The organism is Streptococcus sp. ST14, from assembly GCF_046098195.1.
GTDB lineage: Bacteria > Bacillota > Bacilli > Lactobacillales > Streptococcaceae > Streptococcus.
Genome location: NZ_JBJUSF010000006.1, coordinates 1 through 96,031, shown reverse-complemented (window position 1 = coordinate 96,031; position 96,031 = coordinate 1). Strand labels below are relative to the sequence as shown.

93 protein-coding genes, 18 tRNA genes, 1 rRNA gene, 5 pseudogenes, 1 riboswitch and 1 other annotated feature are annotated in these 96,031 nt (G+C 41.2%); of the genes and pseudogenes, 87 read left to right on the top strand and 30 right to left on the bottom strand.

Annotated elements, in window-relative coordinates:
* Positions 1 to 118: 118 nt before the first annotated feature.
* From rrf to ACIY19_RS03515, 18 genes are all read left to right on the top strand, one after another.
* Positions 119 to 234, top strand: a 5S ribosomal RNA gene (gene rrf, locus ACIY19_RS03600).
* A 105-nt stretch (positions 235 to 339) separates the two neighbouring features.
* Positions 340 to 412: transfer RNA gene (locus tag ACIY19_RS03595), tRNA-Val, on the top strand.
* Positions 413 to 414: 2 nt separating this feature from the next.
* Positions 415 to 487, top strand: a tRNA-Asp gene (locus tag ACIY19_RS03590).
* A 24-nt stretch (positions 488 to 511) separates the two neighbouring features.
* Positions 512 to 584: transfer RNA gene (locus tag ACIY19_RS03585), tRNA-Lys, on the top strand.
* Positions 585 to 589: 5 nt separating this feature from the next.
* Positions 590 to 671: transfer RNA gene (locus ACIY19_RS03580), tRNA-Leu, on the top strand.
* 12 nt (positions 672 to 683) lie between these two features.
* Positions 684 to 756 (top strand) — tRNA-Thr (locus tag ACIY19_RS03575).
* Between the two features lie 27 nt (positions 757 to 783).
* Positions 784 to 855: transfer RNA gene (locus ACIY19_RS03570), tRNA-Gly, on the top strand.
* A gap of 7 nt (positions 856 to 862) precedes the next feature.
* A tRNA-Leu gene (locus tag ACIY19_RS03565) sits at positions 863 to 948 on the top strand.
* Between the two features lie 11 nt (positions 949 to 959).
* Positions 960 to 1,033: transfer RNA gene (locus ACIY19_RS03560), tRNA-Arg, on the top strand.
* A gap of 15 nt (positions 1,034 to 1,048) precedes the next feature.
* Positions 1,049 to 1,122 (top strand) — tRNA-Pro (locus ACIY19_RS03555).
* Positions 1,123 to 1,127: 5 nt separating this feature from the next.
* A tRNA-Met gene (locus tag ACIY19_RS03550) sits at positions 1,128 to 1,201 on the top strand.
* Positions 1,202 to 1,214: 13 nt separating this feature from the next.
* A tRNA-Ile gene (locus ACIY19_RS03545) sits at positions 1,215 to 1,288 on the top strand.
* A gap of 11 nt (positions 1,289 to 1,299) precedes the next feature.
* Positions 1,300 to 1,389, top strand: a tRNA-Ser gene (locus ACIY19_RS03540).
* Between the two features lie 11 nt (positions 1,390 to 1,400).
* Positions 1,401 to 1,474 (top strand) — tRNA-Met (locus tag ACIY19_RS03535).
* Positions 1,475 to 1,477: 3 nt separating this feature from the next.
* Positions 1,478 to 1,550, top strand: a tRNA-Phe gene (locus ACIY19_RS03530).
* A gap of 16 nt (positions 1,551 to 1,566) precedes the next feature.
* A tRNA-Gly gene (locus ACIY19_RS03525) sits at positions 1,567 to 1,637 on the top strand.
* Between the two features lie 35 nt (positions 1,638 to 1,672).
* Positions 1,673 to 1,746: transfer RNA gene (locus ACIY19_RS03520), tRNA-Ile, on the top strand.
* 6 nt (positions 1,747 to 1,752) lie between these two features.
* Positions 1,753 to 1,840, top strand: a tRNA-Ser gene (locus ACIY19_RS03515).
* A 76-nt stretch (positions 1,841 to 1,916) separates the two neighbouring features.
* Here ACIY19_RS03515 and birA read toward each other — a convergent pair.
* On the bottom strand, positions 1,917 to 2,852 hold the full coding sequence (gene birA / locus ACIY19_RS03510; RefSeq protein WP_409002696.1) for a bifunctional biotin--[acetyl-CoA-carboxylase] ligase/biotin operon repressor BirA: 936 nt from the start codon (positions 2,850 to 2,852) through the stop codon (positions 1,917 to 1,919).
* Positions 2,852 to 3,709 carry an AraC family ligand binding domain-containing protein gene (locus ACIY19_RS03505; protein WP_409002695.1) on the bottom strand — a complete coding sequence of 286 codons (858 nt, stop codon included), beginning with the start codon at positions 3,707 to 3,709 and terminating at the stop codon, positions 2,852 to 2,854. The genes birA and ACIY19_RS03505 overlap by 1 nt, the downstream gene beginning before the upstream one ends.
* 107 nt (positions 3,710 to 3,816) lie before the next feature.
* Between ACIY19_RS03505 and ACIY19_RS03500 the strand changes: the two genes are divergently transcribed.
* The 14 genes from ACIY19_RS03500 (at position 3,817) to ACIY19_RS03435 (ending at position 19,063) form a co-directional block, all read left to right on the top strand.
* The gene (locus tag ACIY19_RS03500; RefSeq protein ID WP_409002700.1) at positions 3,817 to 5,979 is read left to right on the top strand and encodes an alpha-galactosidase; all 2,163 of its coding nucleotides are present in this window, start codon (positions 3,817 to 3,819) and stop codon (positions 5,977 to 5,979) included.
* 34 nt (positions 5,980 to 6,013) lie between these two features.
* Positions 6,014 to 7,264: an extracellular solute-binding protein gene (locus ACIY19_RS03495; RefSeq protein ID WP_409002694.1), complete on the top strand. Its 1,251-nt coding sequence runs from the start codon at positions 6,014 to 6,016 to the stop codon at positions 7,262 to 7,264.
* A gap of 132 nt (positions 7,265 to 7,396) precedes the next feature.
* On the top strand, positions 7,397 to 8,155 hold the full coding sequence (locus ACIY19_RS03490) for a carbohydrate ABC transporter permease (RefSeq protein WP_409002699.1): 759 nt from the start codon (positions 7,397 to 7,399) through the stop codon (positions 8,153 to 8,155).
* A gap of 16 nt (positions 8,156 to 8,171) precedes the next feature.
* Complete coding sequence (locus ACIY19_RS03485; protein ID WP_000711270.1) at positions 8,172 to 9,005, top strand: carbohydrate ABC transporter permease; 834 nt, start codon at positions 8,172 to 8,174, stop codon at positions 9,003 to 9,005.
* Positions 9,006 to 9,200: 195 nt separating this feature from the next.
* Positions 9,201 to 10,643, top strand: a complete 1,443-nt coding sequence (gtfA, locus tag ACIY19_RS03480) for a sucrose phosphorylase (protein ID WP_409002693.1) — start codon at positions 9,201 to 9,203, stop codon at positions 10,641 to 10,643.
* Between the two features lie 132 nt (positions 10,644 to 10,775).
* Positions 10,776 to 11,969 carry an O-antigen ligase family protein gene (locus tag ACIY19_RS03475; RefSeq protein WP_409002698.1) on the top strand — a complete coding sequence of 398 codons (1,194 nt, stop codon included), beginning with the start codon at positions 10,776 to 10,778 and terminating at the stop codon, positions 11,967 to 11,969.
* A gap of 144 nt (positions 11,970 to 12,113) precedes the next feature.
* Complete coding sequence (locus tag ACIY19_RS03470) at positions 12,114 to 12,557, top strand: MarR family winged helix-turn-helix transcriptional regulator (protein ID WP_000655221.1); 444 nt, start codon at positions 12,114 to 12,116, stop codon at positions 12,555 to 12,557.
* Between the two features lie 3 nt (positions 12,558 to 12,560).
* Complete coding sequence (locus tag ACIY19_RS03465; RefSeq protein ID WP_000043840.1) at positions 12,561 to 13,325, top strand: nuclear transport factor 2 family protein; 765 nt, start codon at positions 12,561 to 12,563, stop codon at positions 13,323 to 13,325.
* A gap of 14 nt (positions 13,326 to 13,339) precedes the next feature.
* Positions 13,340 to 14,068, top strand: coding sequence for an ABC transporter ATP-binding protein (locus ACIY19_RS03460; protein ID WP_000575221.1), 729 nt, complete (start codon positions 13,340 to 13,342; stop codon positions 14,066 to 14,068).
* On the top strand, positions 14,061 to 15,581 hold the full coding sequence (locus ACIY19_RS03455) for an ABC transporter permease/substrate-binding protein (RefSeq protein WP_000183014.1): 1,521 nt from the start codon (positions 14,061 to 14,063) through the stop codon (positions 15,579 to 15,581). The genes ACIY19_RS03460 and ACIY19_RS03455 overlap by 8 nt, the downstream gene beginning before the upstream one ends.
* Positions 15,582 to 16,070: 489 nt before the next feature.
* On the top strand, positions 16,071 to 16,673 hold the full coding sequence (locus ACIY19_RS03450; protein WP_000846131.1) for a hypothetical protein: 603 nt from the start codon (positions 16,071 to 16,073) through the stop codon (positions 16,671 to 16,673).
* Complete coding sequence (locus tag ACIY19_RS03445) at positions 16,673 to 17,464, top strand: energy-coupling factor transporter transmembrane component T (protein WP_000130448.1); 792 nt, start codon at positions 16,673 to 16,675, stop codon at positions 17,462 to 17,464. Before ACIY19_RS03450 ends, ACIY19_RS03445 begins: the two co-directional genes overlap by 1 nt.
* Positions 17,440 to 18,276, top strand: a complete 837-nt coding sequence (locus ACIY19_RS03440) for an ABC transporter ATP-binding protein (protein WP_000343048.1) — start codon at positions 17,440 to 17,442, stop codon at positions 18,274 to 18,276. Before ACIY19_RS03445 ends, ACIY19_RS03440 begins: the two co-directional genes overlap by 25 nt.
* Positions 18,263 to 19,063 (top strand): energy-coupling factor ABC transporter ATP-binding protein, encoded by an 801-nt coding sequence (locus tag ACIY19_RS03435; RefSeq protein WP_000103851.1) that lies wholly within the window; start codon positions 18,263 to 18,265, stop codon positions 19,061 to 19,063. Before ACIY19_RS03440 ends, ACIY19_RS03435 begins: the two co-directional genes overlap by 14 nt.
* Before the next feature lie 373 nt (positions 19,064 to 19,436).
* On the opposite strand, the gene ACIY19_RS03430 is transcribed toward ACIY19_RS03435, so the two are convergent.
* From ACIY19_RS03430 to ACIY19_RS03415, 4 genes and pseudogenes are all read right to left on the bottom strand, one after another.
* Complete coding sequence (locus tag ACIY19_RS03430) at positions 19,437 to 19,664, bottom strand: hypothetical protein (RefSeq protein ID WP_001152922.1); 228 nt, start codon at positions 19,662 to 19,664, stop codon at positions 19,437 to 19,439.
* Between the two features lie 12 nt (positions 19,665 to 19,676).
* Positions 19,677 to 19,934 carry a plasmid replication protein gene (locus ACIY19_RS03425; protein ID WP_001287840.1) on the bottom strand — a complete coding sequence of 86 codons (258 nt, stop codon included), beginning with the start codon at positions 19,932 to 19,934 and terminating at the stop codon, positions 19,677 to 19,679.
* Positions 19,927 to 20,247: pseudogene (locus ACIY19_RS03420) on the bottom strand (DNA replication protein); the annotation flags it as partial. The gene ACIY19_RS03425 and the pseudogene ACIY19_RS03420, both read right to left, overlap by 8 nt.
* Positions 20,248 to 20,271: 24 nt before the next feature.
* Positions 20,272 to 20,622, bottom strand: a pseudogene (locus ACIY19_RS03415) (IS6 family transposase); the annotation flags it as partial.
* A 39-nt stretch (positions 20,623 to 20,661) separates the two neighbouring features.
* Here ACIY19_RS03415 and pnuC point away from each other — a divergent pair.
* Positions 20,662 to 21,168, top strand: a pseudogene (gene pnuC, locus ACIY19_RS03410) (nicotinamide riboside transporter PnuC); the annotation flags it as partial.
* A 35-nt stretch (positions 21,169 to 21,203) separates the two neighbouring features.
* On the opposite strand, the gene ACIY19_RS03405 reads toward pnuC, so the two are convergent.
* Both ACIY19_RS03405 and ACIY19_RS03400 read right to left on the bottom strand, forming a co-directional pair.
* The gene (locus ACIY19_RS03405; protein WP_000958148.1) at positions 21,204 to 21,536 is read right to left on the bottom strand and encodes a hypothetical protein; all 333 of its coding nucleotides are present in this window, start codon (positions 21,534 to 21,536) and stop codon (positions 21,204 to 21,206) included.
* Positions 21,537 to 21,562: 26 nt separating this feature from the next.
* Entirely contained in the window at positions 21,563 to 22,117 is a 555-nt protein-coding gene (locus ACIY19_RS03400; protein ID WP_409002692.1) for a TetR/AcrR family transcriptional regulator, read from the bottom strand.
* Positions 22,118 to 22,249: 132 nt separating this feature from the next.
* Here ACIY19_RS03400 and ACIY19_RS03395 point away from each other — a divergent pair.
* Positions 22,250 to 23,136: pseudogene (locus tag ACIY19_RS03395) on the top strand (cation diffusion facilitator family transporter).
* A 34-nt stretch (positions 23,137 to 23,170) separates the two neighbouring features.
* Here the strand turns inward: ACIY19_RS03395 and galR are convergent.
* Complete coding sequence (gene galR, locus ACIY19_RS03390; RefSeq protein WP_409002691.1) at positions 23,171 to 24,175, bottom strand: DNA-binding transcriptional regulator GalR; 1,005 nt, start codon at positions 24,173 to 24,175, stop codon at positions 23,171 to 23,173.
* 270 nt (positions 24,176 to 24,445) lie between these two features.
* Between galR and ACIY19_RS03385 the strand changes: the two genes are divergently transcribed.
* From ACIY19_RS03385 to ACIY19_RS03375, 3 genes are all read left to right on the top strand, one after another.
* Positions 24,446 to 25,624, top strand: coding sequence for a galactokinase (locus ACIY19_RS03385; protein ID WP_409002690.1), 1,179 nt, complete (start codon positions 24,446 to 24,448; stop codon positions 25,622 to 25,624).
* Positions 25,625 to 25,642: 18 nt separating this feature from the next.
* Positions 25,643 to 27,124 (top strand): UDP-glucose--hexose-1-phosphate uridylyltransferase, encoded by a 1,482-nt coding sequence (locus ACIY19_RS03380; RefSeq protein ID WP_000177013.1) that lies wholly within the window; start codon positions 25,643 to 25,645, stop codon positions 27,122 to 27,124.
* 69 nt (positions 27,125 to 27,193) lie between these two features.
* On the top strand, positions 27,194 to 27,598 hold the full coding sequence (locus ACIY19_RS03375; protein WP_000651197.1) for a PaaI family thioesterase: 405 nt from the start codon (positions 27,194 to 27,196) through the stop codon (positions 27,596 to 27,598).
* A gap of 43 nt (positions 27,599 to 27,641) precedes the next feature.
* Here the strand turns inward: ACIY19_RS03375 and dcm are convergent, their stop codons facing one another.
* Positions 27,642 to 28,907 carry a DNA (cytosine-5-)-methyltransferase gene (gene dcm / locus ACIY19_RS03370; protein WP_000865857.1) on the bottom strand — a complete coding sequence of 422 codons (1,266 nt, stop codon included), beginning with the start codon at positions 28,905 to 28,907 and terminating at the stop codon, positions 27,642 to 27,644.
* Positions 28,908 to 29,022: 115 nt separating this feature from the next.
* On the opposite strand from dcm, the gene ACIY19_RS03365 reads away from it, so the two are divergent.
* The gene (locus ACIY19_RS03365) at positions 29,023 to 30,513 is read left to right on the top strand and encodes a Sau3AI family type II restriction endonuclease (protein ID WP_000372609.1); all 1,491 of its coding nucleotides are present in this window, start codon (positions 29,023 to 29,025) and stop codon (positions 30,511 to 30,513) included.
* Positions 30,514 to 30,567: 54 nt separating this feature from the next.
* Here ACIY19_RS03365 and ACIY19_RS03360 read toward each other — a convergent pair whose 3' ends face one another.
* The 4 genes from ACIY19_RS03360 to ACIY19_RS03345 form a co-directional block, all read right to left on the bottom strand.
* Positions 30,568 to 31,830, bottom strand: a complete 1,263-nt coding sequence (locus ACIY19_RS03360) for a nucleobase:cation symporter-2 family protein (RefSeq protein ID WP_001171645.1) — start codon at positions 31,828 to 31,830, stop codon at positions 30,568 to 30,570.
* Positions 31,830 to 32,411, bottom strand: coding sequence for a xanthine phosphoribosyltransferase (locus ACIY19_RS03355; RefSeq protein WP_000770381.1), 582 nt, complete (start codon positions 32,409 to 32,411; stop codon positions 31,830 to 31,832). The genes ACIY19_RS03360 and ACIY19_RS03355 overlap by 1 nt, the downstream gene beginning before the upstream one ends.
* A gap of 120 nt (positions 32,412 to 32,531) precedes the next feature.
* Positions 32,532 to 32,627, bottom strand: a riboswitch (purine riboswitch).
* A gap of 133 nt (positions 32,628 to 32,760) precedes the next feature.
* Positions 32,761 to 33,147: a VOC family protein gene (locus tag ACIY19_RS03350; RefSeq protein WP_000386235.1), complete on the bottom strand. Its 387-nt coding sequence runs from the start codon at positions 33,145 to 33,147 to the stop codon at positions 32,761 to 32,763.
* An 11-nt stretch (positions 33,148 to 33,158) separates the two neighbouring features.
* The gene (locus ACIY19_RS03345; RefSeq protein WP_000767450.1) at positions 33,159 to 33,986 is read right to left on the bottom strand and encodes an exodeoxyribonuclease III; all 828 of its coding nucleotides are present in this window, start codon (positions 33,984 to 33,986) and stop codon (positions 33,159 to 33,161) included.
* A gap of 133 nt (positions 33,987 to 34,119) precedes the next feature.
* Here ACIY19_RS03345 and ACIY19_RS03340 point away from each other — a divergent pair, with 133 nt between their 5' ends.
* The 14 genes from ACIY19_RS03340 to trpA all read left to right on the top strand — a co-directional run bounded on the left by ACIY19_RS03340 (position 34,120) and on the right by trpA (position 49,407).
* The gene (locus tag ACIY19_RS03340; RefSeq protein WP_000675318.1) at positions 34,120 to 34,575 is read left to right on the top strand and encodes a DUF3290 family protein; all 456 of its coding nucleotides are present in this window, start codon (positions 34,120 to 34,122) and stop codon (positions 34,573 to 34,575) included.
* Positions 34,572 to 35,207 (top strand): DUF421 domain-containing protein, encoded by a 636-nt coding sequence (locus tag ACIY19_RS03335; protein WP_000174433.1) that lies wholly within the window; start codon positions 34,572 to 34,574, stop codon positions 35,205 to 35,207. Before ACIY19_RS03340 ends, ACIY19_RS03335 begins: the two co-directional genes overlap by 4 nt.
* A gap of 206 nt (positions 35,208 to 35,413) precedes the next feature.
* Positions 35,414 to 37,159 carry an ABC transporter ATP-binding protein gene (locus ACIY19_RS03330; RefSeq protein WP_409002689.1) on the top strand — a complete coding sequence of 582 codons (1,746 nt, stop codon included), beginning with the start codon at positions 35,414 to 35,416 and terminating at the stop codon, positions 37,157 to 37,159.
* Positions 37,149 to 38,891 (top strand): ABC transporter ATP-binding protein, encoded by a 1,743-nt coding sequence (locus ACIY19_RS03325; RefSeq protein WP_001180033.1) that lies wholly within the window; start codon positions 37,149 to 37,151, stop codon positions 38,889 to 38,891. The genes ACIY19_RS03330 and ACIY19_RS03325 overlap by 11 nt, the downstream gene beginning before the upstream one ends.
* Before the next feature lie 183 nt (positions 38,892 to 39,074).
* A complete protein-coding gene (locus ACIY19_RS03320) occupies positions 39,075 to 39,767 on the top strand; it encodes a sugar transferase (RefSeq protein ID WP_409002688.1) in 693 nt (230 codons plus the stop codon).
* 42 nt (positions 39,768 to 39,809) lie between these two features.
* Complete coding sequence (locus ACIY19_RS03315) at positions 39,810 to 41,036, top strand: DegT/DnrJ/EryC1/StrS aminotransferase family protein (RefSeq protein ID WP_001134534.1); 1,227 nt, start codon at positions 39,810 to 39,812, stop codon at positions 41,034 to 41,036.
* Positions 41,037 to 41,369: 333 nt separating this feature from the next.
* Entirely contained in the window at positions 41,370 to 42,548 is a 1,179-nt protein-coding gene (gene trpB, locus ACIY19_RS03310; RefSeq protein WP_000208452.1) for a tryptophan synthase subunit beta, read from the top strand.
* Positions 42,539 to 42,770 (top strand) — a binding site (T-box leader). Its footprint overlaps the gene before it by 10 nt.
* A gap of 377 nt (positions 42,771 to 43,147) precedes the next feature.
* The gene (gene trpE / locus ACIY19_RS03305; RefSeq protein WP_409002687.1) at positions 43,148 to 44,509 is read left to right on the top strand and encodes an anthranilate synthase component I; all 1,362 of its coding nucleotides are present in this window, start codon (positions 43,148 to 43,150) and stop codon (positions 44,507 to 44,509) included.
* On the top strand, positions 44,506 to 45,072 hold the full coding sequence (locus ACIY19_RS03300; protein WP_000601931.1) for an aminodeoxychorismate/anthranilate synthase component II: 567 nt from the start codon (positions 44,506 to 44,508) through the stop codon (positions 45,070 to 45,072). The genes trpE and ACIY19_RS03300 overlap by 4 nt, the downstream gene beginning before the upstream one ends.
* A 10-nt stretch (positions 45,073 to 45,082) precedes the next feature.
* Positions 45,083 to 46,087, top strand: coding sequence for an anthranilate phosphoribosyltransferase (gene trpD, locus ACIY19_RS03295; protein ID WP_000658691.1), 1,005 nt, complete (start codon positions 45,083 to 45,085; stop codon positions 46,085 to 46,087).
* Positions 46,084 to 46,851: an indole-3-glycerol phosphate synthase TrpC gene (gene trpC, locus ACIY19_RS03290; RefSeq protein ID WP_000076524.1), complete on the top strand. Its 768-nt coding sequence runs from the start codon at positions 46,084 to 46,086 to the stop codon at positions 46,849 to 46,851. The genes trpD and trpC overlap by 4 nt, the downstream gene beginning before the upstream one ends.
* Positions 46,838 to 47,437, top strand: coding sequence for a phosphoribosylanthranilate isomerase (locus ACIY19_RS03285; RefSeq protein WP_409002686.1), 600 nt, complete (start codon positions 46,838 to 46,840; stop codon positions 47,435 to 47,437). Before trpC ends, ACIY19_RS03285 begins: the two co-directional genes overlap by 14 nt.
* The gene (gene trpB / locus ACIY19_RS03280; protein WP_409002685.1) at positions 47,415 to 48,638 is read left to right on the top strand and encodes a tryptophan synthase subunit beta; all 1,224 of its coding nucleotides are present in this window, start codon (positions 47,415 to 47,417) and stop codon (positions 48,636 to 48,638) included. The genes ACIY19_RS03285 and trpB (ACIY19_RS03280) overlap by 23 nt, the downstream gene beginning before the upstream one ends.
* Positions 48,631 to 49,407, top strand: coding sequence for a tryptophan synthase subunit alpha (trpA, locus tag ACIY19_RS03275; protein WP_409002684.1), 777 nt, complete (start codon positions 48,631 to 48,633; stop codon positions 49,405 to 49,407). The genes trpB (ACIY19_RS03280) and trpA overlap by 8 nt, the downstream gene beginning before the upstream one ends.
* Here the strand turns inward: trpA and ACIY19_RS03270 are convergent.
* Positions 49,379 to 50,038 (bottom strand): prepilin peptidase, encoded by a 660-nt coding sequence (locus tag ACIY19_RS03270; RefSeq protein ID WP_409002683.1) that lies wholly within the window; start codon positions 50,036 to 50,038, stop codon positions 49,379 to 49,381. The genes trpA and ACIY19_RS03270 overlap by 29 nt on opposite strands.
* 70 nt (positions 50,039 to 50,108) lie before the next feature.
* Between ACIY19_RS03270 and ACIY19_RS03265 the strand changes: the two genes are divergently transcribed.
* The 3 genes from ACIY19_RS03265 (at position 50,109) to ACIY19_RS03255 (ending at position 51,784) form a co-directional block, all read left to right on the top strand.
* Entirely contained in the window at positions 50,109 to 50,564 is a 456-nt protein-coding gene (locus ACIY19_RS03265; RefSeq protein WP_247930875.1) for an N-acetyltransferase, read from the top strand.
* A 103-nt stretch (positions 50,565 to 50,667) separates the two neighbouring features.
* Entirely contained in the window at positions 50,668 to 51,192 is a 525-nt protein-coding gene (locus ACIY19_RS03260) for a thiol-disulfide isomerase (RefSeq protein WP_409002682.1), read from the top strand.
* A 70-nt stretch (positions 51,193 to 51,262) separates the two neighbouring features.
* Positions 51,263 to 51,784: a hypothetical protein gene (locus ACIY19_RS03255; RefSeq protein ID WP_409002697.1), complete on the top strand. Its 522-nt coding sequence runs from the start codon at positions 51,263 to 51,265 to the stop codon at positions 51,782 to 51,784.
* 207 nt (positions 51,785 to 51,991) lie between these two features.
* Here ACIY19_RS03255 and ACIY19_RS03250 read toward each other — a convergent pair whose 3' ends face one another.
* The 5 genes from ACIY19_RS03250 to ACIY19_RS03230 form a co-directional block, all read right to left on the bottom strand.
* Positions 51,992 to 52,195, bottom strand: a complete 204-nt coding sequence (locus ACIY19_RS03250; protein WP_000102420.1) for a CsbD family protein — start codon at positions 52,193 to 52,195, stop codon at positions 51,992 to 51,994.
* Between the two features lie 41 nt (positions 52,196 to 52,236).
* Entirely contained in the window at positions 52,237 to 52,821 is a 585-nt protein-coding gene (locus tag ACIY19_RS03245; protein ID WP_000072932.1) for an Asp23/Gls24 family envelope stress response protein, read from the bottom strand.
* Between the two features lie 11 nt (positions 52,822 to 52,832).
* Complete coding sequence (locus ACIY19_RS03240) at positions 52,833 to 53,003, bottom strand: DUF2273 domain-containing protein (protein ID WP_000454669.1); 171 nt, start codon at positions 53,001 to 53,003, stop codon at positions 52,833 to 52,835.
* A gap of 10 nt (positions 53,004 to 53,013) precedes the next feature.
* Positions 53,014 to 53,577 carry an alkaline shock response membrane anchor protein AmaP gene (gene amaP, locus ACIY19_RS03235; RefSeq protein ID WP_409002681.1) on the bottom strand — a complete coding sequence of 188 codons (564 nt, stop codon included), beginning with the start codon at positions 53,575 to 53,577 and terminating at the stop codon, positions 53,014 to 53,016.
* Between the two features lie 99 nt (positions 53,578 to 53,676).
* Positions 53,677 to 53,913, bottom strand: coding sequence for a GlsB/YeaQ/YmgE family stress response membrane protein (locus ACIY19_RS03230; protein WP_033630119.1), 237 nt, complete (start codon positions 53,911 to 53,913; stop codon positions 53,677 to 53,679).
* A 296-nt stretch (positions 53,914 to 54,209) separates the two neighbouring features.
* On the opposite strand from ACIY19_RS03230, the pseudogene ACIY19_RS03225 reads away from it, so the two are divergent.
* The 3 genes and pseudogenes from ACIY19_RS03225 to ACIY19_RS03215 all read left to right on the top strand — a co-directional run bounded on the left by ACIY19_RS03225 (position 54,210) and on the right by ACIY19_RS03215 (position 56,990).
* Positions 54,210 to 55,690 (top strand): annotated as a pseudogene (locus ACIY19_RS03225) (M protein trans-acting positive regulator PRD domain-containing protein).
* A gap of 247 nt (positions 55,691 to 55,937) precedes the next feature.
* Positions 55,938 to 56,159 carry an immunity protein YezG family protein gene (locus tag ACIY19_RS03220; protein WP_002893437.1) on the top strand — a complete coding sequence of 74 codons (222 nt, stop codon included), beginning with the start codon at positions 55,938 to 55,940 and terminating at the stop codon, positions 56,157 to 56,159.
* Between the two features lie 120 nt (positions 56,160 to 56,279).
* Positions 56,280 to 56,990 (top strand): hypothetical protein, encoded by a 711-nt coding sequence (locus ACIY19_RS03215; RefSeq protein ID WP_000085250.1) that lies wholly within the window; start codon positions 56,280 to 56,282, stop codon positions 56,988 to 56,990.
* Positions 56,991 to 57,238: 248 nt separating this feature from the next.
* Here ACIY19_RS03215 and ACIY19_RS03210 read toward each other — a convergent pair whose 3' ends face one another.
* The 3 genes from ACIY19_RS03210 to ACIY19_RS03200 form a co-directional block, all read right to left on the bottom strand.
* Entirely contained in the window at positions 57,239 to 57,667 is a 429-nt protein-coding gene (locus ACIY19_RS03210) for an XRE family transcriptional regulator (RefSeq protein WP_329524706.1), read from the bottom strand.
* 80 nt (positions 57,668 to 57,747) lie between these two features.
* Positions 57,748 to 57,820, bottom strand: a tRNA-Lys gene (locus tag ACIY19_RS03205).
* 263 nt (positions 57,821 to 58,083) lie between these two features.
* Complete coding sequence (locus tag ACIY19_RS03200; RefSeq protein ID WP_001113201.1) at positions 58,084 to 59,355, bottom strand: replication-associated recombination protein A; 1,272 nt, start codon at positions 59,353 to 59,355, stop codon at positions 58,084 to 58,086.
* A 114-nt stretch (positions 59,356 to 59,469) separates the two neighbouring features.
* Between ACIY19_RS03200 and ACIY19_RS03195 the strand changes: the two genes are divergently transcribed.
* From ACIY19_RS03195 to pepF, 8 genes are all read left to right on the top strand, one after another.
* A complete protein-coding gene (locus ACIY19_RS03195) occupies positions 59,470 to 59,940 on the top strand; it encodes a DUF3013 family protein (protein WP_000257096.1) in 471 nt (156 codons plus the stop codon).
* A gap of 45 nt (positions 59,941 to 59,985) precedes the next feature.
* Positions 59,986 to 62,280 carry a hypothetical protein gene (locus ACIY19_RS03190; protein ID WP_000123176.1) on the top strand — a complete coding sequence of 765 codons (2,295 nt, stop codon included), beginning with the start codon at positions 59,986 to 59,988 and terminating at the stop codon, positions 62,278 to 62,280.
* A gap of 223 nt (positions 62,281 to 62,503) precedes the next feature.
* Positions 62,504 to 62,941 (top strand): NUDIX hydrolase, encoded by a 438-nt coding sequence (locus ACIY19_RS03185; protein ID WP_000403242.1) that lies wholly within the window; start codon positions 62,504 to 62,506, stop codon positions 62,939 to 62,941.
* Entirely contained in the window at positions 62,929 to 63,297 is a 369-nt protein-coding gene (locus tag ACIY19_RS03180) for a hypothetical protein (RefSeq protein WP_000262535.1), read from the top strand. Before ACIY19_RS03185 ends, ACIY19_RS03180 begins: the two co-directional genes overlap by 13 nt.
* A gap of 61 nt (positions 63,298 to 63,358) precedes the next feature.
* On the top strand, positions 63,359 to 63,832 hold the full coding sequence (locus ACIY19_RS03175; protein ID WP_000614497.1) for a GNAT family N-acetyltransferase: 474 nt from the start codon (positions 63,359 to 63,361) through the stop codon (positions 63,830 to 63,832).
* Positions 63,833 to 63,969: 137 nt separating this feature from the next.
* Positions 63,970 to 64,920 (top strand): 50S ribosomal protein L11 methyltransferase, encoded by a 951-nt coding sequence (gene prmA, locus ACIY19_RS03170; protein ID WP_025168851.1) that lies wholly within the window; start codon positions 63,970 to 63,972, stop codon positions 64,918 to 64,920.
* Between the two features lies 1 nt (position 64,921).
* The gene (locus tag ACIY19_RS03165) at positions 64,922 to 65,665 is read left to right on the top strand and encodes a 16S rRNA (uracil(1498)-N(3))-methyltransferase (protein ID WP_409002680.1); all 744 of its coding nucleotides are present in this window, start codon (positions 64,922 to 64,924) and stop codon (positions 65,663 to 65,665) included.
* Between the two features lie 10 nt (positions 65,666 to 65,675).
* Complete coding sequence (pepF, locus tag ACIY19_RS03160; RefSeq protein ID WP_409002679.1) at positions 65,676 to 67,472, top strand: oligoendopeptidase F; 1,797 nt, start codon at positions 65,676 to 65,678, stop codon at positions 67,470 to 67,472.
* A 91-nt stretch (positions 67,473 to 67,563) separates the two neighbouring features.
* Here pepF and ACIY19_RS03155 read toward each other — a convergent pair whose 3' ends face one another.
* A complete protein-coding gene (locus tag ACIY19_RS03155; RefSeq protein WP_409002678.1) occupies positions 67,564 to 68,544 on the bottom strand; it encodes a hypothetical protein in 981 nt (326 codons plus the stop codon).
* A gap of 297 nt (positions 68,545 to 68,841) precedes the next feature.
* On the opposite strand from ACIY19_RS03155, the gene ACIY19_RS03150 reads away from it, so the two are divergent.
* Entirely contained in the window at positions 68,842 to 69,510 is a 669-nt protein-coding gene (locus tag ACIY19_RS03150; protein ID WP_000714829.1) for an MIP/aquaporin family protein, read from the top strand.
* A 93-nt stretch (positions 69,511 to 69,603) separates the two neighbouring features.
* Here the strand turns inward: ACIY19_RS03150 and trxA are convergent, their stop codons facing one another.
* From trxA to ACIY19_RS03135, 3 genes are all read right to left on the bottom strand, one after another.
* On the bottom strand, positions 69,604 to 69,918 hold the full coding sequence (gene trxA, locus ACIY19_RS03145; RefSeq protein ID WP_001029581.1) for a thioredoxin: 315 nt from the start codon (positions 69,916 to 69,918) through the stop codon (positions 69,604 to 69,606).
* A 15-nt stretch (positions 69,919 to 69,933) separates the two neighbouring features.
* On the bottom strand, positions 69,934 to 70,155 hold the full coding sequence (locus ACIY19_RS03140) for a DUF4649 family protein (RefSeq protein WP_049520424.1): 222 nt from the start codon (positions 70,153 to 70,155) through the stop codon (positions 69,934 to 69,936).
* A 99-nt stretch (positions 70,156 to 70,254) separates the two neighbouring features.
* Entirely contained in the window at positions 70,255 to 70,635 is a 381-nt protein-coding gene (locus tag ACIY19_RS03135) for a MarR family transcriptional regulator (RefSeq protein ID WP_000120821.1), read from the bottom strand.
* 195 nt (positions 70,636 to 70,830) lie between these two features.
* On the opposite strand from ACIY19_RS03135, the gene ACIY19_RS03130 reads away from it, so the two are divergent.
* Both ACIY19_RS03130 and ACIY19_RS03125 read left to right on the top strand, forming a co-directional pair.
* A complete protein-coding gene (locus ACIY19_RS03130; RefSeq protein ID WP_038805625.1) occupies positions 70,831 to 71,205 on the top strand; it encodes a CidA/LrgA family protein in 375 nt (124 codons plus the stop codon).
* A complete protein-coding gene (locus ACIY19_RS03125) occupies positions 71,202 to 71,897 on the top strand; it encodes an LrgB family protein (RefSeq protein WP_409002677.1) in 696 nt (231 codons plus the stop codon). The genes ACIY19_RS03130 and ACIY19_RS03125 overlap by 4 nt, the downstream gene beginning before the upstream one ends.
* A 31-nt stretch (positions 71,898 to 71,928) precedes the next feature.
* Here the strand turns inward: ACIY19_RS03125 and ACIY19_RS03120 are convergent, their stop codons facing one another.
* Genes ACIY19_RS03120 through ACIY19_RS03110 form a run of 3 tightly spaced genes read right to left on the bottom strand, consistent with a single transcriptional unit; the run spans position 71,929 to position 73,738 of the window.
* Positions 71,929 to 72,657, bottom strand: coding sequence for a hypothetical protein (locus tag ACIY19_RS03120; protein ID WP_409002676.1), 729 nt, complete (start codon positions 72,655 to 72,657; stop codon positions 71,929 to 71,931).
* Positions 72,658 to 72,672: 15 nt separating this feature from the next.
* On the bottom strand, positions 72,673 to 73,368 hold the full coding sequence (locus ACIY19_RS03115) for an ABC transporter ATP-binding protein (RefSeq protein WP_409002675.1): 696 nt from the start codon (positions 73,366 to 73,368) through the stop codon (positions 72,673 to 72,675).
* A gap of 4 nt (positions 73,369 to 73,372) precedes the next feature.
* Positions 73,373 to 73,738, bottom strand: coding sequence for a GntR family transcriptional regulator (locus tag ACIY19_RS03110; protein ID WP_084873418.1), 366 nt, complete (start codon positions 73,736 to 73,738; stop codon positions 73,373 to 73,375).
* 140 nt (positions 73,739 to 73,878) lie between these two features.
* On the opposite strand from ACIY19_RS03110, the gene nrdR reads away from it, so the two are divergent.
* The 18 genes from nrdR (at position 73,879) to ACIY19_RS03020 (ending at position 95,790) form a co-directional block, all read left to right on the top strand.
* Positions 73,879 to 74,352, top strand: coding sequence for a transcriptional regulator NrdR (gene nrdR, locus ACIY19_RS03105; protein WP_001203678.1), 474 nt, complete (start codon positions 73,879 to 73,881; stop codon positions 74,350 to 74,352).
* Positions 74,353 to 75,516 (top strand): DnaD domain protein, encoded by a 1,164-nt coding sequence (locus ACIY19_RS03100; protein WP_409002674.1) that lies wholly within the window; start codon positions 74,353 to 74,355, stop codon positions 75,514 to 75,516.
* On the top strand, positions 75,517 to 76,413 hold the full coding sequence (dnaI, locus tag ACIY19_RS03095; RefSeq protein ID WP_125328218.1) for a primosomal protein DnaI: 897 nt from the start codon (positions 75,517 to 75,519) through the stop codon (positions 76,411 to 76,413).
* On the top strand, positions 76,410 to 77,123 hold the full coding sequence (locus tag ACIY19_RS03090; protein ID WP_409002673.1) for an NADPH-dependent oxidoreductase: 714 nt from the start codon (positions 76,410 to 76,412) through the stop codon (positions 77,121 to 77,123). Before dnaI ends, ACIY19_RS03090 begins: the two co-directional genes overlap by 4 nt.
* Before the next feature lie 13 nt (positions 77,124 to 77,136).
* Positions 77,137 to 78,447 (top strand): ribosome biogenesis GTPase Der, encoded by a 1,311-nt coding sequence (gene der / locus ACIY19_RS03085; RefSeq protein ID WP_009730455.1) that lies wholly within the window; start codon positions 77,137 to 77,139, stop codon positions 78,445 to 78,447.
* Between the two features lie 228 nt (positions 78,448 to 78,675).
* The gene (locus ACIY19_RS03080) at positions 78,676 to 79,527 is read left to right on the top strand and encodes a YgcG family protein (protein WP_095725858.1); all 852 of its coding nucleotides are present in this window, start codon (positions 78,676 to 78,678) and stop codon (positions 79,525 to 79,527) included.
* 160 nt (positions 79,528 to 79,687) lie between these two features.
* Positions 79,688 to 80,284 carry a LemA family protein gene (locus ACIY19_RS03075; protein WP_000812471.1) on the top strand — a complete coding sequence of 199 codons (597 nt, stop codon included), beginning with the start codon at positions 79,688 to 79,690 and terminating at the stop codon, positions 80,282 to 80,284.
* A 481-nt stretch (positions 80,285 to 80,765) separates the two neighbouring features.
* Positions 80,766 to 81,056 (top strand): hypothetical protein, encoded by a 291-nt coding sequence (locus tag ACIY19_RS03070; protein ID WP_409002672.1) that lies wholly within the window; start codon positions 80,766 to 80,768, stop codon positions 81,054 to 81,056.
* A 143-nt stretch (positions 81,057 to 81,199) separates the two neighbouring features.
* The gene (locus tag ACIY19_RS03065) at positions 81,200 to 81,970 is read left to right on the top strand and encodes a DNA alkylation repair protein (protein ID WP_409002671.1); all 771 of its coding nucleotides are present in this window, start codon (positions 81,200 to 81,202) and stop codon (positions 81,968 to 81,970) included.
* Between the two features lie 115 nt (positions 81,971 to 82,085).
* Positions 82,086 to 84,599: a preprotein translocase subunit SecA gene (secA, locus tag ACIY19_RS03060; protein ID WP_409002670.1), complete on the top strand. Its 2,514-nt coding sequence runs from the start codon at positions 82,086 to 82,088 to the stop codon at positions 84,597 to 84,599.
* A gap of 79 nt (positions 84,600 to 84,678) precedes the next feature.
* On the top strand, positions 84,679 to 85,710 hold the full coding sequence (locus tag ACIY19_RS03055) for a 3-deoxy-7-phosphoheptulonate synthase (RefSeq protein ID WP_409002669.1): 1,032 nt from the start codon (positions 84,679 to 84,681) through the stop codon (positions 85,708 to 85,710).
* A gap of 1 nt (position 85,711) precedes the next feature.
* Positions 85,712 to 86,743 (top strand): 3-deoxy-7-phosphoheptulonate synthase, encoded by a 1,032-nt coding sequence (locus tag ACIY19_RS03050; RefSeq protein WP_000864031.1) that lies wholly within the window; start codon positions 85,712 to 85,714, stop codon positions 86,741 to 86,743.
* Between the two features lie 44 nt (positions 86,744 to 86,787).
* Positions 86,788 to 87,150 (top strand): holo-ACP synthase, encoded by a 363-nt coding sequence (acpS, locus tag ACIY19_RS03045; RefSeq protein ID WP_008278293.1) that lies wholly within the window; start codon positions 86,788 to 86,790, stop codon positions 87,148 to 87,150.
* Positions 87,140 to 88,243 carry an alanine racemase gene (alr, locus tag ACIY19_RS03040; RefSeq protein ID WP_409002668.1) on the top strand — a complete coding sequence of 368 codons (1,104 nt, stop codon included), beginning with the start codon at positions 87,140 to 87,142 and terminating at the stop codon, positions 88,241 to 88,243. The genes acpS and alr overlap by 11 nt, the downstream gene beginning before the upstream one ends.
* Positions 88,244 to 88,260: 17 nt before the next feature.
* The gene (recG, locus tag ACIY19_RS03035) at positions 88,261 to 90,276 is read left to right on the top strand and encodes an ATP-dependent DNA helicase RecG (protein ID WP_409002667.1); all 2,016 of its coding nucleotides are present in this window, start codon (positions 88,261 to 88,263) and stop codon (positions 90,274 to 90,276) included.
* Between the two features lie 316 nt (positions 90,277 to 90,592).
* Entirely contained in the window at positions 90,593 to 91,573 is a 981-nt protein-coding gene (locus ACIY19_RS03030; RefSeq protein ID WP_050201339.1) for an acetylxylan esterase, read from the top strand.
* Positions 91,574 to 92,377: 804 nt separating this feature from the next.
* Positions 92,378 to 92,605, top strand: a complete 228-nt coding sequence (locus ACIY19_RS03025) for a hypothetical protein (protein WP_000576349.1) — start codon at positions 92,378 to 92,380, stop codon at positions 92,603 to 92,605.
* A 287-nt stretch (positions 92,606 to 92,892) separates the two neighbouring features.
* Positions 92,893 to 95,790 (top strand): SIALI-17 repeat-containing surface protein, encoded by a 2,898-nt coding sequence (locus tag ACIY19_RS03020; RefSeq protein WP_129558618.1) that lies wholly within the window; start codon positions 92,893 to 92,895, stop codon positions 95,788 to 95,790.
* Positions 95,791 to 96,031 lie beyond the last annotated feature (241 nt).

Here is a 96,031-nt window from a genome sequence, read left to right as displayed (position 1 = left end):
ACATGTAGCGGACTAATACTAATAGCTCGAGGACTTATCCAAAGTAACTGAGAATACGAAGTGTGAGGTTTTCTTGGTATTTGATAGATATTCAATTTTGAGTAGGTATTACTCAGAGTTAAGTGACGATAGCCTAGGAGATACACCTGTACCCATGCCGAACACAGCAGTTAAGCCCTAGAACGCCGGAAGTAGTTGGGGGTTGCCCCCTGTGAGATATGGAAGTCGCTTAGCTCGAGGGAGTTTAGCTTAGTTGTAATTGAGAGGAAATCGAAATTACAATCGGCGGATGAGAGAAACGAAGTTTCTTACCGTTGGCTGAGCTAGACTCCGCCCTTTGGGAGTTTAGCTCAGCTGGGAGAGCATCTGCCTTACAAGCAGAGGGTCAGCGGTTCGATCCCGTTAACTCCCATAGGTCCCGTAGTGTAGCGGTTATCACGTCGCCCTGTCACGGCGAAGATCGCGGGTTCGATTCCCGTCGGGACCGTTTAAGATAACGGAAGTTATTTTAGACTCGTTAGCTCAGTTGGTAGAGCAATTGACTTTTAATCAATGGGTCACTGGTTCGAGCCCAGTACGGGTCATATTTGCGGGTTTGGCGGAATTGGCAGACGCACCAGATTTAGGATCTGGCGCTTAACGGCGTGGGGGTTCAAGTCCCTTAACCCGCATAATAGAAATCAGCCGGCTTAGCTCAGTTGGTAGAGCATCTGATTTGTAATCAGAGGGTCGCGTGTTCAAGTCATGTAGCCGGCATTTTTTTATATAGAATAAGAGGTCGATGCGAACGTAGTTCAGTGGTAGAACACCACCTTGCCAAGGTGGGGGTCGCGGGTTCGAATCCCGTCGTTCGCTTAGAGAGGCCGGGGTGGCGGAACTGGCAGACGCACAGGACTTAAAATCCTGCGATTGGTAACGATCGTACCGGTTCGATTCCGGTCCTCGGCATATAATGATGAGCACCCTTAGCTCAACTGGATAGAGTACCTGACTACGAATCAGGCGGTTAGAGGTTCGACTCCTCTAGGGTGCATTTTTTTATTTAACGCGGGAAGTAGCTCAGCTTGGTAGAGTACTTGGTTTGGGACCAAGGTGTCGCAGGTTCGAATCCTGTCTTCCCGATTTATGGCGGTGTAGCTCAGCTGGCTAGAGCGTCCGGTTCATACCCGGGAGGTCGGGGGTTCGATCCCCTTCGCCGCTATATTGATCTTGTTGGACCTTTAGCTCAGCTGGTTAGAGCTCTCGGCTCATAACCGAGTGGTCGTAGGTTCAAGTCCTACAAGGTCCATTGTAAATAATGGAGGATTACCCAAGTCCGGCTGAAGGGAACGGTCTTGAAAACCGTCAGGCGTGTAAAAGCGTGCGTGGGTTCGAATCCCACATCCTCCTTTTTATATTAACGCGGGATGGAGCAGCTCGGTAGCTCGTCGGGCTCATAACCCGAAGGTCGTAGGTTCAAATCCTGCTCCCGCAATTTGGCTCGGTAGCTCAGTTGGTAGAGCAATGGATTGAAGCTCCATGTGTCGGCGGTTCGATTCCGTCTCGCGCCATATTTTGTTTTATTAAGCGGGTGTAGTTTAGTGGTAAAACTACAGCCTTCCAAGCTGTTGTCGCGAGTTCGATTCTCGTCACCCGCTTTGAACGAAGTTCAATTACCAAGTTTTTGAAACTTGGGCGCGTAGCTCAGGTGGTTAGAGCGCACGCCTGATAAGCGTGAGGTCGGTGGTTCGAGTCCACTCGTGCCCATTAATAGGAGAATTACTCAAGAGGCTGAAGAGGACGGTTTGCTAAATCGTTAGGTCGGGTAACCGGCGCGGGGGTTCGAATCCCCCATTCTCCGTGAGTTAAGAGGGCTGTTAGGCTCTTTTTTTGTAAGCAAATCCCCCTTCTAAATCGTTAAAAGGGGGATTTGTTTATTACCAATTTGTTAGTGATATTTCTCCGCTATTTAGCCAGATAGTTTGTTTATCTTCAAGTTCAACTTGAAGTTGACCAGATTCTGAGATTTCTTTTGCAAGACCTTTTTTCAATTTTTCATCTAGCTGGAAGGTAACTTCTTTTCCAAGAACGATTGATCTTTCTTTATAGATATAAAGTAGCTCATCTGAATCCGTATTGTAGAAACAATTCCATATTTCGCTGATGAGATCATTACGACTAATTGGTGCAGGTGCTGTAAATAGGCTACCTGCTTTTTCTTTGAGGTTATCTGGGAAGTCTGCTATAGAAAAATTTATACCAAGTCCGATAATGACGTCTGTAACCAAGTCTGTCTCAACTGATGTCATCGCTTCAGTGAGGATACCTGCTATTTTTTTATTTTTAAAGTAGATGTCATTTACCCATTTGATATCTACTTCTATCATAGTTAGATTTTTAATGGCTTTGTAGACTGCAGCAGCTACAAGGAGAGTATAGGATGGGAGTTTTTCATAGGGAAGATTGGGTTGAATATGCAGGGACATATAGATCCCACCCTGAGATGGAGAATAGTAGGGGCGCTGAAAGCGGCCACGACCTGCTGTTTGACAGGTTGAAAGATAGAGTGTATTTCCTTTGTTTCCAGCTTCAATCCCTTCTTTTGCATCTGTTTGAGTGGATTTTGTTTCTGGTTTGTAGAGAATGTTTAAGTTGGTTTTCTCCTGGATTATATCAGGCAATATCAAATCGCCTTGGATCAGCTTGTAACCTCTATTTTTAATACTGTCTATCATGAGTCCTTCTTGTTGGAGACGTTGGATTGCTTTCCATATGGATGTGCGGCTTAGATTCAGTTCTTGGCCAATTTTTTCTCCGCTGACATAGTCGTTTTCTCTGGCTAGTATTTGGTAGACTTGTTGGTGTGATTTCATTAATTTTCCTTTCTAACTAGGGAGAGGTGAGGGAGTTCTTTTCGAGTCTGGCTGGGTGTTTTATGAAAAAATTGCTTGTAAGCTTTCGAGAAATGGAGTGGGTCTGAAAATCCGACAGAGTACGCAATGACTTTAATTGATTCTTCAGTATGTTCCAGAAGTTGTTGCGCACGCTTCATTCGAACGAAAAGTAAATATTCTTTTGGAGAGAGTTGGTGAAATTCTTTAAACACACTAGTTAAGTAACTTCTATGAACCGATAGCTCTTTTGCTAAATCTTGAATGGTGAGCGATTGTGGATAGTGACTATCAATTAATCGTTTGCAGTCAAGATAGAGCTGGTGGGTTGATGAAATATTCTCTTTTTTCTGATTGGGAGCAATCGTTCCTAGATGAAACATTAGTTCATGGAGTTGTCCCATAATGTGGAGTTGAGCCAATTCATTTGATTTTGTTATTTGAGCGAAGCGGACAATATCTGAGATGAGTTTTGCAGTTGTTTGTGTATGACAGTTATTTGACTGGATGAGGTAGGATTGATCAGAAATTTGAGATAGAGCAAAGTAGTCAGGTGCCCTCCCTCCAGTGATCCCCAACCAGTAGTAAGCCCAAGGATCCTGGCTATCTGCTTGATAGAATGTTAATTCATCTGGTTTTAGTAAAAAGAAATCTCCTGCCTTTAAATCAACAATTTTCCCCTTATAATGGAATTGACCTTTTCCTTTAGTAATGTAATGGAGTACATAGGTATCTCGAATAGCTGGGCCAAAAGAGTAGTTAGGCGTGCATTCTTCATAACCGTAGAAGCTAAGAGAAAGATCAATTGTTCCAGTCTGGTATTCTGAAAAAACGAGCATGGGCCACCTCCTACCTAACATTTTACCATACTTTAGAGACATTTTTCTATTTTAGAAAGCGCTTTTATTTGCTAAAATTTTATCAGGAAATCGATGAGGTACAAGTTATGGGAATTCGGATAGAGAATAATCTATTTTACATTGAGAGTAAAGGTTTAAGTTTGATTATTGAAAATAGGGATGGGTTCTTATTATTAAAACATTTAGGAAAGACTATTAAGAACTATAGAGGCTCTAATAGTGTTTATGAATGCGATCATGCTTTTTCAGGTAATCCAACAGCTACTAATCGAACCTTTAGTTTGGATACGCAACGTCAAATTTTTGGGCAACATGGTTTGGGTGACTTTAGAAAACCAACTTTACAGGTTCAACATGATGCAACTGAAGTAACAGACTTTCGATTTGTAGAAGCAAAGATTTTAAAAGGTCAGAATGGTCCACAGGGCTTACCTTCTCCTCACAGCATGGATGGTACAGAGACTCTTGTCTTGATTTTAAAAGATCCTCAAGCTAAACTTAATCTGACTTTGTATTATACAGCTTTTGATAATGATGCGACAATTGCTAGTTACAGTAAATTGGAGAATAATAGCAATCAGGAAGTTGTCATTCATAAGGACTTTTCTTTCATGGCTGATTTTCCTGCTGCAGCTTACGAAATAGTGACTTTACAGGGAGCTTATGCTCGTGAAAAGACTGTCCGACGTCAACAGGTAGAACAAGGAATCTTTTCGATTAGTTCGAACCGTGGAGCTTCTGGGCATGCTCAAACACCAGCTCTTCTATTATGTGATCAAGGAGTTACAGAGGATGCTGGGAATGTGTTTGCTCTACAACTACTGTATAGTGGAAACTTCGAAGCTTTTGTCCAAAAGAATCAACTGAATGAAGTTCGGGTTGCTATTGGCATTAATCCAGAAAATTTTTCTTGGAAGTTAGATCCTGAGGAAAATTTTGAAACACCGGTAGCTTTAGTGACTTATTCAGATAAGGGATTAACTGGTATTAGTCATGAAAGTCAGAATTTTGTACTTAAGTACATTATGCCAAGTAAATTTTCTAAAAAAGAGCGTCCAATTCTAATTAATAACTGGGAAGCTACCTACTTTGACTTTCAGAGAGAAAAATTGTTAGAACTAGCTGATGAAGCTAAGAAAGTTGGTATTGAACTTTTTGTATTAGATGATGGGTGGTTTGGTAATCGCTTTGATGATAATCGTGCTTTAGGTGATTGGGTTGTGAATGAGGAAAAATTGGGTGGAAGTCTAGAAAGTCTGATTTCAGCGATCCATGAAAGAGGTTTGCAGTTTGGGCTTTGGTTAGAACTGGAGATGATTTCTGTTGATAGCGACTTGTATCGTAAACATCCTGACTGGGCCATTCAGGTTCCAGGTTATGAGCATACCTATTCTAGAAATCAATTAGTACTTAATCTTGCCAATCCCCAGGTAGTAGGATATTTGAAAAATGTCTTAGATGAACTCCTCTCTCATCATAAAATTGACTACATCAAATGGGATATGAACCGTAATATTACTAATCTGGGGAATGGTTCAGTTTATCTGGAAACCCAGATGCAATCTCATCAGTACATGCTGGGGCTTTACGAACTCGTTTCTTATCTGACAGAGAAACACAGTCATATTCTCTTTGAGTCCTGCTCTGGTGGCGGTGGCAGAAATGATCTTGGTATGATGCGTTATTTCCCACAAGTCTGGGCTAGTGATAATACTGATGCCATAGCACGTTTACCTATACAGTATGGATCATCCTATCTCTATCCAACCATTTCTATGGGAGCTCATGTGTCAGCAGTACCAAATCATCAGATGGGACGAATGACACCATTGGAAACTCGTAGTCATGTAGCAATGATGGGAAATCTGGGGTATGAGCTTGATTTGACAAGTTTATCAGATGAAGAGAAGGCTGAGATTGCTAATCAGGTGAACTTGTATAAAGAATTGCGACCAGTAGTCCAGTTGGGGAATCAGTATAGGTTAATTAATCCCGATGCTGAATCCAATGAAGCAGCTGTACAATTTAACTATGAAAATCAAACGATTGTGACCTACGTCCGAGTCCTGTCAGTTGTGGAAACAATGGAAACCACCTTGAAACTGAAAGACTTAGAAGTGGAAGGGCTTTATGAGCTGGAAGGGACAAACATTGTTTACTCGGGTGCAGAGCTCATGTATGCAGGTTTAACTGTTACCTTATCACCAGGAGATTTTTTGAGTAGACAGTATAAATTCAAAAGACTATAATAAAAGCGTATAAATTTATCAAGGAGGCATTCCAATGAAATGGTATAAGAAAGCAGGTTTTCTTTTAGTAGCTGGGGCAAGTTTACTAGGCCTCGTGGCTTGTGGTCAGAACAATCAATCAACTGATGGCAAGGTAACGATTGAGTTTTTTAACCAGAAGACCGAGATGGCAGATACCTTGCAAAAGATAGTGGATGATTTTGAGAAGGAACACCCTAATATTGATGTGAAGCTGACTACAGTACCTTCAGCTGGAATTGTTCTAAAGACTCGGATTTTATCAGGAGATGTTCCAGATATTATTAATATCTATCCTCAAAATATGGATTTTCAGGAGTGGGCGAAGGCAGGTTATTTTGCGGATATGACAGGAAAACCCTATCTTGAGAACATCAAGAATGACTATGCTGAAAAGTATGCAATCAATAACAAGATTTATAGTGTGCCTTTAACGGCCAACCTTTATGGAATCTATTACAATAAAACGAAGTTTAAAGAATTAGGACTTGAGGAACCGAAGACTTTTAAAGAATTTCAAGAGATTGTTAAAAAGATAAAAGATAGTGGGAATTCTCCATTTGCGGTTGCGGGCAATGAAGGCTGGACATTAAATGGTTACCACCAACTTTCTCTCATTACTATTACAGGTAGTGGAGATGCGGCTAATAACTACCTTCGCTTTTCAAAACCAAATGCTATCTCTGCAGATGATGCTGTTTTAAAAGCCGATGCAGAACGACTCGATTTATTGGCAGATAATGCTCAGGATGGTTGGCGTGGTGCTTCTTATAATGATGCGGTGGTAGCATTTTCGAGTGGAAAAGCCTGGATGATGCCACAAGGATCATGGGCATTAGCGGCAATTAATCAACAGGATCCAAAATTTGAGGTGGGGATGTTTGCCTTTCCTGGAGAAGAAGTAGGAAAAGAAGTCACTGTTGGTGCAGGGGACATGGCATTATCAACTTCAGCTACTACCAAACATCCGAAAGAAACCGAAGAATTTATCAGCTATATGACTAGTCCAAAAGCTATGCAGTCATACTATGATGTAGATGGATCACCAGTTGCGGTGAAAGGCATACAGGAAAAAGAAGATTCAGCGCTTGCAGCTATTTCTAAACTGGCATTTACGGACAAACATTATGTTTGGTTGGGCCAACGCTGGAACTCTGAAGAAGACTTTTTTAATCTAAGTGCAGGTTACCTGATGGATAAAAATCTGAAAAATATGGCAAACAATCTCAATGCTTTCTTTAATCCAATGAAGGCAGATTTGGACTAGAATAGGAGTTAAGATGATATGGCTATTCGAAAACTTTTAAATAAATACTGGAGTTGGACATTTTTGCTCATCCCGCTTGCTTTACAAGCTATCTTCTTTTACTTTCCAATGGTATAAGGTGCTTTCTATAGTCTGACTAACTGGACTGGATTGACCTATAATTATAAATTTGTTGGTTTGAATAACTACAAATTGTTGATGATTGATGGGAAATTCTTCACAGCCATAGCCTTTACTTTGATTTTAACTCTGGCATTGATTATTGGAGAGATTACGATTGGGGTGGTTGTGGCACGAGCCTTAAATTCTGAGATGAAGGGGCAGACCTTCTTTAGAGCTTGGTTCTTTTTCCCGGCTGTTTTGTCTGGTTTGACAGTTTCCCTGATTTTTAAACAATTTTTCAACTATGGTCTTCCAACGATTGGAAAAATTTTAGGGATTGGTTTTCTACAAGAGAGTCTATTGGGGACACCAGTCGGAGCGGTAGTGGCAACTATTTTTGTTCTTCTATGGCAAGGAGTAGCTATGCCAATCATTCTCTTTCTTGCTGGTCTTCAGAGTATTCCAAACGATATTTTAGAGGCAGCATCAATTGATGGTGCAACAAGCAAACAAACCTTTTGGAAGATTGAATTACCATATTTACTGCTAACGATTTCTATGGTTTTTATCCTGGCTCTTAAGTCCGGTTTAACAGCCTTTGACCAAATTTTTGCCTTGACGAGTGGTGGTCCTAATAATGCTACAACGTCTCTTGGTCTTTTAGTCTACAACTATGCTTTCAAGAGTAATCAATATGGATATGCGAATGCAATTGCCTTGATTTTATTCTTAATTATTGGAATTGTTTCTCTGATCCAAATTAAACTATCAAAGAAATTTGAAATCTAATAGAGGAGTCCTACACATGAAAAAAGAAGAAAAATTGAATCAGTTTTGGAAATACGTCCTCTTGATAGTCGGTGGTATTCTTATACTTGTTCCTTTGTTGGTAACGGTATTTAGTTCTTTCAAGACAACTAAGGATATCATGAATCATTTCTTTAGTTTGCCCAATCCTTTTACCTTAAGTAATTATGAACGATTAATTTCGGATGGAATTGGAGGGTATTTCTGGAATTCAGCAGTTATTACGGTGTTATCATTGATTGTAGTAGCTTTCTTTATACCAGCTGCAGCTTATTCCATTGCTCGAAATATGTCCAAGAAAAAAGCCTTTGCAATTATGTATTCGCTTTTGATCTTAGGAATATTTGTTCCATTTCAGGTGATTATGATTCCCATCACAGTTATGATGAGTAAACTCGGTCTAGCAAATATGTGGGGGCTAGTAATACTCTACCTAACTTATGCTATTCCACAGACCCTCTTCTTGTATGTTGGTTATATAAAAATCAGTGTACCGGATAGTTTGGATGAAGCTGCGGAAATTGATGGGGCTGATCGTTTTACAATTTATCGTCGAATCATTTTTCCAATGTTGAAGCCCATGCATGCGACAACTTTGATTATCAATGCTCTCTGGTTCTGGAATGACTTTATGTTGCCACTGTTGATTCTGAATAAGGATTCCAAGATGTGGACTTTACCTCTCTTCCAATACAACTACCAAGGTCAGTACTTCAATGACTATGGCCCAAGTTTTGCATCTTATATTGTGGGAATTGTAACGATAACCATTGTCTACCTCATCTTCCAAAAACATATCATTTCAGGAATGAGTAACGGGGCAGTGAAGTAAGAAAGTGCTTATGGAATCTATAATTCCATACATAGAGGAACAGTTCAGCTTATTGACAATTCTATGTAGAAAAAAGAAAGTAGTACTTGGTTGCTTGCAGTCTATATTAGTACTGAACAAAAATCTAAAAATATCTTTCATTTACGAAGCCAGGTCATATAAGACTTGGCTTTCATCAGAAAAAGGAGACCATCTATGACCATTCAAAATAAAACTATGTTGATTACTTACTCAGATAGTCTTGGAAATAACCTTAAAGACTTGTATGAGAATTTGGAAGAACATTTTGGCGATGCTATTGGGGGAGTTCACCTTCTACCATTTTTCCCGTCAACAGGTGATCGTGGATTTGCACCAGTGGACTACGATGAAGTGGATCCAGCGTTTGGTGATTGGGAGGATGTTAAGCGTTTAGGTGAGAAATATTATCTTATGTTTGACTTTATGATTAACCATATTTCTCGTCAATCGAAATATTATAAGGACTATCAAGAAAAACATGAAGCTAGTGAATTCAAAGATCTCTTTCTAAACTGGGATAAGTTTTGGCCGGAAAATCGTCCGACACAGGCTGATGTGGATTTAATTTACAAGCGTAAGGATCGTGCACCAAAGCAAGAGATTCTTTTTGCAGATGGTTCAGTAGAACATTTGTGGAATACTTTTGGTGAGGAGCAGATTGATCTTGATGTGACCAAAGAAGTAACGATGGCATTTATCCGTAAGACGATTCAACATCTAGCAAGTAACGGGTGTGATTTGATTCGCCTAGATGCTTTTGCTTATGCGGTGAAGAAATTGGATACCAATGATTTCTTTGTGGAACCAGATATTTGGGACTTATTGGATAAGGTCCGGGATATAGCAGCTGAATACGGTGCAGAGCTCTTACCTGAGATTCATGAACACTATTCGATTCAGTTTAAAATAGCGGACCATGATTACTATGTTTACGATTTTGCCCTTCCAATGGTGACCCTTTATACTCTTTACAGTTCCAGAACAGAGAGTTTGGCTAAGTGGTTAAAGATGAGCCCGATGAAGCAATTTACGACTCTAGATACCCATGATGGGATTGGAGTGGTGGATGTCAAGGATATCCTGACAGATGATGAAATTGACTATGCTTCAAATGAGCTCTATAAGGTTGGAACGAATGTCAAACGTAAGTACTCTAGTGCAGAGTATAACAATCTAGATATCTACCAAATCAATTCAACCTACTATTCTGCGCTCGGAGATGATGATGTCAAGTACTTCCTCGCTCGTTTGATTCAAGCTTTTGCTCCAGGCATTCCTCAGGTTTACTATGTGGGTCTATTAGCAGGAAAAAATGACTTGAAATTGTTAGAAGAAACCAAAGAAGGTCGAAATATTAATCGTCATTACTATAGCAATGAGGAAATAGCAGAAGAAGTTCAACGTCCTGTGGTGAAGTCTCTTCTCAATCTATTTTCTTTCCGTAATCAATCAGAGGCCTTTGACCTAGAAGGGACTATTGACATTGAAACACCAACAGCTCACAGCATTGTAATCAAACGTCAAAATAAAGACAAGTCCGTAACAGCAGTAGCAGAAATTGATTTGCAAAGTCAGACCTATCAAGTAGTAGAAAACGGCAGAAAAATTCAGTTCTAGTGCTATATTAATGAAACAGTTTTTTTGTGGCGAAAACGTGTTCATTGTTCCCAAATGACGGAAAAAATGGTAGAATATAAAGATAGTTTAGCATTTATCTTCTGGAGAATTCCAGAACAGAAAGGATCCGTTTTGAAATCAATTGGATTACTGGATAAGATAAGAGGGCTTTCGAAAAAAGATTTCTTTTTGTATTTGATGATCATAAGTATCTTTTTACCTTTTTATTTGTTCTTAGCGCTCTTTGCTTTATATTTGATAGGTTTACTTGTTACTGGGGAGATGAAGGGAATTATCAAAGGATTGGCCAAACATCCTGTACTTCTCTTTTTTATTGCCTATAGTAGTATCATCTCTATCGTTGCCAAGAACTGGCTTGGATTGGTTGCATCTTTACTGATGTTTCTCTTCCTCATTTTCTTTAGTTATTACCAGAAACGTCTGACACATGCTTTCTTTCGACTGATACTGCAGACAATCTTGTTTGGTAGTGTGCTCTCTGCGGCTTTTGCTACCTTGGAGCATTTCCAGATTGTAAAGAAATTTAACTACGCCTTTCTTTCGCCCAATATGCAAGTATGGCACCAGAACCGTGCAGAGGTGACCTTCTTTAATCCTAACTACTATGGGATTATTTGTTGCTTCTGTATTATGATAGCTTTTTATCTCTTTACAACGACGAAGTTAAGATGGTTGAAAATCTTTTGTGTGCTAGCAGGTTTTGTGAATCTATTTGGTTTGAATTTTACGCAAAATAGAACGGCCTTTCCTGCCATCATTGCTGGTGCCATCATTTATCTCTTTACAACCATTAAAAACTGGCGCGCCTTCTGGCTCAGTATTGGAGTTTTCGGGATTGGCCTTTGTTTCCTCTTCTCAAGCGATTTGGGTGTCCGTATGGGAACCCTAGATTCTTCAATGGAAGAGCGTGTTTCAATCTGGAATGCGGGTATGACTTTGTTTAAGCAAAATCCTATCTGGGGTGAGGGTCCGCTGACCTATATGAATTCCTATCCGAGAATTCATGCACCTTACCACGAACACGCGCATAGTCTTTACATCGATACTATTTTAAGTTATGGTTTGATTGGAACCATTCTCCTATCCATTTCTTCGGTTATCCCGGTTCACATGATGATGGATATGAGTCAGGAATCTGGTAAACGACCAATTATCGGTCTTTATCTCTCCTTCCTTACAGTAGTCGCTGTACATGGAATTTTTGACTTGGCTCTCTTCTGGATACAGTCAGGATTCATCTTCTTGCTAATTATGTGCAGTCTACCACTGGAACATCGAACACTGGTGTCCGAAATGACAGATTAAGTTGATCAAGATTAGAGATCTTCTACTTTAGGTAGGAGGTCTTTTTTGTTGGTGGAAATTATTTCTAAGTCGAAATAGTTGACAGATGGAACGATAAGTATTACAATGGAATATAATTCGATATCGAAATAAATTGGAGGGATCATGAAGGATAGTCATTTGGTAGCTCACCATATTCGTTTGTTGAATGGGAGGATTTTTCAAAAGTTACTGAGTCAGGATCCTGAGGCTCTTTATCGGAGTGAACAGGGAAAGATTTTAGCGGTTTTATGGAATAGTGAAACTGGCTGTGCAACTGTGACAGATATTGCTCTGGCGACTGGTCTCGCCAACAATACGCTCACAACCATGATAAAGAAACTTGAGGAGCAAAAGCTGATCACGATTAGCCCATGTGGAATAGATAAGAGAAAGAAATATGTCGTTCTGACTGAACTTGGTTGGTCCCAGAAAGAAGTGGGCCATCGTATTAGTCAAAAACTGGATGCTATTTTTTATAAAGGATTCACTGAGGAAGAAATTCGCCAGTTTGAAAGTTTTCAGGAACGCATTTTGAACAATCTGAAAGAGAAAGCAAATGAGGAATAAAATATGTCAAAACAAGTTGAAAATGCACGAAATCTATATATTCATGCTATTCAAGACGGGCGAGTTGCTGAGGCTCAGGCCCAGTCTGTAGGAGATACCTACATTCAACACTCGACAGGTGTGCCAGATGGGAAAGAAGGGTTTGCAGCTTTCTTTGCAAATTTCTTTGAGCGCCATCCCGAGCGTGAGATCAAGATTGTCCGTACTATTGAGGATGGCAATCTGGTCTTTGTTCATGTTCATCAATATCTCAATGGCGGGGGAGCTCAATGGGTGACAACGGATACTTTCCGTGCGGATGAGAATGGTCGTATCGTAGAACATTGGGATGTTATTGACTACTATCGAACACCTGAAAACGGCCAATTAGATCAGATTTTTGGTGATTTTGAAATCACAGTTTTGGATAAGACAGCAGAAAATAAAAAGTTAGTTCGCCGTTTCTTGACAGAAATTTTCCAAAATGGGGAACTGGAGCAGTGGAGTGACTTTGTGGCAGAAGATTTGATTCAGCATAATCATGAGATTGGCCAAGGAAGTCAGGCATATAAAAACTATGTGGCTGAACATGGTGTCACTTTCGACTTTGTTTTCCAACTCTTAGGACAAGGAAACTACGTAGTTAGCTATGGTCAGACTCAGATTGATGGCGTTGCCTATGCTCAGTACGATATTTTCCGTTTGGAGAATGGCTTGATTGTGGAGCATTGGGATAATAAGGAAGTTATGCCTAAGGTAGAAGACTTGACTAATCGAGGAAAGTTTTAAATAGAGGACAAAGAATGATTGAATATAAAAATGTAGCGCTACGCTATACAGAAAAAGATGTTTTGAGAGATGTCAATTTACGGATTGAGAATGGGGAATTTATGGTTTTAGTTGGACCTTCTGGATCTGGTAAGACGACCATGATCAAGATCATTAATCGTCTTTTGGAACCAACTGATGGAAATATATACATGGATGGTAAGCGCATCAAGGACTATGATGAGCGTGAACTTCGTCTTTCTACTGGTTATGTTTTACAGGCCATTGCTCTTTTTCCCAATCTAACGGTTGCGGAAAATATTGCCCTCATTCCGGAGATGAAGGGGTGGAGTAAGGAAGAAATAGCGACGAAAACAGAAGAGCTTTTGGCTAAGGTTGGTTTACCAGTAGCTGACTATGGGAATCGACTTCCTAGTGAATTATCTGGTGGAGAACAGCAACGGGTTGGTATTGTTCGTGCCATGATTGGTCAGCCTAAGATTCTCCTCATGGATGAGCCTTTTTCAGCCTTGGATGCTATTTCGAGAAAACAGTTGCAGGTTTTGACGAAAGAATTGCATAAAGAATTTGGGATGACAACGATTTTTGTGACCCATGATACGGATGAAGCTTTGAAATTAGGTGACCGTATTGCTGTTTTGCAGGATGGAGAGATTCGTCAGGTGGCGAATCCTGAGACGATTTTAAAGGCCCCTGCAACGGACTTTGTAGCAGACTTGTTTGGAGGTAGTGTTCATGACTAATTTGATATCAACTTTTCAGGATCGTTTTGGTGATTGGGTAACAGCTCTATCTCAACATTTGCAGTTGTCACTTTTGACCTTATTACTAGCTATTTTTATTGCTATTCCCTTGGCTGTTTATCTTCGCTATCATGAGAAGTTGGCGGACTGGGTCTTGCAGATTGCAGGGATTTTCCAGACAATTCCGTCTCTAGCCTTGTTGGGACTCTTTATCCCCTTGATGGGAATTGGAACCTTGCCTGCTTTGACGGCTCTAGTGATTTATGCGATTTTCCCGATTTTGCAAAATACCATCACTGGGCTAAAGGGAATTGATCCAAGTCTGCAAGAAGCTGGGATTGCCTTTGGGATGACTAGATGGGAGCGTCTCAAGAAGTTTGAAATTCCACTTGCCATGCCTGTTATGATGTCTGGGATTCGGACGGCAGCGGTTTTGATTATCGGTACGGCAACCTTGGCTGCCTTGATTGGGGCAGGTGGACTGGGTTCCTTTATCCTTTTGGGAATTGACCGTAATAATACCAGTCTGATTTTGATTGGGGCCCTTTCTTCTGCAGTGCTTGCCATTGCCTTTAACTTCCTACTAAAAGTGATGGAAAAAGCAAAATTGCGGACGATTTTCTCTGGTTTTGCCTTGGTGACAATCTTGCTCGGTCTGTCTTATAGTCCAGCTCTTTTGGCTCAAAAAGAGCAAGAAAATTTAGTTATTGCTGGGAAATTGGGACCAGAACCCGAAATTTTGGCTAATATGTATAAGTTGCTGATTGAAGAAAATACCAGTATGACTGCGACTGTTAAGCCGAATTTTGGGAAAACAAGCTTCCTCTATGAAGCTCTGAAAAAAGGGGATATTGATATCTATCCTGAATTTACTGGTACGGTGACTGAAAGTTTGCTTCAGCCATCACCCAAGGTAGGTCATGAGCCAGATCAGGTTTATCAGGTGGCGCGTGATGGCATTGCCAAACAGGATCATCTGGCCTATCTAAAACCTATGTCTTATCAAAATACCTATGCTGTAGCTGTTCCGAAAAAGATTGCTCAAGAATATGGCTTGAAGACCATTTCGGACTTGAAAAAAGTGGAAGGACAGCTGAAGGCAGGTTTTACTCTCGAATTTAATGATCGTGAGGATGGCAATAAGGGCTTGCAATCAATGTATGGTCTCAATCTCAATGTAGCGACCATGGAGCCAGCCCTTCGCTACCAGGCAATTCAGTCAGGCGATATTCAAATCACGGATGCCTATTCGACGGATGCAGAGTTGGCGCGTTATGATTTGCAGGTCTTGGAGGATGACAAGCAACTCTTCCCACCTTATCAAGGGGCTCCACTCATGAAAGAAGCTCTTCTCAAGAAACATCCTGAGTTGGAGACAGTTCTCAATAAACTAGCAGGTAAAATTACTGAAAGCCAGATGAGCCAGCTCAACTACCAAGTCGGTGTTGAAGGTAAGTCAGCAGAACAAGTAGCCAAGGAGTTTCTCCAAGAACAAGGTTTGTTGAAGAAATAGATTGAAAATGTCAAACTCAACTTCTTTAAATGACCATACAGAAGAATGCTCAGACAATCTTGTCTGGGCTTTTTTGATATTAGAGTTACTAAATGTCATTTAAAATGGAAAATAATACTCAATGAAAATCAAAGAGCAAACTAGAAAGCTAGCCGCAGGTTGCTCAAAGTACAGCTTTGAGGTTGTAGATAGAACTGACGAAGTCAGTAACATATATACGGTAAGGCGACGCTGACGTAGTTTGAAATTGATTTTCGAAGAGTATAAGAGGAAATTTTCAGGATTTTCTAGATTTTTACTGTAAATACACTTGACTATTCACAAATTAGGTGTATAATGTGTTGTGAACTACTTAACAAATAAAGATTTCCAGCTCATGTCGACTAAGGATGGAAATCTTGTGTATAGACAGTTCAGTAGATATATAATAGAGCGTTGCGTCCGAAAGTCTATCCAGACACGGCTCTTTAAAAACAAAAGGAGAAGATTATGAAAACAGAACCGATTCATCGTACCAGTATGTGGAAATTTAAGTTAAGTGCTGCCACCATGACTTTGATTCCCGCTGCCGTGGGGATTAACTATGTTGCCAAAGCCTTGGCGGAGGGGTTAAAGTTGCCCGTTTGGCTGGGGTCTTTGGGAACCTTTCTTACCAGCATGTTGGCTGGGCCGGTTGCCGGTGCCATTAGTGGTTTCATCAACAACGTGATCTATGGGCTGACCTTATCGCCAATTTCAACCGTGTATGCGATTACCAGCATCGGAATTGGGATTGCTGTCGGAGTTTTGCACGCCAATGGGTGGTTCTCGTCAGCGCGACGAGTATTTGTTTCTGCTATTATTATTGCCATCGTTTCAGCTGTCATTTCAACGCCACTCAACGTCATCTTTTGGGGTGGTCAGACCGGTATCGCTTGGGGTGACTCATTGTTTGCGGTAATGGTCGCCAATCATGTACCAGTGTGGCTGGCCTCATTTACCGATGAGTTTGTCTTGGATATTTTGGATAAAGTCTGCGTGGCCTACCTGTCATTCTTCATCTATCGTCAGCTGCCGAAGCGGATGGTGCACTTCTTTAGCGATGATAAATGATGACTGATAAAACATTGATTTCTGGAGCGCCACGGGTCAAGCTCAAGTGGTACCAGGTGATCGATCCGATTACTAAGCTCTTGTTCATCTTGGACATGACGTTGTTGAGCTTTGCCAGTATGAATTTATTGCTTCAGGCCGGATTAATTCTTGTCGCAACACTGCTATTGTTATTTTCCAAATTGAGTTCTACCACCTTTAAGGCGCTGGGATTCAGCCTGTTTCTGATTTGCACCATGCTGATCATCCAAGGGTTATTTTACAGTCGGAATCAAACTGTGCTGTTTTCTGTGCTTGGGGTGTCGTTCTACAAAGAGGGCCTGATTTACGCCACCACTCTGGGTTGTCGAGTATTGGTGATTATTTTGACCAGTGGCTTTTTTATGGTGACCACGAGTATTTCAGAAAATGCGGCCTATTTGGAACTGTCCGGATTGTCTTATAAAACCGTCTACGTTCTGATGTCGGTGTGTTATATTTTGCCGGAAATGATGCGCAATATGCGGAAAATCCAGCAGGCACAAAAAGTTCGCGGAACCAATCCGCAAAAAACGTTGATTCAGAAATTAAAGTCAGTCCTGCCGGTTCTAATTCCATTGGTGATTAAGACCTTGGATCAATCGATGACGCGGTCGATTTCTCTCCAACTGAGAGGTTTTGATAATCTCAACCGGACTGTCAGAACCTCCCAGCGCGTGTATCGCCTGTCGCGGACGCTGCACATTGGTCTGACTGGATTGGCAATTTTATTGATTGGGTGGAAGATATGGACGAAGATAAACGGATTGTAATTGAAAATTTGACCACCCGTTATCCGGGTACTGAGCAACCACAACTGCGTCAGATTAACGCGGAGGTTCATACCGGCCAGGTGGTTGGGATTATCGGGAATAGCCACTCCGGCAAATCGACTTTGTGCCGTGTGCTGGCAGGGGTCATTCCCAAAATTGTGTCTGCTGAGATTGAGGGCGATTGGCACATGTTTGGCCAGCGAGTGTCTGACAATTGGCCCGTTTATAATGCCATGAATGGAGTTGTACTGCAAAATCCAGCTGGCCAACTAAGCGGGTTGGCAGACACGGTTGCCGATGAAATCGCCTTTGACTTGATTAATCAGGGAATGGCTGAAGGACTGATTCAAAAACGGGTCGAAGAAGTTGCCACGCAAATGGGGCTGATTGAACAGCTGAATTTGCGTCCCGAGAGCCTTTCCGGTGGTCAGATCCAGCGGTTGGCAATTGCCACGGCGATTGTGGCTAATCCGGCTGTTTTGATTATGGATGATCCGACCAGTGAGATGGATCCCCTTGGCCGTCGGCAATTTTTCCAATGGCTGGCCCAAGTCAAAGAGACGACTGTCTTCATTGTCACCAGTGAAATTGACGATTTGTGCGAAGTCGCCGACGTTGTGTGGGTGCTGCACGAGGGTCAAATGGTAGCCCAGGGCAGGCCGGGTGAGGTGTTTAATCATTTGGCAGCTGACTGGCAGATTCCAGCCCCGACAATCCAGCAACTTGCTCAAAAAATGGATTGGCACTTGGCTGATGGCCGGTATCCGGTGAATTACGCTGATCTGAAGGAGGTTCGTTATGTCCACAATTGAACTGAGCCACCTGACGTTCACTTATCCGGAACGGTCCTTTAGCTTGGATGTTGAAGACAAACACTTCGCCGATCCGATGGTGGCGATTGTCGGCCAAAATGGTGCCGGCAAATCAACGCTCTTCAAATTGTTGACGGGTTTGCTGACACCACAAACCGGTGTGATTAAGATCGATGGAGAAAATTTTAATGATCTTAAACCAGTCGAAAAGTTACTGAAGGTTGGGATTACTTTTCAGAATCCTGACGATCAGCTTTTCAACCCGACCGTTCAACGAGAGGTGGAGTGGAATGTCGCGCAGGTCATGGATGACCACGACACGATTACGAGGCGGGCTTTAGCGGCTCTAAAAAGAGTTGGCTTGGATGATAAAACAGCTGAAAGTCCATATGACCTGTCATTGTCGGAACGCAAGCTGTTGAGCGTTGCCACAGTTTTGGCAGTGGATCCGGCGATTTATTTATTTGATGAGCCGATGATGTCGCTTGATTGGGAAAGCCGGCGCAAGTTGACCGCAATTTTCCATCAGTTGGCTGATTCGGGCCACCAAGTTGTGACCATCACCCATGACATGGATTGGGTCGCCGCCGAGTTTGAGTCGGTGTATGTTATGGAACACGGGAAGTTTAGCTTCGCCGGCAGTCCACGGGAATTGTTCAGCAATCACGAACTTGTCCAGCGAGTGGGATTACTACCACCGCGGATTATGGACATAGCGGAGTCGCTGGGTGATTCACAGACATATTTATCGGTTAATGATTATTGCCAGAAAAATCGAGATGTATAGAAAAAGTCACCTCTGCGGGTTTTCCAGGTTGAAGGATTAACTTCAGCTTCTGGCAAGAACTCACATGGGTGACTTTTGTGTTTAATAACGTTTCATGATCATCGGGTGCTTCCTCAGATCACTCGGTTTGATTTTACTTTGTTTCATGGTCATAATCATATACCATTTCTTTTGGATTTTTTGTTTGACTAATACAAAATAGGTCTTCATAGGTCTTCGCATTTTTAGCGCCCATTAGGATCATCAGTATAATTTTCTGAATTAGGAGACTGTCCCATCACTATTCGAACTTCGTCTCCCAACTTACGCTGTTCCTATTCATCCGTGAATCCTTTAAATCGCAATTCTGGAACTTTCTTTTTAACTGAATCATCTATTTTCGCCATAGTCCCCACCATTTTATTGGTTTTTCTTGTTTTTCTATCCTTTTTTGATCTTTGATTTGTTCCTGTAAATTTTCCAACTTCTCTTTAAGAGCGTTCACTTCATCTTTATATTGATTGTCTAAGTGTTTGAATTCTGTTTCCTGTGAGGGCATTTTGAGGGCTTTTAAGTTATCATTTTCCGCCTTGTATTCTTCTAGCAACTTTTTATCTTGCAAGGCTAATCGTTGTTACTGGTCTAACAAATTAGTTAGTTTTTCTATTTGTTGGTCTTTGCTACTTATTTGTTGGTCTTTGGTATTTGATTTGCTACTACTTTCTACTTTACCTAAAATTATTTTTTCTGCTTTAGAATTTATTAGATTAGACCCATTGGAACTTTTAAGCTGTAATTCTTTTGGTAACCTTTGGTAGTGATATTGAATATTTTGTTTTGTAACACTCAACTCATCCGCCAGCTCTTTGATCGTTTTTAAGTCTTCACTCATGGTTTAAGTCCTGCCTTTTAACCGTTGGTAGATATTGTTCAATGGCTTTTTTGAGGTAGCGTGCGATATTATGCTTAGAATATTCTTCACGTCTGCTGGCAACATAAGACAAGTGGTCTTTAACACTATTTAGTCCTCTTAATTCTTTCAGTTCGTCATAGAGGGGGTAAACGTGGACTTGCAATCCTGCCATGATTTTTGTATCTTGCATTTCAAACGGACTTAGCAACATATTTTCTAGCAATAGCGTGGTGTACTTGCTTTTCATTGCTTCAATAGCTAGCTTATCTTCGGTTTCTGCTTTGCGTGCTTTATCTTCTTGATAGGCGGTATCTTCTAACTTATAGCTGTTATCGTCTGCTCGACGTTTCTTTCGTAACCAGATATCCAATGTTAAACCGTCCGCATCAATCGCTCGATAGAGATAATGCCAACGCCCCTTAATTTTGATATAGGTTTCATCCATTTTCCACGAATAGAAGGACTGTTTATTTTTCTTTTTCCAGAGATGATAGAGGATTTTACTGTATTCTTGAACCCACCGATAAATCGTAGTGTGACAAACATTTATTCCACGGTCATAAAGCAATTCCTGAACTTCACGATAGCTCAGATTGTAACGTAGGTAATAACCAACAGCGACAATGATGACGTCTTGTTGGAATTGTTTGCCTTTAAAATGATTCATCTCTCAAGCCTTACTAACCTTTTTTCTGCTCTTTGAGAAGCTGAAGGTCGTGCTAGTAACTACCTATTTGGTTTGATTAATTCCATCATTTATCTGGTGCTTGCCCTTCAAAAAGGCTTTTATGGTGAGGTGCTGACGACACTTTACTTCACGGCCATGCAGCCAATTGGCCTTCTAGTGTGGATCTACCAAGCACAATTCAAGAAAGAAAAGCAGGAGTTTGTCGCGCGTAAACTGGACGGCAAGGGTTGGACCAAGTATCTTTCCATTAGTGTTCTTTGGTGGTTGGTCTTTGGGTTCATTTATCAGTCTATCGGAGCCAATCGTCCTTATCGCGATTCCATCACCGATGCGACCAATGGGGTAGGGCAAATCCTCATGACAGCTGTTTACCGTGAGCAATGGATATTCTGGGCAGCTACAAATGTTTTTTCTATCTATCTCTGGTGGGGAGAAAGCCTGCAAATCCAAGGGAAATACTTAATTTATCTCATCAATAGTCTAGTTGGTTGGTATCAGTGGAGCAAGGCAGCAAAAAGCTCTTAAAAAAGTAAAAAAGGATCATCTGATCCTTTTTTGTATTAGAGCAAAATGAATAATACCGTAATGACAATAGCACTCGTTATACGAACGATGTGGTGCGATATATGTTGACTTTCTTTCTGTTGGCCGTTCCAGTAGGCTCCATAGCAGACGATACTCGAACCCACAATCCATAGTAGAATAGTTGCAAGTGGGACGAAGTAAAAGATGGCTAGAGCCAGAGAGGTGAGGCAACTGCCGACCAAGATGCACGTGTTTCCCAGACTGTAGTTCTTTTGTTTCATGGCTGCGAAAGCAGCTGCGAGATGGAGAAGTGAAAAACCGAGAGCTAGTACAATTGTTAGTATTCCTAGAATCATCGAAGTTAACATAGTTGGTTCCTTTCTGAGTTACAGGCTTAGTTATCAAGCGGAGTTATAGAAGTCATCTCAATCACATCTAAGTAAAATCTCACTACTTGGTCTTCTGTATAAGATTTTCCTTTTTTTAGCCACCAAGTTAGAGTTTCGATAAAGTTCGTCACAACAAAATGCTGGAGGTAGGAGGCCGGTATGCTCGGATAGGCCTCTTGTAAGTCATCCGCCACCATGGGATAGACGTGGTGTTCGAGTTCCTTGTGTAGTTGGCGTAGGAAGTAGTCGTTTTTGGAAAAAAGGAGACTGGTGACATGGTCCTGGTTTTTCTGAAAATGTAAAAAGATATGTGCGAGGTAGTCCTCGATAGTAAAGTGTCCTTCCCTTTCAAAGAGATGATGAAAGAGGTAGCGGCAGAGCTCATCTAAAAGGAGTTCCTTGCTTTCATAGTGACAGTAAAAAGTAGAACGTCCTACATCTGCTAGGTCAATAATATCTTGGACAGTAGTAGCATCATAGCCCTTGTCGTTCAAAAGTTGTAAAAAAGCTTGATAGATGGCTTTTTTCGTCTTACTAATCCGACGATCTCTTTTTTGCATATAGACACTTGAGACAAACTGTTCAGAACTGAACAGGGCTGACAGTTTGCTTCTATCCTTTCTTTGAATTTTATTAGATAATACAAATGAAAGAAGTATGTATATACCCATTATACCAAAGGAGGGAGAGAAATGAGTTCTAAAACATCTATCTGGTTAGCTTTTTTCTTAAATTTAAGCTATGCGATTGTTGAGTTTATCGCAGGAGGAATCTTTGGTTCGAGTGCAGTTCTTGCTGATTCTGTTCATGACTTGGGGGATGCTATAGCCATTGGCATCTCAGCCCTTTTAGAAACGATCTCCAATCGTGAAGAAGATAGACAGTACACCTTGGGTTACAAACGTTTTAGTCTTTTAGGGGCCATGCTAACGGCTGTGATTCTTATGATAGGCTCTGTCCTAGTGATTTTGGAAAATATCACAAAGATCGTTCACCCTCAACCCGTTAATGAAAATGGTATCCTCTGGCTGGGAATCATTGCAGTAGCCATTAATGTGCTGGCAAGTCTGGTAGTTCGTAAAGGAAAGACAAAGAACGAGTCAATTCTTAGCTTGCATTTTTTGGAAGATAGTCTTGGTTGGCTGTCATTCTAATGGCGATTATACTCCGATTTACAGATTGGTATATCCTTGATCCGCTCTTATCACTGGTTATTTCCATCTTTATTCTGTCGAAAGCCATTCCTCGCTTTTGGAGCGCACTCAAGATTTTCTTAGATGCTGTGCCAGAAGGAGTCGAGACAAGTGATTTGGAGAAGGATTTAGAGGCTCTACCCAATGTCAAAAGTATCAACCAACTTAGTATTTGGTCCATGGACGGTCTAGAGAACAATGCTATTGTCCACATCTGTATCGAGGACTGGGAGCAGATGATGGAGACCAAAGAAGTGGTGCGTCAATGTTTAGAAGAAAGAGGCGTGCAGAATATCACTATTGAAGTGGATAGCAGTCAAAGCAATCATGCGCAACATAAGCGGAGGGTGAGAAAGTTAGAGCAGAAGCATGGGCATCATCATTAGAAAAACGACCTCTTGTTGAGGTCGTTTTAATATCTTATTCATTTCTCGTACTTTCTCTCAGAGTCAGTCTGGTTCCCAGCATGGTCAGGCTAGGAATTTTTCGTCCATGAAGGACTTCTTTATTAAGAATATCCATACCTGCTCGGCCCATCTCCTCAGTATAGACTGTGATGCTAGATAGGGGTGGATAGACCTGCTTGGTCAGGCTAGTGTCGTTAAAAGAAATGAGGCTGACGCGGTCTGGTAGGCTAATTCCAGCTTCTTGAAGGGCACGGAGGGCGCCGATGGCTAAACTATCGCTGGCTGCGAAAAAGGCTGGTGGGAGTTGTTCTCCTAGCTTGTGAATGGCCTCCTTCATCAAGTCATAGCCAGACTGGGCAGTAAAGCTCCCCTGAAAGATCAGTTCTTCATGGTAGATACCTTTTGCTTGGGTAATGTCTTTGAAATTTTCTAGCCGCTTATCCTGGATAATTTCTTCCTGGTCGGTTGTTTCCTCAAGGCCTGTGAGAATTCCGATACAGTTCATACCTTGACTGAGGAAATGGTCTACAACTTGTTTTACAGCAGTGTAAAAGTCAGTGATAATACAGGTATGACCTAATGAGAGGGTATCGCTGTCTATAAAGACTAAAGGTTTTTGGTATTCTTCAAAGGCAGCAATCTGAGCTCGGCTGAACTTTCCGATGCAGAGAATGCCAATCACTTCCTCGCTTAATGTAAAAGGATGGTCATTAAAATAGCGCAAGATGTCATAGTCCAACTCTTGGGCTCTTTTTTCAATACCGAGACGAATCTGGTAGTAGTAGAGGTCGTCCAACTCCCCTTGTTCACTGACCCATTGGATAATGGCAATTTTTTGCTTGGGCTTGTGGGATTCGCCTGTCTTGAGATGCTTGGTGTAGCCCAGCTCTTCAGCAACGGTTAATATACGGTGTCTGGTTTCTTCTGTAACAGATAGACTCTGGTCGCGATTGAGGACACGAGATACGGTCGCGATAGAGACAGAGGCTAGCTGTGCAATGTCTTTTAAGGTAGCCATAAATCCTCCTCCTTTTAGGTTAGTATATCATATTTTTCTGCTTTTTACTGATAGTTTAGTAAAAGTTTAGTAAAAAGGATTGACCTTGGCAAATGCCTTGGATACAATAGAAGAAAACGATTACACGTTAATACTCTTCGAAAATCAAATTCAAACCACGTCAACGTCGCCTTGCCGTACTCAAGTACAGCCTGCGGCTAGTTTCCTAGTTTGCTCTTTGATTTTCATTGAGTATAAGGTGACTTAACGGACAGTTAAAGGAGAATTCATATGACACAACATCTTACTGCTGAAGCCCTTCGCAAAGATTTTCTTGCAGTTTTTGGTCAAGAAGCAGACCAAACCTTCTTTTCACCAGGCCGTATCAATTTGATTGGTGAACACACAGACTACAATGGCGGCCACGTTTTTCCTGCAGCTATTTCCTTGGGGACTTATGGGGTAGCTCGTAAGCGTGATGACCAAGTTTTACGTTTCTACTCAGCCAACTTTGAGGACAAGGGTATCATTGAAGTGCCTCTTGCTGACCTCAAATTTGAAAAAGAGCACAGCTGGACCAACTATCCAAAAGGGGTTCTTCATTTCTTACAAGAAGCTGGACATGTGATTGACAAAGGGTTTGATTTTTATGTTTATGGGAATATCCCAAATGGTGCAGGCTTGTCTTCATCAGCATCTTTGGAACTCTTGACAGGGGTCGTGGCAGAGTATCTCTTTGATCTAAAACTAGACCGTTTGGATTTGGTTAAAATCGGAAAACAAACGGAAAATAACTTTATCGGAGTCAACTCTGGTATTATGGACCAGTTTGCCATCGGTATGGGGGCAGACCAACGTGCCATTTACCTGGATACCAATACGTTAGAATATGACTTGGTGCCACTTGATTTGAAGGACAATGTTGTTGTTATCATGAACACTAATAAACGTCGTGAATTGGCGGACTCTAAGTACAATGAACGCCGTGCTGAGTGTGAAAAAGCTGTGGAAGAATTGCAAGCTGCCATGGATATTCAGACCTTGGGTGAATTGGATGAGTGGGCTTTTGACCAATACAGCTACCTGATTAAAGACGAAAATCGTTTGAAACGTGCTCGCCATGCTGTGCTTGAAAACCAACGTACTCTTAAAGCTCAAGCAGCCCTTCAAGCAGGTGATTTGGAAACATTTGGTCGCTTGATGAATGCTTCTCACGTTTCTCTTGAGCATGATTATGAAGTAACTGGCTTGGAATTGGATACCCTTGTTCACACCGCTTGGGCTCAGGAAGGTGTTCTCGGTGCTCGTATGACAGGGGCAGGTTTTGGCGGATGTGCCATTGCCTTGGTGCCAAAAGATACTGTTGAGGCCTTTAAAGAAGCCGTTGGCAAGTACTACGAGGAAGTAGTTGGATATGCTCCAAGCTTCTATATCGCTGAAGTTGCAGGTGGCACTCGCGTCCTTGACTAGTTAAAAGGAGGCTCTATCGTGACCTTAGTAGATAAATTTGTAACACATGTTATTACTGGAAGTTCATTTGAGGAAATGGATCGAATCTACTTAACCAATCGTGTTTTGGCGCGAGTGGGTGAAGGTGTTTTGGAAGTTGAGACTAATCTAGATGAGTTGATTGACCTCAAGGACCAGCTTGTCGAGGAGACGGTTCGATTAGAGACGATTGAGGATAGTCAGACTGCGCGTGAAATCCTTGGTGCTGAACTGATGGACTTGGTAACCCCTTGTCCAAGTCAGGTCAATCGTGACTTTTGGGCAACTTATGCCCAATCTCCTGAGCAGGCAATTGCGGACTTCTACCAACTTAGCCAGAAAAACGACTACATCAAGCTCAAGGCTATTGCTAAGAATATTGCTTATCGCGTTCCATCAGACTATGGAGAGCTTGAGATTACCATCAACCTCTCTAAGCCTGAAAAGGATCCAAAGGAGATTGCGGCAGCTAAATTGGTGCAAGCTAGCAATTATCCCCAGTGTCAGCTTTGTCTAGAGAACGAAGGCTACCATGGTCGGGTTAACCATCCAGCTCGTAGCAATCACCGCATTATCCGTTTCGAAATGGCGGGTCAGGAGTGGGGATTCCAGTATTCGCCCTATGCTTATTTTAATGAGCACTGTATCTTCTTAGATGGTCAGCATCGTCCCATGGCTATCAGCCGTCAGAGCTTTGAGCGTCTGCTGGCGATCGTAGAGCAGTTTCCAGGCTATTTTGCAGGCTCTAATGCCGACTTGCCAATCGTGGGGGGCTCTATTCTGACTCATGACCACTATCAGGGAGGTCGTCACGTATTTCCTATGGAATTGGCTCCTTTGCAAAAGACTTTATGTTTTGCTGGTTTTGAACAGGTCAAGGCTGGGATTGTCAAGTGGCCTATGTCAGTGCTACGTTTGACCTCGGATTCAAAAGAGGATTTGATTAACTTGGCTGACAAGATTTTACAGGAATGGCGGCAATATTCAGATCCTGAAGTGCAGATTTTAGCAGAGACAGACGGGAGACCGCATCACACTATCACACCGATTGCGCGTAAGCGTGATGGACAGTTTGAATTGGACTTGGTCTTGCGGGATAATCAGACATCGCCAGAGCATCCTGATGGCATCTATCATCCCCACAAGGATGTTCAACATATCAAGAAGGAAAATATCGGCTTGATTGAGGTCATGGGCTTGGCAATCTTACCACCTCGTTTGAAAGCAGAAGTGGAGCAAGTCGCCAGCTACCTCGTGGGAGAAGAAGTCTCAGTTGCCGACTATCATCAGGAATGGGCAGACCAGCTCAAAGCCCAATATCCGGACCTAGCGGATAAAGAAAAAGCCCTTGAAATAGTCAAGGACTCTGTGGGTGCTATCTTTGCGCGCGTTCTAGAGGATGCAGGAGTTTACAAGCAGACGGAGCAAGGACAGGCAGCCTTTATGCGATTTGTAGAGCAGGTCGGAATTTTGCCAGACTAGGAGCTTTCTCCTTGCACAGTCCTATAAAAAGTAGTATCATAGTGTCGTTTGAACTATCAGGAGGAAACGATGAAAGATTTTCATTTTGACGCTATATCTGCCTTTGAAAATTACGAAATAGAAAAAATGAGAGATGGTCATGTTGTGGTGACGACAAAAGTAGTGGACTCGTCGCTCAACTATTATGGCAATGCCCATGGTGGCTATCTCTTCACCCTTTGTGACCAGATTAGTGGTTTGGTGGTTATCTCGCTAGGGCTTGATGGAGTGACACTCCAGTCCTCTATCAACTACCTCAAGGCAGGAAAACTCGACGATGTGCTGACCATTAAAGGAGAATGTGTCCATCAAGGTCGCACAACCTGTGTCGTGGATGTCGATATCACCAATCAAGAAGGCAGAAATGTCTGCAAGGCAACCTTTACCATGTTTATCACAGGTCAGCGGTCTGAAGACAGACAGGTAAGGATATAAAGAAACAAAAAAGAGGCTCACACCTCTTTTTGTTTCAGATAAATCAATCAATTTCTTTAATAAACTTAGCAATTTCTTTTACAATCTCAGTAACTAAAGCATTTCCCATAAAGAACATTCTCATTTTATCAGAAACGTTGACAATAGATCCATCTGACAATTTCTTTTTAGCTGTCCAATTATCTGGAAAATCTTGAAGGCGTTCTGCTTCAACTGGAGTTATAAGACGGTATTTGCCATTAACTTTAAGAAAATGGGTAGAACGATTGACGGTACCTTCAGAAGTTAACATTGTTCGACCAGGTAAATTTAAATCGTCATAAGGAGCCATACCTCCTTCAGAATAGATATAAGTATGTCCAGTGGCAGAAGTACGTTCTATTCGTTTAGGACCTCGTAAGAATTGGAATTTTTCCAATTTTGCTGGATCTGTAATGAAATATTTCTCTGGGACCTCCTCTTCATCTTGAAGAATTTCTCCTAGAGTGATAGGGTTGCCATTGTAATTAGGTACTGTATCAATAGAATAGTATTTTCCATGTCTCATAATTCCTGTATTCCAAACGGTACCAGTAAAAGTATCTGAGACCTCAATTATATCATTTGATAACTCATAAAACACATGACGATTTTTAACTGCTATAGGTTTAATAGGAAATTGTTTTGCAAATAGGCCTTGATTGAAAATATAGTCATCATACCTATTATCTTCAAAAATTTCTTCCTTTTTTTCGTAAAGATTATCAATCCTTTTTGCAAATACAGTATCATTTCGATATACGAAAAAGAATACACGGCGTCTTCGTTGGCTTCTTCCGTAATCAGCAGCATTAATAACTCTCCACTCTACAGAATATCCAAGATTATTAAAAGCTGTGAGCATGATTGCAAAATCACGTCCTCTTTGTTTTGAAGGTGCTTTTAAAAGTCTATCTACATTTTCTAGGATTAAATATTTTGGTTTAATTATTTCCGTTGCTCTAATAATCTCCCAAAATAAAACTCCTTTTTTCCCTTCAATTCCTTTTTCATCTTTCTTGCTACGCGCAACTGAGTAATCTTGGCAAGGAAAACCACCGACAATCATATCGGCATCCATTTTGGAGAATTGTTCGTCTGTTATATCAGAAATACTAATATTGATGTTTTCGCTATTGGGGAAGTGATAATCATAGACCTCAAATGCATCTTGAGATTTACGAGATGGTTCCCATTGGTTTGCCCATTTTGTTTTAAAGAGTTGCTTATCGGCATTTTCTAATCCTATGCGAAAACCGCCAACTCCAGCAAATAGTTCGAGAACTTTCATCTTTTCTCCTTAATTTTTTACAGTTTAATCCATTATATACTATTTTCAATAATTGATCAAGTATTAATGCTTGCTTTAGTTTAATTTGATATAATATAAAAGATAGGAGAAGAAAATGGATCAAAACTTATTTAACTATAACGATGAAGATATCGATAGTGTTATTGAATATTCTCACAAACTATTAAATAGAAAATTTTCCGATGTTATGGAAGAGTATAATCGTTCGCTTTATAAATCATATGACGATTATAATGATAGAGTAGTCTCTGAGGTCCAAGATAAATCAATTAGTATGAAGTCAAAAGGGCAGTATGGAAATTATATTGAAAAATATTTCTATGGTTATCAGCCAAATAGTGACTCGGAAGCTGACTTTGAAAAAATTGGTGTAGAATTAAAAGTTACTCCTTTTAAGGTAAACAAAAATGGGACACTTAGTGCCAAAGAACGACTTGTATTAACAATACTAAACTATATGGAGGAAAATTTAGAGGATTTTTACTCCACCCACTTATGGAAAAAATGCGCAAAGATTTTATTATTGTTTTACAATGGCTTAATTCCTAATCAAACAATGAAGGACTATGTCATTGAAAAAATATTTTTATATGAATGGTTTGAGGAGGATATGGCAGTTATCCTTGAAGACTATAAGAAGATTACAGATAAAATCAAAAATGGAAGGGCACATGAATTATCAGAATCAGATGGGAACTATTTATCAACTTGTACAAAAGGGGCAGGTAAAGGAAAGGATTTAAGACAACAACCTTTTAGTTATGAATTAGCGAAACAAAGAGCTTGGGAATTAAAATCAAGTTATATGACCTATCTGATTAATCATAAAATCTTTAATCAATCAGATCAAGAAAGTGTCCTGGCTAATTTTAGGGGTGAGAAAAAATCATTTACTGAGGTTATTGCAGAGAAGATTCTCTCCTACAAAGGTTTCTCTGAACAAGAGTTATATGATAGATTTGAAGTGAATCCCAAAGCAAAAGGTAAGAATAGTACTCTGATTAGAAAAATTTTAGGTTTAACAGGGGATTTAGATAAGACAAAAGAATTTCAAAAAGCAAACATGAATTTGAGAGTTATTCGAGTAGATAAGAATAATTTACCTAAGGAAGACTCCCCGTTTAAAACTTATTGTTTTAAAGAACTAGCAGCAAATGATAGTTGGGAATCATCACATGTTTATAATGAAATTTACAATAAACGATTCCTCTTCGTTATTTTTAAGGAAATTGAACCGAAGCTATTTGTATTAGATTCTATCAAGTTTTGGGGATTTCAGGATAGACAATTAGAAGAAATACAAAGAGTGTGGCAGGAAACTAGACAAATTATTTCTGACGGAGTTAAATTAACCCAAAATGGTAATAAAGTTTCAACCAATTTCCCTCAAAGTAAGATAAACAGAATCCTATTTACGAAATTACACGCTACAAATACTTATTATGAAATTGAAAAAGGAAAATTTGTTGGGAAAGGTTCATTATCTGATACGGATGAACTTCCAGATGGACGTAGGATTACAAAACACTCCTTTTGGATGCCTAAAAAGTTTATAAAAGAAATCTTAGCTGGGAATTGGGATTGATAGTATTTATAATCAATTTGTGATAAACAAAAAAGAGGCTCACACCTCTTTTTCTTATTTCTTTTTATGATTTAATACTGCATTGAGTACAATGGCCAGTAAGCTGGCTACGACGATTCCGTTTGAGAAGAACATTTGGAAGGCTGTCGGCATGCTGACGAAGAGATTACTATTGTTGAGTCCGACACCTGCAGCGATGGAGACAGCTGCGATAAGGAAGTTGTGTTCATTGTTAGCAAAGTCAACGCGCGCTAGGATTTGCATCCCTTGAAGGGAAACAAAGCCAAACATCACCAGCATAGCACCACCAAGAACAGGACTTGGAATGATTTGGGCAAGGGCGCCAAACTTAGGTAGGAGTCCAAGGAGGACTAGGAAACCAGCTGCATAATAGATTGGCAGACGAGTCTTGATACCTGACAATTTAACCAACCCAACGTTTTGTGAAAATCCTGTGTAAGGGAAGGTGTTAAAGATTCCTCCGAGAAGTACGGCTAAACCTTCTGCACGATAACCGTTGCGCAGGCGCGTGCTGTCGATTGGGTCATTAGTAATATCAGACAAGGCCAGATAAACACCAGTGGACTCAACCATAGACACCGTTGCAATGATACACATCATGACGATGGATGATATTTCAAAAGTAGGTACACCAAAGTAGAGGGGAGTTGGAACATGGACAAGCGGTGCTGCCGCAACAGGGGAGAAATCAACCAATCCCATGGTAGCAGCAATGGCAGTTCCAACAACCAGACCAATCAAAATGGAGATAGACTTGATAAATCCTTTGGTAAAGATGTTGATCAAGAGGATAATCAGAACAGTGATAGCAGCAAGTAGGAGACTTTGACCAGTTGGCTCTGGAACGTTATTTCCCATATTTCCAATAGCGACAGGAATCAAGGTTAAACCAATCGTGGTAATGACAGATCCTGTTACGATAGAGGGGAAGAGATTGGCCACTTTTGAGAAAATGCCTGAAATCAGAACCACATAAATCCCTGATGCGATAAGGGCACCAAACATAGCCCCACTACCGTGACTCTGCCCAATCATAATCAAAGGAGCGACGGATTGGAAGGCAACTCCGAGAACGACTGGTAGTCCAATCCCAAAGTATTTGTTGAGTTGGAGTTGAAGGAAGGTGGCCACCCCACACATGAAGATATCTGTGGAGATCAGGTAGGTCAACTGCTCAGCTGAATAGCCAAGAGCTGTCGCAATCATGATAGGAACCAGGATAGAACCTGAGTACATGGCTAATAAGTGTTGCAATCCAAGAACGGCTGCTTGCGAATGTTTTTCTTGTTTTTGCATTAGAGATCTGCCTCCTTAAATACGACCTGACCGTTTTCAAAACGATCCAAGCGAGCCAGTGATAGAACTGGATAGCCAGCTTTTTCAAGCAAATCACGACCATCTTGGAAAGACTTTTCAATCACGATACCGATGGCTTCAACTTTTGCTCCGGCTTGTTCGATGATTTGGATCAAGCCTTTGGCAGCTTGTCCATTTGCTAGGAAATCATCGATAATCAAGACCTTGTCCTCAGGTGAGAGGAATTTTCCAGCGATGGAAACGGTGCTGGTCACCTGCTTAGTAAAGGAGTAGACTTGGGCGGTTAAGATTCCTTCGTTCATGGTGATGTTTTTAGCTTTCTTGGCGAAAATCATGGGAACATTCAAAGCTTCGGCAGTAAAAATGGCTGGGGCAATACCTGACGCTTCAATGGTTACGACCTTGGTAATGCCAGCAGAAGCGAATTTGTCCGCAAATACCTTCCCAATCTCTCGCATCAAGCTAAAGTCAACTTGATGGGTTAAAAAGGAATCCACCTTGAGGATATTGTCCCCCAAGATATGCCCATCCTCAAGGATGCGCTCTTCTAATAATTTCATAAGACCTCCTAAAGTCTAAAAGATGCTTCATTTGCTTGTCTAGAGTTTCTACTATGTAATAGAAAAAGGACCTACTTAATCCCCTAAGTAAGTCCTCAAAATAGGTATGGCCAAAACCATACCTTCAGCTGACATACTCATTGTTAGGTGTTCCGGCACCTTGTAGAAACGTCGTGCCAATTCACGACATAAACAAGTAAAATGATATTCAATTTTAAACAGGCTACTGCCAATGTTTATATTTTACACCAATTAGCTTTATAAATCAAATATTTTGTTAGTAAATAGATCATAAAAACGAACGAATAAAAGGCTGCAATGCTAGATAGTATTGTAGACTTCGATTATTCTATTCGCTAAATCTTAGAAAATAACCATCTGGATCCAAAACTGCAAATTCATGAGGGTAAATAAAGCTATCTCCCACTCGAAATTCTCTTTTGGTCAGCGGACGATAAATAGGATAGTCAGCTTCTAGCAGTTTTTGGTGGAGCTGAGGGACATCTTCAATGCCAAAGGAAATATTGACACCGCGCCCGAAAGGATAGGTTAGTTGGGCTAATTCTTCTGTGCTGCCTTCTTCTAGCATAAGTTGGCAGTCTTCAAGCGAGAGGAAGAGAAATTTCTCCTCTGGACGCTCGTATTCGACAGAAAATCCCAGCAAGTCGCAGTAGAAGTGGCGTGACTTTTCGAGGTCAGATACTACAAATTCAGGAATGACAGCTTGATAGTCCATTAGCTTTCTCCTTAGAGTTCAATTTCCAATACAATTGGCGTATGGTCTTGGCGCGCACCTGAGTCAATCATGTCAGACTTAGTCACCTTTTCAGCCACGCGATTGCTGGTGAGCCAGTAGTCGATTCTCCAGCCTGTATTGTTGATTTTAGAAGTCTTGCTGCGTTGTGCCCACCAAGTATAGCGCTCTGGGACATCACCATGAATGTGGCGGAAGGTGTCAGTAAACCCAGTTGCCAAGAGGTTGGTAAATCCAGCACGCTCCTCGTCTGTAAATCCTGGTGAACGGCGGTTGCTGGCAGGATTTGCAAGGTCGATTTCCTTGTGAGCTACGTTGTAGTCTCCAGTCGCAAGGACTGGTTTTTCTTTGTCTAGTTGCGCCAAATACTCAGCATATTTGACATCCCAGACTTGGCGTTCTTCCAAGCGTTTGAGCCCATCACCAGCGTTTGGAGTGTAAACTTGCGTTACGAAAAATGTATCAAATTCCAAGGTGATGATGCGGCCTTCCAAGTCCATGGTAGAAGGAGCCCCGATTTCTGGGAAGCTAATCGTTGGCGTGAGTTCTTTCTTATAAAGGAACATGGTTCCAGCGTAGCCTTTGCGGGCAGGCTCTTGAGAGGAACGCCAAGTGTTTTCATAACCTGGGAAGAGTTCTTCTAAAATTTCCAAGTGTTTCTTTGTAGGCCCTTTTGCAGAAAGCTTGGTTTCCTGGATAGCGATAATATCAGCATTTTCAGCTACCAAGGTTTGTAGGACTTCTTGGGACAATTTTGCACGAGCTGAGTCGCTCGTTAGGGCAGCATTGAGGGAATCAATATTCCATGATATGAGTTTCATAAACTTACCTTTTTCATTCAGATTACAGACTATATTATACCAAAAAAAGGCGTATTTCCCCAACGTATGGTTTGAAAAATCACCCTCTTTCGTTTATAATTAAGAATGATTTTATGAAAGGGAGTGAAAATACATGAAATTCTATTCTTATGACTATGTCCTCAGCCAAATCGGTCAGCAAAATGGCATCATGATTGCTTTAGGGATTGTCCTATTAGCTGTGACAGGATTTTTAGCTTTCAAGGCTTACCATGATAAAAAGGGGACCAAATTTCGTGAGTTGGTCATGATTTCAGCTTTGACCTTATTAGCTCTCCTTTTGGTCAGCATCACAACTTATCAAAATAATCAAGTTTCTAATAATAAATTTCAAGCTTCACTTCATTTCATCGAGCTTGTTTCCAAAGAATTGGGAGTAGACAAGTCAGAGGTTTATGTCAATACTTCTGCAGATACGGATGGCGCACTTATCAAGGTCGGAGATCGCTATTACCGTGCCTTGAACGGAAGTGAGCCAGACAAGTACCTGCTAGAGAAAGTGGAATTGTATAAAACGGATGCAATTGAACTGGTGGAGGTGAACAAATGACACTCAATTATATCGAAATTTTAATTAAACTAGCCTTGGGTCTCTTTTCTCTGGTTTTCGTAATTAATGTGACCGGAAAGGGTAACCTAGCGCCTAACTCAGCAATAGATCAAATTCAGAACTATGTACTCGGGGGGATCATCGGTGGGGTGATTTACAATAGCGCTATCAGTATCCTTCAGTATGCAGTTATCCTGATTATGTGGACCATTCTGGTCTTGACTCTCAAATGGCTGAACAATAATGTTCACTTTGTGAAACGTTTGATTGATGGGAAGCCAACCCTGCTCATCAAAAATGGGAAGATTGATCCAGAAGCCTGCCGTTCGGTTGGTTTATCAGCAGCGGACGTAGCTCTTAAGCTACGTAGTCAGGGAATTTTCCAAATGAAACAGGTCAAACGCGCTATGCAGGAGCAGAACGGTCAACTTATCGTAGTCCAAATGGGAGATGAGAATCCCAAGTATCCTGTTGTCACAGACGGTGTGATCCAAGTCGAAATTTTGGAGACCATTGGTCGGAGCGAAGAATGGCTACTTGATAACCTCAGCAAACAAGGGTATGACAATGTTGCCAATATCTTTATCGCTGAGTATGACAAGGGTGCCGTCACAGTCGTAACTTATGAATAAGAAAAACCTGGGGTCTTGTACTCTTCAAAAATCAAATTCAAACTGCGTCAACGTCGCCTTGCCGTATGTAGGTTACTGACTTCGTCAGTTCTATCTACAACCTCAAAGCAGTGCTTTGAGCAGCCTGCGGCTAGTTTCCTAGTTTGCTCTTTGATTTTCATTGAGTCTTGGCCTCAGGTTTCCATTTGCAATCAGAAAGGGATTTTATGTCCATTATTCAAAAACTCTGGTGGTTTTTCAAGTTAGAAAAGCGCCGTTATCTAGTCGGGATTGTGGCCTTAGTCTTGGTTTCCGTTCTCAATCTAATTCCCCCCATGGTCATGGGACGGGTGATTGATGCCATCACATCGGAGCAATTAACCCAGCAGGACCTCCTTCTTGACCTATTTTACTTGCTTCTTGCGGCTTTTGGGATGTACTATCTGCGCTATGTTTGGCGTATGTATATTCTTGGGACTTCCTACCGTCTGGGACAGATTATGCGCTCTCGCTTATTTGAGCATTTCACAAAAATGTCTCCAGCCTTTTATCAGACCTATCGGACGGGGGACCTGATGGCGCATGCCACCAACGATATCAATGCCTTGACTCGTCTCGCAGGTGGTGGAGTCATGTCTGCGGTGGATGCCTCTATCACAGCTTTGGTGACTTTGCTGACCATGCTCTTTAGCATTTCATGGCAAATGACCTTGGTTGCCATTCTACCCTTGCCTTTTATGGCTTATGCGACCAGTCGTCTAGGGAGAAAGACTCATAAGGCTTTCGGAGAATCTCAAGCTGCCTTTTCCGAACTCAATAACAAGGTGCAGGAGTCTGTATCAGGTATCAAAGTGACCAAGTCTTTCGGTTATCAGACGGATGAGCTGGAGTCTTTTCAGGAAGTAAATGAATTGACCTTCCAAAAGAACCTGCAAACCATGAAATACGATAGCTTGTTTGACCCCATGGTTCTCTTGTTTGTTGGTTCATCCTATGTTTTAACTCTTTTGCTCGGTTCTTTGATGGTTCAGGAGGGGCAGATTACGGTTGGAAATCTGGTTACCTTTATCAGCTACTTGGATATGCTGGTTTGGCCTCTTATGGCCATTGGCTTCCTCTTTAATATCACTCAGCGAGGCAAGGTTTCTTTCCAGCGGATTGAGGAACTTTTGTCTCAGGAATCACCTGTAAAAGACCCTGAGTTTCCTCTGGACAGTATCGAAAATGGACGTTTGAAGTACGCCATTGACAGCTTTGCCTTTGAAAATGAGGAGACACTGACGGATATTCACTTTAGTTTAGAAAAAGGACAAACCCTAGGCTTGGTCGGTCAGACAGGCTCTGGAAAAACATCCTTGATTAAGCTCCTCTTGCGTGAATACGATGTGGATAAGGGAGCTATTTACCTAAACGGTCATGATATTCGGGACTATCGTCTGACAGACCTTCGTGGTCTCATGGGCTATGTTCCTCAGGACCAGTTTCTCTTTGCGACCTCTATCTTAGACAATATCCGCTTCGGCAATCCGAACTTGCCCCTTTCAGCAGTCGAGGAAGCGACCAAGCTAGCACAAGTTTACCAAGATATTGTAGACATGCCTCAGGGATTTGATACGCTGATAGGTGAAAAAGGAGTCAGTCTCTCAGGTGGTCAAAAGCAACGTCTGGCAATGAGTCGGGCTATGATTTTAGACCCTGATATTTTGATTTTAGATGATTCCTTGTCCGCCGTGGATGCCAAGACGGAGTATGCAATCATCGACAATCTCAAGGAGACGCGGAAGGATAAGACAACCATTATCACAGCCCATCGCCTCAGTGCAGTTGTACATGCAGATCTGATTTTGGTTCTGCAAAATGGCCAAATCATAGAACGCGGTACACACGAAGACCTGCTAGCTTTAGATGGCTGGTATGCCCAAACCTATCAGTCTCAGCAGTTGGAAATGAAAGGAGAAGAAGATGCAGAATAAGAAAGAACAATGGGCTGTATTGAAGCGCTTGATGTCCTATCTCAAGACCTATGGCCTCCTGACCTTTTTGGCACTCAGTTTTCTCCTCGTGACTACAGTCATTAAAAGTGTCATTCCCCTTGTGGCTTCCCACTTTATCGACCAGTACCTCAGCAACCTAAACCATCTTGCTATTACAGTTTTATTAGCCTACTATGGTCTTTATCTCCTACAAACTCTAGTTCAGTATGTCGGCAATCTTCTCTTTGCGCGGGTGTCCTACAGTATTGTCAGAGATATTCGTCGCGATGCCTTTGCCAATATGGAGAAACTGGGCATGTCTTATTTTGACAAGACGCCAGCAGGTTCCATCGTTTCTCGTTTGACAAATGATACCGAGACCATCAGTGATATGTTTTCGGGGATTTTATCCAGCTTTATTTCAGCAGTCTTCATCTTTCTGACAACCCTGTATACCATGTTGGTGCTGGATTTTCGTTTGACAGCTTTAGTCTTGCTCTTTCTTCCCTTGATTTTCCTTTTGGTCAATCTCTACCGGAAAAAATCAGTGAAAATCATCGAGAAAACCAGAAGTCTCTTGTCAGATATCAATAGTAAGCTGGCAGAGAATATCGAGGGGATCAGGATTATCCAGGCCTTTAATCAAGAGAAGCGCCTGCAGGCAGAATTTGATGAAATCAACCAAGAACACTTGGTCTATGCCAACCGATCTGTAGCCTTGGATGCCCTCTTTTTGAGACCTGCTATGAGTTTGCTGAAACTCCTAGGCTACGCTGTTTTGATGGCTTACTTTGGTTACCGTGGTCTTTCAATCGGGATAACAGCCGGAACCATGTATGCCTTTATCCAGTACATCAACCGTCTTTTTGATCCCCTGATTGAGGTGACGCAAAACTTTTCAACCCTTCAAACTTCCATGGTGTCTGCAGGTCGTGTCTTTGCCTTGATTGATGAAATGACCTATGAGCCTCTTCAAGAAGATGAGCAAGCAAAAGTCCAAGAAGGCAATATCCGTTTTGAACATGTGTGTTTCTCATATGATGGCAAACATCCGATTCTGGATGATATTTCCTTTTCAGTTAACAAGGGCGAAACCATTGCCTTTGTAGGTCATACAGGTTCGGGGAAATCTTCCATTATCAATGTCCTCATGCGCTTTTATGAATTTCAGTCAGGCCACGTTCTCTTGGATGGTGTGGATATTAGAGACTACAGTCAGGAAGAGCTGAGAAAAAATATCGGTTTAGTCTTACAAGATCCCTTCCTCTATCACGGGACTATCAAGTCCAATATCGCCATGTACCAAGACATTAGTGATGAAGAGGTCCAGGCTGCGGCTGCCTTTGTGGATGCAGATTCCTTTATTCAGGACCTTCCGCAGGGTTATGATGCCCCCGTTTCCGAGCGTGGTTCGAGCTTTTCTACTGGCCAGCGCCAGCTTCTTGCCTTTGCTAGAACAGTCGCCAGTCAGCCTAAAATCCTGATTTTGGATGAAGCGACAGCCAATATTGACTCTGAAACAGAAAGTTTGGTTCAAGATTCCCTAGCTAAGATGAGACAGGGACGGACAACCATTGCCATTGCTCATCGCCTTTCGACCATCCAGGACGCCAACTGTATTTATGTCTTGGATAAGGGGCGCATCATAGAGAGTGGAACCCATGAGGAACTCTTGGCCTTGGGAGGAACCTATCACAAAATGTATAGCTTGCAGGCAGGGGCCATGTCCTAATACTCTTTGAAAATCTCTTCAAACCATGTCAGCTTTATCTGCAACCTCAAAGCTGTACTTTGATTTTCATTGAGCACCAGAAGGAAATTCTTCAAATCACAGATTTCTTGCACCGCCTTTTCCATTTTGTGGTATAATGAAAAATGTTGACAAATAGTATAATAAAAACAAAGGAGAAACAGCATGCTGAAATGGGAAGACTTGCCCGTGGAAATGCAATCAAGCGAGGTTGAGTCTTATTACCAGCTTGTCTCTAAAAGGAAGGGTTCGCTGATTTTCAAGCGTTGCCTAGACTGGGTTCTGGCTCTGTTTTTGCTAGTTTTGACTTCTCCCACCTTTCTTATCTTGAGCATTTGGATCAAGTTGGATAGCAAGGGACCTGTCATTTACAAGCAAGAGCGCGTGACCCAGTACAACCGTCCGTTCAAGATTTGGAAGTTCCGTACTATGGTAACGGATGCGGATAAAAAAGGAAGCCTGGTGACTTCTGCTAACGACAGCCGCATTACCAAGGTTGGAAATTTCATCCGCCGTGTGCGCTTGGACGAACTACCTCAGCTGGTCAATGTCCTTAAAGGCGAGATGTCCTTTGTAGGGACCCGTCCTGAAGTGCCACGTTACACCGAGCAGTATAGTCCTGAAATGATGGCGACCTTGCTCTTGCCAGCAGGAATCACCTCTCCAGCCAGCATCAACTACAAGGATGAGGACACGATCATCAGTCAGATGACAGAGGAAGGTCTGTCGGTTGACCAGGCCTATGTAGAGCATGTTCTTCCTGAAAAGATGCGCTATAATCTCGCCTATCTCCGAGAATTTAGTTTCCTTGGAGACATCAAAATCATGTTTCAAACCGTGTTTGAAGTGCTAAAATAAAGTAGTCATAAGAAAATGAGTACAGATAAAAGGAGCAAATCAATGCCAAATTACAATATTCCATTTTCACCACCCGATATTACAGAAGCAGAAATTGCTGAAGTAGCGGATACCCTGCGCTCTGGTTGGATCACAACAGGTCCTAAGACAAAAGAACTGGAGCGTCGCTTGTCTCAATACACACAGACACCTAAGACTGTCTGCCTCAACTCTGCGACAGCCGCTCTTGAGTTGATTTTACGTGTTTTGGAAGTGGGATCAGGTGATGAAGTCATCGTTCCAGCTATGACTTATACAGCTTCATGCAGTGTCATCACACACGTAGGAGCGACACCTGTCATGGTGGATATCCAAGCAGATACGTTTGAAATGGACTATGACTTGCTAGAGCAAGCCATTACTGAAAAGACTAAGGTGATTATTCCGGTTGAGCTTGCAGGGATTGTGTGCGACTATGACCGTTTGTTCCAAGTTGTGGAGAAAAAACGTGATCTCTTTACAGCTGCTAGCAAGTGGCAAAAGGCCTTTAACCGTATCGTGATTGTCTCTGATAGTGCTCATGCTTTGGGATCTACTTACAAAGGACAACCAGCTGGATCTATCGCTGACTTTACTTCCTTCTCATTCCATGCCGTTAAGAACTTTACAACTGCTGAGGGAGGAAGTGCGACTTGGAAAGCCAATCCAGCGATTGACGACGAAGAGATGTACAAGGAGTTCCAAATCCTTTCCCTTCACGGTCAAACAAAGGATGCTCTTGCCAAGATGCAATTGGGTTCATGGGAATACGATATCGTCACACCAGCCTACAAGTGCAATATGACCGATATCATGGCTTCGATTGGTTTGGTACAATTGGATCGTTACCCAGCTTTGCTAGAACGTCGTAAGGACATCGTGGACCGCTATGATCGTGGTTTTGCAGGTACTCGTATTCACCCACTGGTACACAAGACTGATACTGTCGAATCTTCACGCCACCTCTACATCACCCATGTAGAAGGAGCAAGTTTAGAAGAACGCAACCTTATCATCCAAGAATTGGCCAAAGCAGGAATTGCAAGTAATGTACACTATAAACCGCTTCCTCTCTTGACAGCCTATAAGAATCTTGGTTTTGATATGGCAGATTATCCAAGGGCCTATGCCTTCTTTGAAAATGAAATTACCCTCCCTCTTCACACTAAATTAAGCGATGAAGAAGTTGATTACATCGTTCAGACTTTGGTGAGAATTTCTGAAGAAATCCTCGGTTCTGGAAAAAAATAATAAAAAATCTTGACAAAAAGCGGACAATAGCATATAATATTCTCAACAAATCAGAAAAGTAACTATTTTTGATCTTCAGGGAGCCTGTGGTGATTGTGAACAGGTGGTTGGAAGTAGTGAAAGTGGGCTGATTTTAAAAATGAATTTGAAACAATGAAAATTCGGTGCGCACACCTTACAGTGCAACTTGTTGTTAGACAAGGCAGAGATGTAAAGGGGAATAGTCCCTTTATAATTGAGGTGGCACCGCGTTACCAACGCCCTCACACAGAATCCAATCTGTGTGTGGGCTTTTTTCATATCTTTAAATTAATACTGAAAGAGGAAAAATTTATGACAACTAAAGGTTATTTTGGACAATTTGGTGGTAGTTTTGTACCGGAGCCGATTCAGGCTTTGTTGGATGAGTTGGAAGTGACATTTGATAAATACAAGGATGATTCAGAATTTTTGGCAGAATTTCGCCATTACTTGAAGGATTATTCTGGTCGCGAAACACCGCTTTATTTTGCGGAAAGTTTGACAGACCACCTAGGTGGGGCTAAGATTTATCTTAAACGTGAAGACCTGAACCACCTTGGTTCTCACAAACTCAACAACGTTTTAGGACAAATCCTTCTTGCCAAACGTATGGGCAAAAAACGAGTGATTGCAGAAACAGGAGCTGGTCAGCATGGTGTTGCGACAGCAGCTGCTGCAGCCAAGTTTGGTATGGCTTGTGATGTCTACATGGGGGCAGAAGATGTGGAGCGTCAACGTCTCAATGTTTTCCGTATGGAGATGATGGGAGCAACTGTCCATGCAGTTGAAACAGGCACTCGTACCCTCAAGGATGCGGTCGATGCAGCTTTTGGAGCATGGATGAATGACCTTGAAGCCTTCTACGTTTTGGGATCTGCTGTAGGACCTCATCCTTATCCTACAATTGTTCATGAATTCCAAAAGGTCATCAGTGAAGAATCTCGTCGTCAAATCTTAGAAAAAGAAGGTCGTTTACCAGACTACGTCATTGCCTGTGTAGGTGGTGGTTCCAATGCCATCGGTGCTTTTTCGCAGTATGTGGCTGATGAAGAAGTCAAATTGGTTGGGGTCGAAGCTGCTGGTCATGGGCTTGACACAGACAAGCATGCAGCCACTATGACAAAGGGTAGTGTCGGAATTGTCGATGGTATGAAGACCTATGCAGTCTTTAAGGAAGACGGAGAGCTGGCGCCAGTTTACTCTATCTCAGCTGGTTTGGACTATCCAGGGGTTGGCCCAGAACACGCCTACTTCAAAGATTCTGGCCGCGTGGAATACGTAGCAGCGACAGATGAAGAAGCTGTTCAAGCCTTGCTCCTTCTAAGCAAGACTGAAGGGATTATCCCAGCGATCGAAAGTTCGCACGCTATCGCAGAGGCGGTTAAACGTGCACCGAAACTAAGTAAAGATGAGATTATCATCATCAATGTCTCTGGTCGTGGAGACAAGGACGTAGCTGCCATTGCAGACTACCTAGAAGCTAAAAAATAATAGATGGAAAAATTACAGTCTTTTCTCTCACAGAGAGCTTGTGGTTGCTGGAAACAAGCAGAGAATGCTGTAAGGTTGGGTCCATCTGAAACAAGAGAAGAAAACATAATTCTCAAGGGAGTGCCCTTTATCGCACAGCCTGTTACAGGAGGTATCTGAGACAGGGATGAGAGATAGGAGAAATCCTATAATTGAGGTGGCACCGCGAATTTCGTCCTCACGCAAGTTATTTTGCGTGGGGATTTTTATATATTTATCGTAGATATGGCTATCAGTTTTAAATTATGCTTTATCACTAAATAAATTTCTATAAAATATTTGCGAACGAAGTGAGCATTAAACCGCTATTTCCCGCCATAGTGGTATTCTAGAGAAGCATCTTTGCTTCTCTAGAACGGAATTTTTGAGAGTAAAATAGTTCGGGGAACTATTTTAGCCTGAGCCTAGAAATGAATGAGCGAGGAGCTCGAAAATTAGGTCTTTCATTTCATGGATTTCTAAAATCATCCACTGGATAATTTTACCTCCCGTCCGCACTATTTAAGGGAAATAGAAAAAAGACAAAAAATTAAAAATAAGAAACTGAAAGGGAAATTACAATGGAACGAATCATTCATGGAGATGTCTTATCACCAATCTTGGCTTATATGCGCCTAAAGGGGCAACACAAGGTTATCTTAGAGAGTATTCCGAGAGACAAGGAAACCGCTCGTTTTTCTATCCTAGCCTATAATCCAGTTTTTGAGATTCAGTTTGAAAATGGAGTCCTTTATCAAAATGGTCAAGTGATTGATCGGGATCCCTTGGATTTCCTTTATGAAGTGACTCATAAGAGCCAGCACCATTCAGACCTACCTTTTGGTGGGGGAGCTATTGGCTTTGTTGGTTACGATATGATTTCTCTTTATGAAGAAATTGGTCAAATCCCTCAAGATACCATTGGGACGCCAGACATGCATTTCTTTGTCTATGAGAGTTACATGGTCTTTGACCACAAGAAGGAAAAAATCCATGTCATTGAGGATGCTCTTTACAGCGAGCGTGTTCAAGAAGACTTGGAAAAAGCTTTGAACCAAGTACTTGAGGAATTACGCATTCCTGCTCCAAATGAATTTGAAGACTTGGATCTATCTCCGCTGGACTTCAAACCGCATATCGCTCCTCAGAAGTTTGAGCAAATGGTCGAAACAGCTCGTGACTTGATTCGTAATGGTGATATGTTCCAATGCGTGCTCAGTCAGCGTTTCTCAGCAGAAGTTACTGGAAATCCATTTGACTTCTACAGAAATCTCCGCGTGACCAACCCATCTAATTACCTCTATTTCTATGATTTTGGTGATTATCAAATTATCGGTGCTAGTCCAGAAAGTTTGGTTTCTGTCAAAAATGGCATCGTGACAACCAATCCGATTGCCGGTACGCGACCAAGAGGGGCTACGGATGAAGAGGACAAGGCTTTGGCGACAGACCTGCTTTCTGATGAGAAGGAAACAGCAGAACATCGGATGTTGGTAGACTTGGGGCGTAATGATATTGGCCGCATCTCTGAAACGGCCAGTGTCCAAGTCACCAAGTATATGGAAGTGGAGCTCTTCCGCTATGTTATGCATTTGACCAGCGTGGTGAAAGGGCGTTTGCTTCCAGAACTCACTGCTATGGATGCCTTGAAATCAACACTTCCAGCTGGAACAGTTTCAGGAGCACCAAAGATTCGGGCCATGAGACGCATCTATGAACTGGAAACGGAAAAACGTGGCGTATACGCAGGAGCAATCGGCTACTTGTCTGCAACGGGCGATATGGATTTCGCTATTGCCATCCGAACCATGATTCTCAAAAACCAAACAGCCTATGTGCAGGCTGGGGCAGGGATTGTCTATGACTCTATTGCCCAAAATGAATACCAAGAAACCATTAACAAGGCAAAATCTATGACTAGAATTGGAGAACTAAGACCATGATTTTATTGATTGACAACTATGATTCTTTTACCTATAACTTGGCTCAATACATTGGGAATTTCGCAGAAGTGCAGGTCTTGAGAAATGATGATTCCAAGCTGTATGAAGAAGCTGAAAAAGCAGATGGTCTGGTCTTTTCTCCCGGTCCTGGTTGGCCAGTGGATGCCGGAAAGATGGAAGACATGATTCGTGACTTTGCAGGCAAGAAGCCAATTCTAGGGATTTGTTTGGGGCACCAAGCCATCGCAGAAGTCTTTGGTGGGAAGCTAGGTTTGGCTCCAAAAGTCATGCATGGAAAACAAAGCAATATCAGCTTTGAAGCGCCATCTGTTCTCTATCAAGGCATTGAGGATGGTCGTCCAGTCATGCGTTATCACAGTATTTTGATTGAAGAAATGCCAGAAGAGTTTGAAGTGACAGCTCGTTCGACTGATGACCAAGCTATTATGGGAATTCAACACAAAAGCCTGCCGATTTATGGCTTCCAGTACCATCCAGAAAGTATCGGAACGCCAGATGGCTTGTCTTCTATTCGGAATTTTATCGAGAAGGTTGTAAAGTGAGGAAACTAGGATGAAAGAGATTATTGAAAAATTAGCAAAATTTGAAAATTTATCAGGTGTGGAAATGACGGATGTCATTGAGCGTATCGTAACTGGGCGCGTAACAGAAGCTCAGATTGCTTCTCTTCTCTTGGCCCTTAAGATGAAGGGGGAAACACCGGAGGAACGCACAGCCATTGCACAAGTCATGAGAGGCCATGCCCAACACATTCCAACTGAAATCCATGATGCTATGGATAACTGCGGTACAGGTGGAGACAAGTCTTTCAGCTTTAACATTTCCACAACTGCAGCCTTTGTCTTGGCTGGTGGCGGCATTCATATGGCCAAGCACGGTAACCGTTCGATTTCTTCTAAATCGGGTTCGGCAGATGTCCTTCAAGCATTGGGCATCAATCTTGACCTCAAACCAGCTGAACTAGGTAAGGTTTTCGATAAAACTGGAATCGTTTTTCTCTTTGCTAAAAACATGCACCCAGCTATGAAATACATCATGCCCGCTCGTTTGGAGTTGGGAATTCCAACGATTATGAACTTGACTGGTCCACTGATTCATCCAATGGCCTTGGAAACACAGTTGCTTGGCATTAGTCGTCCAGAACTGCTAGAAAGTACAGCTCAGGTTTTGAAAAATATGGGTCGCAAACGTGCCATCGTGGTTGCTGGACCAGAAGGGTTGGATGAAGCTGGCTTGAACGGGACAACTAAGATTGCTCTTCTTGAAAATGGCGAAATCACCTTGTCAAGCTTCACTCCAGAGGATTTGGGGATGGAACGCTACGCTATCGAAGATATCCGTGGTGGCAATGCTCAGGAAAATGCAGAAATTTTGCTCAGCGTTCTTCAAAACGAACCAAGTCCATTCTTGGAAACGACAGTTTTAAATGCTGGTCTTGGTTTCTATGCCAATGGTAAGGTAGCTAGTATCAAGGAGGGAGTTGCCTTGGCCCGTCAAGTGATTACCAGTGGCAAGGCCCTTGAAAAACTCAGACTGTTACAGGAGTACCAAAAATGAGTCAGGAATTTTTAGCACGAATTTTAGAGCAGAAGGCGCGTGAGGTCGAGCAAATGGAGCTGGAGGAAATCCAGCCCTTGCGCCAGACTTATCGCTTGGCAGAATTTTTGAAGAATCACCAGGACCGTTTGCAGGTAATCACTGAGGTCAAGAAGGCTAGCCCTAGTCTGGGAGATATCAATCTCAATGTGGATATTGTGCAACAGGCCCAGACTTATGAAGCGAACGGCGCAGTGATGATTTCGGTTTTGACAGATGAAGTTTTCTTTAAAGGGCATTTGGATTATCTGCGGGAGATTTCCAGTCAGGTGCAGATTCCGACGCTCAACAAGGACTTTATCATCGATGAAAAGCAAATCATCCGTGCTCGCAATGCCGGTGCGACAGTCATCTTGCTCATTGTGGCAGCCTTGTCAGAAGAACGCCTCAAAGAACTATACGACTATGCGACAGAGCTTGGTCTGGAAGTCTTGGTGGAGACTCACAATCTAGCTGAACTAGAGGTGGCCCACAGACTGGGTGCTGAGATTATTGGGGTTAACAACCGCAACTTGACCACCTTTGAAGTCGATTTGCAGACCAGTGTAGACTTGGCCCAGCACTTTGAGGAAGATCGCTATTACATTTCTGAATCTGCTATTTTCACAGGGCAGGATGCGGAACGAGTAGCACCATACTTTAACGGAATTTTGGTAGGAACAGCTCTCATGCAGGCAGAAGATGTAGCCCAGAGAATCAAGGAGTTGCAGATTGACAAAGGTTAAGATTTGTGGATTGTCGACCAAAGAAGCGGTGGAGATAGCCGTATCAGCAGGGGCAGACTACATCGGTTTTGTCTTTGCACCTAGTAAAAGGCAGGTGACCTTGGATCAGGCTGCTGAGCTGGCAAAGCTCATTCCTGCAGATGTAAAAAAGGTTGGTGTATTTGTTTCACCAAGTCGGGCAGAACTGCTAGAAGCGATTGACAAAGTTTGCTTGGACTTGGTTCAAGTTCATGGTCAGGTAGCGGATGACTTGTTTGAGGATTTGCCTTGTGCCAGCATTCAGGCCGTGCAGGTGGATGGAAATGGTCATGTCCCCAATTCTCGGGCAGACTATCTACTCTTTGATGCGCCTGTGGCAGGGAGTGGTCAGACCTTTGACTGGGGCCAACTGGATACAGCAGAACTTGCTCAGCCCTTCTTTATCGCAGGTGGGCTTAATGAAGACAACGTAGCAAAAGCGATTCAACACTTTACTCCCTATGCAGTCGATGTATCAAGCGGAGTGGAGACAGATGGACAAAAAGATCAGGAAAAGATTAGAAGATTTATAGAGAGGGTAAAGCATGGCATATCAAGAACCAAATAAAGATGGATTTTACGGAAAATTCGGCGGACGTTTCGTCCCAGAAACATTGATGACAGCAGTTTTGGAGTTGGAAAAAGCTTATCGTGAAAGTCAGGCAGACCCAAGTTTCCAAGAGGAATTAAACCAGCTCTTACGTCAGTACGTAGGACGTGAAACTCCCCTTTACTACGCAAAAAACTTGACCCAGCATATCGGCGGAGCCAAGATTTATCTCAAACGGGAAGACCTTAACCATACAGGTGCTCACAAGATTAACAATGCCTTGGGACAAGTTCTTCTGGCTAAACGAATGGGCAAAAAGAAAATTATCGCTGAAACAGGTGCTGGTCAGCACGGTGTGGCAACTGCAACAGCTGCGGCCCTCTTTAACATGGAATGTACCATCTACATGGGTGAGGAAGATGTTAAACGCCAAGCCCTTAATGTGTTCCGTATGGAGCTTTTAGGAGCTAAGGTTGAGGCTGTGACAGATGGTTCGCGCGTGCTCAAGGATGCGGTTAATGCAGCCCTTCGTTCATGGGTGGCAAATATCGATGATAGCCACTATATCCTTGGTTCTGCCTTGGGACCTCATCCATTCCCAGAAATCGTTCGTGACTTCCAAAGTGTCATCGGTCGAGAGGCTAAACAACAGTACCGTGAATTGACAGGCCAAGACTTATCAGATGCCCTAGTAGCCTGTGTTGGTGGTGGTTCTAATGCGATTGGTCTCTTCCACCCATTTGTAGAAGATGAGTCTGTAGCTATGTATGGGGCTGAAGCAGCTGGACTTGGTGTGGACACGGAGCACCACGCAGCGACTTTGACCAAGGGTCGTCCAGGTGTTCTCCACGGTTCTCTTATGGATGTGCTCCAAGATGCTCATGGTCAAATTCTTGAAGCCTTCTCTATCTCAGCAGGTTTGGACTATCCTGGTATCGGTCCAGAACATTCTCACTACCACGATATTAAACGTGCCAGCTATGTTCCTGTGACAGACGAAGAAGCCTTGGAAGGATTCCAACTCTTGTCTCGTGTGGAAGGAATTATCCCAGCCTTGGAATCAAGCCACGCCATTGCCTTTGCAGTGAAATTGGCCAAAGAACTTGGACCAGACAAGTCGATGATTGTCTGCCTATCCGGTCGTGGGGACAAGGATGTAGTTCAAGTCAAAGACCGCTTGGAAGCAGATGCAGCAAAGAAGGGAGAAGCCCATGCCTAAGACTTTAACAGAAAAATTGAACGCTATCAAAGCAACCGGAAAAGGAATTTTCGTTCCCTATATCATGGCTGGGGACCATGAGAAAGGTTTGGATGGTCTCGGTGAAACAATCCACTTTTTAGAAGATTTGGGTGTTTCAGCTATTGAAGTGGGCATTCCCTTTTCAGACCCTGTTGCAGATGGACCTGTGATCGAAGAAGCAGGTTTGCGCAGTCTAGCTCACGGGACTTCTACTCAGGCTTTGGTTGAAACCTTGAAAATCATTCAGACTGAGGTGCCACTGGTCATCATGACCTACTTCAACCCCCTTTTTCAGTACGGTGTGGACAAATTTGTCAAAGATCTGGCAGATACTGCAGTTAAGGGCTTGATTATCCCAGACCTGCCTCATGAGCATGCCAACTTTGTAGAGCCATTTTTGGTAGACACAGATATCGCCTTGATTCCCCTAGTAAGTTTGACAACAGGGATTGAGCGTCAGAAAGAGTTGATCAAGGGAGTAGAAGGCTTCGTCTATGCCGTTGCCATCAATGGGGTGACAGGGAAAACAGGCAATTACCGTGCAGATTTGGACAAGCACTTGGCTCAATTACATCAAGTAGCCGATATCCCAGTATTGACAGGTTTTGGTGTGTCTAGTCAGGCTGATGTGGAACGTTTCAATGCGGTGTCAGATGGTGTTATCGTCGGTTCGAAGATTGTAAAAGCTCTCCACCAAGGAGAGCCGATTGAGGACTTTATCAAACAAGCAGTAGTTTACCAAAAATAATCAAACAAACAGCAAGTAAGAGGAAAGGCACAAAAGGAAGTCTTTCCTTTTTCTTTTGCAGGAGAAAGGCTAGGATTCCCGTCGCAGAAGCAAACTGGATCAAGAAGAGTAATTCTGTCACGCTAAAGACGAGAGCGCAAGAAGCAAGAAAGAGAAAATCCCCTGCACCCATGCGGATATCTATGAAATGAGCCATGATTCCAAGGATAATGAAGAAGACCATGACTAGATTCCAACCACAGAAAGCCATGAGGATTAGGTGGAAAGTCAACCAGGCCAGTAGGGGATACTCCTGATGGCGAAAGTCATAGATACCCAAGGTCAAACCAGCAGTGATGAGGATGACTTGTCCTATGGAAATCCAGCCCCAAGACCAAGCCAGAAAGACAAGCCCTAAGCCGAGTTCAAAGAGGGCATACCAGAATGGATAACGAATCTTGCAGTAGCGACAGCGAAAGCGATTAAAGACCTGCGAGAGGATAGGAAACAAATCCAACGGTCGCAAGCGAGTCTGACAGGAATCGCAGTGACTAGCTGGTCGGATAATGGATTGCTCAGGGAAACGGTCAATGACCAAACCCAAGAAAGAAGCGAGAATGCTCCCGACAAGAAAAAAATAAAGATCAATCATACTTATCTATTCGTAAAAAATAGAAGAAGTAGTATAATAAAGAAACATTGATAAGATGGTGAGGAAATAGATGACAATTCGTTTTGAAGAAAATATGAGCAAAGAAAATGCTCAGCACGTATGCCAATGGTCCAACTCCCTTGGCAAGTCCTTTCAAGAACAATGGATGGGGACAATGATTCCTTTTCCCTTGACCATTCCAGTCTTGCAAGATTTGGAAGGAATCTTTTCAATCTTTGATGGACAAGAGTTTGTGGGGCTTATCCAGAAAATCAGGCTAGAAGACAGGAATCTTCATATCGGGAGATTTTTTATCAACCCCCAGAAACAGGGGCAGGGCTTAGGTAGCCAGGCTTTAAGGAAATTTGTTAGTTTGACCTTTAAAAATGAAGACATAGATACTATTTCTCTAAATGTCTACGAGGCAAATCAAACAGCTTACAATCTTTACCAAAAAGAAGGATTTGAAATCGTTCAAATGGTTGAAACACCTATACGAAAATACATCATGAAAAAGGGTAGATAGGAGTCACGTAGGACTAGATTCCCTAGGATTTCTCAAGATAAGGAAGTTATCTTTCAAAGTTAGAAACAAGGCTTCTATGATTTTTTAGATAGAGGAGATAAACATGTCGAGATGTAGAAAAATACGAATCTTGCTCGCTTCAGTAATTGCCTTAGTTGTTGGTATCAATCTTTATTTTCAGTATCAAAACCACCAAGAACATATGCAATTAAAAACCTCCTTTGAAGAAAAGGACAATATAACTGTTTTACAACATTTAATGGATTCAGGAAAATATGCGTCTGACATGCGAAAAGCAGGCTATATTGTTCCTCCCGACGGTGCTATCCGCTTGGATGGAGGAATTGACTCCATAGGGATAAAAGGAGACATCGATTTGAAAATGTTGAATCCTAGTAGGGATGAAGTCTCGGTTTTATTTGAAACAAGGGTAAATGAGGAACAAATAAATGCCTACTATATTTTAGATAATCATTTAACCCTAAAACGTAGTTACTATTCTCATATTAGGAATCAGAAAAAAGAAAGTGTGACCATCTCTCAAGCCGAAGAAGAACGCCTGTTAAAGATTGTTCGAAAAGAGTTGAAAGCTTTTCTAGATAAGATGTATCAGACTTTGTATGGTTGATGTTACTAGTGAGAAATGGATGCGAGACTCTGTGCAGAATGTCAACGATGATGAGAAAGGGGGGGATAAAATGTTTACAGAATTGCTTTTTATTGTCTCTTTAGTGTTACTTTTACGTTTGTTTAAGAGTAGACGCTCACGAATGATTATAGGAGTCTTGTATAGTTTGCTGCTAGTCTGGTTTGTCTTTTCCGTTTTGAACTATGGCAAATACACTCTTCAACCAGGTCAATCTGTCAACTTAAGAGTAAATCCCAGAACACAAGATTTGGAATACTATTCAATCTTCATCTTGAAGAAAAACGATTCAAGTAAAATTAAATTAACTGGCTCTAGTGTTTGGAGTGAGAGTAATGGTGATGTTTACTATGAAGTAGAGGGACAAAAAATTACAAAAAGCCATGGTTTCGATGAGGAGGATGAAGAACTTCCAAACAATCAATCAGATATTTATTTAGAAAAAGATGGAGTTGTTGTGAGTTACCAAGGTGAAAAAGTGTTTGATGCCACCAATAACAAGCCCTACACGATAACCATTACCAATGTAGACAACCAGCCAGCCCAATTTGAGGCTCAGGTGGTGGATAAGTAAGTCTAGTAGCGTATAAACGTTTCAATTCAATAAAAAACATATTATTTTAAGTAAGCAAAAAAACCTTAGTTACCAAGGCTTTTTCCTGTTGACAATACCTTTTAACGAAAAATGGGAGCGTGTTTAGAATTCGATCTACAAAAAAAGAGGACATTTACGGTCCTCTTTTTGACTACTATAGATAAAAAGGTCAATTAAGGTTTAGCCTTATTTTTCGTCTTTGTGAAGCATGTTTTTAACACCTTCAATAGCGCCTTCGACAGCGTCTTTTGCATCTTCAGCAACTTCTTTTACTTTAGAAACAACTTTTTCAGCAGCGCCTTCTTTTTCCATTTTTTCATCGCCAATCATTTTGCCGACACCTTCTTTAATGGAACCTTTTGCTTGGTTTAATTTTTCTTCTGTTGACATGATTCTGCCTCCTTTAAATTGATTGATTTTGACAAGATTAATTAGTGTACGCGAGCATTTTCCTTTGTTTCGCCTTTAACGGCTTCAACACCTTCGCCTACTTTTTCTTGAACAGCAGCTACACCTGAACCGATACCAGATTTCACTTTTTCAAATTGTTCTGAAGCAAATTCTCCTGTTGAAGAAGCCACGTCAGTTACTCGGTCTTGGAGGCTAACTGAATCTGCTTCATGCTGTTCCTTCGTTTTGATATCAACAACATTCACATTGACTTCAACTACTTCTAAATCAGTCATTTTTGTAACTTGTGATACGACAACATCTTTGATTTCTTTGTACAAAGCAGGGACATTCTTTTGGTATTCAACAACAATGTTCAAGTCAACTGCAACTTGTTCTTTCCCAACTTCAACATTGACACCATGAGTGACATTGTCTGTATTGATAATTTTTTCTGTTAGATTAGAGAAAAATCCTCCATCAACATCCAAAAGTCCAGGTACTTTTTCAAGTGAAAGACCAATGATTTTTTGGATTACTTTGTCTTCATAAGTGAGTTCCCCTTTAACATCTTGAGAAACAACAGCAACATCTTTTTTTTCTACATTTTTATCTACGTTTGACATACGAGACTCCTTTATTTATTTAAATATTTTTCCTTAACATAGTATCCAGCAAATGCTCCTAAGGCTCCACAAATTAGTACAAATAGTGTTTTGAAAAAGCCAAAGGATAAGATAAAGCAAGCGAGAATGACACCTACTAAACCTGCAATGATTGGATACTGGTATTTTTTAAACCATTCCATTTTTACTTCCTTACTTTACACGACTAACAGTCTTTTTGGTCGTTTTTTGAGGTTCAACTTCTTTAACTTTAACTTCAAGTTTTACCTCACGTTCAATACCAAAGAACTGCTTTAATCCATGAGTTATTTCATTCTGAATGACTAGACATCGATTTGAGATGTTGTCTGAAGGAAGAATTTTACCTTCTACAGTAACGAAACATTTATTTTTGCGGCTATTTACATGGACCGTTGGTTCTTTCATCAACTGATGATCAATAACCAAACATCGAACAAAGCCTTCGATAGCTGAATTTTTTAGTTTTAATGTATCTTCTTGAGTCTCTAATTGAATCTCTAAATACTGTTTAGGATAGAAGAGTATTACTAGCATTGAAATTAACACTAAAACAGATAGGACAAGTGTCCCCCAAAAGACATATCTAGCAATCAGAAATTCAGCGTAGAGTTCTCTCCAACTGAATAAGTGGATATCTAAATCACTGACCTGATGATAATCTATGAGAATAGGAAGGAAAATAGCCAAGATTAAAATACAGAAAATAAGTAACAATATTTTCTTTGATTTTGACATATTAAATCCTTTCAAATGAAAAGCTTTAAACCATAATTTTACCCGTCTACAGTATTCAAAATTATGGCTTATCACTTTTAATTTCTTATTAGGTAATGCTTATTTTTTACCAAATAGAAATGAAACGACTGCAACAACAATCACTGCACCTACGATTGACGGAATAATAGCCATTCCAGCCAATGAAGGTCCCCAGCTTCCTAGAAGTGATTGCCCTACAGATGAACCGATAAGACCTGCAAAGATATTTGCAATCAATCCCATTGAACCACCTTTTTTAGTGATTGCACCTGCGGCGAGACCAATAAGACCTCCTACAATAATGGACCACAACATAGTGTATCCTCCTTTTCTATTTCTAAATCAAAGAATCAACATCTTTGATTGAACTAATTATATACTATCTCAACTTGGAAACATAATAGTTCGTCTTAAAAACCGTACTGTAAACATGTACTTTAGATACAGATAAATAAGAAAAGACTGATTCTACTGAGTTTCTAGGTGATGAAGCGATTCTTTTCATAGCAAGCTAAAGTCGTTGTAAGAGGATAAATACACTCTATGTGGTATAATTGCATGAAGATTGAAAGACAATCCTTTAGTTTATTATAAAGAAAGAAAAGTTATACATGAGAGATTTATTATCAAAAAAAAGTCACAGACAATTAGAATTATTAGAATTACTATTTGAAAACAAACGCTGGTTTCATATTTCAGAACTAGCAGAATTATTGCACTGTACGGAACGTTCTGTAAAAGATGACTTGTCCCATGTCAGGTCTTCTTTTCCTGACTTGATATTTCATTCCTCAACAAACGGCATCCGTATCATTAATACCGATGATAGTGATATTGAGATGGTCTATCATCATTTTTTAAGCATTCAACTCACTTTTCAATTTTAGAATTTATCTTCTTTAATGAAGGATGTGATACTGATAGTATTTGCAAAGAGTTTTATATCAGTTCTTCCTCTCTTTATCGTATCATCAGTCACATTAATAAAATTATTAAGAAACAATATCGTTTTGAAATAAGCCTCAATCCAGTTCGAATCACTGGAAATGAGATTGATATCCGTTACTTTTTCGCCCAGTATTTTTCAGAGAAATATTATTTCCTTGAATGGCCCTTTGAAGATTTTTCAGTAGAACCTTTGTGCAAGCTGTTGGCACTGGTCTATAAAGAAACTGCATTTCCAGTCAATTTCGCCACTCAACGAATGTTAAAGTTACTCCTCGTAACAAATTTATACCGAATAAAGTTTGGCCATTTCTTGGAAGTTGAGAAAAATTCTTTTAACAACCAATTGTTGGAATCTTTCATGCAGGCAGAAGGAATCAACGAGATTGTAGCGAGTTTTGATTCTGAATATCATATCTCTTTGAATAAAGAAGTGATCGGTCAACTATTTGTATCCTATTTTCAAAAAATGTTTTTCATAGATGAAGAAGTATTCTTGAACTATGCAAAAACAGACAGCTATGTAAAAAAATCGTATCAGTTATTGGGCGATCTAGTAGATCAGGTATCAAGAGAGTATAATCTTCAAGTAGACAATAAAGACAATCTGATTTGGCATTTGCATAATACAGCACATCTGCATCGCCAGGAATTATCGACAGAGTTTATCCTATTTGATCAAAAAGGTAATACAATCAAGAACTTTCAAAATATTTTCCCTCGCTTTGTTTCAGAGGTGAAGGAAGGGATTGAACATTATCTAGAGGCTTTGGATATGGATCGTAGTTCAATGAAAGTCAATCATTTGACCTATACTTTTATCACCCATAGCAAACACTTGGTGCTAAATCTTTTACAAAATCAACCTAAATTAAAGGTTTTGGTTATGAGTAATTTTGATCAGTATCATGCAAAATCAATAGCTGAGACACTTTCTTACTATTGCAGCAACAATTTTGAACTGGAAGTTTGGAGTGAATTAGAGTTATCACTTGAGTCTCTAAAAGAATCACCATACGACATCATTATTTCTAATTTTATTATTCCTCCTATTGAAAATAAGAGATTGATTTATTCTAATAATGTCAATACAGTCGCTCTCATCTCTTTGCTTAACGCAATGATGTTTATTCGACTAGACGAGTAACTAAGAATAACAAAAAACGCTACATAGCGTTTTTTGTTTTATAAGAAAAGAATTTCCTCTATACTAGACTCAGAATATCCTAAGAACTTAAACAAAAAAGCCCTGAAACCAAGGCTTTTCCTGTTGTATCTAGATGCCCCCTGCATGGATTTGGAAAGAATTTTCATACTGATAGTAATTAAAAATATTGAAATATAAGTGATTTTAGGGAAATACTTTTAGGTATTTTCAATGTCATTATTTAAAAATGGGGCAAAAGTGGGGCAAAATCGAATGGCTCATAAAGGTTCTTGGCATGAACTTATCTGCTGAATTTGACTATGCACCATGGAATCAAAGTGGCTTTGGACCAAGTGCTCTTTTAAAATATTTTAAGTATAAATACCTTGGTTTTGAACCTCAAGATGAAAAAGAACTAGAGCAGTTCAAGGCAATGGAGACCTTCAAAATAGAGCAGAATGCAAAATAGTTTGCTTGCATCAAAGATTGTCTTTTAAGCGTTCTTTTGTGATTTAATAAAAGTTGGTACATGGGTTTTATGGTATACTAGTGTTAAAATATCATTCAGAACAGATAAGTAGGTATATTTATGTCGAGAGCTTTAAAGAAAAAGAAAGCAGTGATTGAAGAACGCTACCACGGCCCTTTGATTACAAATGAAGTTAGTTTAGGTTATATTAAGTTATATCCATGGATTGGTTTGGCATTGAGAGGTTTTATGTATTTGGTTGGAAGTTATGAAGATAATCTAGGTATTTTTAAAGGGCTTTCTTTGCTTTGCGGTGTTGTGAATATATTTGGTATTATCATTTCTTTTATTCCCTATTTGGTAAACGCCTGGAAGACTTTAACATATTATTTAATAGCCCTCACAGTGTTAAGTTTAGTGATAGGTTTAGATTTTATTGGTTTATTAATGGTTATTTCAGACGGAAGTCCTATCGGAGCTAAGGAGATATATCAATCACCTCTCACTCCATTTTATATTATCTTTATATTACTTCTTTTTATCTTTGCATGTGGTCTTTATGCTTGGTATTATCTTCCAAAGAACCAGGGTAAAGTCTGGGCCTTTAATCAAGTAAAAGAAGGAGATAGAAAGAAAACGTGGTGGAATAATTTTTCAATAGCTTTTGCTGGGGCAACAATCATTCCCTCCCTCCTAACCGGTTATATTCAGATTGCTTTTGGTGTTTTATTGGGAATTTTATTGACTTTGACTTTGCCGGCTGTCATGGTAGATGCAGTTTATGCAGCAATTTATATAAGGAAGCATCCTGATTATGAAGAGTTGACTTAAAGAAATTATAAAGACTAAAAAATAATCAATAATTAATTATAGTACTTGCAAAAATCCTTTATTCTAATTTTTTAGATCAAGGATTTTTTGTTATTTCAAAAAAATATATAACAGACTTAAATTATCTTAAAAACGAACTTATACTATCTTATCTTGAAAAATATGTTGCATTATTATAGTATTTATGGTTTGAATTGGTTTTTCAATATGTTTCTCTTGTCAGGATACTCTAAAAAGATTACTTTCTGTTAATCTAATAAATCTTTATTTTCAATTAAGAGTTCTAGTGGAGATTTGTCTCTTGCTACAATAAAACCAGGTTCATATTGGGTATGAAATGTTCTTTTCTGAGAAGTTGGATCAGTATACAACTCTTCTCCATCTTCTGTGTATAGTTGGTTGCCTCTTGTTAGGTAAAGTAAATCCTCTAAGTACTGTCCATCAGTTTGTAGGAATTGTTCGATGTATTTGACCGCTTTTAAGATCTCACTTACTTTATCAGAGTATTCATTCGATTCAAGAACACTCTTTTCTAACCCAATCTCTTTACTAGTTCCAAATAGTTGGGTTGGAGTTGCATTAAAATATTCTGCTATCTTATCCAAATTTGCAAAGGTAGGATAGCTTTTTTGTTTTTCGTAGAGGAGCAAAAGAATTTTTTTACACAAAAAATATATCTTGAGTATCTGTTGATAGAATAAAAGTAGGGAGGACACAAAAAAAGCCCTGATTCCAAGGCTTTTCCTGTTGATTTAGATGCCCCCTGCAGGGCTCGAACCTGCGACCCATAGATTAAGAGTCTACTGCTCTACCAACTGAGCTAAGGAGGCAAAGAAAAAGCTGTATTGGTGCCGAAACTTCACGGTTTGTATTGAACCCGCGCAATTAAGCAGGTGGGCAACTCGCTCTAACTGAAGCTGTTTCCGTGTGAGACGGCCTACATGCTGTTAGAAGACTTTTGTTTCCCTAATAATACAAAAAATAGTCGGTCAACACTTAAGTGTGAAGTCGTACACCACAGCGTTTCTATGTTTATATGATACCACTTTTTCAAAAAAAATCAAGAGGAAAATGCAATTATTTGAAAAGGATTTCACAAGTCCCGTAATTTATCAATGGTTTCCTTGCGTTGCGCTAAAGCCCGTTCGTACTTGCCAGTATCCTCCGGAGTGAAGTAGCGCTGGTCTTTGATTTTTTCGGGCAGATAGTCCTGCTTGACCCAGTTTCCAGGATAGTTGTGCGGATAGAGATAGTTTTGCGCATTCCCTAGTTCCTTGCTTCCATTGTAGTGACCATCGCGCAGGTGTCGAGGGATAGGCAAATGCCCTGATGTTTTGAGATCAGCAAGGGCCTTGTCCATCGCCACATAGGCTGAGTTGGACTTGGGTGAAAGTGCCAAATCAATCACGACATTGGCGATGAGGATGCGAGCTTCTGGGAAGCCAATCTTTTGAGCAGCATCTAGAGCAGTTACAGTATGAATCTGGGCTTCAGGATTGGCCAAACCGATATCTTCATAAGCGATAACGGTCAAGCGACGAGCGAGACTGGGCAGATCACCAGCTTCAATCAAGCGGGCAGCATAGTGGAGACTGGCATCGACATCCGAGCCACGGATGGACTTTTGTAAAGCAGAGAGAACATCATAATGTCCATCTCCATCCTTGTCCATAGTAATATAGCTCCGCTGAAGGCTATTTTCCATGATATCCAGTGTGATATGGCGGATACCCTTGTCATTTTCGGGAGTAGAGAGAACGGCTAAGTCTAGTGAATTAAAGGCAGAACGCAGGTCTCCGTTTGTAGAGGTTGCGATAAAATCAAGGGCATCCTCATCTAGCTCTACTTGGAAATCAAAACCACGCTCAGGGTCAGTTAGAGCGATTTGAATCGCCCCTTTAACATCTTGATTAGACAAGGTTTCTAACTCAAAAATCTGAACACGGCTACGAATGGCAGGAGTGACAGAAAAGAAAGGATTTTCAGTCGTAGCGCCAATCATGATGACCAGACCACTTTCCAAGAGGGGAAGTAGAAAATCTTGCTTGGTTTTGTCAAGTCGATGGATCTCGTCCAGTAGTAGGACCAATCCACCGGAGAATTTAGCTTCTTCCGCGATTTCTTGGAGTCGCTTTTTACTATCAACAGTCGCATTGAAGGTCCGAAAGGCATACTTGGTCGTTCCAGCGATGGCAGAGGCGATACTGGTCTTGCCGATTCCTGGAGGTCCGTAGAGAATCATGGAGGACAGACGATTGGCTTCCACCATGCGACGGATAATTTTTCCAGGTCCGACCAGATGCTCCTGACCGATGACTTGGTCGATGGTTTTGGGGCGCATGCGAAGCGCGAGATTGTCTGGCATAGCAGTCCTTTCTAACATGAATTTCTGATGTATATGTGGTAAGATGGTAGTATCTATTTTAGCATATTTCCGAGCAATCGGGGCGATTAAAGAGTCGCATAGAAAGAGGACAAAATGGCAACATACGGATTTTTAGATGTTTTAGAGGAGGAGTTGGACAAGAACTTTCCCTTTGACTTTGAGATTAGTTGGGACAAGCGCAATCACGCGGTAGAAGTGAGTTTTTTACTAGAAGCGCAAAACGCTGCAGGTGTGGAGATGGTGGATGAGGATGGAGAAGTTTCGTCAGACGATATCCTCTTTGAGGAAGCGGTTCTTTTCTACAATCCTGCCAAGTCAACGGTTAATGCAGAAGACTATTTGACGGTCATCCCTTACCTGCCTAAAAAAGGATTTTCTCGTGAATTTTTAGCTTATTTTGCACTTTTCCTCAAAGATACTGCCGAGGTTGGACTGGATGCCCTTATGGACTTTTTGGAAGACACAGAAGCAGAAGAGTTCGTCATGGAATGGAATCAAGAAGTCTTTGAAGAAGGAAAAGTTGGCTTGGAGGAAGGGGAGTTTTATCCTTACCCGAGGTATTAGGAAGAAGACAAGCTTGATTTGAGTAAATGTAAAGGGGGGTAAATCTTGACAGCGGAAAAAAAATATATTGGTGCTTATAGCCGAGATGCTAGAGACTATTTTTCATTATTGCCGACAGAACGAGAAATAGTAGAGCAGTTGCAGGCTATATACAGAGAAGATAAAGGGCTTTTTGTCTTATGTGGTAACAGAGGATCAGGAAAATCAAGTCTGAAAAATATTTCTTTGGAATTTGATAAAAAGTATAGTTGTGATAAAGATGACAAAGAAATTCTTGTAGTGAATGTGTCTTTTTTCAGTGGTAACAAAGATTTTCATAGAGAAATTTTAATGCAAATTCCTAATGCTATTTCCAAAAGAATGGAGGATATTGAAGACTATCTTGATGGTTTCATTAATGATGATAGAGGGTTTTATCCAACTCTAGAGTATAATGCTGAGGAAAAAGAAAAAAAGTACGATTGGTTAGAACAGGATAAAATAAGAGAAAATTTTTCAACAATACATAGAAGACTGAAAAAAATTGAGAAAAATTTCGAGAATGCTTCAAATATTTATAATGTATGTAACGAGTTATCAAATCAAACTAGTAATTTATTTGAACAGTTTAATCTTTTAAATAAACAGAATAAACTCCAAAACAGTAAGTTTCCTCTGTTTCAAAAAAATCGAGTAGATATTTCAAGTTTTCGAAGAAATATTGACGAACTGTATCATAAGGTTGAGCATTTTGAAAGAAAATCAGTCGAGCTGGTAAAATTGGAGAAATTTTTGTTTATTTCTCAACAACAATGGCAATATTTTGATCTAGAAATAACAAATACAAAGAGGTATTTAGAATCAACTACTTCAGAAGTATCATCCGAGTCATCTATTGATTTAAGTGCTAATATAGGAATAATAAAATCGGGATTTCAATTAAGAGGGAAAATTTCTTCAAGTGATAATGAAGAGTTGTCTCGGGAGTTAAAAAGTATTGTTACTGAGGAGTTAAAAGAGCGTCAGCTACTACGACTTTTAAAAAACATGTCTGAATACTTTAATATTACTTTTTCTATAGATGAATTAGATAAATGTAACACAGCTACAATTATTGATATGATTGATAAAAATAAAAGGTTATTCTTTGATTGTAATGTTTCGACATTGCTAATTACAGATATATCTACTGCAATATCTTTATTGGAAAAATCAGATTATATTTCTGAGCCTAATATTATTGTTGTTCCTGACTTAGGCATTTTAAATTATATTTACAGGGTTAATAAAAAAGGGCTGTCCCTAAGTTATGAGTTTATTAGAATCCTAGATTCCTATTTCATGAATAAAATGAATAATAGGGAATTAAATTACGATAGAAAAGATACTGGTAGGAGAGGTTTTTCAAAAGGATTTGAGCTTTATAAGTTTATGAATACCAATCTTTATAGAGATATAAATCAACTTTATAAACCTATAGTATTAAAGTTTTATTGGGAATTAATTGACTTATTGGCTTTTGTCGGGGAATTATCTAAAGAAGAATATGAACAGTTTGAGAATAGTTTTTTTAATAATAATGATTTGCATTCTTTAAAAGTTAAGTTTATTATTCGTAAAATAATAAAGCAATTAACGTCACAATCTTTTGAATACTCCTTTATTCTCCAAGATAATCGAAGCCAGTATAGACATGATAAATCATTAGAAGAGTTTAACAGTAAGAAATCCGATATTCAAAAATTTTTGCGACAGCTAGCTTTAAACCCAACGATACTTTCAGATGAGATTGCTTTTTTAAAAATTAATCATATAGATTCTCAAACTGAGGAATTTTCAGATTATCTAAAAAAATTGGGTATTGATGATGAAAAGTTTAAAAATATCTTGTTGCAACTATCTGAACCAAGAAAGAAAGTTTTATCCGATGGAATAAGCTGTCGTTTTGTAGAGGAATTTTATGATCCTTCTCAAGGAGTTGATGATGCACGAAATATCGTAAAAAGAGAGAATGTGGTTGGTGTCATTTTATTCTATCCACACGATTATTCGGAGAATGCTAATCCAAATCACCAGCCACTACGAAATGGTATTATTATAACTGTGACTGATTTTGATGAAATTATACTATATCCATACTTAGGTTATATTGGTCTACATTCTCACAAACCATCTTATCTCACAGAATTTAAAAAAGAATTGAGTGATCAAAATATCCTAGTTTACGAAGTAGAAGATGAAAATTTATGGAAAGGATGTTTCGAAAAAGATAATAAAGACCTCAAAGATAAAATTTTTGATGTCTGTAAAAATGAAATAAAAAGATGGCTCTATGAGATGAAATATAAAAGTAATCGATAAATATTTGGACTGAATTATTGATTTATACGATTATGAAGTTAGGAGATATTGTCTCTTCTTGGAGATATTTAATCATTCCGAGTCTAATGAAAATTCTAAAATTATTAGGATATTCATCTTTCTGAACAGGAAGTGACTAGCATCCGAATGCTACGGGATGAGAAACGTTATTATGAAAACTGGTTAGCAGAGTTGGAGAAAGAATTATCCGAAGGAGTCTGATATGGAAATAAAAATTTCTGATTTTACAGGTTGCAAAATTGCCCTCTTTTGTGAGGATAGGATTTTAACTATCTTGCGTGATGATAAGGCAAGTATTCCTTGGCCCAATATGTGGGAATTGCCAGGTGGCGGACGAGAGGGCGATGAAAGTCCTTTTGAGTGCGCGGCGCGTGAAGTTTACGAAGAATTAGGAATTCATCTGACTGAGGATTGCCTGCTTTGGAGTAAGGTGTACCCAAGTATGCTTTTTGAGGGGAAGGAATCCGTCTTTCTAGTTGGAAAATTGGATCAGGAACAGTTTGACAAGATTGTCTTTGGTGATGAAGGGCAGGGATATAGACTGATGAGCATTGAGGAATTTCTTAGCTCAGATAAGGTTGTACCCCAGTTGCAGGATAGAGTGAGGGATTATTTGGAGGAAATGAAGTGGTTTATATAATTGGAACAACGACGTTAAATAAGGAAGTTAAACGCAAACTAAAAACTGGACAATATTCTAGAGAAGAAGCTACATTCATCTATTTGGAATATTTAAAGTTAAAGAAGCAGAGAGAAAGTGGTACGAAAGTAGCTGGGATTTCTATGGCTGTTATTTGGGTATTAATGCTTGCTATACCCTTACTGAGTGGTAGAGGTCTCGTACTGCCCCTTTCAGTATATTTTTTATTTTTGATACTGTTAGCAGGAATTGTTCTATTTGTTTATTATCTTACGTTTGGTATTTTTAAACAGCAGATTCATAGCGCAATGAAAGAACACTACACAGATGTGATTGAAGAATTTAAGGGTCAGTAAAACAGCGTGTGGAAGAGTATAGAAGTACTAGTTGAGAGAGTGTGTATTTGGGGGTAGTAGTATGATTCAGATTTTCCGAGCAGGAGCAGAAGATTTAGAAACCATTATTGCCATTCAAAGGGCTAGCTTTAAGGCTGTCTATGAGAAATATCAAGATGAGTATGATCCCTACCTAGAGGATCGTGAACGAATCAAGTGGAAATTGGTTGAGCGTCCCAATAGTTATTACTACTTTTTGAAAGAAAAGGATGAAAATATCGGATTTTTACGAGTTCAGACCAATGAGGAATTGACGGAGGCTTGGTTGGGAACGGCAGCGATTTTGCCCCAGGATCAAGGAAAAGGTTATGGTTCTGAGGGATTGAGATTACTGGAAAAGGAATTTCCAACGATTAAACAGTGGGATTTGTGTACGGTATTACAGGATGCGGGCATGGTCGCTTTTTATGAAAAAAATGGCTACCGTCAAACCCATATCGAGCCTGAAAAAGAAGGTATGGATATGGTTTACATGAAAAAATTGATTGACAAATAGAAAGGATGGTTCGGTTACATTTCTAAACTGAACCCGCCCTAAACACTGTGCCAAAAAGATAAACTTCTCTTAGACACAAGCGTCTTCAGAGAGTTTCCTATTTTGGCTTTGTGTTTTACGGGCTTGGTATCTTAATGATGGAAACATGGCAAGAGTTAAAAGTAACGGTTAAGCGTGAGGGGGAGGAGCTGGTCTCCAATCTCTTGATTGAGTTAGGTGCCCAAGGTGTTGCGATCGAAGACAGCATGGACTATGTGGGGAATGTCGACCGTTTTGGTGAGATTTTTCCAGAGGTCGAGCAGCAAGAAGAAATCATTGTGACAGCCTACTACCCTGATACGGTTGATGTGGCAGTGGTTGAGGCAGATTTGCAGGCTCGCTTAGAAGAATTGACGGATTTTATGGATTTGGGAGATGTCAAGATGGGCACGACTGCCTTGGCTGAGGAAGACTGGGCTGACAACTGGAAGAAATACTATGAGCCAGCTCGCATCACTCATGATTTGACCATCGTGCCATCTTGGACAGACTATGAGGCGACTGCTGGAGAAAAGATTATCAAGCTGGATCCAGGCATGGCCTTTGGGACTGGGACGCATCCAACGACCAAGATGAGCCTCTTTGCCTTAGAGCAGGTTCTTCGTGGTGGCGAAACGGTGCTAGATGTGGGGACTGGTTCAGGTGTCCTTTCTATTGCCAGCTCACTTCTTGGCGCTAAGGAAATTTTCGCCTATGACCTGGATGATGTGGCGGTTCGGGTGGCTCAGGAAAATATCGAGCTCAACCCTGGCATGGAAAACATCCATGTTGCTGCTGGAGATTTGCTTAAGGGGGTTGAGATTGAGGCAGACGTGATTGTGGCTAATATCTTAGCGGATATTCTCATTCATCTGACAGAGGATGCTTATCGTTTGGTCAAGGATGAAGGCTACCTGATCATGAGTGGCATTATCAAGGACAAGTGGGACATGGTGCGCGAGTCAGCAGAGTCAGCTGGATTTTTCCTTGAAACCCACATGATTCAAGGGGAATGGAATGCCTGTGTCTTTAAGAAAACCAAGGATATTTCCGGTGTGATTGGAGGCTAGCATGCAGCAGTATTTTGTCAAAGGAAGTGCAATCTCTCCTGTCACTATCGAGGACAAGGAAACCAGCAAGCATATGTTTCAGGTCATGCGGCTGAAAGAAGATGATGAAGTAATCTTGGTCTTCAATGATGGTATCAAGCGTTTGGCGCGCGTGCTGGATGTAGAAGCTCGTCAGTTTGAATTGGTTGAAGAATTAGCTGACAATGTGGAACTGCCCGTTCAAGTCACCATCGCATCAGGCTTTCCCAAGGGAGACAAGCTGGAGTTTATCACTCAAAAAGTGACGGAACTGGGTGCCAGCCAAATCTGGGCCTTTCCTGCCGATTGGTCAGTTGCCAAATGGGACGGCAAGAAACTAGGCAAGAAAGTCGAAAAACTAGAAAAAATCGCCCTTGGAGCATCCGAACAAAGCAAACGGAATCTGGTTCCAAGTATCAAACTTTTCGAGAAAAAAGCAGATTTTCTAACCCAGCTGGACCAGTTTGACTCTATCGTAGTGGCCTATGAAGAATCAGCAAAAGAAGGAGAAACCGCTGCGCTCTTACAAGTAGTTGCTGGTCTTGAAAAGGGAGCCAAATTGCTCTTTATCTTTGGTCCAGAAGGCGGTCTCTCATCTGCAGAAATCGAAAGTTTTGAAGCTAAAGGAGCCGTCTTGGCAGGCCTAGGACCTCGCATCTTGCGAGCAGAAACAGCGCCGCTTTACGCCTTATCTGCCCTTAGTGTTTTAGTTGAATTAGAGAAATAAGAGGAAGAAAATGGAACAAAAACACCGTTCAGAATTTCCCGAAAAGGAACTTTGGGATTTAACAGCCCTATACCAAGACCGTGAGGATTTCTTGCGAGCAATCGAAAAGACTCGCGAAGATATCAACCAATTTAGCCGTGATTACAAGGGTAATCTTCACACTTTTGAGGATTTCGAGAAGGCCTTTGCGGAATTGGAGCAAATCTATATCCAGATGAGTCATATCGGCAATTACGCCTTTATGCCTCAGACGACAGACTATAGCAATGAAGAGTTCGCCAATATCGCCCAAGCTGGGATGGAATTTGAAACAGATGCCAGTGTAGCCTTGACTTTCTTTGACGATGCCTTAGTCGCTGCAGATGAGGAAGTCTTGGATCATTTGGGTGAATTGCCTCACTTGACGGCAGCCATTCGTCAGGCAAAAATCAAAAAAGCCCACTACCTAGGGGCGGATGTGGAGAAGGCCTTGACCAATCTGGGAGAAGTCTTCTACAGTCCACAGGACATTTATACTAAGATGCGAGCTGGGGACTTTGAAATGGCTGACTTTGAAGCCCATGGTAAGACCTACAAAAATAGCTTTGTGACCTATGAAAATTTCTACCAAAACCACGAGGACGCTGAGGTTCGTGAGAAATCTTTCCGCTCCTTCTCAGAAGGACTTCGTAAGCACCAGAATACAGCTGCGGCAGCCTACTTAGCTCAGGTCAAGTCTGAGAAATTGTTGGCAGATATGAAGGGCTACGACTCAGTCTTTGATTATCTCCTAGCTGAGCAAGAAGTGGACCGTGCTATGTTTGATTGTCAGATTGATCTCATCATGAAGGATTTTGCGCCAGTTGCTCAGAGATACCTCAAGCATGTTGCCAAGGTCAATGGTCTTGAAAAGATGACCTTTGCAGACTGGAAATTGGACTTGGACAGCGCCCTGAATCCTGAAGTGACTATTGCCGATGCCTATGATTTGGTCATGAAGTCAGTAGAACCTTTGGGGCAAGAATATTGTCAGGAAGTTGCTCGCTATCAAGAAGAGCGCTGGGTGGACTTCGCTGCTAATAGTGGCAAGGATTCTGGTGGTTATGCGGCGGATCCATATCGCGTGCACCCTTATGTCCTCATGAGCTGGACAGGTCGTTTGAGCGATGTCTATACCTTGATTCATGAAATCGGGCATTCTGGTCAATTCATCTTTTCTGACAATCACCAAAGTTACTTCAATGCCCACATGTCAACCTACTATGTCGAAGCGCCATCAACCTTCAATGAATTGCTTCTCAGTGACTACTTGGAGCACCAATCGGACGACCCACGTCAAAAACGATTTGCCCTTGCCCACCGCTTAACAGATACCTACTTCCATAATTTCATCACCCACCTCTTGGAAGCAGCCTTCCAGCGTAAGGTTTATACATTGATTGAAGAAGGGGAAACCTTTGGAGCAAGCAAGCTCAACAGCATTATGAAGGAAGTTTTGACAGATTTCTGGGGAGATGCTATTGAGATTGATGACGATGCAGCCTTGACTTGGATGCGCCAAGCTCACTACTACATGGGCTTGTATAGCTACACCTACTCTGCTGGCCTTGTCATCTCAACAGCTGGTTACCTTCATCTGAAACATTCAGAAACCGGAGCTGAAGATTGGATCAATCTCCTTAAATCAGGTGGTAGTAAGACACCGCTTGAGTCAGCCATGATTATCGGAGCGGATATCTCAACAGACAAACCACTCCGTGATACCATCCAATTCTTGTCTGATACAGTTGACCAGATTATTGCCTACAGTGCTGAGTTGGGAGAGTAAGGGTATCCAGTGTCGGATTTAAGACGGTTTATCGATAAGATGAATACACAAAAATCACCTGTTTGAGGTGATTTTTTTATGCTTTAAAGATTTATTCAAATTTTCCTTTATTGGCCTCATTTGAAGCCTTCATGCTAATTTGTAAAAGGTTGGCGAGATTTTCATTATCAAGGCTAGCTTCTCCATTATTATCCACTTTTATGGCGAGGTAATGAGTGTTGCGATCAAGATAATCCATTCCCTCTAAATCGACATAGTTATTTGCTTTAAAATCAAGCGCCGCTAATTGATAAACAAATCGAATATTTAGAGCTTTAGCATAGTCTGTTTCAAGAACCTTTTGTTGTTCTTCTACCAGTCCTTGAAAGAATTCGAGATTGTCTGTGTGATAGGATGCTTTGACTTCATATTGGTAAGTATCTACAGCTGGGGATATAAATTTCAAATAAACCAAGTCGCCTTCTACCTTATAGTCCTCAAGAGTATAGGCACCTGCTTTTCCTAATGCATTGGTGTTGACCTTGAAAAACATTGGTGCATAAATTTTCAGAGGATATTTTTCTCCCTTATACTCAAAGATGGTATCATTTGAAAAATTCGGACGGATTTTAGTTAACTCAGGGACTAAATATTCGTTCCAAATCTTATCAAATAACTCTTCTTGATTGCTAGCACCCGCTGATTTCACAACTAGGTCAAAATTTTCTTGATTGACAAAGACAGCATCCACTAATTTGAGGGCTGTTTGAACCTTAGGATCCGAAATTTCCTTTTTCTTTTTTTCAAGATTCTCAGCCGCCTCTTTCGTGCGATCTAAAGTTTTATTAAATTGACTGCCACTGTTGGTTTCAACAAAGGTTCTCTCATAGTTGGTAGGTTCAACTTTAGCATTCCAGTCAAATGAAGCAGCAGGACCAGTTACATCTTTCTTATGGTAGGTTGTTGTCTCTGTATTTGTAGTACCTTCTGTATTGCTTGTAGCAGTGGTTGATGGTTTAGATGAACAGCCGATGAGGCCAAATGCTAAAATCGTTGCAGTGGTTAGAAAATAAACTCTAAACTTTTTTCTCATGGTAGTCTCCTTTTCCAAAAACGTTTATTGTATAGTATCAATTATACCATTCTCTACATTTTTTTGTATGATTTATTAGAAAAAGCTTTTATTGATGACTGCATACTTTTAAGCAAGTATTTGAAAGCTTCCAACATTCTTGAAGGATAATCTCCAAAGGATTTTTATCAATTTTTACTTGTAATAGTCTTTAATAGAAATTCAGTGGGTTTTCAAGAATATTTTCCAATCAAATTTCTTGAAACCCTTTCCTCCTTCTGATAGACTAATACATAGTTTAAAAAAAGGAGACTTATCATGAAAAAATTTGTTGCTGAATTAATCGGTACATTTATGCTTGTGTTCATCGGAACAGGAGCTGTTGTTTTTGGGAATGGTGTTGAAGGTCTTGGACACCTTGGAATTGCTTTTGCCTTTGGTTTGGCAATTGTAGTCGCAGCTTTCTCAATCGGAACTGTTTCGGGTGCTCACTTGAACCCAGCTGTTTCGATCGCTATGTTTGTAAACAAACGTTTGTCATCTTCAGAGCTTGTAAACTACATCCTTGGACAAGTAGTTGGAGCTTTCCTTGCGTCAGCGGCAGTATTCTTCCTCTTGTCTAACTCAGGCATGTCAACTGCTAGTCTTGGTGAAAATGCCTTGGCAAACGGTGTCACCGTCTTTGGTGGTTTCTTGTTTGAAGTCATCGCAACTTTCTTGTTTGTTTTGGTTATCATGACTGTAACATCAGCAAGCAAAGGAAATGGCGCGATTGCTGGTTTGGTAATCGGTTTGTCCTTGATGGCTATGATCCTTGTAGGATTGAACATCACTGGCCTTTCAGTAAACCCAGCTCGTAGTTTGGCTCCAGCTGTCTTGGTTGGTGGTGCAGCTCTTGAACAAGTTTGGATTTTCATCCTGGCTCCAATCGTTGGTGGTGTTCTTGCAGCTCTTGTTGCGAAAAACTGCCTTGGAACAGAAGAATAAGAAACAAAAAAGAGTCCTGTTCTCAGTTTGAGGAACAGGGCTTTTTCTATGCAAACAAAAAGCACTCCCTTTTTGAATGGGAGTGTTTCCTGATTAGCTCAATTCAGCAACGATGGCTTTGATTTGTTCTGCAGTGTGTACTCCAGCAACTTGTTTCACCACTTGGCCGTCTTTTTTGAAGAGAAGGGTTGGGATAGACATGATTCCAAAGGCACGAGCTGTGTTTGGATTTTCATCAACGTCCATTTTGACGATTTTCAAGACATCTTCTGAAAGTTCTTCAGACAATTTATCCAAGATTGGACCTTGCATACGACATGGACCACACCAAGTTGCCCAGAAGTCTACTAAGACTAAACCGTCTTTTGTTTCTTGTTCGAATGTTGCATCTGTAATTGCTTTTGCCATTGTATTTCTCCTTTTTTAGTTATATTGGCTTAAATCTTGTTTCATGAGATAGAAGAAGACATCTCCATAAGTCCCATGATAGTCCAAATCATGACCGTTGTAAGTTAATTTTTGGACTGGGTAGTAGTCTGCGACGCCGATAAGGCAAGCTTGTTGTGAACGATCAAAGTCGTCATAAGATTCGAACGTTATAGTTCTTTCGTTCTTGCTGGCATCTAGATAGGTAATTTCAATCATTTTAAAAACTCCTTTGTTTAATGATGACTTTATTTTACTCCTTGTAAAAGAGAATGTCAAGAAAAATGATTGCGCACGCAACTTTTTTCTAAAATCATCTTAAATCAAGAAATCCAAACCTGTTTCCAAGCTTTCTTCGACAGCCTTCTGTAGAGAGGCCAGTGTCTTTTGCCCATCACTTGTCAGGCAGATAAAGCTAGAACGTCTATCTTGATCACAACACATGCGACTAAGTAGACCGCAATTTTTGGCTTCCAAGCGAGCCACCATCCGAGAAACAGCGCTCGGGCTCAGATGAAGTTTATCTGGCAGGTCAATCTGGCGTAGAGATTTTTCTTGGGCCAAGTCCAGATAGTAGAGCAGGTAAAACTCTTTCAAGGTCAGACTTTGGTCACTCTGCTGGGCAATGGTCTCTTCCAAGAGACCTTCAATTTCTTTCTGACGACGATTGAAATCAAACCACTTTTCCAAATAGCTCATTGCTTTCTCCTTTCTTTTCAAAGTAAAATCACAAAGTCATTACTGACTGTCTCTACAACACAAGATGATTGCGCATGCAATGATTATACTACTTTTAACTAATCCTTGCAAGAGAGAAGAATTGCGATATTTCCTTGAAATTTTCTGAAAAAAGAGTAAACTGGTATGCAAGAAGTCTATTTCGTGGAGTTTAGGATGAAATTATATGTTCAATTAATGATTCTCTTTGTGATTTCTCTTATCGGAGAGGGAATTTCTAGTTTCTTTCATCTGCCCATCCCAGGCAGTATTATCGGTTTGATTATTCTCTTTCTAGCCTTACAGTTCAAGTGGCTAAGGACCAGACATGTCAACATGGTTGGAAATTTCTTGCTGGCCAATATGACCATTCTCTTTTTGCCGCCAGCAGTGGGTATCATGGAAAAGTTTGATGTGATTGCTCCCTATCTTTTGCCTATCGTCTTGATTGTCTTTTTTGCGGCTGTCATTAACATTGTCCTAATAGCTCTAGTGGTACAGTTTATCAAGAGACGGTTTGAGGGAGATTATGAGAAAGGAGATGCCAAATGAGCGAATTTGTATCCAATCCTTTGTTTGGGATTGCTCTGTCTATCCTAGCTTATCTAGTGGGAATGCTGATTTACAGACGTTTTCCCCATCCATTGACAACGCCCCTGCTTTTGTCGGCTATTTTTATCATTATTTTCCTTAAGGCGACGGGGATTTCTTATCAAGATTATTACCAAGGTGGGGTTTATCTGAACAACTTGATAGTCCCATCGACAGTGGCTCTAGGGATTCCGCTTTATAAGAGCTTTCACTTGATGAAGCACCATGCGCGGAGTATTCTCTTTGGTAGTCTGCTAGCAGTAGTTGTCAACACTAGCTTCACTGCCATAGTGGCGAAAATCTTTGGCATGGATTTTTTCCTAGCCATTTCTCTCTTTCCCAAGTCAGTGACAACTGCCATGGCAGTGGGAATCACAGAAAAATTGCAAGGTTTGACGACTGTGACCTTGGTCGTCGTAGTAGCGACTGGGATCTTGACCAGTGTAATCGGACCAACCCTTTTGAAGTGGTTGAAGATTGACGATCCAGTGGCTGTCGGACTCTCCCTTGGAGGGACAGGTCATGCTGTCGGAACGGGTACGGCCTTTCGATATGGTTCTGTAGCAGGAGCCATGGGTGGCCTGGCTATCGGTGTCACTGGAATTCTTTATGTTTTTGTCAGCCCTCTTGTAGCCAGCTTGATATTGAGTTAAAGAAAAACCCAGCTTTCTAGCTGGGCATTTTTTATTGCAAATTGACCTTGTTTTTCAAGATATAGTAGGTACCGAGATAGTAGATAGCTGATAAAAAGAGATCGCGCAGAATTTCTGTACTAGCTATCACGTTAAAGTCATTATCAACTCTGAAGAAGAAAGTGATATAACCAATAACGATGGAAATAACGATATAGGCTAGAATCCCCATAGCTGTTCGATACTCATTAAAGAGTTGTCCGATAGAGATGGAGAGGTAAATGGATAAAATCCATGCGATCGAACCTACAAACAGTGATAGGGCATACAGCCAGCCGTAGCTGAGGTAAGGGGAAATGAAGTTATAGAGGGCAGTGAAGTCTTTTTCTATTGGTGTTAAGAAGAAGATAATCAATATACTCAAGATAAAGACGATATAGCTTAAGATGGACCAGACAAGGCCACCTAAAAGTTTTGCGGTGATGATTTGGTGCTCAGAGACAGGCAAGGTCAGGGTCAAGTACCCTTGGCGGTCATAAACACTTCCTTTGAATCTTCGGATGATTAAAAAGATCGTCGCAATCCAAAGCGTGACGCTGAGTCCTCCAAAGACTAGTACTAAAAAGAAGATGAAATAAGCAGCATTGTTAGGATTGTAACTCTGGCTAAGGCTGCTAATAAAAGCTCCAATCAAAACTGAAATTGCAAGCACAGCACCGTAGAGTGCCAGATACCATTTATTGACATTTTTAAATTCATAACGAACTAGATTCCAAAACATAATAATCTCCTTTGCTTAGGCTTTAAATTCCTGGCGGAAGAGCTGGTCAATTGATTCACCTGACTCGTAACGAATATCATCAACATTTCCTTGGCGGACGACTTTCCCGTCTTTGAGGAAGATGATCTCATCCAAGATTGGCTCAATATCTGAAATCAAGTGGGTTGAAATCAGCACCGTAGAAGTTGGTGAGTAGTTGTTGATGATGGTATTGAGGATATAATCACGGGCCGCCGGATCCACACCTCCGATTGGTTCGTCAAGAACGTAGAGGCGGGCTTCACGGCTCATAACCAGGATGAGTTGGACCTTTTCCTTATTTCCTTTTGACAGTTTCTTGAGGCGGCTGTTTTCATCAATACCGAGATCGGCTAAAAGGTGTTGGGCTCTTTCGAGGTTGAAATCCTGATAGAAGGTTTTAAAATAGATTAGAGCATCCTTAACCTTCATCTCTTCATTGAGGTAGGTTGTATCTGGTAGGTAGGAGACGATCGCCTTGGTAGCAGGACTTGGATCCTGTCCGTTAATGAGGACACGTCCTTTATTTGGTTGAAGGAGGCCATTGATCAGTTTGATTAGGGTTGTTTTTCCGGATCCGTTTGGTCCAAGGAGCCCGACAATCTTTCCGGCTGAGATCTCTAGTGAGATATTGTCAAGTGCCGCGGTTGCTCCATATGATTTTGTTACATTTTCAAGTGCTAGTAGTGTCATGGTCTTAAACTCCTTTAATATAGTCGCTTAATACATTTGGCAGTTCTTCTTTTTTGTAGCCAAATTGAAGCATGCAAGAGACGAATTGTTGCAGTTGCTCCTCGGAAAGTTGTTTGCGGGACTGAACGATGAGGTCCAAATCCTCGGTGACAAATCGACCAGTTGTCCGCTTGCTGTACACAAATCCTTCACGTTCGAGATCAGACAAGGCGCGCTGAATGGTATTGGGATTAACCCCAGCCTCGCTCGCCAAATCTCTCACGGTAGGGAGCTGTTGGTTGGGCTCCAGTTCATGGGAAACAATCTGTAGTTTGATTTTTTCCATAATCTGTAAATAAATCGGTTTTGTATTATCAAATGACCAGGACATCATAGTCTCCTTTCTTTGTCTTTATTGTTCTAATTAAACAATACAATAAAACAAAAAACTTGTCAAGTAAAAATAAGAATTGTTTTGGGAATTGCTCAAAAAATGGTATAATGAAAAGAAAACGACAAGGAGGGAAATGCATGCGTTGTCCAAAATGTGGGGCTACCAAGTCTAGTGTTGTTGATAGTCGACAAGCCGAAGAAGGAAATACCATCCGTCGAAGACGTGAGTGCGACGAGTGTCAGCATCGTTTTACAACCTATGAACGAGTAGAAGAAAGAACGCTGGTTGTCGTCAAAAAAGACGGTACACGAGAGCAGTTTTCGAGAGATAAAATCTTTAATGGGATTATCCGCTCAGCCCAGAAACGCCCTGTTTCGAGTGATGAAATCAACATGGTGGTCAATCGTATCGAACAAAAACTCCGTAGTCGCAGTGAGAATGAGATTCAAAGTGAATATATTGGGTCTTTAGTCATGGAAGAATTGGCAGAGCTGGATGAGATTACTTATGTTCGTTTTGCCAGTGTTTATCGTAGCTTTAAGGATGTGAGTGAGTTGGAGAGCCTTCTCCAGCAGATCACCCAGTCCTCTAAAAAGAAAAAGGAAAAATAGATGAAACCAAATGACCGTTTTTCTTTTCTAAAGAATAATCGGGTGTCGCAAGATACCTCTTCTCTGGTGCAGTGCTACCTCCCGATTATCGGTCAGGAGGCGCTGAGCCTCTATCTATATGCCATTACCTTCTGGGATGGTGGACAAAAGGAACATCTCTTTTCCCATATCCTCAACCACTTAAACTTTGGCATGCCGACCTTGCTCCAATCCTTTAAAATTTTATCTGCTTTGGATTTGTTGACCCTTTATCAGAAGGGGGAGGTCTATGAATTGCAGCTTCATTCTCCCCTTTCCAGTCAGGATTTTTTAAGTCATTCTGTCTATAGTAGATTATTGGAGAAAAAGATTGGGGATACAGCTGTTTCTGCTATGAAGCAGACTCCAAGTGAGGGAGAAGCACTCCCTGTTTCTTTGAGCCAAGTCTTTCCAACCCTGACTGAAGAAGTGACACCAAGCGAGTCTAAAAGCAAGTTAAAAAACGATTTTGATTTGGAACATTTCCAGCGGCTGATGGCTCGAGATGGCTTGCGTTTTGAAGACGAGCAGGCAGATGTTTTGGAATTGTTTGCCATCGCAGATGAAAAAAAATGGACCTGGTTTGAAACCTATCAATTAGCCAAGGCGACAGCGCTGGCTCAGGTTATTTCAGTCAAACGCATGCGTGAAAAGCTTGCGCAAAAGCAGGTTCCTTCTGACTTTAGCCCCAAAGAAATGACCATTATCAGGGAAGCCAAAAATAAAACTCCCCTGCACTTTTTAGCGGAAATCAAGCAAACGCGTAAGGGGAACATCACCCAGAGCGAACGAGAACTCCTTCACCAGATGGCGTCTTTAGGCTTGTTGGATGAAGTCATCAATATCGTCTTGCTTCTAACCTTTAACAAGGTTGATTCGGCTAATGTTAATGAAAAATATGCCATGAAGGTCGCAAATGACTATGCTTATCAAAAAATTCGGACAGCAGAAGAAGCTGTGCTTCGGATTCGAGAGCGTCAGCAAAAAGGGCAAGAAGACCAGAAATCGAAAACTAGCTCGACTAAGACCAATGTTCCTAAGTGGAGTAATCCAGAATATAAAAATCAAACCAGCGAGGAGACTCGTCTGGAACTAGAACGTAAAAAACAAGAAATGTTAGCCCGATTAGAAGAAGGAGGAGACTAGATGGAAAGTGTTGGCGATGTTATCAAGCGTCAGACAAGTCGTTTTCAGTATCAGGACCTAGTCCAGCAGATTATGAAAGACCCAGATGTAGCGGCTTTTATCCAGAAAGAATCCCTCAGTCCAGAGGAGTTGAATCGTAGCATCTCCAAGTTCAACCAATATATCACAGAACGGGACAAGTTTCTTCGTGGGGATGCGGACTATATAGCGCGTGGCTACAAGCCCATCTTGGTTATGAATCACGGATATGCGGATGTGTCTTATGAAGAAACACCAGAACTAATCGCGGCAGAAAAAGAGGCTGCAATTAAGAATCGTCTTAAGTTGATCAATCTACCAGCCAGTCTCAAGAAAGCGAAATTGGCTCAGATTGACCTGGATGATCTAGGACGCTTGCCGATTTTTGAGAGACTCTATTCCTTTGTTGACCTTTACCCAAACATCCGAAAAGGCCTCTATCTTTACGGAGATTTTGGTGTTGGTAAGAGTTTTATGATGGCGGCCTTAGCTCACGACCTATCTGAAAAACGTGGGGCATCAACGACGATTCTCCACTATCCAAGCTTTGTCATTGATGTGAAAAATGCCATCGGTGAAGGATCTGTGAAGACCTTGGTGGATGACATCAAGTTAGCAGAAGTCTTGGTCTTGGATGATATTGGTGCAGAGCAGTCAACACCTTGGGTGCGTGATGAGATTCTCCAAGTTATTCTCCAGTATCGTATGCAGGAAGATTTGCCAACCTTCTTTACTTCCAACTTTAATTTCCAAGATTTGGAAAAACATTTTGCCAAAGGAAAGAATGGAAATGATGAGACTTGGGAAGCTAGACGGGTCATGGAAAGGATCCGCTATTTAGCAGAGGAGACAAGACTAGAAGGAGAAAATCGCCGATGACAGAAACCATTAAACTGATGAAAGCTCATACTTCAGTTCGTCGCTTTAAGGAGCAAGAAATTCCTCAAGCAGACTTGGAAGAGATTCTGACTGCTGGGCAAATGGCGTCATCTTGGAAAAATTTCCAATCCTATTCTGTGATTCTTGTGCGCAGTCAAGAGAAGAAAGATGCTCTTTATGAATTGGTTCCACAGGAAGCCATTCGCCAGTCAGCTGCATTCTTGCTCTTTGTTGGTGCCCTAAACCGTGCAGAAAAAGGAGCAAGCCTCCATACGGATACTTTCCAACCTCAAGGAGTGGAAGGTCTCCTCATCACCTCTGTGGATGCTGCGCTTGCTGGGCAAAATACTTTGCTTGCGGCTGAGAGTCTGGGATATGGTGGTGTGATTATCGGTTTGGTCCGTTACAAGTCGGAAGAAGTAGCAGAGCTTTTTAATTTGCCTGACTATACCTACCCCGTTTTTGGGATTGCACTCGGTGTGCCAAATCAACAACATGATGTCAAACCAAGACTGCCTTTGAACCAAGTGGTATTTGAAGAAGAATACCAAGAACAGCCAGTAGCAGCGATTTTGGACTATGACAAAGTACAGGCAGACTATGCTGGTGCGCGTGCGACAACCTCTTGGAGTCAGCGTTTGGCAGAGCAGTTTGGTCAAGCCGAACCTCGTTCAACTCGGAAGAATCTAGAACAGAAAAAGTTATTGTAGAAAGTGAGAAAACATGGCCTTACCAACTATTGCCATTGTGGGACGTCCCAATGTTGGGAAATCAACCCTATTTAATCGGATCGCTGGTGAGCGGATCTCAATCGTAGAAGATGTCGAGGGTGTGACACGTGACCGTATCTATGCAACGGGTGAGTGGCTCAATCGTTCCTTTAGTATGATTGATACGGGAGGGATTGACGATGTCGATGCTCCCTTCATGGAACAAATCAAGCACCAGGCAGAAATCGCTATGGAAGAAGCGGATGTCATCGTTTTTGTGGTGTCTGGTAAAGAAGGGATTACAGATGCGGACGAGTACGTAGCTCGCAAACTCTATAAAACCCATAAACCTGTTATCCTTGCCGTTAACAAGGTTGACAACCCAGAAATGCGAAATGATATTTTTGATTTCTATGCGCTAGGATTGGGCGAACCGCTGCCAATTTCGTCTGTCCACGGTATCGGTACGGGTGATGTGCTGGATGCCATTGTGGAAAATCTACCACACGAAGTTGAAGAAGAAAATCCAGACGTGATTAAATTTAGCTTGATTGGCCGTCCCAACGTTGGAAAATCAAGTTTGATTAACGCTATTTTGGGTGAAGACCGTGTGATTGCTAGTCCAGTAGCTGGAACAACGCGCGATGCCATTGATACCCATTTTACAGATGCTGATGGACAAGAGTTTACTATGATTGATACAGCTGGTATGCGGAAGTCTGGTAAAGTCTACGAAAATACAGAAAAATACTCTGTCATGCGTGCCATGCGTGCCATTGACCGTTCCGATGTGGTCTTGATGGTCCTCAATGCAGAAGAAGGTATTCGTGAGTACGACAAGCGTATCGCAGGTTTCGCCCACGAAGCGGGTAAAGGAATGATCATCGTGGTTAACAAGTGGGATACTCTTGAGAAAGACAACCATACCATGAAGAACTGGGAAGAAGACATCCGTGAGCAGTTCCAATACCTGCCTTATGCACCGATTGTCTTTGTATCCGCTCTTACCAAGCAACGTCTCCATAAACTGCCTGAGATGATCAAGCAAATCAGTGAAAGCCAAAACACCCGTATCCCATCAGCTGTCTTGAACGATGTCATTATGGATGCCATTGCCATCAATCCAACACCGACAGACAAAGGGAAACGCCTCAAGATTTTCTACGCAACCCAAGTGGCAACCAAGCCACCAACCTTTGTCATCTTTGTCAATGAAGAAGAACTCATGCACTTCTCTTACTTGCGTTTCTTGGAAAATCAAATCCGCAAGGCCTTTGTCTTTGAGGGAACACCGATTCACTTGATCGCGAGAAAACGAAAGTAAATCTTGCTTGTTTTTCTACAAAAATAAACTGAAAGAAGACTTCATAGTCTTCTTTTTTTCTATCTAAGAGGGGAGAAAAGAACCTATCAAATTGGAGGAGAATCTGTCATCAAATTTCAATCATTTTCCTAGCTTTTGTAATCTATTTGTAATGAAAATGCACTTTCTTTGTAAAAATCAAAATGCTATAATTCCTTAAATCAATTTTCCTTTATCAGGGAGGTTATTATGAAAAAAAGCAGATTATTTAAACATAGTTTGTTGGTTCGCTTGCTTGGGTTGCTGATGGTCTTTCTCTTCTTGTCAGCATTCACAGCACCTGAAAAACCTGAGTACGGGATTTATGACCCGGATCATTATTTAACGGATGAGACTATAAGTCAGATTCGGGAATTGAATAATGTCAATAGTAAAAAATCAGAAAAATTCCAGATGGGTGTTTACGTTGTGAAAAGCCTAGATGGAGAAACAATCGAGACTGTAGCCAATGAAACAGCTAGAGCTTGGAAGATTGGCTACTCGGGAGACAATCACGGTGTCTTGATTGTGGTAGCAGTCCAAGATAGAAAATCACGGATTGAAACCAGTAATAATGTGGCCAGTAAAATCACAGACTATCAGACTCACAGGTTCTTGACAACGGCACGCCCTTACTTTAAAAATGGTGACTATAACAAGGGTGTTCTCTCAATAGTCAATAATCTCAACTACATGTTCTATAGTGGATCGAGTACAAGTGCTTCAAGTTCTAAAAGTAGCTACGGCTATACTACCAACTCTAGTCGCTTAAGGGAACTTGAAAGGTATGCTGGTGAGAGCAGTTCTTCGAGACGGCATCGAAAAAGCAGTTCGAGTGACGGAGTTATCGGATTTGGAATTCTCATTTACTTCATCGTGATGATTATCGGATTTATATCTGGAGGTCGTGGTAGCGGTTCACATGGTGATGATTCTGGCAGTGGCTGGTGGGGCGGTGACTCATCAGACTCAGGTTCCTCTTGGTCTGATTCGGGCTCCGACTCATCTGGAGGCTGGGACGGCGGTGGCTTTGATGGCGGTGGTTCTTCTGATGACTGGTGAGTGATCATATATTGCACAAACCGATTTCTCCATACAGTAAGGTGACTCCTTTGCAAGAGTTCACTCCTTAATTAAAAATAAAAACAAAGTTTGGGAAATTGATTTAAAATCTGAGTATTTTCTCAGAAAAGTTGATAAAAGAAAGTGTTAAGGTTTTGATATGAAACAAAATAAAGTAATTCTCTCAATAGTGGCGATTTTCTTTGGACTACTAATTCTGGGAAGTTGTTCCGCAGTGACGACCTATAATGGTCTGGTTGGTGAACAGACTAAGGTGGAGCAGGCTCAGGCCGATGTCTCGACAGCCCTCCAACGTCGTTCGGACTTGATTGGTAACTTGGTGGAGTCCGTTAAAGGACAAATGAATCATGAAACCGAAGTCTTTACCAAGATTGCGGATGCTAGAGCTAAAATCGGTAGTAGCTCAGTGACATCGGAAGAAAACCAAAAGGCTCAGGGCGAATTGAGCTCCGCTCTTTCCCGCTTGATTTCCTTGACGGAGAATTATCCAGAACTCAAGAGCAATCAAAATGTTGAGCAACTAATGGTCGAACTTTCAGGCAGTGAAAATCGTATCTTTGTAGCACGCAAGGATTATAATAAAGTCGCAGCCGAGTACAATCAAAAGTTGAGAAGTTTTCCAACTGTGCTTTTTGCGAATATGATGAACTTTAAAGAAGCTGAAACCTTTAAAGAAACAGAAGAAGCCAAGACAGTTCCTAAGGTCGATTTTGGAACATCTTCATCAAGTCAATAAAGTGGATCAGCCTATGAATAAAGGAATTTCTCTAGTATGACTAGTGATTTCAAACTCAAACCTGGAAAGTCTTTTCCAGGTTTTTTTGGTATAATAAAATAAAACGAAATCTTGGAGAAAGCCATGCTAGAAAGACTTTTTCAACTTTTGGTCTTGTCACCATACTTTTATTTTTTTCATTGGATTGAGAAGGCGGATAAAGATAGTAAATATTTCGCGTTTTTCTATTACTTTTACTGGATTTATCTCCCTTTGTGGGCTTTATTTAGTATCGCTTTTACAATTTTTTCATTTTTAATTTTCAATTTTGTCTTGAAAAATCCCATGGAACTAACAAGATGGGGGATATGGATTCTTTTAGTCTTTTTATCTCTTGTGAATGACTGGAAAGTCTATGTCTGCCTGAAGAGAATGTTCAAGCTGAGACAGATCAATAACAGAGACTCATCACAGAATAGCTAATTTTTAGAGGAGGTTTAAGATGTCAAAGGTAAGGCAGTTTATGTATAGCTATTACAAAATCTACATTCTTACGGTTTGCATCCTCTGGTTGCTCGTATTTTTTCTTCCTTGGAGTTGGCAAATAGCAGGAGTTTCAATTTATTATTTCGTTATGAAAAAAATCTTCGTGGTCTTTGGTGTCTTATCCATTCTATATTCCATACTGATTAAAAAAATCAGTCTTCTCATCTTTGGCATCATCTTTTGCTTGGTCTTCTGGATCAATCTCTTTTTGTACTTTGGCTTATTACCAACATTTTTGGGAAATTAAACATTAAAAATTGGTGGACTAGACGAGCTTCTAGTCCTTTTTACTTTCTTGACAAAATAGTTTGAGAAGTGAAAATGATTTTGTTGACGAGCTATCTGTATGATATAATAAGTTCCGTAAACAGAAGATTAAGGAATTTAAAAATGGCGAAAAAAGTAAAGGACTATTATGACTTGGCTTATGCTAGGGATTTGAGACGACGGTTGCAAGAAGCGTCCCCTGCTTTTGATGGACAAAAGTTTAGTTTGTTGTTAGAAAAAGACTTGGAAAATTTGGAGTTTAGCCAGCGTCAAGAACTCTTGGCTAAAAGTATCAAAGATTGCCTTCCCCTATCTTATCAGGACTCTCTCAAGGTTTTTGAGAAAATCTTAGGTCCTGAGTTAGAGGGTGGTTTAGGCATGTTTTCAGAAGGTTATTGGCTTTGGCCAATCGGCAAATATGTAGAGCTATATGGAGACAAGGAATTTGAATTGAGCGCGGCCTTTAGTAAGGAACTAACCAAGCGATTTACTGGAGAATTTTCTATGAGGCCCTTGCTGGCTCGCTATCCTAAGGATACAATGACTTTGCTGTTAGAATGGAGTCAGGATGAAAATTTGCGCGTTCGTAGACTTGCCAGCGAATGTATGCGTATCCGTCTGCCTTGGGCTAAGAAACAAACCGTGGTATTGGATTATTTTGAGGATTTCACCACTATTCTGACCAATCTAAAAGATGATAGAGATAAGTCTATTCAAAAAAGTGTAGCCAATAATCTAAATGATTTGTATAAGGAAGATCCTGATAAGTTTGAAAGGATTCTTCAAACTTGGCAAAAGGAGGAGCTAAGTCCAAGTTGTGCTTGGATCATCAAGCATGCATCTCGAACAAAAAACAAAAAGGTAGCCGCAGAAGATTTATGCAAAAAAAGCTGAATTTTGGCTGGCCTTTTCCGTTGTAAATTAAGGATTCTTTCTTGAAAAATAATGGTAAATATGCTAAAATTAAAAGAACATTCTAAAATATTCAGAATAAAAAGTAAGGAAAATCATGGCTAATATTTTAAAAACGATTATTGAAAATGATAAAGGAGAACTTCGTCGTCTGGAAAAGATGGCTGATAAGGTTCTTAACTATGAGAGCCAAATGGCTGCAATGTCAGACGAAGAACTAAAAGCGAAAACTGACGAATTTAAAGAGCGATACAATAAGGGTGAATCACTTGATTCATTGCTATATGAGGCTTTTGCGGTAGTACGTGAAGCAGCAAAACGTGTCCTCGGGCTTTTCCCTTATAAGGTTCAGGTAATGGGGGGAATCGTTCTTCACCATGGTGACGTTCCAGAGATGCGTACGGGTGAAGGGAAGACCTTGACAGCGACTATGCCAGTGTACCTCAATGCCCTTGCAGGTAAAGGGGTTCACGTAGTTACAGTCAACGAATACCTAACAGAACGTGACGCGACTGAAATGGGTGAATTGTACTCATGGCTCGGTTTGTCAGTAGGGATTAACTTGGCAGCCAAATCTCCAATGGAGAAAAAAGAGGCATACCTTTGCGATATTACCTACTCAACCAACTCAGAGATTGGTTTCGACTACCTTCGTGACAACATGGTCGTTCGTGCAGAAAACATGGTGCAACGTCCACTCAATTATGCCTTGGTCGATGAGGTTGACTCAATTTTGATCGACGAAGCTCGTACACCATTGATCGTTTCAGGTGCCAACGCAGTTGAAACAAGCCAACTCTACCATATGGCAGACCACTTCGTGAAATCCTTGGACAAAGACGACTATATCATTGACGTTCAGTCTAAGACGATCGGTTTGTCAGATTCTGGTATTGACAAGGCTGAAAGCTACTTCAAACTAGAAAATCTCTACGACATTGAAAATGTAGCTCTTACTCACTTTATCGACAATGCCCTCCGTGCCAACTATATCATGATTCTCGATATCGACTATGTGGTTAGTGAAGAGCAGGAAATCTTGATCGTTGACCAATTTACAGGTCGTACCATGGAAGGTCGTCGTTACTCTGATGGTTTGCACCAAGCGATTGAAGCAAAAGAAGGTGTGCCAATCCAAGATGAGACTAAGACTTCAGCTTCTATTACCTACCAAAACCTCTTCCGTATGTATAAGAAATTGGCAGGTATGACAGGTACTGGTAAAACAGAAGAAGAAGAATTCCGCGAAATTTACAACATTCGTGTTATCCCAATCCCAACTAACCGTCCAATTCAACGTATCGACCACTCAGACCTTCTCTATGCAAGTCTTGATGCGAAATTTAAGGCTGTAGTTGAAGATGTAAAAGCTCGTTACCAAAAAGGTCAGCCGGTCTTGGTAGGTACAGTTGCCGTTGAAACGAGTGATTTCCTTTCTAAGAAATTGGTAGTAGCAGGTGTTCCTCACGAAGTCTTGAATGCGAAGAACCACTACAGAGAAGCGCAAATTATCATGAACGCTGGTCAACGTGGCGCAGTTACCATCGCAACCAACATGGCCGGTCGTGGTACCGACATCAAGCTTGGTGAAGGGGTTCGTGAACTTGGAGGTCTTTGCGTAATTGGTACAGAGCGTCACGAAAGTCGCCGTATTGATAATCAGCTTCGTGGACGTTCAGGACGTCAAGGAGACCCAGGTGAGTCACAATTCTACTTGTCTCTTGAAGATGATTTGATGAAACGTTTCGGTTCTGAACGTTTGAAAGGTGTCTTTGAACGACTCAACATGTCTGACGAAGCCATCGAATCTCGCATGTTAACGCGTCAAGTTGAAGCAGCTCAAAAACGTGTCGAAGGAAACAACTACGATACTCGTAAACAAGTCCTTCAATACGATGATGTTATGCGTGAACAACGTGAGATTATCTATGCACAACGTTATGATGTCATTACTGCAGATCGTGACTTGGCACCAGAAATCCATGCTATGATTCGTCGTACCATTGGACGTATCGTGGATGCACATGCTCGTTCGAAAGAAGATGAAAAATTGGAAGCGATCTTGAACTTTGCTAAGTATAACTTGCTTCCAGAAGATTCAATTAGCCGTTCAGACCTTGCAGGTTTGTCAGACCAAGCTATCAAAGATGAACTATTCCAACGTGCCTTGAAAGTCTATGACAGCCAAGTTGCTAAGCTTCGTGACGAAGATGCAGTGAAAGAATTCCAAAAAGTCTTGATTCTACGTGTTGTAGACAACAAGTGGACAGACCATATCGATGCTCTTGATCAGTTGCGAAATGCTGTTGGTCTTCGTGGATATGCCCAAAACAACCCTGTTGTAGAATACCAAGCAGAAGGTTTCCGCATGTTTAACGACATGATTGGATCGATTGAATTCGATGTGACCCGCTTGATGATGAAAGCACAAATCCATGAACAAGAACGTCCGCAAACTGAACACAATATCAGTACAACTGCGACTCGTAATATCGCAGCGCAGCAGGCAAGCCTTCCAGAAGATTTGGACTTGAGCCAAATCGGACGAAACGACCAATGCCCATGTGGATCAGGTAAGAAATTCAAGAACTGTCATGGTAAGAGACAATAATATGAGATAAGATACAGGCGGATACCTGGTAAAAATCATTTTTTGCTTGGTGTCCGTTTGCTTTATAAGGAGATGAATCATGGTATTTAAAGCTAAAAGTCCTAAAATTAACATTGAAGAAGTTCGCGCCTTGTCTAAATTAGAGGGATCGGCTCTTGCGAGAAAAAATCAACGTGATCAGGAATTGGAAGCCATCATCCGTGGGGAAGACCAGCGTATTCTCTTGGTGATTGGACCATGTTCATCTGATAACGAAGAGGCGGTTCTCGAGTATGCTAAGCGCCTGTCTGCCTTGCAAGAAGAGGTCAAAGACCGTATTTTTATGGTCATGCGTGTCTATACGGCTAAACCTCGTACCAATGGGGATGGCTATAAGGGCTTGATTCATCAACCAAATGCGACAGAAGCACCTAGCTTGATTAATGGAATCAAGGCTGTTCGCCAGCTCCACTACCGCGTGATTACCGAGACGGGAATGACAACAGCGGATGAGATGCTTTATCCTGAAAATCTTCCGCTGGTGGATGATTTGATTTCTTATATGGCTGTTGGAGCTCGTTCTGTAGAGGATCAACAGCACCGTTTTGTAGCGAGTGGAGCAGATTTTTCAACAGGATTTAAAAATCCCACATCTGGAAATCTCAATGTTATGTTTAACGGGATTTACGCAGCGCAAAATAAACAGAGTTTCCTCTTCCTCGGTAAAGAGGTGGAAACAACAGGGAATCCATTGTCCCACGCCATTCTTCGCGGTGCCTTGAATGAATACGGGAAAAATATTCCTAACTACTACTATGACAATTTGATGGATACTATTGCCCAGTATGAAAAGATGGGCTTGGAAAATCCATTTATCATCATCGATACCAATCATGACAATTCAGGTAAGCAATATATGGATCAAATCCGTATCGTTCGTCAGACCTTGATCAACCGTGACTGGAATGAGAAGATCAAAAAATATGTTCGTGGTTTTATGATTGAGTCCTATCTAGAAGATGGACGTCAAAATGAACCAGAAGTTTTTGGTAAGTCCATTACAGATCCGTGTCTCGGATGGGACAACACAGAAGCACTTGTTCGCGAAATTTACCAAACGCTAGGAGAGTAAGATGGCATTTATCGAAAAAGGTCAAGAAATTGATATTGAAGCAATCAAGGCTGCGACCCAGTTGTCACCTGAAGCCTTGCGAAAGAAAGAAGCCCGCGATAGAGAGTTGGCAGCCATCATCTCGGGTGAGGACGACCGAATCCTTTTGGTGATGGGACCTTGCTCTTCAGACAATGAGGAAGCAGTGCTTGAATATGCTCGTCGCTTAGCAGACTTGCAGAAAAAAGTTGCAGATAAAATCTTTATCGTGATGCGTGTCTATACGGCTAAACCTCGTACTAATGGAGATGGCTATAAAGGCATGATTCATCAACCAAATACCAGCGAAGCGCCTAGTCTCATCAATGGTTTGCAGGCTGTTCGTCAGCTTCACTATCGTGTGATTACGGAGACGGGATTGACAACAGCTGATGAGATGCTTTATCCGTCAAATCTCGTTTTGGTTGATGACCTGGTCAGCTACCATGCTGTAGGGGCTCGTTCAGTGGAAGACCAAGAACACCGCTTTGTAGCGTCTGGTATTGATGCTCCGGTTGGGATGAAAAATCCAACATCTGGGAACCTTGGGGTCATGTTTAATGCCATCTATGCGGCTCAAAACAAGCAAACCTTCCTTTACCATGGCCAAGAAGTGGAAACTTCAGGAAATCCTTTGGCCCACGTTATCCTTCGTGGTGCCATGAACGAATATGGTAAAAATGAACCCAATTTCTACTATGAAACCCTCTTAAATGCCATCAATCGCTATGAGACTATGGGACTTGAAAATCCCTTCATTATCATCGATACCAATCATGACAATTCAGGCAAGCAGTATATGGAACAAGTTCGCATTGTTCGTCAAGCCTTGCTGAATCGTGACTGGAATGAAAAGATTAAAAAGACGGTTCGAGGCTTTATGATCGAATCTTACCTAGCAGATGGCCGTCAAAACCAACCAGAGGTCTTTGGTTGCTCCATAACTGACCCTTGTCTAGGTTGGGAAAATACAGTAGCCTTGGTAGAAGAAATTTATACTACCTTAACAAAATAAGTGAAAAGGATGGAGTTGGGGGATTCTCAGCTCCTTTTATGAGTATGATAGTTGGACACGGAATTGACATCGAAGAATTGGCTTCGATAGAAAACGCAGTTACACGACGTGAGGGCTTTGCTAAGCGCGTGCTGACCCCTAAAGAAATGGAGCGTTTTACCAGTCTCAAAGGGCGCAGACAGATCGAATACTTGGCTGGTCGCTGGTCGGCTAAGGAGGCCTTTTCCAAGGCTATGGGGACAGGAATTGGCAAACTGACCTTTCAGGATTTGGAAGTTTTGAACAATGAACGAGGCGCGCCTTATTTTAGTCAGGCACCATTTTCAGGAAAGATTTGGCTATCTATCAGCCATACAGATCAGTTTGTGACAGCCAGTGTCATTTTGGAGGAAAATCATGAAAGCTAGTCCACATAGACCAACCAAGGCTCTGATTCATCTGGGAGCTATTCGACAAAATATTCAGCAAATGGGGGCTCATATCCCTGAAGGAACGCTCAAGTGGGCAGTGATCAAGGCTAATGCCTATGGTCATGGGGCTGTTGCCGTTGCCAAGGCTATTCAAAATGATGTTGATGGATTTTGTGTTTCCAATATTGATGAAGCTATTGAACTTCGTCAGGCTGGCCTCAGCAAGAAAATCCTCATTCTAGGTGTATCTGAGTTAGAAGCTATTGGCCTAGCTAAAGAATACGACATCACTTTGACGATGGCTGGACTGGAGTGGATTCGAGCGTTGGTTGCCACTGGGGCTGATTTATCTGGCTTATCGGTTCACCTCAAGATTGACTCAGGAATGGGACGGATTGGTTTCCGAGATTCCAGTGAGGCAGAGCAGGCTCAAGCCTTGCTCCAACAACACGGTGCTCGTGTTGAGGGGATTTTTACCCACTTTGCTACTGCAGATGAAGAATCAGATGCCTATTTTAATACCCAGTTAGAACGATTTAAAGCTATTTTGGCAAGTATGAAGGAAGTCCCAGAGCTGGTTCATGCCAGCAACTCGGCAACGACCCTCTGGCATGCAGAGACTATTTTCAATGCAGTCCGTATGGGAGATGCCATGTATGGCCTGAATCCTAGTGGAGAGGTCTTGGACTTGCCCTATGATTTGACACCAGCCTTGAGTTTGGAGTCTGCCCTGGTTCATGTCAAGACAGTTCCAGCTGGAGCTTGCATGGGCTATGGAGCAACTTATCAGGCGGATAGCGAGCAAGTCATTGCGACGGTGCCAATCGGCTATGCGGATGGTTGGACACGAGATATGCAGAATTTCTCTGTCTTGGTAGATGGAGAAGCTTGCCCAATCGTCGGACGAGTATCTATGGACCAAATCACCATTCGTTTGCCTAAGGTTTACCCGCTAGGAACAAAAGTCACCTTAATTGGCTCCGATGGTGACCAGGAAATCACAGCAACTCAGGTAGCGACCTACCGTGGAACTATTAACTATGAGGTGGTTTGCCTCCTCAGCGACCGCATTCCGAGAGAATATTATTAAAAAGAAAGGAGTAGAGCATGAATTTACACCAACCCTTGCATGTCTTGCCTGGTGTGGGGCCAAAGTCAGCAGAGAAATACGCCAAACTAGGAATTGAAAACTTGCAAGACCTCTTGCTCTACTTTCCTTTCCGTTATGAAGATTTCAAGACCAAGCAGGTCCTAGAGCTGGAAGATGGGGAGAAGGCTGTTCTTTCTGGTCAGGTAGTGACTCCTGCTAGTGTCCAGTATTATGGTTTCAAGCGCAATCGCCTGCGTTTTAACCTCAAGCAGGGAGAAGTCGTTTTTGCGGTGAATTTCTTTAACCAGCCCTATCTGGCTGATAAGATAGAGTTGGGAGCAACCCTTGCTGTCTTTGGAAAATGGGACCGCGCCAAAGCCAGTCTGACTGGGATGAAGGTCCTAGCTCAGGTGGAAGATGACCTCCAACCTGTTTATCGTTTGGCTCAGGGAATCAGTCAGGCCAGTCTGGTTAAGGTCATTAAGACAGCCTTTGATCAGGGGTTGGACCTCTTGATAGAGGAAAATCTTCCCCAGTCTTTGCTGGATAAATACAAACTCATGTCCCGTTGCCAGGCTGTCCGTGCCATGCATTTTCCTAAGGATTTGGAAGAATACAAGCAGGCCCTTCGCCGTATCAAATTTGAGGAACTCTTTTATTTTCAAATGCAGTTGCAGTCACTCAAGTCTGAAAATAGAGTTCAGGGAAGCGGTCTGGTTCTGAATTGGTCTCAGGAAAAAGTGACAGCAGTTAAAGCAAGTCTTCCTTTTGCCCTGACCCAAGCTCAGGAAAAGAGTTTGCAGGAAATTTTAACTGATATGAAGTCCGACCACCACATGAATCGTCTCCTACAAGGGGATGTGGGGAGTGGAAAAACGGTAGTCGCTGGCTTGGCCATGTTTGCGGCAGTGACAGCAGGTTATCAGGCTGCCCTAATGGTACCAACAGAAATCCTCGCAGAGCAACACTTTGAGAGTTTACAGAACCTTTTTCCCAATTTGAAACTGGCTCTCTTGACAGGTTCCTTGAAAGCTGCAGAAAAGAGAGAGGTCTTGGAGACCATTGCCAAGGGTGAGGCTGATTTGATTGTCGGAACTCACGCTCTGATACAAGATGGGGTGGAGTATGCTCGTCTTGGTTTGATTATTATCGATGAGCAGCACCGTTTTGGTGTAGGGCAAAGGCGTATTTTACGGGAAAAAGGCGACAACCCAGATGTCCTCATGATGACGGCGACTCCTATTCCACGGACGCTGGCTATCACAGCATTTGGAGATATGGATGTGTCCATTATTGACCAGATGCCAGCAGGACGGAAGCCTATTGTGACACGCTGGATCAAGCATGAGCAACTACCTCAGGTTTTGACTTGGTTAGAGGGGGAAATCCAAAAAGGCTCTCAAGCCTATGTCATCTCTCCCTTGATTGAAGAATCAGAAGCTCTGGATCTGAAAAATGCTATTGCCTTATCAGAAGAGTTGACGGCTCATTTTGCAGGAAAGGCAGAGGTGGCTCTTCTACATGGTAAGATGAAGAGTGACGAAAAAGACCAGATTATGCAGGAGTTCAAAGAGAGAAAAACAGATATTCTGGTTTCGACAACGGTTATTGAGGTTGGAGTCAACGTTCCCAATGCGACCGTCATGATTATCATGGATGCTGACCGCTTCGGGCTCAGCCAGCTTCACCAGCTCAGAGGTCGTGTCGGTCGGGGAGACAAGCAGTCCTACGCTGTCCTTGTTGCTAATCCCAAGACGGATTCTGGGAAAGACCGCATGCGCATCATGACAGAAACCACCAATGGATTTGTCCTTGCGGAGGAAGATTTGAAAATGCGTGGTTCAGGTGAGATTTTTGGAACCAGACAGTCAGGACTCCCAGAGTTCCAAGTAGCTGATATTATCGAAGATTTTCCGATTTTAGAAGAAGCCAGAAAGGTTGCTAGCTACATTAGTTCTATCGAAGGTTGGCAAGAGGATCCAGAGTGGCGCATGATTGCTTTTCATCTGGAAAAGAAAGAACATTTAGATTAAGCTTTCTCTAAGGAAAACTTAAGCTAGTTTTTAGGTTTGGCCCTTATACTAGAGTCATCAAAAAGAAACGAGGACTCTCATATGACAGTAACGATTAAAGTAAATTACCAAACTACTTTCCAAAAGAAGGAAGCAAAAAACTAGTATAAACAGAAGAGAGAGCGAAATGCTCTTTTTTCGTTTCTAAAACTACTTTCAGTCAATAGGCTTGAAGGAAGAAAAGCTAAATTCACTTTCTATTTACCCTTCTTTCTTGCATTGATTACATAGATATGCTACAGTTGTGGTAGCGATTACAAAATAAAAGGAGCATGCTATGAAAAATCCAGCTTTGTTAGAAGAAATCAAGACTTATAGAGGAAGGGATGAGGTTCCAGAGGACTTTGATACTTTCTGGGATGAGGAAGTGAAAAAAGTTTCCACGCTTCCAGCCTACCAGTTGGAGGAAAGAGATTTTCACATCCCTCAAGTCAAGTGCTATGAGTTGACATTTGAAGGAACCAATGAAGGTAAGGTCTATGCACGTGTCGTCCTTCCAAAAAGTGAGGATAAAGTTCCAATGATTTTCCATTTCCATGGTTATATGGGACGGGGCTGGGACTGGGCTGACATGCTGGCCTTCACCGTAGCTGATTACGGTGTTATCTCCATGGATGTGCGGGGCCAGTCAGGTTATTCGCAAGACGGTTTGCGTTCTCCTCTAGGAAATACGGTTAAGGGGCATATCATCCGTGGTGCTGTGGAGGGTCGGGAGCACCTCTTTTATAAGGATGTTTATCTGGATATTTACCAGTTGATTGAAATTGTTGCCAGTCTGCCTCAGGTGGATGAGAAGCGCCTTTCTAGCTATGGTGCCTCACAAGGAGGAGCCTTAGCTCTGGTTGCGGCAGCCCTCAATCCTCGGATTCAGACAACAGTTGCCATTTATCCCTTCTTATCAGACTTTAGACGAGTCCTTGAGATTGGCAATACCAGTGAGGCCTATGACGAACTTTTCCGTTATTTCAAGTTCCACGACCCCTTCCATGAAACTGAGGAGGAGATCATGGCGACCCTTGCCTATATCGATGTCAAAAATCTTGCCCATCGTATCCAAGGTGAGGTTAAGATGATTACGGGCTTGGACGACAATGTTTGTTATCCCATTACCCAGTTTGCGATTTACAATCGTTTGACCTGCGATAAGGCTTATCGCATCATGCCTGAGTATGCCCACGAAGCCATGAATGTTTTTGTCAATGACCAGGTTTATAACTGGCTTTGTGGTAGTGAGATTCCTTTTAAATATCTAAAATAAGGAGTCGACTCTAAGCACAAAATCTTAAAAATCACAAACACGCATAGTATCAGGGGATTAAGAAAACTTGATACTATGCGTTTTATCATAGAAATATAGTAAAATGAAACAAGAACAGGACAAATCGATCAGGAGAGTCAAATCGATTTCTAACAATGTTTTAGAAGTAGATGTGTACTATTCTAGTTTCAATCTATTATATTTATAGAATTTTTTGTTGCTAGATTTGTCAAATTGCTTAAAATAATTTTTTTCAGAAAGCAAAAGCCGATACCTATCGAGTAGGGTAGTTCTTGCTATCGTCAGGCTTGTCTGTAGGTGTTAATACTTTTCAAAAATCTCTTCAAACCACGTCAGCTTCGCCTTGCCGTATATATGTTACTGACTTCGTCAGTTCTATCTGCCACCTCAAAACGGTGTTTTGAGCTGACTTTGTCAGTCTTATCTACAACCTCAAAACAGTGTTTTGAGCATCATGCGGCTAGCTTCTTAGTTTGCTCTTTGATTTTCATTGAGTATAAAAACAGATGAGTTTCTGTTTTCTTTTTATGGACTATAAATGTTCAGCTGAAACTACTTTCAAGGACATTATTATATAAAAGAATTTTTTGAAACTAAAATCTACTATATTACACTATATTGAAAGCGTTTTAAAAATGAGGTATAATAAATTTACTAACGCTTATAAAAAGTGATAGAATCTATCTTTATGTATATTTAAAGATAGATTGCTGTAAAAATAGTAGTAGCTATGCGAAATAACAGATAGAGAGAAGGGATTGAAGCTTAGAAAAGGGGAATAATATGATATTTAAGGCATTCAAGACAAAAAAGCAGAGAAAAAGACAAGTTGAACTACTTTTGACAGTTTTTTTCGACAGTTTTCTGATTGATTTATTTCTTCACTTATTTGGGATTGTCCCCTTTAAGCTGGATAAGATTCTGATTGTGAGCTTGATTATATTTCCCATTATTTCTACAAGTATTTATGCTTATGAAAAGCTATTTGAAAAAGTGTTCGATAAGGATTGAGCAGGAAGTATGGTGTAAATAGCATAAGCTGATGTCCATCATTTGCTTATAAAGAGATAGTTTAGTTTAATTGCAGCGGTGTCCTGGTAGATAAACTAGATTGGCAGGAGTCTGATTGGAGAAAGGAGAGGGGAAATTTGGCACCAATTTGAGATAGTTTGTTTAGTTCATTTTTGTCATTTAAATGAACTGTAGTAAAAGAAAATTAATAAAAGACAAACTAAGTGCATTTTCTGGAATAAATGTCTTATTTCAGAAATCGGGATATAGATATAGAGAGGATCAGTATGAATCGGAGTGTTCAAGAACGTAAGTGTCGTTATAGCATTAGGAAACTATCGGTAGGAGCGGTTTCTATGATTGTAGGAGCAGTGGTATTTGGAACGTCTCCTGTTTTAGCTCAAGAAGGGGCAAGTGAGCAACCTCTGGCAAATGAAACTCAACTTTCGGGGGAGAGCTCAACCCTAACTGATACAGAAAAGAGCCAGCCTTCTTCAGAGACTGAACTTTCTGGCAATAAGCAAGAACAAGAAAGGAAAGATAAGCAAGAAGAAAAAATTCCAAGAGATTACTATGCACGAGATTTGGAAAATGTCGAAACAGTGATAGAAAAAGAAGATGTTGAAACCAATGCTTCAAATGGTCAGAGAGTTGATTTATCAAGTGAACTAGATAAACTAAAGAAACTTGAAAACGCAACAGTTCACATGGAGTTTAAGCCAGATGCCAAGGCTCCAGCATTCTATAATCTCTTTTCTGTGTCAAGTGCTACTAAAAAAGATGAGTACTTCACTATGGCAGTTTACAATAATACTGCTACTCTAGAGGGGCGTGGTTCGGATGGGAAACAGTTTTACAATAATTACAACGATGCACCCTTAAAAGTTAAACCAGGTCAGTGGAATTCTGTGACTTTCACAGTTGAAAAACCGACAGCAGAATTGCCAAATGGTCGAGTTCGCCTCTACGTAAACGGGGTATTATCTCGAACAAGTCTGAAATCTGGCAATTTCATTAAAGATATGCCAGATGTAACGCATGTGCAAATCGGAGCAACCAAGCGTGCCAACAATACGGTTTGGGGGTCAAATCTACAGATTCGGAATCTCACTGTGTATAATCGTGCTTTAACACCAGAAGAGGTACAAAAACGTAGTCAACTTTTTAAACGCTCAGATTTAGAAAAAAAACTACCTGAAGGAGCGGTTTTAACAGAGAAAACGGACATATTCGAAAGCGGGCGTAACGGTAAACCAAATAAAGATGGAATCAAGAGTTATCGTATTCCAGCACTTCTCAAGACAGATAAAGGAACTTTGATCGCAGGTGCAGATGAACGCCGTCTCCATTCGAGTGACTGGGGTGATATCGGTATGGTCATCAGACGTAGTGAAGATAATGGAAAGACATGGGGAGATAAGGTGGTTATCTCCAATCTTCGAGATAATCCTGAAGCTAAAGATCCTGCTGCGCCATCGCCTCTAAATATTGATATGGTTTTGGTTCAAGACCCGACAACAAAGAGAATCTTCTCAATTTATGATATGTTCCCAGAAGGTCGAGCAGTTTTTGGAATGCCAAAAACACCTGAAAAAGCTTATGAAAAGATAGGGGATAAAACTTATCAAATCTTGTATAAACAAGGAGAGTCTGGTCATTATACTGTTCGTGAGAATGGAGAAGTGTATAATGCACAAAATCAAAAGACGGATTATCGTGTTGTAGTGAATCCAACAGAACCTGGCTATAGAGATAAAGGAAATCTTTACAAAGGTCAGGAATTGATTGGAAATATCTATTTTGCACACAGTACAAAAAATCCATTTAGAGTAGCCAATACGAGCTATCTATGGATGTCATATAGTGACGATGATGGTAAAACTTGGTCTGCACCGAGAGACATTACTCCAGGTCTTCGCAAGGATTGGATGAAGTTCCTAGGAACAGGTCCTGGAACAGGAATTGTACTTCGGAATGGGCCTCACAAGGGACGGATTTTGATACCGGTTTATACGACTAATAATGTATCTCACTTAAATGGCTCGCAATCTTCTCGTGTCATCTATTCAGATGATCATGGAAAAACTTGGCATGCTGGAGAAGCGGTCAACGATAACCGTCAGGTAGACGGTCAAAAGATCCACTCTTCTACGATGAACAATGAACGTGCGCAAAATACAGAATCAACGGTGGTACAACTAAACAATGGAGATGTTAAACTCTTTATGCGTGGTTTGACTGGAGATCTTCAGGTTGCTACAAGTAAAGACGGAGGAGTGACTTGGGAGAAGGATATCAAACGTTATCCACAGGTTAAAGATGTCTATGTTCAAATGTCTGCTATCCATACGATGCACGAAGGAAAAGAATACATCATCCTCAGTAATGCAGGTGGACCGAAACGTGAAAATGGGATGGTCCACTTGGCACGTGTCGAAGAAAATGGTGAGTTGACTTGGCTCAAACACAATCCAATTCAAAAAGGAGAGTTTGCCTATAATTCGCTCCAAGAATTAGGAAATGGGGAGTATGGTATCTTGTATGAACATACTGAAAAAGGACAAAATGCCTATACCCTATCATTTAGAAAATTTAATTGGGACTTTTTGAGCAAAGATCTGATTTCTCCTACCGAAGCGAAAGTGAAGCGAACTAGAGAGATGGGCAAAGGAGAGATGGGCAAAGGAGTTATTGGCTTGGAGTTCGACTCAGAAGTATTGGTCAACAAGGCTCCAACCCTTCAATTGGCAAATGGTAAAACAGCGACTTTCCTAACCCAGTATGATAGCAAGACCTTGTTGTTTGCAGTAGATAAGGAAGATATCGGACAGGAAATTATTGGTATAGCTAAAGGAAGCATCGAAAGTATGCATAATCTTCCTGTAAATCTAGCAGGTGCCAGAGTTCCTGGCGGAGTAAATGGTAGCAAAGCAGCGGTGCATGAAGTTCCAGAATTTACAGGGGGAGTTAATGGTACAGAGCCAGCTGTTCATGAAATCGCAGAGTATAAGGGATCTGATTCGCTTGTAACTCTTACTACAAAAGAAGATTATACTTACAAAGCTCCTCTTGCTCAGCAGGCACTTCCTGAAACAGGAAACAAGGAGAGTGACCTCCTAGCTTCACTAGGACTAACAGCTTTCTTCCTTGGTCTGTTTACGCTAGGGAAAAAGAGAGAACAATAAGAGAAGAATTCTAAACATTTGATTTTGTAAAAATAGAAGGAGATAGCAGGTTTTCAAGCCTGCTATCTTTTTTTGATGACATTCAGGCTGATACGAAATCATAAGAGGTCTGAAACTACTTTCAGAGTAGTCTGTTCTATAAAATATAGTAGATTGAAATAAGATGTGTGCTCTTTTTTCGTGCATAAAACAAACCCTTTAACATCAACGGTTTAAAGGGTTTTTATTTATTTTATCGAGA

What these genes read in the sequence shown, in the direction of transcription:
- ACIY19_RS03080 (WP_095725858.1), top strand. Translation starts at nt 78,676, where the DNA reads ATGAAAAAAAGCAGATTATTTAAACATAGTTTGTTGGTTCGCTTGCTT.
- ACIY19_RS03220 (WP_002893437.1), top strand. Translation starts at nt 55,938, where the DNA reads ATGGGGCAAAAGTGGGGCAAAATCGAATGGCTCATAAAGGTTCTTGGC.
- ACIY19_RS03360 (WP_001171645.1), bottom strand. Translation starts at nt 31,830, where the DNA reads ATGCAAAAACAAGAAAAACATTCGCAAGCAGCCGTTCTTGGATTGCAA.
- ACIY19_RS03385 (WP_409002690.1), top strand. Translation starts at nt 24,446, where the DNA reads ATGACACAACATCTTACTGCTGAAGCCCTTCGCAAAGATTTTCTTGCA.
- ACIY19_RS03125 (WP_409002677.1), top strand. Translation starts at nt 71,202, where the DNA reads ATGAGCGAATTTGTATCCAATCCTTTGTTTGGGATTGCTCTGTCTATC.
- ACIY19_RS03470 (WP_000655221.1), top strand. Translation starts at nt 12,114, where the DNA reads ATGAAGGATAGTCATTTGGTAGCTCACCATATTCGTTTGTTGAATGGG.
- dcm (WP_000865857.1), bottom strand. Translation starts at nt 28,907, where the DNA reads ATGAAAGTTCTCGAACTATTTGCTGGAGTTGGCGGTTTTCGCATAGGA.
- ACIY19_RS03240 (WP_000454669.1), bottom strand. Translation starts at nt 53,003, where the DNA reads ATGGAATGGTTTAAAAAATACCAGTATCCAATCATTGCAGGTTTAGTA.
- nrdR (WP_001203678.1), top strand. Translation starts at nt 73,879, where the DNA reads ATGCGTTGTCCAAAATGTGGGGCTACCAAGTCTAGTGTTGTTGATAGT.
- pepF (WP_409002679.1), top strand. Translation starts at nt 65,676, where the DNA reads ATGGAACAAAAACACCGTTCAGAATTTCCCGAAAAGGAACTTTGGGAT.
- ACIY19_RS03230 (WP_033630119.1), bottom strand. Translation starts at nt 53,913, where the DNA reads ATGTTGTGGTCCATTATTGTAGGAGGTCTTATTGGTCTCGCCGCAGGT.
- ACIY19_RS03350 (WP_000386235.1), bottom strand. Translation starts at nt 33,147, where the DNA reads ATGGACTATCAAGCTGTCATTCCTGAATTTGTAGTATCTGACCTCGAA.
- gtfA (WP_409002693.1), top strand. Translation starts at nt 9,201, where the DNA reads ATGACCATTCAAAATAAAACTATGTTGATTACTTACTCAGATAGTCTT.
- ACIY19_RS03150 (WP_000714829.1), top strand. Translation starts at nt 68,842, where the DNA reads ATGAAAAAATTTGTTGCTGAATTAATCGGTACATTTATGCTTGTGTTC.
- ACIY19_RS03120 (WP_409002676.1), bottom strand. Translation starts at nt 72,657, where the DNA reads ATGTTTTGGAATCTAGTTCGTTATGAATTTAAAAATGTCAATAAATGG.
- trpC (WP_000076524.1), top strand. Translation starts at nt 46,084, where the DNA reads ATGAGTCAGGAATTTTTAGCACGAATTTTAGAGCAGAAGGCGCGTGAG.
- recG (WP_409002667.1), top strand. Translation starts at nt 88,261, where the DNA reads ATGAATTTACACCAACCCTTGCATGTCTTGCCTGGTGTGGGGCCAAAG.
- amaP (WP_409002681.1), bottom strand. Translation starts at nt 53,577, where the DNA reads ATGTCAAAATCAAAGAAAATATTGTTACTTATTTTCTGTATTTTAATC.
- ACIY19_RS03065 (WP_409002671.1), top strand. Translation starts at nt 81,200, where the DNA reads ATGGCGAAAAAAGTAAAGGACTATTATGACTTGGCTTATGCTAGGGAT.
- secA (WP_409002670.1), top strand. Translation starts at nt 82,086, where the DNA reads ATGGCTAATATTTTAAAAACGATTATTGAAAATGATAAAGGAGAACTT.
- ACIY19_RS03200 (WP_001113201.1), bottom strand. Translation starts at nt 59,355, where the DNA reads ATGCCAGACAATCTCGCGCTTCGCATGCGCCCCAAAACCATCGACCAA.
- ACIY19_RS03115 (WP_409002675.1), bottom strand. Translation starts at nt 73,368, where the DNA reads ATGACACTACTAGCACTTGAAAATGTAACAAAATCATATGGAGCAACC.
- trpB (WP_409002685.1), top strand. Translation starts at nt 47,415, where the DNA reads ATGGCATATCAAGAACCAAATAAAGATGGATTTTACGGAAAATTCGGC.
- ACIY19_RS03255 (WP_409002697.1), top strand. Translation starts at nt 51,263, where the DNA reads ATGTTTACAGAATTGCTTTTTATTGTCTCTTTAGTGTTACTTTTACGT.
- ACIY19_RS03135 (WP_000120821.1), bottom strand. Translation starts at nt 70,635, where the DNA reads ATGAGCTATTTGGAAAAGTGGTTTGATTTCAATCGTCGTCAGAAAGAA.
- ACIY19_RS03260 (WP_409002682.1), top strand. Translation starts at nt 50,668, where the DNA reads ATGTCGAGATGTAGAAAAATACGAATCTTGCTCGCTTCAGTAATTGCC.
- ACIY19_RS03175 (WP_000614497.1), top strand. Translation starts at nt 63,359, where the DNA reads ATGATTCAGATTTTCCGAGCAGGAGCAGAAGATTTAGAAACCATTATT.
- alr (WP_409002668.1), top strand. Translation starts at nt 87,140, where the DNA reads ATGAAAGCTAGTCCACATAGACCAACCAAGGCTCTGATTCATCTGGGA.
- ACIY19_RS03505 (WP_409002695.1), bottom strand. Translation starts at nt 3,709, where the DNA reads ATGCTCGTTTTTTCAGAATACCAGACTGGAACAATTGATCTTTCTCTT.
- ACIY19_RS03270 (WP_409002683.1), bottom strand. Translation starts at nt 50,038, where the DNA reads ATGATTGATCTTTATTTTTTTCTTGTCGGGAGCATTCTCGCTTCTTTC.
- ACIY19_RS03300 (WP_000601931.1), top strand. Translation starts at nt 44,506, where the DNA reads ATGATTTTATTGATTGACAACTATGATTCTTTTACCTATAACTTGGCT.
- ACIY19_RS03070 (WP_409002672.1), top strand. Translation starts at nt 80,766, where the DNA reads ATGTCAAAGGTAAGGCAGTTTATGTATAGCTATTACAAAATCTACATT.
- trpB (WP_000208452.1), top strand. Translation starts at nt 41,370, where the DNA reads ATGACAACTAAAGGTTATTTTGGACAATTTGGTGGTAGTTTTGTACCG.
- ACIY19_RS03315 (WP_001134534.1), top strand. Translation starts at nt 39,810, where the DNA reads ATGCCAAATTACAATATTCCATTTTCACCACCCGATATTACAGAAGCA.
- ACIY19_RS03400 (WP_409002692.1), bottom strand. Translation starts at nt 22,117, where the DNA reads ATGCAAAAAAGAGATCGTCGGATTAGTAAGACGAAAAAAGCCATCTAT.
- galR (WP_409002691.1), bottom strand. Translation starts at nt 24,175, where the DNA reads ATGGCTACCTTAAAAGACATTGCACAGCTAGCCTCTGTCTCTATCGCG.
- acpS (WP_008278293.1), top strand. Translation starts at nt 86,788, where the DNA reads ATGATAGTTGGACACGGAATTGACATCGAAGAATTGGCTTCGATAGAA.
- ACIY19_RS03090 (WP_409002673.1), top strand. Translation starts at nt 76,410, where the DNA reads ATGACAGAAACCATTAAACTGATGAAAGCTCATACTTCAGTTCGTCGC.
- ACIY19_RS03340 (WP_000675318.1), top strand. Translation starts at nt 34,120, where the DNA reads ATGAAATTCTATTCTTATGACTATGTCCTCAGCCAAATCGGTCAGCAA.
- ACIY19_RS03055 (WP_409002669.1), top strand. Translation starts at nt 84,679, where the DNA reads ATGGTATTTAAAGCTAAAAGTCCTAAAATTAACATTGAAGAAGTTCGC.
- ACIY19_RS03450 (WP_000846131.1), top strand. Translation starts at nt 16,071, where the DNA reads ATGAAAACAGAACCGATTCATCGTACCAGTATGTGGAAATTTAAGTTA.
- ACIY19_RS03460 (WP_000575221.1), top strand. Translation starts at nt 13,340, where the DNA reads ATGATTGAATATAAAAATGTAGCGCTACGCTATACAGAAAAAGATGTT.
- birA (WP_409002696.1), bottom strand. Translation starts at nt 2,852, where the DNA reads ATGAAATCACACCAACAAGTCTACCAAATACTAGCCAGAGAAAACGAC.
- ACIY19_RS03495 (WP_409002694.1), top strand. Translation starts at nt 6,014, where the DNA reads ATGAAATGGTATAAGAAAGCAGGTTTTCTTTTAGTAGCTGGGGCAAGT.
- ACIY19_RS03325 (WP_001180033.1), top strand. Translation starts at nt 37,149, where the DNA reads ATGCAGAATAAGAAAGAACAATGGGCTGTATTGAAGCGCTTGATGTCC.
- ACIY19_RS03485 (WP_000711270.1), top strand. Translation starts at nt 8,172, where the DNA reads ATGAAAAAAGAAGAAAAATTGAATCAGTTTTGGAAATACGTCCTCTTG.
- der (WP_009730455.1), top strand. Translation starts at nt 77,137, where the DNA reads ATGGCCTTACCAACTATTGCCATTGTGGGACGTCCCAATGTTGGGAAA.
- ACIY19_RS03030 (WP_050201339.1), top strand. Translation starts at nt 90,593, where the DNA reads ATGAAAAATCCAGCTTTGTTAGAAGAAATCAAGACTTATAGAGGAAGG.
- ACIY19_RS03330 (WP_409002689.1), top strand. Translation starts at nt 35,414, where the DNA reads ATGTCCATTATTCAAAAACTCTGGTGGTTTTTCAAGTTAGAAAAGCGC.
- trpA (WP_409002684.1), top strand. Translation starts at nt 48,631, where the DNA reads ATGCCTAAGACTTTAACAGAAAAATTGAACGCTATCAAAGCAACCGGA.
- ACIY19_RS03425 (WP_001287840.1), bottom strand. Translation starts at nt 19,934, where the DNA reads ATGAGTGAAGACTTAAAAACGATCAAAGAGCTGGCGGATGAGTTGAGT.
- ACIY19_RS03265 (WP_247930875.1), top strand. Translation starts at nt 50,109, where the DNA reads ATGACAATTCGTTTTGAAGAAAATATGAGCAAAGAAAATGCTCAGCAC.
- dnaI (WP_125328218.1), top strand. Translation starts at nt 75,517, where the DNA reads ATGGAAAGTGTTGGCGATGTTATCAAGCGTCAGACAAGTCGTTTTCAG.
- ACIY19_RS03050 (WP_000864031.1), top strand. Translation starts at nt 85,712, where the DNA reads ATGGCATTTATCGAAAAAGGTCAAGAAATTGATATTGAAGCAATCAAG.
- ACIY19_RS03215 (WP_000085250.1), top strand. Translation starts at nt 56,280, where the DNA reads ATGTCGAGAGCTTTAAAGAAAAAGAAAGCAGTGATTGAAGAACGCTAC.
- ACIY19_RS03155 (WP_409002678.1), bottom strand. Translation starts at nt 68,544, where the DNA reads ATGAGAAAAAAGTTTAGAGTTTATTTTCTAACCACTGCAACGATTTTA.
- ACIY19_RS03165 (WP_409002680.1), top strand. Translation starts at nt 64,922, where the DNA reads ATGCAGCAGTATTTTGTCAAAGGAAGTGCAATCTCTCCTGTCACTATC.
- ACIY19_RS03455 (WP_000183014.1), top strand. Translation starts at nt 14,061, where the DNA reads ATGACTAATTTGATATCAACTTTTCAGGATCGTTTTGGTGATTGGGTA.
- ACIY19_RS03355 (WP_000770381.1), bottom strand. Translation starts at nt 32,411, where the DNA reads ATGAAATTATTAGAAGAGCGCATCCTTGAGGATGGGCATATCTTGGGG.
- ACIY19_RS03465 (WP_000043840.1), top strand. Translation starts at nt 12,561, where the DNA reads ATGTCAAAACAAGTTGAAAATGCACGAAATCTATATATTCATGCTATT.
- trpD (WP_000658691.1), top strand. Translation starts at nt 45,083, where the DNA reads ATGAAAGAGATTATTGAAAAATTAGCAAAATTTGAAAATTTATCAGGT.
- ACIY19_RS03195 (WP_000257096.1), top strand. Translation starts at nt 59,470, where the DNA reads ATGGCAACATACGGATTTTTAGATGTTTTAGAGGAGGAGTTGGACAAG.
- ACIY19_RS03025 (WP_000576349.1), top strand. Translation starts at nt 92,378, where the DNA reads ATGATATTTAAGGCATTCAAGACAAAAAAGCAGAGAAAAAGACAAGTT.
- ACIY19_RS03375 (WP_000651197.1), top strand. Translation starts at nt 27,194, where the DNA reads ATGAAAGATTTTCATTTTGACGCTATATCTGCCTTTGAAAATTACGAA.
- ACIY19_RS03435 (WP_000103851.1), top strand. Translation starts at nt 18,263, where the DNA reads ATGTCCACAATTGAACTGAGCCACCTGACGTTCACTTATCCGGAACGG.
- trxA (WP_001029581.1), bottom strand. Translation starts at nt 69,918, where the DNA reads ATGGCAAAAGCAATTACAGATGCAACATTCGAACAAGAAACAAAAGAC.
- ACIY19_RS03335 (WP_000174433.1), top strand. Translation starts at nt 34,572, where the DNA reads ATGACACTCAATTATATCGAAATTTTAATTAAACTAGCCTTGGGTCTC.
- ACIY19_RS03185 (WP_000403242.1), top strand. Translation starts at nt 62,504, where the DNA reads ATGGAAATAAAAATTTCTGATTTTACAGGTTGCAAAATTGCCCTCTTT.
- ACIY19_RS03345 (WP_000767450.1), bottom strand. Translation starts at nt 33,986, where the DNA reads ATGAAACTCATATCATGGAATATTGATTCCCTCAATGCTGCCCTAACG.
- ACIY19_RS03140 (WP_049520424.1), bottom strand. Translation starts at nt 70,155, where the DNA reads ATGATTGAAATTACCTATCTAGATGCCAGCAAGAACGAAAGAACTATA.
- ACIY19_RS03405 (WP_000958148.1), bottom strand. Translation starts at nt 21,536, where the DNA reads ATGTTAACTTCGATGATTCTAGGAATACTAACAATTGTACTAGCTCTC.
- trpE (WP_409002687.1), top strand. Translation starts at nt 43,148, where the DNA reads ATGGAACGAATCATTCATGGAGATGTCTTATCACCAATCTTGGCTTAT.
- ACIY19_RS03020 (WP_129558618.1), top strand. Translation starts at nt 92,893, where the DNA reads ATGAATCGGAGTGTTCAAGAACGTAAGTGTCGTTATAGCATTAGGAAA.
- ACIY19_RS03075 (WP_000812471.1), top strand. Translation starts at nt 79,688, where the DNA reads ATGAAACAAAATAAAGTAATTCTCTCAATAGTGGCGATTTTCTTTGGA.
- ACIY19_RS03320 (WP_409002688.1), top strand. Translation starts at nt 39,075, where the DNA reads ATGCTGAAATGGGAAGACTTGCCCGTGGAAATGCAATCAAGCGAGGTT.
- ACIY19_RS03500 (WP_409002700.1), top strand. Translation starts at nt 3,817, where the DNA reads ATGGGAATTCGGATAGAGAATAATCTATTTTACATTGAGAGTAAAGGT.
- ACIY19_RS03250 (WP_000102420.1), bottom strand. Translation starts at nt 52,195, where the DNA reads ATGTCAACAGAAGAAAAATTAAACCAAGCAAAAGGTTCCATTAAAGAA.
- ACIY19_RS03440 (WP_000343048.1), top strand. Translation starts at nt 17,440, where the DNA reads ATGGACGAAGATAAACGGATTGTAATTGAAAATTTGACCACCCGTTAT.
- ACIY19_RS03365 (WP_000372609.1), top strand. Translation starts at nt 29,023, where the DNA reads ATGGATCAAAACTTATTTAACTATAACGATGAAGATATCGATAGTGTT.
- ACIY19_RS03130 (WP_038805625.1), top strand. Translation starts at nt 70,831, where the DNA reads ATGAAATTATATGTTCAATTAATGATTCTCTTTGTGATTTCTCTTATC.
- ACIY19_RS03100 (WP_409002674.1), top strand. Translation starts at nt 74,353, where the DNA reads ATGAAACCAAATGACCGTTTTTCTTTTCTAAAGAATAATCGGGTGTCG.
- prmA (WP_025168851.1), top strand. Translation starts at nt 63,970, where the DNA reads ATGGAAACATGGCAAGAGTTAAAAGTAACGGTTAAGCGTGAGGGGGAG.
- ACIY19_RS03445 (WP_000130448.1), top strand. Translation starts at nt 16,673, where the DNA reads ATGACTGATAAAACATTGATTTCTGGAGCGCCACGGGTCAAGCTCAAG.
- ACIY19_RS03110 (WP_084873418.1), bottom strand. Translation starts at nt 73,738, where the DNA reads ATGTCCTGGTCATTTGATAATACAAAACCGATTTATTTACAGATTATG.
- ACIY19_RS03245 (WP_000072932.1), bottom strand. Translation starts at nt 52,821, where the DNA reads ATGTCAAACGTAGATAAAAATGTAGAAAAAAAAGATGTTGCTGTTGTT.